This window comes from Pseudomonas brassicacearum subsp. neoaurantiaca (genome assembly GCF_013608025.1).
In the GTDB taxonomy this organism is placed as follows: Bacteria; Pseudomonadota; Gammaproteobacteria; order Pseudomonadales; family Pseudomonadaceae; genus Aquipseudomonas.
On the sequence record NZ_VDLV01000026.1, the window covers coordinates 1 to 82,142 of the forward strand.

Here is an 82,142-nt window from a genome sequence, read left to right on the forward strand (position 1 = left end):
GCTGGTCGCGTCCGTGGACCATCGTCGCCTGGGCATTCCTCGGCATCGGCATCACCCTCGGTTCGTGGTGGGCCTACTACGAACTCGGCTGGGGCGGCTGGTGGTTCTGGGACCCGGTGGAAAACGCTTCCTTCATGCCATGGCTCGTCGGTACGGCGCTGATTCACTCTTTGGCCGTCACGGAAAAGCGCGGCGTGTTTAAGAGCTGGACGGTGTTGCTGGCCATCGCGGCATTCTCCCTCAGCCTGCTGGGGACGTTCCTGGTGCGCTCCGGCGTGCTGACCTCGGTACACGCTTTTGCCTCGGACCCTGAGCGTGGCGTGTTCATCCTGATGTTCCTGTTGTTCGTGGTCGGCGGTTCGCTGACGCTGTTCGCCCTGCGTGCGCCCGTGGTCAAGAGCCAGGTCGGCTTCAACCTCTGGTCCCGGGAAACCCTGCTGCTGGGCAACAACCTGGTGTTGGTGGTGGCCGCGTCGATGATTCTGCTCGGCACCCTGTACCCACTGGTACTCGACGCGCTGTCCGGCGCCAAGTTGTCGGTCGGCCCGCCGTACTTCAACGCGCTGTTCATTCCGCTGATGGCGATCCTGATGGCGGTGATGGCGGTCGGTGTACTGGTGCGCTGGAAGGACACGCCGGTCAAATGGCTGGTGGGCATGCTCACACCAGTGCTGTTGGGCACGGCTGCCCTGGCCGTGGTGGCTGGCATCGCCTATGGCGATTTCAACTGGGCAGTATTGGCGACCTTCGTGCTGGCGGCCTGGGTGTTGCTGGCCGGTGTTCGAGACATCTTCGACAAGACCCGCCATAAAGGCCTGATCAAGGGCCTGCCAACCCTGACGCGCAGTTATTGGGGCATGCAGCTCGCTCACCTGGGCATCGCCGTTTGCGCCCTCGGCGTGGTGCTGTCCAGCCAGAACAGTGCCGAGCGTGACCTGCGCCTGGCGCCGGGCGAATCCATGGACCTGGGCGGCTACCAGTTCGTCTTCGAGGGCGCCAAGCATTTCGAGGGGCCGAACTTCACCTCCGACAAAGGCACCGTGCGGGTCATCCGCAACGGCGAGGAGATTACCGTGCTGCACCCGGAGAAGCGTCTCTATACCGTGCAGAACTCCGTAATGACCGAAGCCGGGATCGACGCCGGCTTCACCCGCGATCTGTATGTGGCGCTGGGCGAATCCCTGGGCGATGGCGCCTGGGCGGTGCGCGTCCACGTCAAGCCGTTCGTGCGCTGGATCTGGTTCGGCGGCTTGCTCACCGGCCTGGGCGGAGTACTGGCGGCGCTGGATCGGCGTTATCGCGTCAAAGTGAAGGCTCGGGTGCGTGAAGCCCTGGGTGCAACAGGAGCCACTGCATGAAACGTTGGTTGATGGTATTGCCGCTGGCGCTGTTCCTGCTCGTTGCGGTGTTCCTTTATCGGGGGTTGTTCCTGAACCCGTCGGAGCTGCCTTCGGCGATGATCGGCAAGCCATTCCCGGAGTTTTCCCTGCCGTCGGTGCAAGGCGACAAGACCCTGGCCCGCGCCGACTTGCTGGGCAAGCCAGCGCTGGTCAATGTGTGGGGCACCTGGTGCATTTCCTGCCGGGTCGAGCACCCGGTGTTGAACAAGCTCGCGCAGAACGGCGTGGTGATCTATGGCGTCAACTACAAGGACGTCAATGCCGACGCCTTGAAGTGGCTGGCCGAGTTCCACAACCCGTATCAGCTGGACATCCGCGACGAAGAAGGCACCTTGGGCCTGAACCTGGGTGTATACGGGGCGCCGGAAACGTTCTTCATCGACGCCAAGGGCATCATTCGCGACAAGTTCGTCGGTGTGATCGACGAGCAGGTCTGGCGCGAGAAACTGGCCGCCAAATACCAGGCCCTGGTGGACGAGGCCAAGCCATGAAGCGCTGGTTAGCCGCTGCCGTTCTCGGCTTGAGCCTGGCGGGCGTGGCCCACGCCGCCATCGATACCTACGAATTCGCCAACGATGCCGAGCGCGAGCGGTTTCGCGACCTGACCAAGGAACTGCGCTGCCCCAAGTGCCAGAACCAGGACATCGCCGATTCCAACGCGCCGATCGCGGCTGATTTGCGCAAGGAAATCTTCCGCATGCTCGGCGAGGGCAAGGACAACCAGCAGATCATCGACTTCATGGTGGATCGCTACGGTGAGTTCGTGCGCTACAACCCGGCCCTGACGTCCAAGACCGCGCTGCTCTGGTTCGGCCCCGCCGGGCTGCTGCTGGGTGGTTTCGTGGTCATCGCGGTGATCGTGCGCCGCCGTCGGGTGCAGCGCAGCGCCACCCCGGACACGCTTTCTGTCGAAGAGCGCCAGCGCCTCGACCAACTGTTGGATAAAACCAAGCATGATTGATTTCTGGCTCGCCGCAGGACTGCTTCTCCTGATTGCCCTGAGTTTCCTGTTGATCCCCGTGTTGCGTGGCCGCCGCGCCCAATTGGAAGAAGACCGCACGGCGCTGAACGTGGCGCTGTATCAGGAGCGCGTCGCCGAATTGCAGGCCGAGCGGGAGGAGGGCGTGCTCAACGCCGCGCAACTGGACACCGGTCGCGCTGAGGCCGCCCGGGAACTGCTGGCCGACACCGAGGGTGCCGATGCGCCGCGTGAATCGCGCCTGGGCAAGCCGTTGCCGCTGCTCGCCGCCGTGCTGGTGCCGGTGCTGGGTCTGGCGCTGTACCTGCATTTCGGGGCCAGCGACAAAGTCGAGCTGACTCGCGAGTTCGCCCAGGCGCCGCAGTCGATGGAAGAAATGACCTTGCGCCTGGAGCGTGCGGTGGCGGCGCAGCCGGACTCCGCCGAGGGCTTGTATTTCCTCGGCCGGACCTACATGGCCCAGGATCGGCCGGCGGACGCGGCGAAGATTTTCGAACGCACCGTGGCGGTCGCAGGTCGCCAGCCGGAGCTGTTGGGCCAATGGGCCCAGGCGCAATATTTCGCTGATGGCAAGAAATGGTCGGACAAGGTCCAGGCGTTGACCGACGAGGCACTGAAACTCGATCCGAAGGAAGTCACAAGCCTGGGCCTGTTGGGCATCGCCGCGTTCGAAGGCGAGCGCTACCAGGACGCCATCGATTACTGGGGCCGCCTGCTGGCGCAATTGCCTGAAGGCGATAAATCCCGTGAAGCGTTGCAGGGTGGCATCGCCCGCGCCACTGAAAAGCTGCAGGCCAGTGGCGGCAAAGTCGCCCAAGCGCCGGCAGCCAAGACTGCGGCACTGCTCAAGGTTCGTGTCGACCTGGCCCCTTCGCTCAAGGCCAAGGTGCAGCCGGGGGACAGTGTGTTCATTTTTGCCCGCGCGGTTTCCGGCCCGCCGGCACCGCTGGCGGCCAAGCGCCTGACCGTCGCCGACCTGCCGGCCAGCGTCGAGCTGGGCGACGCGGACGCAATGATGCCGCAACTGAAACTGTCGAACTTCCCGGAAGTCCAACTGGTGGCACGCATCTCCCGGGCCGGTCAGCCAACCGCCGGTGAGTGGATCGGTCGCAGCCAACCCTTGGCGAGCAGCACCACCGCGCCGCAACAACTAACCATCGACACTCCGGACCAATGACAGGAACACGCCCCATGACCGCCATCGCTCGTATCACCCTGCTCACGCTCGTCCTGGGGCTGAGCGCTTGTGCGGTCCAGCGCCCGTCCGAGCCTTCAGCGCCGCTGCCCCCCATCCCGCCCTCGACACCGACCACCAAGCCCGTTCCGTCGACGGCGCCCGGTAAACCGGTAACCCCGAACAAACCGTCCAAGCCTGTGCCGCGCACCTCCGCCAGTTTCGCCCCGCCGCCGGGTGGCAACAGCCATTGGGATGCCAAGCTCGGGGTCTACGTACTGGATAACCAGACCAATACGTTCTATCGCCAACGCACCTATTACCGCTGGAACAACGGCTGGAGTCGCTCCGTCAGCCCGAACGGGCCGTGGGAAGACACCACCATCGAAGGCGTGCCGGCAGGGCTGGGGCAGAAGTTTCACTGAAGCCTTACTGCGGATCCCCGTGGCGAGGGAACTTGCTCCCGCTGGGCCTGTAGGAGCTGGCGAAGCCTCGGGCCGCGTTCGGACGATCTTTTGCTTGGGATTCGAGTGTCATTGAAAAGATCGCAGCCTCGCTTCGCTCGGCAGCTCCTACGGGGGCCAGCGGGAGCAAGCTCCCTCGCCACAAAGGCTGCAATGTGCCGTCCAGACAGTTGAGGTTCGACCTGTCATCCCTAGCGTCGTAGAATGCGCGCCTTTGCGAGCCTCATTGGCCAACCGCGTATTGATTGGAGCATTTGACCATGACGACCACCCCGACCGGCGATTACCTGGAAACCCTCTACGAAGGCTACGGCCAGCGTTTTCGCATGGATAAACTGCTGCACGAAGTACGCACCGAACATCAGCATCTGGTGATCTTCGAAAACCCGCGCATGGGCCGGGTCATGGCCTTGGACGGCGTGATCCAGACCACCGAAGCCGACGAATACATCTATCACGAGATGCTGACTCACGTTCCCATCCTGGCCCATGGCGCGGCCAAGCGTGTATTGATCATCGGTGGCGGCGACGGCGGCATGCTGCGGGAAGTGACCAAGCATGCCGGCATCGAGCACATCACCATGGTCGAAATCGACGGCACCGTGGTGGACATGTGCAAGGAATTCCTGCCCAACCACTCCAAGGGCGCCTACGACGACCCGCGCCTGAACCTGGTGATCGACGACGGCATGCGCTTCGTCGCCACCACTGAGGAAAAATTCGACGTCATCATTTCCGACTCCACCGACCCGATCGGTCCGGGCGAGGTGCTGTTTTCGGAAAACTTCTACCAGGCCTGCCGCCGTTGCCTGAACGAGGGCGGGATCCTGGTGACCCAGAACGGCACGCCGTTCATGCAACTGGGCGAAGTCCAGACCACCGCCGGACGCCTGCGTGGGCTGTTCGCCGACTGGCATTTCTACCAGGCCGCCGTGCCGACCTACATCGGCGGCGCCATGACCTTCGCCTGGGGTTCGACCGACACGGCCTACCGCAAGCTGTCCCGTGAAACCCTGCGCGAGCGGTTCATCGGCAGCGGCATCGTGACGCGCTACTACAACCCCGAGATTCACATCGGCGCGTTCGCCATGCCGCAGTATGTGTTGCAGGCGATCAACAAGCCGAGCAACGACTGACGCCGGCGACAGTTGCTTCTGTGGCGAGGGAGCTTGCTCCCGCTGGGTCGCGAAGCGGCCCCCGACAAATGTCCAGGCAACTTGGTGTGTAAGACAGACCCTGGGGGCTGCTTCGCAGCCCAGCGGGAGCAAGCTCCCTCGCCACAAGTGCGCTGTGGCACTTTTGTGTTGCCAAAATATTCATTGAACGAAATTTTCACAAAACCTTGCGGACAATCCTTCGCGCTTTTATTGCCCGGTTATTTAATGGCAATGCCATGACCGTTCGTGCAAGATCTTCGCTTTCGCGCAAGCCCCGGCCTTGAATGGCTCGACAGAGGGCGCGCTGTAACTCCTACTTTTGACCCCACTTCAATAGGTCCTCAAACGACATGGCAATCCCGGACGCCCTGAGTCAGCAGCGCACCACGCATCGCCTGCTGCAACCGACCGTCAAATCGCACCTGGCCTACACGTTGCTCTGTGCCCTGGTGATGATGATCATGTTCAGCCTGCTGCGCGTGGCGCTGCTGGTCTACAACCGCCAGATGATCCTCGACACGCCGGCCTCGACCTTCGTGGAAGCGTTTGTCAACGGCCTGCGTTTCGACCTGCGGCTGGTTGTCTATCTTTGCGTTCCGTTGCTGCTGGCCTTGTTCAGTGCGCGGGCCATGGCGGCACGTGGGTTCTTTCGTTTCTGGTTGACCGTCACCTCCAGCATCGCGCTGTTCCTGGGCTTGATGGAGATGGATTTCTATCGTGAGTTCCACCAGCGCCTCAACGGCCTGGTCTTCCAATACGTCAAGGAAGACCCGAAAACCGTGATGAGCATGCTCTGGTACGGCTTCCCGGTGGTGCGCTATCTGCTGGCCTGGGCCGGCGGCACGATCATCCTCAGCCTGGCGTTCAAGGGCGCCGACCGTGCCACTCGCCCACGCGGGCCGTTCAGCGGTGGCAGCATCGGTACGCGCCAGATCGCTCCGTGGTACGCGCGTATTGCAGTGTTCATGGTTTGCCTGCTGGTGGCCGTGGTCGCGGCTCGTGGCACCTTGCGCCAAGGTCCGCCCTTGCGCTGGGGCGATGTCTACACCACCGATTCGAACTTCGCCAATCAGTTGGGCCTCAATGGCACGCTGTCCCTGGTGGCTGCGGCCAAAAGCCGGATGTCCGAAGACCGTGACAACATCTGGAAAGCCACCCTTGAGCAGCCGCTGGCGCAGCAGACCGTGCGCAACATGCTGGTGCTGCCTGACGATAAACTCGTCGACACCGAGACCGCCGCGGTGCGCCGCGACTACACGCCGCCGACCGACAAGACGCTGCCGATCAAGAACGTGGTCGTGATCCTGATGGAAAGCATGGCCGGTCACTCGGTGGGCGCCTTGGGCGCGCCGGGCAACATCACGCCTTACCTGGACAAGTTGTCCAAGGAAGGCCTGCTGTTCGACCGCTTTTTCTCCAACGGCACCCACACCCACCAGGGCATGTTCGCCACCATGGCGTGCTTCCCGAACCTGCCGGGTTTCGAATACTTGATGCAGACGCCGGAAGGCAGCCACAAGCTGTCGGGCCTGCCGCAACTGCTCAGCGCTCGTGATTACGACGACGTGTATGTCTATAACGGCGATTTTGCCTGGGACAACCAGTCGGGTTTCTTCAGCAGCCAGGGCATGACCACGTTCATCGGCCGTAACGACTTCGTGAACCCGGTGTTCTCCGATCCGACCTGGGGCGTGTCCGACCAGGACATGTTCGACCGTGGCCTGATCGAGCTCAAGGCCCGGGAAAACGGCAAGCCGTTCTATGCCTTGTTGCAAACCCTGTCCAACCACACGCCCTACGCGCTGCCTACGCCGTTGCCGGTGGAGCGGGTCACTGACCGTGGCAGCCTGAACGAACACCTGACCGCCATGCGTTATTCCGACTGGGCGCTGGGCCAGTTCTTCGAGAAGGCGCGCAAGGAACCTTACTTCAAGGAAACCCTGTTCGTGGTGGTCGGCGACCATGGCTTTGGCAACGAGCGCCAGATCACCGAAATGGACCTGGGCCGTTTCAACGTGCCGATGCTGCTGATCGGGCCTGGCGTCCAGGAAAAGTTCGGCCAGCGCAATCACACCGTGGGCACCCAGGTGGATATCGTCCCGACCATCATGGGCCGGATCGGCGGGCAAGTACGCAACCAGTGCTGGGGCCGTGATTTGCTGAACCTGCCGCAAGGCGATACAGGTTTCGGTGTGATCAAGCCGTCTGGCAGCGAACAGACCACCGCGATCATCCGCGACGACAAGATCCTGGTACTGCCCAAAGAAAAGGAAATGGCACCCAAGATGTATCGCTATGAATTGGGCGCCAATCCGCGGGCCGAGATCATCCCGGACGCAGCGGAAACTGGCGAGATGAAAACCCAACTCGAATCGTTCCTGCAAACCGCCACGAAGAGCCTGTTGGATAACACCGCTGGCGTTGTTGACGGCAAGCCGGACTGATATTCCGGTGAATAAAAAAAGAGGCCTTGAAGGCCTCTTTTTTTTTGCGCTTGGGATTTATATCTTGCCAAGTAACAGCAAGATCAACAGCACCACCAAGACTACGCCGATGATACCGGACGGCCCGTAACCCCAACTTCTGGAGTGTGGGAAGACCGGCAGGCCACCGATCAGCAGGAGGATCAGGATGATGATTAGAATAGTGCCCATTGTTGATTTCCTTATTGGTCAGTTCATCAGTGATTAAAACTTTCAACTGCCAGCGCGCATGCGTTAAATCCGGGCGGCTTATAAAGTCCGACCGTAACGTCCTGTAAAAAATTCAAAGTTTTTTTGTCGTTCGATATAGCGACAGCGCATTGCCATGCAGTCGCCACTGAGTCCAAGGCATGACTTCAAGACCTCCCATGGTTTGCCCCCGCCATTCAGCAATCTGATGGAGCGTGGGTCGGGCCGGGGCCTTCGCTATACTCGGCCTATCTCTCCCGGAACAACAAGGCTGTTTCCCTATGCAAAATCGCATGATGATCACCGGTGCCGGCTCAGGCCTGGGCCGCGAAATCGCGCTGCGCTGGGCTCGCGAAGGCTGGCACCTGGCCTTGTCGGATGTCAGTGAGCCAGGCCTCCAGGAAACCCTCAGGCTGGTACGCGAAGCGGGCGGCGACGGGTTCGTCCAACGCTGCGATGTCCGTGACTACAGCCAACTCACGGCGTTCGCCCAAGCCTGTGAGGAAAAGCTCGGCGGCATCGACATTATCGTCAACAACGCCGGCGTGGCGTCGGGTGGGTTCTTCAGCGAGCTGTCCCTGGAGGATTGGGACTGGCAGATCGCAATCAACCTGATGGGCGTGGTCAAGGGCTGCAAGGCGTTCTTGCCGCTGCTGGAAAAAAGTCGCGGCAAAATCATCAACATCGCCTCCATGGCGGCCCTGATGCAAGGCCCCGCCATGAGCAACTACAACGTCGCCAAGGCCGGCGTCGTGGCCTTGTCGGAAAGCCTGTTGATTGAACTGGCGCAGCAGGAAATCGGCGTGCACGTGGTCTGCCCGTCATTCTTCCAGACCAATTTGCTGGACTCTTTCCGCGGCCCGACCCCGGCCATGAAAGCCCAGGTCGGGAAGTTGCTGGAAAGCTCGCCGATCACGGCTTCTGACATTGCCGACTATATCTACCAGCATGTCGCCGAAGGGCAGTTCATGATCCTGCCCCACGAACAGGGGCGCGCGGCCTGGGCGATGAAGCAGAAAGACCCACAGTCGCTCTACGATGAAATGGCCGCCATGGCTGACAAAATGCGCGCCAAGGCCCGCCAGAACCTGAGTTGACCTGCGTTCCCGGCATCCATCAGGATTGCGCCCTCGTGCCTTCCTGATGGACCACTCCCCATGTTCAATTACCTTTGGTTCTTTCTCGCCGCACTCTTCGAGATCGCCGGTTGCTACGCCTTCTGGATGTGGTTGCGCCAGGGCAAGAGCGCCTGGTGGATCGCGCCGGCACTGCTCAGTCTCACACTGTTCGCCGTGTTATTGACCCGTATCGAAGCCACTTACGCCGGTCGTGCCTATGCCGCCTACGGCGGGATCTACATCGTCGCGTCGATCGGCTGGTTGGCGGTGGTGGAGCGTGTGCGACCGTTGGGTTCCGACTGGATTGGCGTCGCCCTCTGTGTGTTGGGGGCAGGAGTCATTCTGTTCGGCCCGCGATTCGCGGGACCATAAATCAGGTCAAAATCGGGTTTTTGCAGGACATTTCCTTCAGGCATTGGGGTCCCTGTTTGTAGGGGATTACTGATTTATCGCCGGTATCTTGTGCATGGAAAATTCACCGGGCATGGTCGAAGTCCAGACCTTCTTAAGGAAAAAAACCATGCTCGTATTAAGCCGCACCATTGGTGAGCTGATTTCCATCGGTGATGACATTTCTGTCCGCGTGTTATCGGTCAATGGGAGTACCGTGCGCTTCGGCGTGGAAGCGCCACGGCACGTCGATGTCCACCGATCCGAAATCTACGAGAAGATCCAGAAGCAAAAGGCCCGGGCCGCACGCAAGGGGTGTTCAGTCGAATAGATGCTTGGGCACATCGTGCTTGAGCATCAACTGGCACTGTTCGCTCTCGGGGTCGAAGACAATCATGGCCTGGCCTTTGGCCAGGGCTTGCCTGACTCGCAGGACGCGGGTTTCCAACGGGGTGTCATCACCGTTGTCAGTTCCGTCGCGGGTAACGAAATCCTCGATCAGGCGGGTGAGGGTATCGACTTCGAGTTGCTCGTGTGGGATCAGCATGACAGGGCTCCGCTAGACAATTGGGCGCATGCTACGGCGGATGGACTGTAGCGGCTAGCCCGGGTTTTGCGGTGTCTATCCTGGCCTCATCGCGAGCAAGCTCGCTCCCACAGGGCCTCGAGTCGCACTGAAAGCCTCCTGTGGGAGCGAGCCTGCTCGCGAAAGCGGTTGGTCAGCTTGCCTCGATGTTGGATGTGCCGCCGTCTTCGCGAGCTGGCTCGTTCCCACAGTAACCCGGGTTGATCGAAGGATAAGTGTCGACCTCTGATTCCTGTGGGAGCGAGCTTGCTCGCGATGGCGTAGGCCGGGCGGTGACATGTTGGTCAACTATCCGAGCGCTGCCCAATCAAGCTGTCCACCGACGGCACCCGGGTATCGCTCTCCATCTGCGCATCGTGTTCGATCTGGTGGCTGAATCGGTCCAGGGACCCTTGGGCCGGTTGTGCGTCGCTGGCAAACACCGGTGGGCTGAGGATATAGGCGCCGAGCAGGCGACTGAGCGCGGCAAGGCTGTCGATGTGGGTGCGTTCGTAGCCGTGGGTGGCGTCGCAACCGAAGGCGAGCAGGGCTGTACGGATATCGTGGCCCGCGGTAATCGCCGAATGGGCGTCGCTGAAGTAATAGCGAAACAGGTCGCGGCGCACCGGCAGTTCGTTTTCCTTGGCGAGCTTCAGCAAGTGCCGTGACAGGTGATAGTCATACGGGCCGCCGGAATCCTGCATCGCCACGCTCACTGAGTGTTCATTGGAATGTTGGCCGGGGGCGACCGGGGCGATGTCGATTCCGACAAATTCGCTGACGTCCCAGGGCAGGGCAGCCGCCGCGCCGCTGCCGGTTTCCTCGGTGATGGTGAACAGGGGATGGCAGTCGATCAGCAGTTCTTCGCCGCTGTCGACGATGGCCTTTAGCGCCGCCAGCAGCGCGGCGACCCCAGCCTTGTCGTCCAGGTGCCGGGCACTGATATGGCCGCTTTCGGTGAACTCCGGCAAGGGATCGAAGGCCACGTAGTCGCCAATGCCCACGCCCAATGTTTCGCAATCGGCGCGGGTAGCGCAGTAGGCGTCCAGGCGCAGTTCGATGTGGTCCCAACTGATGGGCATTTCGTCCACGGCGGTGTTGAAGGCGTGACCGGATGCCATCAGCGGCAGCACGCTGCCACGAATCACGCCGGTGTCGGTAAACAGGCTGACCCGGCTGCCCTCGGCAAACCGGCTCGACCAGCAACCCACCGGGGCCAATGTCAGGCGGCCGTTGTCCTTGATCGCCCGGACGGACGCGCCGATGGTGTCCAGGTGCGCCGACACCGCGCGGTCGGGGCTGCTTTTACGGCCCTTGAGGGTCGCGCGGATCGTGCCGCGCCGGGTCATTTCGAAAGGGATGCCCAGCTCTTCGAGCCGCTCGGCGACATAGCGCACGATGGTGTCGGTGAAACCGGTCGGGCTGGGAATGGCGAGCATTTCCAACAGGACTTTTTGCAGGTATTCGAGGTCCGGTTCGGGAATTTTACTGATCATGGAAACTCCTCGCGGAATATTGGAAAGAGCGACCCCGTGGCGAGGGAGCTTGCTCCCGCTCGACTGCGAAGCAGTCGCATGCTTTCGGGCTAGTCAGGAGGGCTGCTTAGCGGCCCAGCGGGAGCAAGCTCCCTCGCCACAAAGACCTCAGGTCACCGCCTGGCTATGGGGAAACAACAAATCCACAAAACGCTCGGCGGTGGGTTGCGGTTCGTGGTTGGCCAGGCCGGCGCGCTCGTTGGCTTCGATAAATACGTATTCCGGTTGATCAGCCGCGGGGACCAGCAGGTCCAGGCCGACCATGGGGATGTCCAGCGCTCGTGCAGCACGCACTGCCGCATCGGCCAGGGTCGGATGAAGGATGGCGGTCACATCTTCCAGTACGCCGCCGGTATGGAGGTTCGCCGTGCGCCGCACGAAGAGATGTTCGCCCGCTGGCAGCACGCTGTCGTAGTCATGGCCGGCGGCCCGCAAGGTCCGCTCGGTCTCGGCGTCCATGGGGATTTTGCTCTCGCCGCCCGTCGCCGCTTGCCGTCGCCGACTCTGGGCTTCGATCAGCGCGCCGATGCTGTGCTGACCATCGCCAATCACTTCTGCAGGACGACGGATTGCTGCCGCGACTACTTCAAAACCGATCACCAGAATGCGCAGGTCCAGCCCTTCGTGGAAGCTCTCCAGCAGCACGCGGCTGTCAAAGCGCTTGGCGGCTTCGATGGCGGCCTGCACTTCCTCGATCGTGCGCAGATCCACCGCAACGCCTTGACCCTGTTCGCCGTCCAGCGGCTTGACTACCACGCGCTCGTGCTCGTCGAGAAAGGCCAGGTTGTCATCGGCATTGCCCGCCAGTTGTTGTGCCGGAAGATTGAGGCCGGCGTTCTTCAACACCTTGTGCGTCAGGCTCTTGTTCTGGCACAACGTCATGCTGATCGCACTGGTCAAGTCGCTCAGGGATTCCCGGCAGCGAATCCGGCGGCTGCCATGCACCAGGGTGAACAGCCCAGCCTCGGCGTCATCCACCTGCACTTCAATGCCGCGGCGGTGCGCCTCTTCGACGATGATGCGGGCATAGGGATTGAATTCCGCTTCGGGGCCGGGACCGAGGAACAGCGGTTGGTTGATGCCATTCTTGCGCTTGATCGCAAAGGTCGAAAGATTGCGGAAACCGAGCTTGGCGTAGAGGTTTTTCGCCAGGCGATTGTCGTGCAGCACCGACAGGTCGAGGTAGCTCAAGCCCCGGCTCATGAAGTGTTCGATGAGGTGGCGCACCAGCACTTCACCCACGCCGGGACGTGGGCAGTGCGGGTCCACCGCCAGGCACCAGAGGCTGCTGCCGTTTTCCGGATCGTTGAAGGCTTTCTGGTGATTGAGGCCCATCACGCTGCCGATCACCGCACCGGTATCGTCGTCCTCGGCCAGCCAGTACACCGGGCCGCCCTGGTGCCGTGGTGTCAATCGTTGCGGGTCGATGGGCAGCATGCCGCGAGCCTGATAGAGCTGATTGATGGCTTGCCAGTCATCGCCACTCTGGGCACGACGAATCCGAAAGCCGCGAAACACCCGCGTGGCTTGCCGGTAGTCGCTGAACCACAGGCGCAGGGTGTCGGAGGGGTCGAGGAACAGTTGCGTCGGCTCCAGGCCCAGGACCTGCTGGGGCGCGGCCACGTACAGGGCGATGTCACGCTCGCCGGGTTGTTCGTTGAGCAGTTCTCGGGCCAGGCTCGCCGGGTCGGGAAACGTATGGCCGATCAACAGCCGGCCCCAGCCGCAATGCACCGCGATGGGGTCGGCGCCCAATTCGCTGCCGTCTTCGGCCAGCCGCGCCTGCAAGCGCTCGTAGGACGGCGGCTGGCCGCGCAAGAGTCGTTGGTTGTGAAGGGTTGTATGGGGTTTCATCGATCAGATTCCTTGCTCGCTGAGCCACAGGTTCAGCGCCGCCAATTGCCATAGCCGCGAACCGCGCAACGGCGTCAGTTGGCCGTTGGGGTCGGTCAGCAAACGGTCCAGCATGGTCGGGTTGAACAGGCCACGATCCTGGCTCGGATCCAGCAGCAGTTCACGGACCCAGGCCAGGGTGTCGCCTTCCAGATGCTTGAGACCCGGCACGGGGAAATAGCCTTTCTTGCGGTCGATGACCTCGCTCGGGATCACCCGGCGGGCGGCTTCCTTGAGCACGTGCTTGCCGCCGTCGGGCAGCTTGAATTTCGCCGGTACCCGGGCGGAAAGCTCCACCAGCCGGTAGTCGAGGAACGGTGTGCGCGCCTCCAGGCCCCAGGCCATGGTCATGTTGTCGACACGCTTGACCGGGTCGTCCACCAGCATCACCGTGCTGTCCAGGCGCAAGGCCTTGTCGACTGCGGCATCGGCACCCGGTTGGGCGAAGTGTTCCTTGACGAAGTCTCCGGCCGCGTCGTTGGCGGTGAGCCACTTGGGCTGCACGGTGGCGGCATATTCTTCATAGGTGCGGTCGAAGAAGGCCGCGCGATAGGCCGCGTACGGATCGCTCGCCCCGTCGACCTGCGGGTACCAGTGATAACCGGCGAACAGTTCGTCGGCACCCTGGCCGCTTTGCACCACTTTGCAATGCTTGGCCACTTCCCGCGACAGCAGGTAGAAGGCGATGCAGTCGTGACTCACCATCGGTTCGCTCATGGCGCGGAACGCCGCGGGCAACTGTTCGATGATTTCTTTCTCGTCGATGCGCAATTGGTGATGACGCGTGCCGTAGTGCTTGGCGATCAGGTCCGAATACTGGAACTCGTCGCCGCGCTCGCCGCCTGCGTCCTGGAAACCGATGGAGAACGTCGACAGGTCGTCAACACCGACCTCACGCAACAGCCCCACGAGCATGCTTGAATCCACACCGCCCGACAGCAGCACGCCGACATCGACGGCGGCGCGTTGGCGAATGGCGACGGCTTCGCGAGTGCTGTCCAGCACGCGTTCGATCCAGTCTTCCAGGTTGAGGTTCTGCTCGTCGGGCCGGGGACCGTAGGGCAACGTCCACCAGGTTTTCTGCTCGGTGCTGCCGTCCGCCTCGATACGCATCCAGGTGGCCGGCGGCAATTTCTCGACGCCGGCCAGCAAGGTGCGAGGCGCCGGGACGACCGCATGGAAATTGAGGTAGTGATTCAGGGCGATCGGGTCGAGCACCGGGTTGATGTCGCCGCCCTTGAGCAAGGCTGGCAACGCCGAGGCAAAGCGCAGGCGCTGGCCGTTGCGTGACAGGTACAGCGGCTTCACGCCGAGTCGGTCGCGGGCGATGAAAAGACGCTTGGCGTCGCGCTCCCAGATGGCGAAGGCAAACATGCCGTTGAGCTTGGGCAGTAGCGCTTCGCCCCAAGCGTGATAACCCTTGAGTAAGACTTCGGTATCGCCGCCGGAATAAAAGGCGTAGCCCAGGCCTTCGAGTTCGGCCCGCAGTTCCGGGTAGTTGTAGATCGCGCCGTTGAACGCCAGGGACAGGCCCAAGTGATTGTCGATCATCGGCTGGGCCGAGCCGTCGGACAGGTCCATGATCTTCAGGCGTCGATGGCCGAGGGCAATTGGCCCCTGGCTATGGAAACCCCACGCGTCGGGGCCGCGAGGAGCCAGGTGATGGGTGATGCGCTCTACGGCCGCAAGGTCCGCAGGTTGTTGATCGAAACGTAACTCTCCAGCTAATCCGCACATAAGTCCTTACCGGTTTTTCCGTTGGGGAGGGGTCAAGCCATACCCGTCGAAAGGGCGGGTACTCTGAAACTGACCGGTGGGATTGCTGTGAGTTTTATATCGATGCGTTATAAGCCGACGGGCGGGGGCCGTGTGGCTTGTGGCATTTATCCAGGGAAAGCCTGACCTTGTGGGAGCGAGCCTGCTCGCGAAAGCTGTCGCATGCCCGTGGCGCCGTTCCTTTTAGGTCGCCTGAACACCTGTGGCGAGGGAGCTTGCTTCCGCTCGGCTGCGAAGCAGCCGTAAAACCGGCAAATGCGGTGTATCTGCAGCTCCGCATTCGGCAGTTTGGGGCCGCTTCGCGACCCAGCGGGAGCAAGCTCCCTCGCCACGAGGCCATCGTTTTTCTTAACTGAACAGCGTTAGTAGCATGCCCGGCCTCTGTGCCGTCTGAACCACCGCTTTCGCGAGCAGGCTCGCTCCCACAGGAGAATGTGTCAGGCCTTGCCCCGAATCACTGCCCGCAGCGCAAACCGATTCGGATGGCAGGCCTCGGCGACGCTTCGCGGCAGTGGCAGCGGTTCGTTCTCCAGCCAGGCGGCGATCAGTTCGCCGGACAGTGGCGCGGTGATCAGCCCTCGAGAGCCATGGCCGCTGTTGACGTACAGGCCGTCAAGCCAGGGGCACGGCGTGTCAGGCACTTGGCGCGCGTCCTTGGCCAGGGCCGAATACGCTTCGATGAAAGCAGAATGGTCGGCCAGCGGTCCGACAATCGGCAGGTAGTCCGGGCTGGTGCAGCGAAACGCCGCGCGGCCTTCCAGTTGTGCTGGATCCAGGGCTCGGGCGTTGAGCCGATCCACCAAGTCCACGGAAATATCTTCGAGCATCTGCAGGTTGCCGGCATGCTCGGCGGCGGTGGGCGTCAGGTCATCGCTGTGGAAATCGAAACTGGCGCCCAACGTGTGCTCGCCCATACGGGGCGGGGCCACATAGCCTTCGGCGCAGACCACCGTCGCCAGGCTTTGGCTGCGGGCAGTTTGCGGCAGGCGGGTGATCTGTCCGCGAATGCGCTTGAGAGGCAGCTCGGCGGCGGGCTCGAAGCGTTTGATCTCGGCCGCGCTGGCGAGGATGACCACCGGTGCGCTGGCCAGGCAACGTTCGCCGTCCCAAGCCTGCCATTGACCGTCAACGCGGCGCAGTTCCAGCACTTCATGGTGTGGCTGCAGCGCGATCGCCGGGTTCGAGGCTTGCCAGCGACACAGCGCTGGCGGGTGCACCCAGCCGCCTTCGGGGTAAAACAAGCCGCCGCTGGGCAAGCCGATGCTCGATTTCGCCTCGGCCTCATCGCGATCAAGGATCTTCAAGAGACTTGCCGGAAACGCCTCGGCCAAGCGTGCCTGGCGCTCGGCTTCCTTGGCGTCGAAGGCCAGTTGCAGGACACCGCAGCCGTCCCAGTCGAGGCCTCGTTGCAGGTGTTCGAGCAAGCGCCGCGTGTAGCCGAAACCGCTGAGGATCATCTGCGACAGCGCAGTGCCATGGGCCGACAGCTTGAGGTACAGCACGCCTTGCGGATTGCCGGACGCTTCTTCGGCCAGACCGGCATGACGCTCCAGCAAGGTCACCTGCCAGCCACGGGCGGCGAGGCTGGCCGCGCTGGCGCAACCGGCCAGCCCGCCACCGATCACCAGGGCCCGACGCTCGCCGGCAGGCGGGGCGGGGCGGGCGTACCAGGGTTTTGCCGGAGCAGGCTCAGGCGCCTGATCCGGCCAGCCGAGGAACACACCGCGAAGAATCTCCCATTTATGGCCGATACCCGGCGTGCGTTTCATCTTGAAACCCGCCGCGTTGAGCAGGCGCCGAACCCAGCCAGTGCTGGTAAAGGTGCTGAGGGTGGCACCGGGTGCCGCCAGCCGCGCCAGTTCGGCGAACAGCTCGGCGGTCCACATCTCGGGATTTTTCGCCGGGGCGAAACCGTCGAGGAACCAGGCGTCGATGTGCCCGTCCAGCTGCGGCAACTGTTCGAGGGCATCGCCAATCAGCAGCGTCAGGGTGACTCGACCGTTCGCCAGCGTCATGCGTTGGAAACCCTGGTGAATCGCGACGTACTGCCCAAGCAACTGATCAGCCTGGACCTTGAGTTCGGGCCACAAGGCCAGTGCCCGGCGCAGGTCCTCGGGGCTCAGGGGAAACTTCTCGACGCTGACAAAATGCAGCCGCGCCCCCGCCGGTGCACGTTGCTCGAACAGCTGCCAGGCGCAGAGAAAGTTCAGTCCGGTGCCAAACCCGGTTTCGCCGACCACCAGCCGCCCGTTGTCTGCCAGCGCGGCAAAACGCTCGGCGAGGTTGTTCTGCTCAAGGAATACGTAGCGGGTTTCTTCCAGGCCCGACTGGTCGGAAAAATACACATCGTTGAACACCCGGGAACGAGGGCGACCCTGGTCATCCCAGTCGAGTTGGGCGTGGTGTTGAATGGGCGTCATGACGGGCTCGGTGAAAACGAAGGCGCCATTCTAGCTGATCGGCGAGGCGTTGCTTGATCCAGGGCAAACGAGCCTGCATCCGGAAGGAATCTGCTGCGCAGGCGCGCATCCAATCCGCTAGTCTTGCCCCATTCCTGGAAGGAGCTGTCCATGTTCGAGTCCGCCGAAATCGGTCACGTCGTTGATAAAGAAACTTATGAGGCCGAAGTCCCGGCACTGCGGGAAGCGTTGCTCGAAGCGCAATTCGAGCTGCATCAACAAGGTCGTTTTCCGGTCATCGTGCTGATCAACGGCATCGAAGGCGCGGGCAAGGGCGAGACGGTGAAATTGCTCAACGAGTGGATGGATCCGCGGCTGATCGAAGTGCGTACCTTCGACCAGCAGACCGATGAAGAGCTGGCGCGGCCACCGGCCTGGCGCTATTGGCGGATGTTGCCGGCCAAGGGGCGCATGGGGATTTTCTTTGGTAACTGGTACAGCCAGATGCTGCAGGGGCGGGTGCACGGTGAGTTCAAGGACCCCCGGCTCGACCAGGCGATCAACGGTGCCGAGCGCCTGGAAAAAATGCTCTGCGATGAAGGCGCGCTGATCTTCAAGTTCTGGTTCCACCTGTCCAAGAAACAGATGAAGGCGCGCCTGAAAAGTCTCAAAGACGACCCGCTGCACAGTTGGCGCATCAGTCCGCTGGATTGGCAGCAGTCGCAGACCTACGACAAATTCGTCAAGTACGGCGAGCGGGTTCTGCGCCGTACCAGTCGCGACTACGCGCCGTGGCACGTGATCGAAGGCGTCGATGCCTGTTACCGCAGCCTCGCGGTCGGGCGGATTCTGCTCGAAGGCCTGCGCCAGGCCTTGGATCGGCCGAAGACCAAGGCAGAAAAAGTCAACGTGGCACCGCTGCCGGCGCTGGATGACCAGATTACGCTGATCGACAGCCTGGACATGAGGCTGCGCCTGGACAAGGCCGACTACGAAGAGCAACTGATCACCGAGCAGGCCCGGTTCGCTGGCCTGCTGCGGGACAAGCGGATGCGCCGACACGCGCTGGTGGCGGTGTTCGAAGGTAACGACGCGGCGGGCAAGGGCGGGGCGATCCGGCGGGTCGCGGCGGCGCTCGATCCACGCCAGTACAGCATCGTGCCGATTGCCGCGCCCACCGAGGAAGAACGTGCCCACCCCTACATGTGGCGGTTCTGGCGGCATATTCCGGCGCGGGGCAAGTTCACCATGTTCGACCGCTCCTGGTACGGCCGCGTATTGGTGGAGCGGGTCGAAGGCTTTTGCAGCCGCGCCGATTGGCTGCGGGCCTACGGTGAAATCAACGACTTCGAGGAGCAACTGGCCGACGCCGGCGTGGTGGTCGTGAAGTTCTGGTTGGCGATCGACAAGCAAACCCAATTGGAGCGCTTCCAGGAGCGCGAGGAGATCCCCTTCAAGCGCTTCAAGATCACCGAAGATGACTGGCGCAACCGTGACAAGTGGGACGCCTATCGCTCGGCGGTCTGCGACATGGTCGATCGCACCAGCACCGAAATTTCGCCTTGGACCTTGGTGGAAGCCAACGATAAGCGTTGGGCTCGGGTCAAAGTGCTGCGCACGCTCAACGAGGCGCTGGAGGCTGCATTCGAGCGCTCGGCCAGACAGGGGCGCAAAAAGAACTAGCACGATGGGTACGCATACGCGGGGTGAATGATTGTCGCGTTCGGTTATGCGGTGGATTTATCCTCGAATCCACTCTTAACCGATAACAACAATGAGGTACCGCCATGCGTGAAGTGGTGATCGTCGACAGCGTACGGACCGGATTGGCCAAGTCCTTTCGCGGCAAGTTCAACATGACCCGTCCGGACGACATGGCGGCGCATTGCGTCAACGCGTTGCTGGCGCGCAGCGACATCGACCCGGCCAGCGTCGAGGATTGCATCGTCGGCGCCGGTTCCAACGAAGGCGCCCAAGGCTTCAACATCGGGCGTAACGTGGCGGTACTCTCCCAACTTGGCATCGGCACGGCGGGAATGACCCTCAACCGTTTCTGTTCTTCGGGCCTGCAAGCCATCGCGATTGCCGCCAATCAGATCGCCTCGGGTTGCAGCGAGATCATCGTCGCTGGCGGCGTCGAGTCCATCAGCCTGACCATGAAGAGCGTCAATACCGACAATCTGATCAACCCGCTGCTCAAGGAGCAGGTGCCAGGGATCTATTTCCCCATGGGCCAGACCGCCGAAGTCGTCGCGCGCCGCTACCAGGTCAGCCGTGAGGAACAGGACCGCTACGCCTTGCAGAGCCAGCAGCGCACGGCCCGGGCCCAGGCCGAGGGGCTGTTCAACGATGAAATCGTGCCGATGACGGTGAAGTATCGTGTCGAGGACAAGAACACCGGCGCCGTGCAGATTCTGGACGGCGTGGTCGACCGTGATGACTGCAACCGTCCCGATACCACCTACGAAAGCCTGGCCGGGTTGAAGCCGGTGTTTGCCGAGGACGGTTCGGTGACGGCGGGCAACTCTTCTCAACTGTCCGACGGCGCCTCGATGACGCTGGTGATGAGCCTGGAAAAAGCGCTGGCCCTGGGGCTCAAGCCCAAGGCGTTTTTCCGCGGATTTACCGTGGCCGGTTGCGAGCCGGACGAGATGGGCATCGGCCCGGTGTTCTCGGTGCCCAGGTTGCTCAAGGCCAAGGGCCTGCAAATTGGTGATATCGACCTGTGGGAACTCAACGAGGCGTTTGCCTCCCAGTGCCTCTACAGCCGCAATCGCCTGGAAATCGATAATGAAAGATACAACGTCAATGGCGGCTCGATTTCCATCGGCCACCCGTTCGGCATGACCGGATCGCGGCAAGTGGGGCATCTGGTGCGGGAACTGCAGCGGCGCAACCTGCGCTATGGCGTGGTGACCATGTGCGTCGGCGGTGGGATGGGGGCTACGGGATTGTTCGAGGCGGTGCGATAAGTGCCGCCTCTGGACTTTCGTGGCGAGGGAGCTAGCTCCCGCTCGGCTGCGAAGCAGTCGTCGCTGTTACTGGGGATGGACCGTAAGGGGGCCGCCGTGCGGCCCAGCGGGAGCAAGCTCCCTCGCCACGGGGGCTTCGAACCTTTCTGTCGGTGGCTTGGCCAGCAGCATCATTCGCTGGATGTACGCCACAATCTCCTGCTCCGCAGCCTCGCGAGTCTCGAACGGGCCTTCCTGGGTGCCTTCGCGCGTATTGAAGTAAAACTCGCCATTGACCCTGCAGATCCGGTCACTGCGGAATATCGTCTTGGGAGCGTCTGTATCGTGTGCGCGCGTTCCAGGCATTTCGGGTCTCCATGAAGTGCTGCGTGGTCGTTTCAATTGAGCATATGTGGTGTCATCGATTTGCGCCTGTCCAGCCGATCGACGGCTACGACCCATACAATTCCATCAGCGGCGAATGCCCAACTGTGCCTGTGTGCGCCGATCGATCCGGGCCTAGAATGGGCGTTCATGTCTTGGCTTCGAGGGTTGCATGCACATTTCGTCCGGTCGCTGGGTCTACGGGTTATTCCTTGCCTTGTTGACCGCCCTGTTGTGGGGAATCCTGCCGATCAAGCTCAAGCAAGTGCTGCAAGTGATGGATCCGGTGACGGTGACCTGGTTTCGGCTGATGGTGTCCGGCGGGCTGCTCTTCGTCTACCTGGCGGCAACCAGGCGCTTGCCCAGTCGCAAGGTGCTCGGGCCCCGTGGCGGTTGGCTGGTGGCGATGGCGGTGTTGGGGCTGGTAGGCAACTACGTGCTGTACCTGATGGGCTTGAACCGTTTGAGTCCCGGCACCGCGCAACTGGTGGTGCAAATGGGCCCGATCATGTTGCTGGTCGCCAGCCTGTTCGTGTTCAAGGAGCGTTTCAGCGTGGGGCAGGGCATCGGCTTGCTGGTGCTGCTGATCGGTTTCGCGCTGTTCTTCAATCAACGCCTTACCGAGTTGCTGACATCCCTGAGCGACTACACCGCTGGCGTCTTGCTGGTGCTGCTGGCCTCGACCGTCTGGACGTTCTATGCCCTCGGCCAGAAGCAACTGCTGACGGTCTGGAATTCGTTGCAGGTGATGATGGTGATCTATCTCTTCTGCGCGTTGTTGCTGACGCCTTGGGTCCATCCGCTGGAGGCGTTGCAACTGAGTCCTCTGCAGGGCTGGCTGTTGCTTGCCTGTTGCCTCAACACCTTGATTGCCTATGGCGCGTTTGCCGAGGCACTGGCCCATTGGGAAGCTTCGCGTGTCAGCGCGACCCTGGCGATCACGCCGCTGGTGACCTTCGCCGCGGTGGCGATGGCGGCCTGGTGGTGGCCCGATTACGTGCATGCCGAACAGATCAACCTGCTGGGGTATGGCGGGGCGGTGCTGGTGGTGCTGGGATCGGCGCTGGTTGCGTTGGGGCCATCGCTGATCGCCGGGCTCAGGGCCCGGCGGGAGCGTTTGGCTGTCAGCCGCTAGACCGCGGAGGAAGCGAGGTGGCTGTCAGGTGCGGTGATGTCGAGCCTGCCGGCGCCATCGCGAGCAAGCTCGCTCCCACATGGACTCATCTGTGAACGCAACATTGAGGTCCACACTGACCCTGTGGGAGCGAGCTTGCTCGCGATGGCGGCCTTTGAGACAACAACAAACTCAGCCCTGCCCGCCAGCCTCCAGCATGTTTTCCGGCCGGACCCAGGCCTCGAATTCCTCATCGGTGAGGTACCCCAGCTGCAACGCAGCCTCCCGCAAAGTCAGCCCTTCGCCATAGGCTTTCTTGGCGATTTCCGCCGATTTGTCGTAGCCGATGTGCGGATTCAGCGCCGTCACCAGCATCAACCCACGTTCCAGATGCGCCGCCATCTGCTCGGCATCCGGTTCGAGGCCGGCGATGCAGTGCTGCTGGAAGTTGCTGCAGCCATCGGCCAACAGGCGGATCGATTGCAGCAGGTTGTGAATGATCACCGGCTTGAACACGTTCAACTGCAAGTGACCCTGGCTGGCGGCGAAACCGATGGTCACGTCGTTGCCCAGTACCTGGCAGGCCAACATGGACAAGGCTTCGCACTGGGTCGGGTTGACCTTGCCCGGCATGATGGAACTGCCCGGTTCGTTGGCCGGCAGTTTCACTTCGGCAAAACCGGCGCGAGGCCCGGAGCCCAGCAGGCGCAGGTCGTTGGCGATTTTCATCAGGGTCACGGCCAGGGTTTTCAACGCGCCGGACAACGTGGTCAGCGGCTCATGGCCCGCCAGGGCGGCGAATTTGTTGGGCGCGGTGACGAATGGCAAGCCGGACAGCGCCGCCAGTTCAGCGGCAATCGCTTCGCCAAAACCATGGGGCGAGTTGAGCCCGGTGCCCACCGCCGTGCCCCCTTGGGCCAGCTCGCAGACGGCTGGCAACGCGGCGCGAATCGCCCGTTCGGCGTAGTCGAGTTGGGCTATGAATGCGGACAGTTCCTGGCCGAATGTGATCGGCGTGGCATCCATCATGTGGGTGCGGCCGGTCTTGACCAGTTTCATGTGGCGCGCCGCCAGTTCCGCGAGGCCGCCGGACAGCTCACTGATGGCCGGCAGCAATTGCTGGTAGACGGCCTGGGCGGCGGCGATGTGCATGGCGGTGGGGAAACAGTCGTTGGAGCTCTGGGACCGGTTGACGTGATCGTTGGGGTGCACCGGGCTCTTGCCGCCGCGAGGATTGCCCGCCAGTTCATTGGCTCGTCCGGCGATCACCTCGTTGACGTTCATGTTGCTCTGGGTCCCGCTGCCGGTCTGCCAGACCACCAGGGGAAACTGGTCGTCATGCTGGCCGGACAGCACTTCATCGGCGGCCTGTTCGATCAGGCGGGCGATGTCGGCGGGCAGGTCACCGTTACGGTCATTGACCCGCGCGGCGGCCTTCTTGACCAGTGCCAGGGCGTGCAGTACCGACAGCGGCATGCGTTCGTTGCCGATGGCAAAGTTGATCATGGAGCGCTGTGTCTGGGCGCCCCAATAGGCCTCATCCGGGACTTCAACCTGGCCAAGGCTGTCGGTTTCGATACGGCTCATCGGGTCAAACTCCTGTAAGGCTGAATGCGCAGTTTAGGCCCTGGTGGGCGTTGGCGGTTCCCTCAATCCCCTCCAATCTAGGAGCGTGCGGTTCGGTCCGTCAATCGGACCCGCCAAGGGTCGGGGTTGAGCCCCGGCGTTTTTTAGGCGCAGAATGGTCGCCCTTGGGGTTTTACCTCGCCTGTTAGATAAGGAAACTCGATGACCCGTCTTCGTGCCATCTGTACCGCAGTTGCTCTGGTGTGTGCCAGCGGCCCTGTCCTCGCCGATACCGCCAGCCACAACGCCAGTGCCGAAGCGTTCCTGACCCTGGCGCACGCCGACAAGCTGGGTACCCCGGTGTACATGCAAGTGCAGCAGATGTTTGCCCAGCGCTTCGAGCAGACCAAGGCTCCGGAATCGAAAAAAGCCACCCTGGAGACTTACCAGGCCAAGGCCAACGCCGCGCTGGACCAGGCCATCGGCTGGAACAAGCTCAAGCCGGACATGGTCAAGCTCTACACCAGCAACTTCAGCGAATCGGAGCTCAAGGACCTGGTGTCCTTCTATCAGTCTCCCCTGGGCAAGAAAGTCCTGGAAAAAATGCCACAGCTGACCCAGCAGTCGGCTCAATTGACCCAGGCCAAGCTTGAAAGCGCGGTACCGGTGGTCAACAAGCTGCTGTCGGACATGACTGCCGAACTCGAACCAAAAGCCGCCGCCCCGGCCCCGGCCAAGAAAAAGCCATAAGCGGAGCCCGGCATGAGCATGCAACAACGCATTGAATCGACCCTCGGGCTGTTGCAGCCCGAGCACCTGCAAGTGCTGGACGAGAGCCACATGCACAGCCGTGGGTTGCAAACCCATTTCAAGGCGGTGGTGGTCAGCCGGCAGTTCGAAGGGCTCAATCGGGTCAAGCGTCACCAGAAGGTCTACGGCACGCTGGGCGAACTGATGGGCGAATTCCACGCGCTGGCGCTGCACACCTACACGCCTGAAGAGTGGGCACAGATCGACGCGGCCCCGGCTTCGCCGACCTGTGCCGGCGGTAGCAAGCACTAAGGCTCTGCTCCTAAAGCCACATTGTTTTTGCTAGAATCCGCAACGCGCCGCTCACCCGGCGCGTTTTTTTTCGTATCCGGTTCACCCTTTGCGAGGGTAGCCACCTGGAGAAATACCCATGACACCACCCATTGTCGTGGCGGCACTGTATAAGTTCGTCACCCTGGAAGATTACGTCGAGCTGCGCGAGCCCCTGCTCAAGGCCATGCTCGACAACGGCATCAAAGGCACGCTGCTGATCGCCGAAGAAGGCATCAACGGCACCGTTTCCGGCACCCGCGAGGGGATCGACGGCTTGATGGCCTGGCTCAAGAACGATCCGCGCATGGACGACATCGACCACAAAGAGTCGTACTGCGATGAGCAGCCGTTCTACCGGACCAAGGTCAAGCTCAAGAAGGAAATCGTCACCCTCGGCGTGGAAGGGGTAGACCCGAACAAGCGGGTTGGCACCTACGTCGAACCCCAGGATTGGAACGCCCTGATCAGCGATCCGGAAGTGCTGTTGATCGATACCCGCAATGACTACGAAGTGTCCATCGGCACTTTCGAAGGCGCCGTCGATCCCAAGACCGCCAGCTTTCGTGAATTCCCCGAGTACATCAAGGCCAACTTCGACCCGACCCGGCACAAGAAGGTCGCGATGTTTTGCACCGGTGGCATTCGCTGTGAAAAAGCCTCGAGCTACATGCTCGGCGAAGGTTTCGAAGAGGTCTATCACCTCAAGGGCGGCATCCTGAAATACCTCGAAGAGGTACCCCAGGAAGAAACCAAATGGCGCGGCGACTGCTTTGTATTCGACAACCGCGTGACCGTGCGTCACGACCTCAGCGAAGGCGACTACGATCAATGTCATGCGTGCCGTACGCCGGTTAGCGTTGAAGATCGCGCGTCGGAGCACTACGTGCCGGGCATCAGTTGCCCGCATTGCTGGGACAAGCTGAGCGAGAAGACCCGTCGCAGCGCCATCGACCGGCAAAAGCAGATCGAGCTGGCCAAGGCCCGCAACATGCCTCACCCGATCGGCTACAACTACAAGCAATCACCCTCCGAGGCTTAAGCCATGGCATCGCGCCTGCTATATGTGATGGACCCGATGTGTTCCTGGTGCTGGGGCTTCGCTCCGGTGGCGCAGGCATTGGTCGAGCAGGCGCAGGCCGCAGGCGTGGAGTTGCACCTGGTGGTGGGCGGCTTGCGCACCGGCAGCGGCTCGGCCCTGGAGCCGACGACACGGCGCTACATTCTTGAACACTGGCAGGCCGTCACCCAGGCCACCGGCCAGCCGTTCAACTTTGAAGGGGCATTGCCCGACGGTTTTGTCTATGACACCGAGCCTGCTTGCCGGGCATTGGTGACCGCCCGCAGCCTGGCGCCGGACCTGGCCTGGAATCTGGTGAAGTTGATCCAACGCGCTTTTTACGTCGAAGGTCGCGACGTGACGCGCGCCAGCATCCTGGTCGAGCTGGCCGAGCAGGCCGGACTGCCGCGGATCGAGTTCGCCGCGGCATTCGACCGTGCCGACCAACATGCCGCTACTGCTGCGGATTTCACTTGGGTGCAAGACCTTGGCATCGCCGGGTTCCCCACGCTGCTGGCCGAACGTGACGGGCAATTGGCCCTGCTGACCAATGGCTATCAGCCGTTGGAGCAGTTGTCGCCGTTGCTGGGACGCTGGTTGGAGCGGGCGACCTGTGCCTGATGACCTGCCCAACGCCAACGCGTCGGCCCCATCGCCTATCGATCGGTTGAGCTGGGCAGAAATCCGTCGCCTGGCCCTAAAACATAAAAAAGCCCTCTGGATCGCCAATGGCGTGGCCGTGCTGGCCACCTTGTGCAGCGTACCCATCCCGTTGCTGTTGCCACTGTTGGTGGATGAGGTGCTGCTGGGCCACGGCGATGCGGCGTTGAAGGTCATGAATCTCGCCCTGCCGGCTGCTTGGCAAAGTGCTGCCGGCTACATCGGTCTGATGCTGTTGGTCACCCTGGCGCTGCGCTGCTGCGCCTTGGTGTTCAACGTGCTGCAGGCGCGCCTGTTCGCCAGCCTGGCCAAGGACATCGTCTATCGCGTCCGCATCCGGCTGATCGAACGCCTCAAGCGAATTTCATTGAAGGAATACGAAAGCCTGGGCAGCGGTACCGTGACCACGCACCTGGTGACCGATCTGGACACCCTCGACAAGTTTGTGGGCGAAACCCTTAGTCGCTTCCTGGTCGCCATGCTGACGCTAGTGGGCACTGCCAGCATCCTGATGTGGATGCACTGGAAGCTGGCGCTGCTGATCCTGTTGTTCAACCCATTGGTGATCTACGCCACGGTGCAGTTGGGCAAACGGGTCAAGCACCTGAAGAAACTCGAGAACGACAGCACCTCGCGCTTCACCCAGGCCCTGACCGAAACCCTGGACGCGATACAGGAAGTGCGCGCCGGGAATCGCCAGGGTTTTTTCCTCGGGCGGCTGGGGATGCGCGCCAGGGAAGTGCGTGATTACGCGGTAAATTCGCAGTGGAAAACCGACGCCTCGAACCGTGCCAGCGGCCTGTTGTTCCAGTTCGGCATCGATATCTTTCGCGCCGCGGCCATGCTAACCGTGCTGTTTTCCGACCTGTCCATCGGCCAGATGTTGGCGGTGTTCAGCTACTTATGGTTCATGATTGGTCCGGTCGAGCAACTGCTGAACCTGCAATACGCCTTTTACGCAGCGGGCGGAGCCCTGAACCGTATCAACGAACTGCTGGCCCGGGCCGATGAGCCTCGCTACAGCGGCGGCGTCGACCCGTTCAAGGGGCGTGACACCGTCGGTATCGATATTCAAGGACTCAGGTTCGGCTATGGCGAGGAGATGGTTCTCAATCAATTGAACCTGTCCATTGCGCCGGGTGAGAAGGTCGCTATCGTTGGCGCCAGCGGTGGCGGTAAAAGCACGTTGGTGCAACTGCTGTTGGGGCTCTATACCCCCCAGGCTGGCCGTATCCGCTTTGGTGGTGCGACGCAGCAGGAAATCGGCCTCGAAACCATCCGCGAAAACGTCGCGGTGGTGCTCCAGCATCCGGCGCTCTTCAACGACACGGTGCGGGCCAACCTTTCCATGGGTCGCGACTGCAGTGACGAGGCCTGCTGGCGGGCATTGGAAATTGCCCAGCTCGACGCCACGGTACGAGCGCTTCCCGCGGGTTTGGAGAGTGTTGTCGGACGTTCCGGAGTCAGGCTTTCGGGCGGGCAGCGCCAGCGACTGGCTATCGCCCGCATGATACTGGCCGATCCACGGGTGGTGATTCTCGACGAAGCGACATCGGCGCTGGACGCCGCCACCGAGTACAACCTTCATCAAGCAATGGCGCGGTTCCTGAATGGGCGTACCACTTTGATCATCGCCCATCGGTTGTCGGCGGTGAAACAGGCGGACCGAGTATTGGTATTCGACGGCGGGCAAATCGCTGAAGACGGCGACCATTTGCAACTGATTGCCGAGGGCGGTTTGTACGCAAGGCTCTACGGTCATTTGCAACAAATACAGCGACCTTGAGTTTCCTGCGATTTTCTGTGCTTAGTATCGGAAAAAAATCAGCCAAATCCCCCGATTTTGCCAAATCTCCACCTAAAGCCAGGCGATCCGATCATCCCTTCATTCGAAGGATTGAAAACTAGCCTAGGCTGTGGAATCAGGAGCGGAATTCTCGCGGGTGCTCAATGGCAATGCCTGTACAAGGGACCTCATGAAGCAAAAGCGGACTCTCGGAACGCCACGGTTGTTGGGCATCGTCTGGCCTTTTATTGCCGTTGTGCTATTTCAAGCCTTGCTTGGAGGCGTCAGTCTTTACGTATTGTCGGCAGTTCGCGGTTATGTGGCAGGGGAAAGCCTTTGGTCCAAGGGCCAGAAAGACGCCATTTATTACCTCAATCTCTACGCCGACAGCCGCGACGAGGCGATCTTTCGCAAATACCAGCAAGCCATCGCCGTGCCCGAGGGCGGCCACGAGCTGCGGGTAGCACTGGATCGTCAGCCGCCTGATCTCGAGGCCGCGCGGGCCGGGATTCTCAAGGGTGGCAACCATCCCGACGACGTAGCCAGCGTCATCTGGCTATATCTCAATTTCCGTCATTTCAGCTATCTGGAAGAAGCCATTGACCTCTGGACGGTGGGGGATGGCTACCTGATAGAACTGAACAACGTCGCCCGGCAGATGCACGCCGACATCAGCACCGGCCAGGCTTCGGAAACGGACATCCGTGGCTGGAAGGCGCAGATTTTTGCCATCAACGATTCCGTAACCCCAGCCGCGAAGGCTTTCAGCGATGCCTTGGGCGAGGGGTCGCGTTTTATCCTGCGCTTGTTGCTGGTGACCAACTTCGCCACGGCACTTGGGTTGATTGTCCTCGCGTTGTTGCGCACCCATAAGCTGCTGGCCCAGCGGCAGGTCTTCGCCAATGCGCTTCAATTGGAGAAGGAACGGGCCCAGATCACCTTGCAATCGATTGGCGACGGCGTGATCACCACCGACGTCGAGGGCGCCATTGCCTACATGAACCCCGCCGCGGAAGCGATGACCCACTGGAAAGCCGAGCACGCCACGGGGCTTCCCCTGGCGGCGTTGTTCAATCTGCTCGACGACAATGCCCAGACTGAAGGGCTGACCTTGATCGAGCATATCCTGAGCGGACGGTTGGGTGGCGGCAGCGAGCACTCCAAGTTGATCCAGCGTCTGGACGGCAGCACGGTGTCGGTCACCCTGGTGGGGGCGCCGATCCGCCACGCTGGCAAGGTCAGTGGCGCGGTGCTGGTGCTGCACGACATGACCCAGGAACGCCAGTACATTGCCAATCTGTCCTGGCAGGCCACTCACGATGCCTTGACCGGCCTGGCGAACCGCCGCGAATTCGAATACCGCCTCGAGCAAGCCCTGCATAACCTGACCCGCCAGGTCGGGCGCCACGCCCTTATGTTTCTCGACCTGGATCAATTCAAGCTGGTCAACGACACCTGTGGCCATGCTGCCGGTGACGAGTTGTTGCGACATATCTGCGCCTTGCTGCAATCGGGTTTGCGGGAAAACGACACGCTGGCGCGATTGGGCGGCGATGAGTTCGGCATTCTGTTGGAAAACTGCTCGCCGGAGGCCGCGGAGAAAATTGCCGAAGGCCTGCGTCAGACCGTGCAGAACCTGCATTTCGTGTGGAAAGGCCGGCCATTCGTGACCACCGTGAGCATCGGCCTGGTGCATATCGCCCAGAGCCCGACGACGCTGGAAGCCTCCCTGCGTGCCGCCGACATGGCCTGCTACATGGCCAAGGAAAAGGGACGCAACCGAGTCCAGGTCTATCATGCCGACGACTCGGAGTTATCCCTGCGCTTCGGCGAGATGGCCTGGGTGCAGCGCTTGCACATGGCCCTGGAGGAAAACCGTTTCTGCCTTTACGCCCAGGAGATCGCGGCATTGGGTCCGGGGGATCATGGCGGTGGGCATATCGAAATACTGCTGCGCCTGCATGACGAGGCCGGGCGGATGATTCTGCCTGACAGCTTCATTCCGGCGGCGGAACGCTATGGTTTGATGACTTCCCTGGACCGATGGGTGGTGGAGAACGTCTTTAAGATCATTCGCCAATGCCTGAACGAATCCCGGCAAGGCCCGTTGGCGATGTGTGCGATTAATCTGTCAGGCACTACTATAGGAGATCAGGCGTTCCTGGACTTCTTGCGTAAACAGTTCGCGGCGTACTCGATCCCGCCGGAAATGATTTGTTTTGAAATTACCGAGACCAGCGCCATTTCGAATCTGGGTAGCGCGATCCGCTTTATCAATGAACTCAAAGGTTTGGGCTGTTATTTTTCGCTGGACGACTTTTGTGCCGGAATGTCTTCATTCGCTTACTTGAAACATTTACCTGTAGACTTCTTGAAGATCGACGGGAGTTTCGTAAAGGATATGCTGGACGACCCGATCAACCGGGCAATGGTCGAAGTGATTAATCATATCGGCCACGTCATGGGTAAGCGTACGATTGCCGAGTTTGTTGAAACGGCCCAGATCGAGCAGGCATTGTTGGAAATCGGCGTGGATTACGCTCAGGGGTATGTCATCGAGCGACCACAAATGTTTACCTGTGACACGTTGCAATGTAGGCCGGCCAGGCCTCAGCCGTTGTTGTTCAAGGCCCCCGGCACGTTCCGCTGAAACTCTTGTTGATCCGCAGAAAATCACAATCAAAAGGAGCCCGACAGTGATCGACACATTCAACCGAACAGGCCCGCTCATGGACGCCAAGAGCTATCCGCAATGGGCACAGCAGCTCATTGCAGATTGCGGCGAGAGCAAACGCCGGGTTGTAGAACACGAGCTGTATCAACGCATGCGCGACAACAAGCTCAGCGCCAAGACCATGCGCCACTACCTGATCGGTGGTTGGCCCGTCGTCGAACAGTTCGCCTTGTACATGGCACAAAACCTCACCAAGACCCGCTTTGCCCGCCATCCCGGCGAGGACATGGCGCGTCGCTGGCTGATGCGCAACATTCGTGTCGAACTCAATCATGCCGATTATTGGGTGAACTGGAGCGCCGCTCATGGCGTGACACTCGAAGATCTGCAGGCGCAGCAGGTGCCACCTGAGCTGCATGCGCTGAGTCATTGGTGCTGGCACACCAGCTCGGCGGACTCGTTGATCGTGGCGATTGCCGCGACCAACTACGCCATCGAGGGCGCGACCGGGGAGTGGTCGGCGGTGGTCTGTTCCAGTGGCGTCTATGCCGCGGCATTCGCCGAGGAAGACCGCAAGCGGGCCATGAAGTGGCTGAAGATGCATGCCCAGTACGACGATGCCCACCCTTGGGAAGCGCTGGAAATCATCTGCACCCTGGCCGGCATGAATCCGAGCAAGTCGCTGCAGATGGAACTGCGCCAGGCCGTCTGCAAAAGCTATGACTATATGTATCTGTTCCTGGAGCGATGCATGCAGCTGGAGCATTCGGGCGTCGTAGAGAAAACCGCGCCCAGCCGTGAACGCCTGGCGTTGGCGAGTAGCTGATCCCCAATAGCTTGACCCTGTGGGAGCGAGCTTGCTCGCGAAAGCGGTCTGACCATCAACCTTGCGTTGACTGATCTGGCCTCTTCGCGAGCAAGCTCGCTCCCACATTGGTTTTGTGGTGACCGTGAGTTTCAAGTGCACCGCCATTCCTTGTGGGAGCGAGCTTGCTCGCGAAAGCGGTCTAACCATCAACCTTGCGTTGACTGATCTGGCCTCTTCGCGAGCAAGCTCGCTCCCACATTGGTTTTGTGGTGACCGTGAGTTTCAAGTGCACCGCCATTCCCTTGTGGGAGCGAGCTTGCTCGCGAAAGCGGTCTGACCATCAACCTTGCGTTGACTGATCTGGCCCTTTCGCGAGCAAGCTCGCTCCCACATTGGTTTTGTGGTGGCCGGAAGTTTCAAGCGCAGCGCCAATCCCTTGTGGGAGCGAGCTTGCTCGCGAAAGCGGTCTGACTGTCGACCTTGTGTTGACTGATCTGGCCCTTTCGCGAGCAAGCTCGCTCCCACATTGGTTTTTGTGGAGTCCAGAAATTCCAAGTCTGCCGCAGATCCCTTGTGGGAGCGAGCCTGCTCGCGAAGGCGAGGGTTCGGCGTGCCTCAGCCCGCCATGGTCAGCCGATTCCGGCCCTCGCGCTTGGCCACGTACAGCGCACTGTCGGCTCGACGCACCAGGCTTTCGGCCGACTCGCCCGGAAGCAATGTCGCGCATCCGAGGCTGACGGTCAGTTCGATCCTCGTTCCACCGGCGAAATAGTCCTGGGTCTGGGCGGCATAACGCAGCCGTTCACCAACCATGGCCGCGGCATCCCGGCTGGTGTTGGCCAGCAGGATCAGGAACTCTTCGCCGCCAAACCGGAACACCATGTCGACATTGCGCAGTTGGTTCTTGATCGAGTCGGCAACGGCCTTGAGCACTTCGTCGCCGACACCGTGTCCGTGAGTGTCATTGATCCGCTTGAAATGGTCGATGTCCAGCATCAACAGCGAGAGTGGCTGCATGTGACGCCTGGCCATGTCGATCTCACGTTCCAGCGTCTGGTCCATGGCGATACGGTTGCCCGTGCCAGTCAGCGGATCGCGCAGGGCGCTTTGCGTGGCGGCGCGATAGAGCAAGGCGTTGCGCAGCGGGAAAAACAGTGTGGAGAGTATCGACTCCAGATCGCTCTGCTCCGAATTGGCGAAGCGCTGGTTGCGGCGGAACACCAGTTCACCCAAATGTTCGCCTTCATGGCTAAGGTTGTAACTGAGGCTGTGATGCCCGCGCTGGCCGAATTCGAGGCGCAGGTCGCTGGGTTTGTGCTGGTAGGCCAACGCATCCAGGGGTACCAGCCGTTGCACTTCGCGGAAGAACAGGCCGAGGATCCGCTGCGGCTCCAGGGTGGTCTGCAACTGCTGGCTCAATTGCTGGCGCAGTTGGGAAAGGCTGACCGGCCGCGCGACGAGCGGCGACGGCTGGGCAAGGCCCAGGCGCTGCAGCTTGGCGCTGTCAAAGTCGATCGCATTGGTCTGCGTGGGCGTTTTCATATGGCGTGAGCCCCTAACTGAGTCGATCCTGGCCGGCGGGTGAAGCGGCACTGGGCTACGCGTCGTACTGATCCATCAGTCCCGAGGGACATTGATTTGAGTTTAGTCCGCTTTCTCTGGCTGGCGGCTACCCGTTTCAATGTCACTGCTCGCCGGTCATGGCGTGCTGGAAATGTTTAGAGCGAAAGTCGTGCCATTCGGTTCACCTGGATAAAACCTGGCGTTAAATCAATAGGTTGTGGTCAGGAGTCGGTTGGCGGACGTGCAACTGGCGACGAGGTCTTGGCGCTTCGTTTGGGCGGGGTATCGAAAACATTGCGCCGCGACGGTAAACCGCCGCGACGAGAGGAGGGCAGTTATTGCGCGTTGAACGCCTGGCCGTTGACGCCTTGGCTGTCCGGTCCCATGAGGTAGAGGTAGACGGGCATGATCTCCTCGGGCGTCGGGTTGTTGAGCGGGTTCTCCCCAGGATAGGCCTGGGCCCGCATGCTGGTGCGGGTGGCGCCGGGGTTGATGCTGTTGGAGCGCACTGGCGCAACGGTGTCGACTTCGTCGGCGAGGGTCTGCATCAGCCCTTCGGTGGCGAACTTGGAGACGCCATAGGCGCCCCAATACGCCCGGCCCTTGCGCCCGACGCTGCTGGAGGTGAACACCACGGACGCGTCCTTGGACAGCTTCAGCAGTGGCAGCAGGGTACTGGTGAGCATGAACATGGCGTTGACGTTTACGTGCATCACGCGCATGAAATTCTCACCGGACAACTGCTCTAGCGGCGTGCGTGGGCCGATGATCGAGGCGTTGTGCAGCAGGCCGTCGAGGTGGCCGAACTCGGTCTCGATCATGGCGGCCAGTTCATCGTACTGATGGGGCAGCGCGGTTTCGAGGTTGAAGGGGATCACCGCCGGCTGCGGATGACCGGCCGCTTCGATTTCATCGTAGACCTGGGTCAGATTGGCCTCGGTCTTGCCCAATAACAGCACGGTGGCGCCATGGGCCGCGTAAGCCTTGGCGGCAGCGGCGCCGATACCGCGGCCGGCACCGGTGACCAGGATGATCCGGCCTTCGAGCAGGTCGGGGCGGGCGGAGTAGTCGAACATAAAGAAACCTCAACAAATAAGCGGCACGGTTCTGTGCGGGCAGAGCAGTCATGGTCAGGAGCTTTTGTGGCGAGGGAGCTTGCTCCCGCTGGAGCGCGAAGCGGTCCCCCTGGGCTAATCGGCGTCGACTTCGTCGCCGAGCGGGAGCAAGCTCCCTCGCCACAAAAGCGGTCTCGCCGAATTCAGCAACTGCACAGCGCGTTATCCAGCACTTCACGCAGGGCCAGGGGATGGTCGATCACCACATCCGCGCCCCAGTGCTTTGGGTTGTCGTCCGGATGGATATAGCCGTAGGTCACCGCGCAGGTTTTGGTGCCGGCGCTGCGGCCGGACTCGATGTCCCGCAGGTCATCGCCGACGAACAGCACGCTGGCCGGGTCCAGGTCGAGCATCTTGCACGCGAGGATCAACGGTTCGGGGTCTGGCTTGCTGTTTTTCACATGGTCAGGGCAGATCAGCACTTTTGAACGCTCGGCCAGACCCAGTTGCTGCATGATCGGCTCGGCAAAACGTACCGGCTTGTTGGTGACCACGCCCCAGATGAGGTTTGCCGCCTCGATGTCGGCCAACACTTCGGCCATGCCATCGAACAAATGGCTGTGGACCGCGCAACCCTTGAGGTAGCGATCGAGAAATTCCTGGCGCAGTTCCTCGAACCCCGGTGATTCCGGGTCCATCGAGAACGTCACCGCGACCATCGCCCGGGCACCGCCGGAGATTTCGTCGCGGATGTGCTGGGTGTTCATCGGCGGCAGGCCACGGTCGGCGCGCATGGCCTGGCAGATGGCGATGAAGTCTGGCGCGGTGTCGAGCAGCGTGCCGTCCATGTCGAAGAGAACCGCTTTGAGACGCATCGACTTATTCCTCGCGCAGGGTCTGGATCATGTAGTTGACGTCAACGTCGGCGGCCAGCTTGTAGTGCTTGGTCAGCGGGTTGTAAGTCAGGCCAATGATGTCCTTGACGGTCAACCCGGCCATGCGGCTCCAGGCGCCGAGTTCGGAAGGCCGGATGAATTTCTTGAAGTCGTGGGTGCCGCGTGGCAGCAGCTTCATGATGTATTCGGCGCCGATGATCGCGAACAGGTACGCCTTCGGGTTGCGGTTGATGGTGGAGAAAAACACCTGGCCACCTGGCTTGACCATCTGGAAGCAGGCGCGGATGACCGACGAAGGGTCTGGCACGTGCTCCAGCATCTCCAGGCAGGTGACGACGTCGAACTGCCCGGGCATTTCCTCGGCCAGGGCTTCGGCAGTGATCTGCCGATATTCCACGCTGACGCCGGACTCCAGTTGATGCAATTGCGCAACCGCCAGCGGCGCCTCGCCCATGTCGATGCCCATGACCGTGGCGCCGCGCAGGGCCATGGCTTCACTGAGGATGCCGCCACCACAACCGACATCGAGGACCTTCTTGCCGGCCAGGCTGACCCGCTCGTCAATCCAGTTGACCCGCAGCGGGTTGATGTCGTGCAGCGGTTTGAATTCGCTCTCGCGGTCCCACCAGCGATGGGCCAGGGCTTCGAACTTGGCAATTTCAGCGTGGTCGACGTTGCTCATGTGCAGATCCTCGAAAAACTTGAAAAATCAGTGACCCCGAGCCGTGGCTCAAGGGGCGTGCTATTCGTTCTGGCCGCTCACCCGACGGCCCCAGGCCTGGGCCGTGGCGGTCAGTTGCGCCTCGTCCATGCGAGTCAGGCGACCGTCCTCCAGCAACGGCTTGCCGGCCACCCACAGGTGTTTCACGCAATGGCGGCCGGTGGCGTAGATCAGCTGTGAAACCGGGTCATAGACCGGTTGTTGCGCCAGGCCGGACAGGTCGAAGGCCACCAGGTCGGCAGCCTTGCCGACTTCCAGCGAACCGACGATCGACTCGATACCCAGCGCCCGCGCGCCATTGAGCGTGGCCATGCGCAAGGCCCGATGGGCATCCAGCGCGGTGGCCGAGCCGGCGACGGCTTTTGCCAGCAGGGCGGCGGTGCGGGTTTCACCCAGCAGGTCCAAGTCATTGTTGCTGGCCGCGCCGTCCGTGCCGACCGCGACGTTGACGCCGGCCTGCCACAGGCGTTCCACCGGGCAGAAACCGCTGGCCAGCTTCAAGTTCGATTCCGGGCAATGGATCACGCTGCAGTTGTGTTCTACCAGCAGGGCCTGGTCCTCGTCGCTGACCTGAGTCATGTGCACCGCCTGGAAGCGCGGTCCCAACAAGCCAAGTCGCGCCAATCGGGCCATCGGCCGCTCGCCTGTGTTATCCACAGCCTGCTGCACTTCGAAGGCGGTTTCGTGAACGTGCATGTGAACGGCCGCGTCCAGTTCCTCGGCGATCACCCGGATTTTTTCCAGGTTCTCGTCGCCCACGGTGTACGGCGCGTGCGGGCCGAATGCGACTTTGATCCGCGGATGATGCTTGAGATCGCCAAACAGCTCGATGCCCTGACGAATGGCTTCATCGGCGCTGGCGGCGCCGGGTATCGGAAAGTCGAGGATCGGGATGGCAATTTGCGCGCGGATGCCGCTGTTATGGACGCGGTCGCTGGCAACCTTGGGGTAGAAGTACATGTCGGAGAAACAGGTGATGCCGCCCTGGATCTGCTCGGCGATCGCCAGGTCGGTGCCGTCGCGGACGAAATCTTCATCGACCCATTTGCCCTCGGCGGGCCAGATGTGCTGTTCGAGCCAGGTCATCAGCGGCAAATCATCCGCCAGGCCACGGAACAGCGTCATCGCCGCGTGGCCATGGGCATTGATCAGGCCCGGGCTGAGCAACATGCCAGGCAGTTCGCGGACCTCCGTGGCGTCGCACTTCAAGGCCTCGGCCCGTGGACCGATGAACACGATGCAGCCATCACGGATGCCCAGACCATGGTCCTTGAGCACGACGCCGGCGGGTTCGACAGGCACCAACCAGGTCGGCAGCAATAATAGGTCGAGCGCAACGGCAGGCTTGGGCATCGTAGAACGGTTCCATGGGTTATAAAGGATGGCGAAGTATACCCGAGCGTCTTCGCGGAGGGATCGCTATAATCGGCGGCTTTTGTTCATGAGTGCGGGGTGAAGGATGCGCGATCGACTGTTGGCTGCGGAGAAGGTGAAGGCCATCGATTGGCGCGATGGCGCTCTTTATCTGCTGGATCAGCGTGTTTTGCCGTTCGAGGAAAACTGGATCGCCTATACCAGTGCGGCCGGCGTGGCCGAGGCCATCCGTTCCATGGTGGTGCGCGGCGCGCCGGCGATCGGCATCAGTGCGGCGTATGGCGTCGTGTTGGCGGCGCGGGCGCGGTTGGCCGATGGCGGTGACTGGCAGGCGGCGCTGGAGGCGGATTTCGCCTTGCTGGCCGATTCCCGGCCGACGGCGGTCAATCTGTTCTGGGCGCTGGATCGCATGCGCGACCGATTGGCGCGCCTCAAGGAGCAGGCCGACCCTTTGGCGGTCCTTGAGGCGGAGGCCATCGCGATTCATGAAAGCGATCGCGAAGCCAACCTGACCATGGCTCAGCTCGGCGTCGACCTGATCCGCAAGCACCAGGGCAACGCCCAGGCCATCCTGACCCATTGCAACACCGGCGCCCTGGCCACCGGTGGCTTTGGTACGGCCCTTGGGGTGATTCGCGGGGCGTTCATCGAGGGAATGGTCGAGCGCGTCTATGCTGACGAGACCCGTCCATGGCTGCAAGGTTCTCGCCTGACTGCGTGGGAGCTGGCGAACGAAGGCATTCCGGTGACACTCAACGCTGACTCCGCTGCCGCCCACATCATGAAGACCAAGGGCGTGACCTGGGTAATCGTCGGCGCCGACCGCATCACCGCCAATGGCGACGTGGCGAACAAGATCGGCACCTATCAACTGGCCGTCTGTGCCATGCACCACGGCGTGCGCTTCATGGTAGTGGCGCCGAGCTCGACCATCGACATGAACCTGGCCAGTGGCGACGACATTCCGATCGAAGAGCGTGATGGCCGCGAATTGCTGGAAGTCGGCGGCAAACGGGTCGGGGCGGATGCCGATGCGTTCAATCCAGTATTCGACGTGACCCCGGCGGACCTGATCGATGCGATCGTGACGGAGAAGGGCATCGTCGAACGGCCGGATGCAGCGAAGATGGCGCAGTTGATGTGTCGCAAGCGGTTGCATTGAAGGCTTTCGGCGCCTGAGCTGGCCCCATCGCGAGCAAGCTCGCTCCCACATGGGATGCGCGGCGTGCCTGAAATCCAGGCACACAACGATCCCTGTGGGAGCGAGCTTGCTCGCGATGGGGCCGGCAAAGCCTGAAAATAAGTCAAAACAGCCACGAATTGCCATTCCCGGCGCCTCTGAGCCTCTCTCGTCCCATTCCAGCCTGTCATCGGTCAACTAACTACACACCATGCGCATCTGGGGGATAGGTGCGTGGCGGCTCTTGTGATAACATCCGGCGGTTTCCAAGGCTGCCTCGCGAGGTGGCCTTTACTGCGCAGATCCATGGCATAACTCGTTGATTTGTCGTAAGTCGCTGCATGGCATTTGTTCTGCAGCGGCGAGCTTCGTTCGTCCCATCTGGACGTGACGAGGTTTCACCAGAAAAAGGAATCAGGCTTCTCATGGGCGAACTGGCCAAAGAAATCCTCCCGGTCAATATCGAAGACGAGCTGAAACAGTCCTACCTCGACTACGCAATGAGCGTAATCGTCGGGCGGGCGCTGCCGGATGCGCGCGATGGCTTGAAGCCCGTGCACCGCCGCGTGCTGTTCGCGATGAGCGAGCTGGGCAACGACTTCAACAAGCCTTACAAGAAGTCCGCCCGTGTCGTCGGCGACGTGATCGGTAAGTATCACCCCCACGGCGACACTGCCGTGTACGACACCATCGTTCGTATGGCGCAGCCGTTTTCCCTGCGCTACCTGCTGGTGGACGGCCAGGGCAACTTCGGTTCGGTAGACGGCGACAACGCCGCGGCCATGCGATACACCGAAGTGCGCATGACCAAGCTGGCCCACGAACTGCTGGCCGACCTGCACAAGGAAACCGTGGATTGGGTGCCGAACTACGACGGCACCGAAATGATCCCGGCGGTCATGCCGACCCGTATCCCGAACCTGCTAGTCAACGGCTCCAGCGGTATCGCCGTGGGCATGGCGACCAACATCCCGCCACACAACCTCGGTGAAGTCATCGACGGTTGCCTGGCCCTCATCGACAATCCCGAGCTGACCGTCGATGAGCTGATGCAGTACATCCCCGGTCCGGACTTCCCGACCGCTGCCATCATCAACGGTCGCGCCGGCATCATCGAGGCCTATCGCACCGGTCGCGGTCGCATCTACATGCGCGCCCGCTCGACCGTCGAGGACATCGACAAGGTTGGCGGCCGCCAGCAGATCGTCATCACCGAGCTGCCGTACCAACTGAACAAGGCCCGCCTGATCGAGAAGATCGCCGAGCTGGTGAAAGAAAAGAAGCTCGAAGGCATCACTGAGCTGCGTGACGAGTCCGACAAGGACGGCATGCGCGTCGTGATCGAGCTGCGCCGTGGCGAAGTGCCTGAGGTGATCCTCAACAACCTCTACGCCCAGACCCAGTTGCAAAGCGTGTTCGGCATCAACATCGTTGCGTTGATCGACGGCCGTCCACGGATCCTGAATCTCAAGGACCTGCTGGAAGCCTTCGTCCGTCACCGCCGCGAAGTCGTGACCCGTCGTACCGTATTCGAACTGCGCAAGGCGCGCGAGCGTGGCCATATCCTCGAAGGCCAGGCCGTTGCCCTGTCGAACATCGACCCGGTCATCGCCCTGATCAAGGCCTCGCCAACCCCGTCGGAAGCCAAGGAAGCGCTGATCAGCACGCCTTGGGAGTCCTCTGCGGTGGTGGCGATGGTCGAGCGTGCCGGCGCCGATTCGTGCCGTCCGGAAAACCTCGATCCGCAATACGGCCTGCGCGAAGGCAAGTACTTCCTGTCCCCGGAGCAGGCGCAAGCCATCCTGGAACTGCGCCTGCACCGCCTGACCGGTCTGGAGCACGAGAAGCTGCTGGCCGAGTACCAGGAGATCCTCAACCAGATCGGCGAGCTGATCCGCATCCTCAACAGCGCCACGCGCCTGATGGAAGTGATCCGCGAAGAGCTGGAAGTGATCCGCGCCGAATACGGCGACGTGCGCCGCACCGAGATTCTCGATGCGCGCCTGGACCTGACCCTGGGTGACATGATCCCGGAAGAAGAGCGCGTGGTGACCATTTCCCACGGCGGCTACGCCAAGACCCAGCCGCTGGCGGCCTACCAGGCCCAGCGTCGCGGCGGCAAAGGCAAATCGGCTACTGGCGTCAAGGACGAGGACTATATCGCTCACCTGCTGGTCGCCAACAGTCACACCACGCTGCTGCTGTTCTCCAGCAAGGGCAAGGTGTACTGGCTCAAGACTTACGAAATCCCTGAAGCATCCCGCGCCGCCCGTGGTCGTCCGCTGGTCAACCTGTTGCCGCTGGACGATGGTGAATACATCACCACGATGCTGCCGGTGGAGGAGTACACCGAAGGTCACTACATCTTCATGGCGACCGCCAACGGCACCGTGAAGAAGACCCCGCTGGAATCCTTCAGCCGCCAGCGCAGCGTCGGCCTGATCGCCCTGGAGTTGGACGAAGGCGACGTGCTGATTTCCGCTGCCATTACTGACGGCGAACGTGAAGTCATGCTGTTCTCCGACGGCGGCAAGGTCACGCGCTTCAAGGAATCCGACGTTCGCGCCATGGGCCGTACCGCACGCGGTGTGCGCGGCATGCGCCTGCCGGAAGGGCAGAAACTGATTTCCATGCTGATCCCGGAAGAAGGCAGCCAAATCCTCACCGCTTCCGAGCGTGGCTACGGCAAGCGTACCGCCATCACCGAGTTCCCCGAGTACAAGCGTGGCGGCCAGGGCGTGATCGCCATGGTCAGCAACGAGCGTAACGGTCGCCTGGTCGGTGCCGTCCAGGTGCTCGATGGCGAGGAGATCATGCTGATCTCCGACCAGGGCACGCTGGTACGTACGCGGGTCGACGAAGTGTCCAGCCTGGGTCGTAACACCCAGGGCGTGACGCTGATCAAGCTCGCCAAAGACGAAAAACTGGTCGGGCTCGAGCGCGTCCAGGAACCGTCGGAAGTCGAAGGCGAAGAGCTGGAAGGTGAAGAAGGCGAGGAAGGTGTAGCGTTCGACGGCACCTTGGGTACCGATGTCGAAGACGCTGTCGGCGATCAACCGCTCGACGCCGCCGCAGACGAAGAAGAACCGCAGGACTAAGCGGACACACAGGGGGCGGATGAAGATTCGCCCCCTTGTTGTTTGTTCCGTTTGAAAATTTGCGACACTGCACATTCCCTATGGGGACTGCCCCTCTCTTGAGGCTTGTTTGATTTATTGTGGCAAGGGAGCTTGCTCCCGCTTGAGTGCGAAGCGCTCACAAAAAACAGGGGCCGCTGCGCAGCCCAGCGGGAGCAAGCTCCCTCGCCACGGATTCATCCATGTCTTGAGTAAGCGGTACCCCTTGTAGGAGCGAGCTTGCTCGCGATGACGGACTGGCATTCAACATCAATGTTGACTGTTGTGCCGCTATCGCGAGCAAGCTCGCTCCCACAGTGGAGTTGTGTGTAGACCAAAAGATTTAGTGACCACCAGATCAGAGCGAGATTGGATGTGAGCAAGAGAGCCTATAACTTCTGTGCCGGCCCGGCGGCGCTTCCTGAAGCGGTCCTGAAGCGTGCCCAGGGTGAACTTCTCGACTGGCACGGCAAGGGCCTGTCCGTCATGGAAATGAGCCATCGCAGCGATGAGTTCGTGTCCATCGCCACCAAGGCCGAGCAGGACCTGCGTGATCTGCTGAACATCCCGTCCAACTATAAAGTGCTGTTCCTGCAGGGCGGCGCGAGCCAGCAATTCGCCCAGATCCCGCTGAACCTGCTGCCGGAAAACGGCAAGGCCGACTACATCGACACCGGCATCTGGTCGCAGAAAGCCATCGAAGAAGCGTCGCGCTACGGTCACGTCAATGTAGCGGCTACCGCCAAGCCCTACGACTACTTCGCGATTCCCGGCCAGAACGAATGGAACCTGTCCAACGACGCCGCCTACGTTCACTACGCACCGAACGAAACTATCGGTGGCCTGGAATTCAACTGGATCCCGGAAACCGGTGACGTGCCGCTGGTGGCCGATATGTCCTCGGACATTCTTTCGCGCCCGGTGGACATCTCCCGTTTCGGCATGATCTACGCCGGCGCCCAGAAGAACATCGGCCCGAGCGGCATCCTGGTCGCGATCATTCGCGAAGACCTGCTCGGCCGCGCCCGTTCCCTGTGCCCGACCATGCTCAACTACAAGGTCGCGGCCGACAACGGCTCGATGTATAACACCCCGCCAACCCTGGCCTGGTACCTGTCGGGACTGGTGTTCGAGTGGCTGAAAGAGCAGGGCGGTGTCGAAGCCATCGGCAAGCTCAACGAAGTGAAGCAGCGCACGCTGTATGACTTCATCGACGCCAGCGGCCTCTACAGCAACCCGATCAACAAGTCCGACCGCTCGTGGATGAACGTCCCGTTCCGCCTGGCCGACGACCGTCTCGACAAGCCGTTCCTGGCTGGCGCCGACGAGCGTGGTCTGCTGAACCTCAAGGGCCACCGTTCGGTCGGTGGCATGCGCGCCTCCATCTACAACGCCGTGGACATCAACGCCGTTAACGCGCTGGTTGCCTACATGGCAGAGTTCGAGAAGGAACACGGCTGATGTCTGAGCAAGAACTCAAGGCGCTGCGCCTGCGCATCGATGCCCTGGACGAAAAAGTCCTGGAGCTGATCAGCGAGCGCGCCCGCTGTGCCCAGGAAGTCGCCCGGGTGAAAATGGCCTCCCTGGCCGAAGGCGAAGTGCCGGTGTTCTATCGCCCAGAGCGTGAAGCGCAGGTGCTCAAGCGTGTCATGGAGCGCAACAAGGGGCCGCTGGGCAACGAAGAGATGGCGCGCTTGTTCCGCGAAATCATGTCCTCGTGCCTGGCCCTCGAACAGCCGCTGAAAGTCGCTTACCTGGGCCCGGAAGGCACTTTTACCCAGGCAGCGGCCATGAAGCACTTCGGTCATGCCGTAATCAGCAAACCGATGGCGGCCATCGACGAAGTGTTCCGTGAAGTGGCGGCCGGCGCGGTGAATTTTGGCGTGGTGCCGGTGGAAAACTCCACCGAAGGCGCGGTCAACCACACGCTGGACAGCTTCCTCGAGCACGACATGGTGATCTGCGGCGAAGTCGAGCTGCGCATTCACCATCACCTGCTGGTGGGCGAGAACACCAAGACCGACAGCATCAGCCGGATCTACTCCCACGCCCAGTCCCTGGCCCAGTGCCGCAAGTGGCTGGACGCCCATTACCCGAACGTCGAGCGCGTCGCGGTATCGAGCAACGCCGAGGCGGCCAAGCGGGTCAAGGGTGAGTGGAACTCGGCAGCCATCGCCGGCGACATGGCGGCAGGCCTCTACGGGCTGACGCGCCTGGCCGAGAAGATCGAGGACCGTCCGGACAACTCCACGCGGTTCCTGATGATCGGCAGCCAGGAAGTACCGCCAACCGGCGACGACAAGACCTCGATCATCGTCTCCATGAGCAACAAGCCCGGCGCGCTCCATGAGCTGTTGGTGCCGTTCCACGACAACGGTATCGATCTGACACGCATCGAGACCCGTCCGTCGCGCAGCGGTAAATGGACCTACGTGTTCTTCATCGATTTCGTCGGCCACCACCGCGATCCGCTGGTAAAAGGTGTGCTGGAGAAAATCAGTCAGGAAGCAGTGGCACTCAAGGTGCTGGGTTCCTACCCCAAGGCAGTTCTTTAAGGGCGGATAGCTAATGAGTGGCAACTTCCTCGCACTGGCTCAGCCAGGCGTGCAACAACTCTCGCCTTACGTTCCGGGCAAGCCTGTGGACGAATTGGCTCGTGAGCTGGACCTTGATCCGGCCAGCATCGTCAAATTGGCGAGTAACGAAAACCCGCTGGGCGCGAGCCCCAAGGCGCTTGCGGCGATCCGTGACGAGCTGGCCGAGCTGACGCGCTACCCGGATGGCAATGGCTTCGCCTTGAAAAGCCTGCTGGCCGAACGCTGCGGCGTCGAGCTGAGCCAAGTGACGCTGGGTAACGGTTCCAACGATATTCTCGAGCTGGTTGCCCGTGCGTATTTGGCGCCAGGCCTCAACGCGGTGTTCAGCGAGCACGCGTTCGCGGTCTACCCGATCGCCACCCAGGCAGTCGGTGCTGATGCCCATGTGGTTCCGGCCAAGGACTGGGGGCACGACCTCCCGGCCATGCTGGCGGCAATCGATGCCAACACCCGCGTGGTCTTCATTGCCAATCCGAACAACCCGACCGGCACTTGGTTCGATGCCCAGGCCTTGGACGACTTCCTGCAAGACGTGCCCGAGCACGTGCTGGTGGTATTGGACGAGGCCTACATCGAATACGCCGAAGGCAGCGATTTGCCTGACGGCCTGGATTTCCTTGCTGCCTACCCGAACCTGCTGGTGTCGCGCACTTTCTCCAAGGCCTATGGCTTGGCGTCGCTGCGGGTCGGCTATGGCTTGTCTACCGCCGTGGTGGCCGATGTGCTGAACCGCGTGCGCCAACCGTTCAACGTCAACAGCTTCGCCCTGGCTGCCGCTTGCGCCGCGTTGCAGGACGAAGCCTATCTGGCTGAAAGCCGTCGCTTGAACGAAGCCGGCATGCAGCAGTTGGAAGCGGTTTTGCGTGAGTTGGGCCTGGGCTGGATTCCATCCAAGGGCAATTTCATTTGCGTAGACGTGGGTCGCGTCGCGGCGCCGGTCTATCAGGGATTATTGCGCGAAGGCGTGATCGTCCGCCCGGTAGCGAATTACGGCATGCCGAATCACCTGCGCGTCACCGTCGGCCTGCCGGCGGAAAACAGCCGTTTCCTCGACGCGTTGAGCAAGGTCCTGGCTCGTGGTTGATGTCACCTCGCTGCAACCTGCGGCACCTATGATCGGTCGCCTGGTGGTGGTCGGCCTGGGGTTGATTGGCGGTTCGTTCGCCAAGGGCCTGCGTGAAAGCGGGCTGTGCCGTGAAGTCGTCGGTGTGGATCTCGATCCGCAATCGCGCAAGCTGGCGGTAGAGCTGGGCGTGGTGGACCGCTGTGAAGACGACTTGCTGCTCGCTTGCCAAGGCGCGGACGTAATCCAACTGGCGGTGCCGATCCTGGCGATGGAAAAACTGCTGGCCCGGTTGGCCGGCATGGACCTCGGCCAAGCGATTCTCACTGACGTCGGCAGCGCCAAGGGTAATGTGGTGCGGGCGGCAACCGAAGCGTTTGGCGGCATGCCAGCGCGTTTCGTTCCCGGACATCCGATTGCCGGCTCCGAGCAGAGCGGGGTGGAAGCTTCCAACGCCGAGCTGTTCCGTCGCCACAAGGTCATCTTGACGCCGTTGGACCAGACGGATCCGGCGGCGCTGGCGGTGGTGGATCGCCTATGGCGCGAGCTGGGTGCCGATGTCGAGCACATGCAAGTCGAGCGACACGACGAAGTATTGGCCGCCACCAGCCATTTGCCGCACCTGTTGGCGTTCGGCCTGGTGGATTCATTGGCCAAACGCAATGAAAATCTTGAGATCTTCCGTTACGCTGCCGGCGGTTTCCGCGATTTCACGAGAATCGCGGGTAGCGACCCGGTCATGTGGCACGACATCTTCCTCGCCAACCGCGAAGCTGTCCTGCGCACACTCGATACATTTCGCAGCGATCTCGACGCCTTGCGCGACGCGGTCGATGCAGGGGACGGGCACCAATTGCTGGGCGTTTTCACACGCGCCAGGGTGGCCCGCGAGCATTTCAGTAAAATCCTGGCCCGTCGGGCCTATGTGGACGCTATGAACTCCAACGATCTGATTTTCCTGGCACAACCTGGTGGCTCCCTCAGTGGGCGGATTCGTGTACCGGGCGATAAATCGATTTCCCACCGCTCGATCATGCTCGGCTCCCTGGCCGAAGGCGTGACCGAGGTGGAAGGTTTCCTCGAGGGCGAAGATGCCCTGGCAACGCTGCAAGCGTTCCGCGACATGGGCGTGGTCATCGAAGGCCCGCACCACGGCCGCGTGACGATTCATGGTGTCGGCCTGCACGGCCTCAAGCCTGCGCCGGGCCCGATCTACCTGGGCAACTCCGGCACGTCGATGCGCCTGCTATCCGGCCTGTTGGCCGCACAGGACTTCGACAGCACCCTGACCGGTGATGCCTCGCTGTCCAAGCGTCCGATGAACCGTGTCGCCAACCCGTTGCGGGAAATGGGTGCGGTGATCGAGACCGCGGCTGAAGGTCGCCCGCCGATGACCATTCGTGGTGGCAACAAGCTCAAGGGCCTGACCTACACCATGCCGATGGCCAGCGCCCAGGTGAAATCCTGCCTGCTGCTGGCGGGGCTCTACGCCGAAGGCAAGACCACCGTCACCGAGCCGGCCCCGACCCGCGACCACACCGAACGCATGCTGCGTGGCTTCGGCTATCCGGTCACGGTCGATGGCGCCACGGCGTCCGTCGAATCCGGCAACAAACTGACGGCGACCCACATCGAAGTGCCGGGCGATATCTCCTCGTCGGCGTTCTTCCTGGTGGCCGCCTCGATCGCCGAGGGTTCCGACCTGGTGCTCGAGCACGTCGGCATCAACCCGACCCGTACCGGCGTCATCGATATCCTGCGCCTGATGGGCGCCGACATCACCCTGGAAAACCAGCGTGAAGTGGGCGGCGAGCCGGTGGCAGACTTGCGCGTACGAGCGGCTAAACTCAAGGGTATCGAGATTCCGGAAGCGCTGGTTCCCCTGGCGATCGACGAATTCCCGGTGCTGTTCGTCGCGGCCGCGTGCGCAGAAGGCCGCACCGTGCTGACCGGCGCTGAAGAACTGCGGGTCAAGGAATCCGATCGTATCCAGGTGATGGCGGACGGCCTGCTGGCGCTTGGCGTCAAATGTGAACCGACGCCGGACGGTATCATCATCGACGGTGGCCAGATTGGCGGCGGCGAAGTCCATGGGCACGGCGATCACCGTATCGCCATGGCGTTCAGTGTTGCGTCCCTGCGCGCCAGCGCGCCGATCCGCATCCATGACTGCGCCAACGTCGCCACGTCGTTCCCGAATTTCCTGGCGCTGTGCGCGCAGGTTGGTATTCGAGTAGCACAAGAGGCACAGTCGTGAACATCAAGGCACCGGTCATCACCATCGATGGCCCAAGCGGATCGGGCAAGGGCACCATCGCCGGCATGCTCGCCAAGCAACTGGGCTGGAATCTGCTCGATTCCGGTGCCCTGTATCGCTTGCTGGCCTTCGCCGCGGCCAACCATGGCGTCGACCTGACCAACGAAGAACTGCTCAAGGCACTGGCCGCGCATCTGGACGTGCAGTTCATCGCCGCCACCGATGGCCAACTGCAACGGATCATCCTGGAAGGTGACGAAGTCAGCGACGTCATCCGCACCGAAAGCGTTGGCGCCGGGGCTTCCCAGGTCGCCGCGCTGCCGGCAGTGCGCGAGGCATTGCTCCAGCGTCAACGGGCATTCCAGGAACCGCCGGGGCTGGTGGCGGATGGCCGGGACATGGGCACGGTGGTGTTCACCGATGCGCCATTGAAGATTTTCCTCACCGCCAGCGCGGAGGAGCGGGCTCGTCGCCGATATTTGCAGTTGAAGGGCAAAGGCGAGGATGTTAGTCTGTCGAGTCTGCTAGATGAGATCCGTGCACGCGACGAGCGTGATACCCAGCGCGCAGTGGCCCCGCTAAAGCCGGCGGCCGATGCGATACAGCTGGATTCCACGGAGTTGTCCATCGACCAGGTGTTGCAACGCATCATGAGCGAGATCGCGCTTCGCGATATCGCCGGGTGACCAGGAAGCTCCGCAGGGGACCAGTCATAGTCCTGCGGTGCTTCTTATATATGAAACTAACCCACATCGTCTGGGGTGTGGAGATGGGCGTTTACTTCGCCCTAATCAACAGGAATTAAAATGAGCGAAAGCTTTGCGGAACTCTTTGAAGAAAGCTTGAAAACCCTGAACCTTCAGGCAGGCTCCATCATCACCGGCGTTATCGTTGATATCGATTACCAGGCTCGCTGGGTAACCGTTCACGCTGGTCTGAAGTCTGAAGCGCTGATCCCGCTTGAGCAGTTCTACAACGACGCTGGCGAACTGAACATCAACGTTGGTGACGAAGTTCACGTGGCGTTGGATTCGGTTGAAGATGGCTTCGGTGAAACCAAGCTGTCCCGTGAGAAAGCCAAGCGTGCTGAATGCTGGATCGTTCTGGAAGCGGCCTTCGCAGCTGAGGAAGTGGTCAAGGGCGTTATCAACGGTAAGGTTAAAGGCGGCTTCACTGTCGACGTTAACGGCATCCGTGCGTTCCTGCCAGGTTCCCTGGTTGACGTCCGTCCAGTGCGCGACACCACGCACCTGGAAGGCAAAGAGCTGGAATTCAAGGTCATCAAGCTGGACCAGAAGCGCAACAACGTTGTCGTTTCCCGTCGCAGTGTCCTGGAAGCCGAGAACTCCGCCGAGCGTGAAGCTCTGCTGGAATCGCTGCAGGAAGGCCAGCAGGTCAAGGGTATCGTCAAGAACCTCACCGATTACGGCGCATTCGTCGATCTGGGTGGCGTCGATGGCCTGCTGCACATCACCGACATGGCCTGGAAGCGTATCAAGCATCCTTCGGAAATCGTCAACGTTGGCGACGAGATCGATGTCAAGGTTCTGAAGTACGATCGCGAGCGCAATCGTGTTTCCCTGGGCCTCAAGCAACTGGGTGAAGATCCATGGGTCGCTATCAAAGCCCGTTACCCAGAAGGCACTCGCGTCACCGCTCGTGTTACCAACCTGACCGACTACGGCTGCTTCGCTGAGCTGGAAGAAGGCGTTGAAGGCCTGGTACACGTTTCCGAAATGGACTGGACCAACAAGAACATCCACCCTTCGAAAGTCGTACAAGTCGGCGACGAAGTGGAAGTCATGGTTCTGGACATCGACGAAGAGCGTCGTCGTATCTCCCTCGGCATCAAGCAGTGCAAGTCCAACCCATGGGAAGACTTCTCTGGCCAGTTCAACAAGGGCGATAAAATCTCCGGCACCATCAAGTCGATCACCGATTTCGGTATCTTCATTGGTCTGGACGGCGGCATCGACGGCCTGGTTCACCTGTCCGACATCTCCTGGAACGAAGTGGGCGAAGAAGCCGTACGCCGTTTCAAGAAGGGCGACGAGCTGGACACCGTTATCCTGTCGGTTGACCCAGAGCGCGAGCGCATCTCCCTGGGTATCAAGCAACTGGAAAGCGATCCGTTCTCCGAGTACGTTCAAGAGAACGACAAAGGCGCAATCGTTAAGGGCATCGTGAAAGAAGTTGACGCCAAAGGCGCCATCATCACCCTGGCCGACGATATCGAAGCGACTCTGAAAGCCTCCGAAATCAGCCGTGACCGCGTTGAAGACGCGCGTAACGTCCTGAAAGAAGGCGAAGAAGTAGAAGCCAAGATCATCAGCGTTGACCGCAAGAGCCGCGTAATCCAGCTCTCCATCAAGTCGAAAGACGATGCTGAAGAGAAAGAAGCAATCCAGAGCCTGCGCGACAAGCCAGCTACTGACATTGCTGCTGGTCCTACCACTCTGGGCGACCTGCTGCGTGCACAGATGGAAAAACAGAACTGAGTTCTGTCAGACCATAGAAAAAGGGCGACTTCGGTCGCCCTTTTTTGTGCCTGCGATTTCTCGGGTTTATCCGTATCGAACAAGGAGTCGTTATGATCAGTCGGGGCGCGGCGAAACCAACCGCTTCATCAGGCTGTCTCTTTTATGAAACATGAACAAAAAATATCCTAGGGCAGTGTTCTGTCTCTTGTCGAAAGGATCTGAATGAACAAGCTCTTTTTGGTAGCCATTGTGCTGGTGTTAACGGGATGTGCGACGAGCGCCAAGACCCACGCGGTACCTGGTGTAAGCGGCATCGAAATCGACTGCTCGGGATTGGGTTCCGGCTGGGAGAAGTGCTACAAGCGCGCCGCCAAGGAGTGCAAGGGTCAAGGCTACAAGGTAATAACCCGATCAGATGATGCCAAGGACCAAGACCAATATCCTTTCGGCTTCAATCCGGCGGGTTACCTGACGAGAACGATGCTGGTCATGTGTCGCTAGTTGAGGGTTTCCGTCCGTTTGCACTGAAAAGGGGCGATCAGCATGCGTGGCACATATGTCAATAGTTGGGCTGTTCAAATTCCTCCGGGCATGCTAAAACCTTCGAAGCGATTTTCCTAGCTGCTTGAAAAAGAAGGGAAAAACATGACGAAGTCGGAGTTGATCGAACGGATTGTCACCCATCAAGGGCTGCTCTCGTCCAAGGATGTGGAGCTGGCCATCAAGACCATGCTCGAACAAATGTCCCAATGCCTGGCTACCGGAGATCGTATCGAAATCCGTGGGTTCGGCAGCTTCTCCCTGCATTACCGCGCCCCGCGGGTAGGTCGCAACCCAAAAACCGGCCAATCCGTCAGCCTCGATGGAAAATTCGTACCTCACTTCAAACCGGGCAAGGAGCTTCGAGACCGGGTGAACGAGGACGAGGATGACGAGGTCTGAAACGGCCCAAAAAAAAGAGGTCTCCATGCGGAACTTTAGGCGCGTTGCGCTTGTCGTACTTGCGGTGCTCGTGGCTTCGGCTATCGTACTGTTCGTGCTTGAAAACAGTCAGCCTGTCGTATTGTTATTCCTCGGATGGTCGGCACCGCAACTTCCCGTTTCGGTTTTTGTCTTGCTGGCGCTCCTCTCTGGAATGATGGTTGGTCCCCTGATGGCGTGGTTCGCCGGAAGAGGTCGGCGGCTGAAATAATGGATATGTGAGCCCAGTAGTCTCGGAGTACGGAGTAAGGATCACTGCCGCAATTTTCTGACTTTGGGTATGTAGCATTTGTTTAATTTTAATAAAAACACCGCCGTGTCCGCCGGGGACGTGCCCGTCTTACCTTTTAATGCGTCTAGTGTGTCTGCAAGCGCAAAGCTAAAAAAAGGAAGCGAGGCTATCCATGCAAGATAATCGTATTGCAATGCGCGACGAAGATGAAATCGACCTGATTGCCTTGGCACATGGGCTTTGGGCTCAAAAATGGTTGATCATCGCCATAACTCTTTTGGTCACTGCTGGCGCCGCTGCTTACGCGTTTCTCAGCAAACCTATCTATGAAGCCAAGCTTTTTATCATGCCGCCGACTCAGAACCAGATCGCTGAGTTGAACTATGGGCGTGGGAAAAGTACGGAACTCGACACTTATTCCATTAAGCATGTTTACGATGTTTTCGCTCGTAACTTGCAAGGCGAGTCGCTACGTCAGACATTCTTCAATCAAATTTATATTCCTTCGCTTGATGAGTCGCAGCGAAAAGGGGCTTTTGATCGCTTGTACGATCGATTTTCGCGGGAGCTGATAGTCAAGGGGCCAGGTAAGGACACGCCGGATCGTTTCTCGGTGACCGTCCAAAACGGTGACCCAGTCAAGGCGACTGAGTGGGCCAAGGCCTACGTGGCGCGTGCCAGTGAGGCTGCGGAGTCGGAGTTGATCAAGAACGTGACGACTGAAGCTTCGGTGAGGGCGCGTAATCTTGAGCAGCGTATTGTCAGCTTGCGGGAGACTGCGCAACGTGTGCGTGAGGACCGGATTCAGCAATTACGGGAAGCGTTGAAAATTGCTGAGGCGATTGGACTGACTACGCCAGTTATCAATTCTTCAGCTGCTGTGGATATTACCGTTGATACGGGAAATAAAATGGATTACCAGCGTGGTAGTAAGGCGTTGGCGGCTGAAATTCAGACGTTAGAGTCCAGGGCTTCGGATGATGCGTTTATATCTGATTTGCGGACGTTGCAAATGCGATATAACTTTTATCGTAAGTTGAATATTGATTCTGAGCTTATTTCGGTTTATCGGCAGGATGGTAGTGTCGAGGTTCCTGAGAGCCCGGTTAAACCGAGGAAGGGATTGATTATACTACTCGGTATGATTGCTGGAGCTTTGTTAGGAATGCTGGCAGCATTAGTGAAAATTGTCTCTAATCGCAAAGAGTACGAATATTAGCTTCTGGTTGCGGGTGGATTAAGAGGTAATGGCCACGCATAAAAGGTTTATGTGTGGCCATTTTGCTTTTGAAAGCTTCGTAAAAATTTGAGATTTATTTATATGACGTTTGAGCGTTTTTGTTTGTCTTTTTTTTGTTGTCAGTTTAAGAATAATGAATCCCGCACCCCTTGATTATGGCTTGTTGAACAGCAGCGTTGCGCTCCTCTGGTTAAGGTCGTGGGAAACGGCCTTGCTGCGGGTGGCGGCTATGAAGGCATGCGCAGCTTGGCAGAACTAAGTGCATGGGCGCCCTTACCCTCGGCTCCTGGTCAGACTATAATACACGATGTTCGTGTAGAGCTTTATCGAGGATGGACGTATCTGGCGGTACCCATGGGGCCGCAGCTTCAAGGTGAATAACTTAATGGATACCGATTTGAATAGCATAAATAATGAAGGCTTGAAGCTCGGAATAATAGGTCTAGGCTACGTAGGGCTACCCCTCGCTGTTGAGTTTGGAAAATATTATCCAGTTTTAGGGTTTGATATTAATCAGTCCAGAATAAATGAACTTAAAAAAGGCAATGATATTACGCTAGAAGTTGAGCGGCAGGAGCTAGCACTTGCTAAGCACCTGGAGTTTAGCTTTGAGGCGGTTGATCTTAAACAGTGCAATGTGTTTATAGTAACTGTGCCGACACCCATCGATGAATATAAAAATCCGGATCTTACTCCGCTTTTGAAAGCGTCTAGTACTATAGCGGGAGTCCTAAAAAAAGGTGACGTAATCATATATGAATCGACGGTATATCCCGGGGCAACGGAAGAAGAGTGCGTACCTGTTCTGGAGCGTCTCTCGGGGTTAAAGTTTAACGGAGATTTTTTTGTAGGTTATAGCCCAGAGCGGATCAATCCTGGTGACAAAGAGCACCGTGTAACGACAATAAAAAAAGTTACATCGGGATCTACTCCAGCAACGGCTACGTTCGTAGATGATTTGTATAAGAAAATAATTACAGCCGGAACGCACAAGGCAAGCAGCATAAAAGTAGCCGAAGCAGCCAAAGTTATCGAAAATACACAGCGGGATCTTAATATCGCGCTAATTAACGAGCTGGCAATTATATTTAATAAGTTGGGCATCGATACTGAGTCTGTACTAGAGGCGGCAGGAACAAAATGGAATTTCTTACCGTTTCGTCCTGGGTTAGTTGGCGGCCATTGTATAGGTGTGGATCCATACTATCTTACTCATAAGGCTCAATCGATAGGCTATCATCCTGAAATAATATTGGCTGGGCGCCGCCTGAACGATGGAATGGGCGTGTACGTGGTATCTCAACTTGTAAAGGCAATGCTGAAGAAGAAAATACACGTTGATGGCGCTAGAGTGTTGATAATGGGACTTACTTTTAAAGAAAATTGTCCTGATCTAAGAAATACTCGAATAGTAGATATTGTGCATGAGTTGGCAGAATATAATATTGCGGTCGATATATTTGACCCGTGGGTCGATCCTGAAGAAGCACAAAAAGAATATGGTTTAACGTTGATAAATAAACCCCTTCCCAGTTCGTACGACTCGATTGTGTTAGCAGTTGCTCACGCACAGTTCAAGGAAATGGGCGGTGAATTAATTCGTTCGCTTGGCAAGATTAATCATGTGCTATATGATTTAAAATATTTGCTGCGCAGCGATGAATCTGATATTCGTCTCTGATAGTTAAATTAAAATATGTGATTCATGCGAGGCCGTATGAGACGATATGAAGAATTAATTGAAGACTTGCCTAAAACGCCAAAGAGTTGGTTGGTGACTGGGGTCGCGGGTTTTATAGGATCAAATCTTCTTGAGAAATTATTGAAACTGGATCAGACGGTTCTAGGGTTAGATAATTTTTCCACCGGCTTTCGACACAACCTTGAGGAGGTCAAGGGAAATGTGTCGGCCGCACAATGGGCACGTTTTATTTTTAAAGAAGGTGATATTAGAAATCCTCAAGATTGTCGTGATGCGTGCGCGGGTGTCGACTACGTTCTGCATCAAGCAGCCCTTGGATCTGTACCGAGATCTTTAGGCGATCCTATTACCACTAATGCTACTAATATAGATGGTTTTTTAAATATGTTAGTCGCCGCTCGTGACTCGAAAGTCAAGAGCTTCACATACGCAGCTAGCAGTTCCACCTATGGAGATCATCCGGCTTTGCCGAAAATTGAGCACACTATAGGAAGTCCTCTGTCACCATATGCTGTGACTAAATACGTCAATGAGTTGTATGCAGACGTATTCGGCAAGTGTTATGGATTCAAGGCAACCGGTCTACGCTATTTTAATGTTTTTGGAAAAAGACAAGATCCGAATGGCGCTTATGCTGCTGTGATTCCCAAATGGACAGCTGCCATGATTCTAGATGAGACTATTACAGTCAATGGTGACGGTTCGACAAGTAGGGATTTTTGTTTCATCGAAAACGTAATCCAAGCTAACTTATTGGCAGCAACTGAAGAAAGCAATGGAGCTTCAAATCAGGTCTATAATGTGGCGGTAGGCGCTAGAACAAGCCTGAATGACTTACATGTGATGTTAAGGGCAGAGCTTGCACAGTTGGGGATAAGATACCATAAGCTGCCAAAATATAGTGAGTTCCGGGCGGGTGACGTCTTGCATTCACAAGCATCTGTTGAAAAGATCAAGGAAAACCTAGGTTACACGCCGAGCTACTCAATTGCGGATGGTTTGAAAATAGCCATGCCGTGGTATCTACACATGCTTCGGAGAGGTTGATAATGAGCCTAGTAAAATTTATACAGTTTCCTGTGCTAGGCGATGAGCGCGGACAACTATACGTAATGGAAGGCGCGCGCAATATCCATTTTGATATTAAAAGAGCTTACTATTTAGTAGGAACCTTGAAGGGCGTATCTCGGGGTTTTCATGCGCACAAGGAGCTACAACAGATTGCTGTATGTGTGTCTGGAAGTTGTAAGATGCTTCTAGATGACGGAATACAACGAAGCCAAGTTATTTTAGATGAGCCGAACAAAGCAATATGCATAGATAAAATGGTTTGGCACGAAATGCACGATTTTACAAAGGATTGTGTGCTGTTGGTGCTGGCGAGTGATTATTATGATGAGTCAGATTATATCAGGAGTTATGAGGATTTTTTAAAGAGTGTCAATCATGACTGAAATTCATCCTCTTTCAGATGTAAAAAGTGTCCATATAGGCAAAAATACTCGCGTCTGGCAATACAGTGTGATTTTTGAAAACGCGATAATTGGGGAAGATTGCAATATATGTGCTCATACTCTTATTGAGTCGGACGTGATTATTGGAAGCAGAGTTACCGTCAAGTCCGGCGTTTTTATCTGGAACGGTGCCAGGATCGAGGACGATGTTTTTATAGGTCCTAACGTAACATTTACAAATGACTCCATGCCTAGGTCTAGAGTGTACCCTGACGCTTTTGAGGCTATCCACATTTGTAAGGGGGCGAGTATCGGGGCTAACGCTACATTGCTTCCTGGCATCAAAGTGGGTTCTTATTCAATGATCGGCGCTGGTGCGGTAGTCACACGTGATGTACCAGATTACGCTGTAGTAGTTGGTAATCCGGCGAAAATCACAAGGTATCTCAAATGAAGGTTAATTTTCTAGATTTGAAACGTATAAATGCTTCGATGTCCAATGAAGTTATCGAAGCTTGCGCCAGGGTTGTCGACTCTGGATGGTACATCAATGGATCCGAATTGACGAATTTTGAGCAAGAGTTTGCGGATTATTGCGGCGTAAAATATTGCATAGGGGTCGCTAACGGTCTAGATGCATTGACTTTGACTTTGCGTGCTTGGAAAAAGCTTGGGAAGTTAAAGAATGGCGATGAGGTTATCGTGCCCGCCAACACATATATCGCAACTATCTTGGCCGTAACTGAAAACGATTTGGTTCCTATTCTAGTGGAGCCCGATAATGAGACGTTTAATATATCGCCCGACCGAATTTTAGCTGCTATCACGAAAAAGACTCGCGCTATCATACCAGTTCATCTTTATGGCCAGCTTGCCGACATGCCAGAGATAGCTAGACTTGCTGCGGAGCATGGACTTCTCATATTAGAAGATTCTGCACAAGCGCATGGCGCGTGCTTTCAAGGGAAGAAAGCTGGGGCATGGGGCGACGCTTCTGGCTTTAGCTTTTATCCAGGGAAAAATCTTGGTGCCTTGGGAGATGGTGGGGCGGTTACGACCAACGATGAAACACTCGCAAGTACGCTAATTAGTCTTAGGAATTATGGCTCGGAGATAAAATATCACAATGAGATGAAAGGGGTTAACAGCCGATTAGATGAAATCCAAGCAGCTATTCTTCGGATAAAGCTAAAATATCTTGATGGACACAATCAATTTCGGAGGGAGGTCGCGAATAGATATATCGCAGAAATTAAAAACGATCTGCTGCGCTTGCCTGTTGAACAGTTTTCAACTTTGTCGAGAGATGCCCATGTCTGGCATGTGTTTGTTGTAAGATGCGCTAATCGAAAAATGTTTCAGGAACATCTTTCCTCTTACGGTGTGCAGACAATTATTCATTACCCGATTCCACCACATAAACAGCGAGCATTACCAGAGATGAGTCATTTGGTATTGCCCATAACTGAACGAATTCATGACGAGGTAGTAAGCCTTCCTATAGGTCCGTGCATGACACGTGAGGAAATAGACTTGGTCATACATGCGTGTAACGCATATTCCGCAGCTATTTAACATGAATTTGTTCAAAACAAGTGCATTAAGTGCGGTGTCGGTACTTGTACGTATATTGGTGATGCTTGGCCTAAACAAGGTTTTGGCAATCTACGTCGGACCAGGCGGTTACGCTTTAATTGGACAATTTCAAAACTTTATACAAATGGTGCTGTCGGTATCTGGCGGAGCGGTTAATACAGGGATAACAAAGTACACCTCTCAATATTATGATAACAAGCCGAAGAGAGTTTCATTTTGGCGGGCAGGGATGACCATTACACTGTTAGCCTCCGGGATTACAGCTGTGGCGGTCGCTTTGATGAGTGACTATTTAGCGATTTATTTGCTTCATGATGTGAGTTTTTCTGGGGTCTTTATTTGGCTATCCATAACGTTGGTACTATTCGCTCTAAATAATTTTCTTTTAGCGGTCTTGAATGGTAGGAAAGAGGTTGTTCGATACGTTTTATGCTCTGTAGCTGGGAACATATTTTCTTTAATCATAACCTTTGTTTTAGTCGTTAAGTTCGGTATTTACGGTGCCTTTGTCGCATTGGCTACTTATCAGTCAGTCACCTTATTCATCACTATATTTTTTTGCTGTAAATCGCAATGGCTCAGTTACGATAATTTTATCGGCAGTGCAGATATTGGTTCGTTTAAGGCTCTGGGTTTGTATGCTGTAATGGCCCTAACTTCCGCTATATGCGTTCCACTTAGCCACATTTTTATCAGGAGTTTCTTAGGAGCCAATTTTGGTTTGGTCTCAGCAGGAATGTGGGAGGCGCTGTGGAGACTAAGTGCAACTTATCTCATGGTGATTACGGCGACATTAGCAGTATATTATCTTCCAAGACTCTCAGAGCTGAAGTCAAATGAAGAGATAAAGAATGAAATAATTAAAATATTGAAAATTGTACTTCCATTAGTTATGGCAATGGGGGTTCTGCTTTATCTACTAAGGGGTTTGGTAATAACGATATTATTTTCCAAAAGTTTTTTGCCCATGGAGGAGTTAATGGGCTGGCAACTTTTTGGAGATACATTCAAGGTTGCTAGCTGGATTCTAGGTTTTGTTCTCACCGCTAAAGCACTGTGGAAGCAGTATGTAGTAACTGAAATACTATTTAGTCTTTCTTTTTGTCTTTTAGTTGTTTTCTTTCAGCCTTTAGGATTAAAGGGGGCTGTGGTAGCTCACGCTGTCAACTATTCCCTGCATTTGCTTGCTATGTTTTTGATATTGCGTAAGGAGAGGATTTTGTGATGCGTCCGACAATTAAATTTAAAAGACAATCCAGATCGTTGTTTGTCCGCATTGTTATAAAAATTGTTCAAATTGTACGCGTGGCAATTTATAGGTATTTATATTCCACCAACAAAGCTACGTTGGTTGGTACTCAGTTTAGGCAGCCAGTGCAGTTAGTCGGTTCCGGGCAGATTTATATGAATAAGGTCGTCATTGGAGTTTGGCCATCACCTGGGTTCATTAACAACGTCGCGTATGTCGAAGCTAGGTCGTCTGGTGCCCGTGTGATAATCGGTGCAGGTACCACTATCAATAATGGATTGGTTATTATTGCTGATAAAGAAACGATCGAGATAGGAGAAAATTGTTTAATAGGTACGAATGTTTATATCAGTGACTCCGACTTTCATGGGTTGGAGGTCAGCGAACGCCATAAAGGTGACCATCTTTGCGAATCAGTAGCAATATCAGATAATGTTTTCATAGGTAATGATGTCAAGATTCTCAAAGGAGTGTCGATTGGTGAGGGTGCTATTATAGCAAATAGCGCGGTGGTTACTAGGGATGTTGAACCTGGCTCTGTGTATGCGGGGATTCCTGCAAAACTTATAAGAAGGCTAGAGGGAAAATTATGATTGTCGAGACACCGTTGGTATCGGTTATTGTGCCTTCTTACAATCATAGTGCGTACATTCGTGAATGCGTTGAGAGTATTATCCAGCAAACGTATAGGAACATTGAGTTAATTATAATAGACGACGGGTCAACGGACCACTCTGAGCAAGTAATTGCTGAGCTTGCTGATCTATGTTCGGGTAGGTTTGTTCGATTTGAAGCAAGGCATCGTCCGAACCGCGGATTATGCGCAACTTTGAATGAGGCAGTTGAGTGGTGCCAAGGAAAATATTGCTCAATAATAGCGTCCGATGACTTAATGTTACCGCAAAAGACCTCGGTACAGGTTGAGTATTTAGAGATGAACCCAAATTGCGCAGCTGTATTTGGTCAAGTCATAACTATTAACTCTATCTCGAAAGTTGTGCGCTCTAAAAAGCAAATAAAAAAAATCTATCATTTCGAAGATATTTTCTTGCATAAACATTCGCTCCCAGCACCTACCCAGATGATCAGAAGCGAAAACTTAAAAAATTCGGGAGGTTATCCAGCTTGGTTGATTATAGAAGATTGGTATATGTGGTTGAAACTCGCCTCTGATGGATCTACATTGGACAATATGGCAGTTGAAACTACCTTGTACCGGCGCCACACCGGTAACCTTTCGCGTAGAATTGAGAAAATGGCGCAGGGACGTTACGAGATATTAAACGGATATCGGCAACATCCTCTTTATGACTCCGCGATGGCCAATGCAATTTTAATGTCGGCTATAGATCTCCAAATATATGATAAAAAACATGCTATTAAACTTGCCGCGAAAGCGATCGGTAAGATGCCCTTTATTATAGTTCAGCTGCGCTTTTTTAAGTTTGTCGTAAAATTAATGTTGCCCAAGAAAAGAATGCAGAGATATTTCGAGGGTACACAAGTTGAATAAGCTATTTCTGTTTTTTCTTTTTTTTCTAATTGTCTTTGATCTTCAGGTACCTTTTCTTCCTAACGGATGTGGAAGTTCTGTGATAGTGTTGATTTTGCTTTTGGTGATGGTTTTATTAAAAGGAAAATTAAAAGTTTCCGGTCAGGTGTTTGGTTCGCTGTTCCCTTTGTTGCTGCTGCATCTGGCTGTTGCGCTGTTTGTCGTTTTAAGAGTGCTTTATGATAAAGGTGAGGAATTTCAAGTACTGTTGTCCGTTGGTAAGAGTGTCGTTGTATTTTTGGCGGTATTTCTTTTCTTTTTAATGTTCGAGCGTGCAGCGTATGCTGTTCCTGATTTGATAAAATCAGTGTTTTTATTCAATGCGTTAGTTTGTTTCGTCGCTGGAACAATTCCCTCTGTTCTTGAGGTGGTTCGATATTTCCAGTTTGATTCGAGCGCCACAGCTGTTATCACTTACAGGAATGCGTTTCTGTCGGGTTCAGGTTTTTTTTCGATCGGATCGGCCTATGGTTTGGTGACCTTTTTTCTTATTTATATATATATGGTTGAGCGAAGAGTGACTGATTTTACGACAGTCGCATCAATATTATTTATTTTTTCGGCTGGTTTCGTTGCGGCCCGTGTCTCTATGATAGGAATCGCACTTGCTGCTCCATTGCTGTTGCGTAGAAATTTTAGAATGTTCGTCAGGTCTAGCGTTGTTTTGATCGGCGCGGTAGTTATGTTTCTGACTGTGCCAGGTCTCGATAAATACAACTCTTGGTTATTTGAGTTTTTTTCAAGTGGTCTGCAATCATCTACGCTTGCTGTACTGTTGCAAGATATGTATTTTATTCCCGATATTAATACATTGGTTTTTGGTGATGGCAAATATGGTCTAAGTGGGGAGGTGTATTACGGGGGGAGCGATGTGGGTTATATGAGGAACTTGTTTTTAGGGGGGGTTCCCTATGTTGCTCTGTTACTGGGCTTTCCTCTCTTCCTCCTGCTTGAAGCAAGGAAGCACAAAGCGATGCTGTGTTTTGGTAGTGTCATTATAATTTGTGCGTTTCATGCGAAAGGTGCATTCATATACAATAATGCGCAAGGTATGGCTGTATTTTACGCAATATATCTTCATGTTCGTTTGTCTAAAGAACGTATTGCAAGCGATGAGAATCTTACTGAGGTTAGATCGATATGAGAATCGCATTCGTTATCTCAGGGTTAGGTGTGGGAGGAGCCGAGGCCGTAGTTTGCACGTTAGCTGATTCGTTAGCATCCAAGGGGCATACAGTAAAAATATTCTATATGCGAGGAGAAGCGCTGGTCACGCCTTCCAACCCAAACGTGGAGCTAGTTGGTCTGGGCTTTAACTCTCTATTGTCAATGTTTCCGTCAGTCTTACGTTACGTATTTGAGATATACAAATTCAGGCCGGATTTGATTCATAGTCATATGTTTCATGCAAATATTTTGGCGCGGGTGTGCGGTGCGCCTCTCTTTTCAAGCGCTCCCATTATATGCACCGCGCATAGTAATAACGAAGGCGGCAAACTGAGGATGCTAAGTTACCGAATTACCCATTTTCGGTGCGCGGCTTTTACAAGTGTCAGTGCTCAAGCAGCAAAAGAATATGAATATAAGAAGGCCGCGCCACAAAATAGTATCCTGGTTGTATCTAACCCTATAGACGCTTCGAAATTTTTTCTTGATGAAAATTCGCGAAAGAAGATGCGTAAGGTATTAGATGCTGGAACCTCCAAGGTGTTGCTAGCGGTGGGTAGACTAGTGGAGGCGAAGGATTACCTTACGATGATTAAGGCTTTCAAGGGTGTCATAAGTGCACAGCCTGAGGCTCGACTTTATATTGCTGGCGATGGGCCGCTAATGGCGGAAACTAAAAACTATGTAACAGAACTAGACCTAAATAATTATGTTTTTTTTCTCGGTAAGCGTCGCGACATACCTGCCCTGATGAATGCAGCTGATGTTTTTGTTCTCTCATCTGCATGGGAAGGATTTGGTCTCGTAGTGGCTGAGGCGATGGCTACCGAGAAAGTTGTAGTTGCAACAGATTGTGGCGGCGTTAAGGAAGTAATGGGGTCTGTAGGATATTTGGTTCCCAAAAAAGATCCGTCTTCTTTATCCGATGCCCTGCTTACCGCTTTATCTTTGCCGCCTGAGTCTGCAAAAAAAATGGGTGAAAAAGCAAGAGAGTCGGTTGTCGATAAATATAGCGTAGAGCGAATAGTTTCTTGCTGGCTAAAAGTTTATTCTGATGTGTCTGCGAGACTATAAATTTTCTCAGCTTGTTAAGCAGCTATGGATTGGATGCGCGCCGGGAGGCGAAATGAAGCGAGTTTTATTGTTGATTGTAAATGACCCTAAATACTTTTTATCGCATAGGTTGCCTATAGCTATAGAGGCGAGAGAAAAGGGATATGAGGTGCATGTGGCCAGTATCCAAAGTCCTGACGCGCAACGTATAGTTGATCTTGGTTTTGACTACCATACGATTTTGTTGGAAAGGGGGGGTATTAATCCGCTTCGTGAATTAAGCGCATTTTGGGGATTTGTTAAGCTGCTGTGGAAGTTGCGTCCGAATATTTTGCATTTGGTTACAACCAAGCCCGTTCTGTATGGCGGTATTGCGGCACGGGTGTCGCCTGTTGGTGGGGTCGTGTCAGCTATAGCTGGACTTGGCTCAGTTTATGTTGGTAGAGACCTTCGCTCAAGGAGTCTTGCTTCCATAATAAACGTTATGTATCGCCTTGCGCTGAAGGGCAAGAAAACACGGGTGATATTTCAGAATCCTTGCGATCGTGATTTAGTAGTGCAGATAAGCGGGATAAAAAATACCGATACGGTGTTAATAAAAGGATCTGGGGTTCTAATGGCATCATACCCGGATACTCCTGAGCCTAGTGGTCCTCTTGTTGTTACTTTTGCCGGTCGTTTTATACGAGATAAGGGTGTATATGAATTTATTGCCGCAGCGCGATTATTGAGGGTTAACTATCCGAATGTCGTATTTCAATTAGTAGGGGAGCTTGACAGCGGAAATCCAACCAGCCTTACAGAAGCCGAACTTGATTCGATTGTAGCTGAAAAAGTTGTACGATTATTGGGATATCAAACCGATATGGCGAGGGTTTTCTCGAGCTCCCATGTCGTGGTATTACCATCCTATCGTGAAGGACTACCTAAGGTTCTCATTGAGGCGGCAGCCTGCGCGAGAGCTGTCGTCACAACGGATGTGCCTGGGTGCAGAGATGCTATCATTGCCGATAAGACAGGGCTGCTTGTACCCGTAAGGGACCATCATGCTTTGGCATCCTCAATTGAGAATCTGCTCTTAAACGACGCTCTTAGGCTTAGTATGGGAAGGGCAGGACGAGAGCTCGCAATGTCTGAATTTACTATCGAGAAGGTTGTCAGTATACATATGGGTGTTTATGAGGCGATAGCATCAATGAGTGAGCGCTGAGGTGAAAACTAAAATCGTTGTTACCGGATCTACCGGCTTTGTAGGTAGGGCATTAGCCGAATGCCTGATTTCTCATTCCGAATACGAGCTGTTATTGCCCGTTAGGAAAAATGTGAGTTTTTTTTCCGATAATATTCAAGTGTTACTGCCGGATCAAAATATGTATGCTCGGCCTATTCCTCTTGCTAACGTTCAAACTGTGGTGCATTTAGCTGGTAGGGCACATATTTTAGCTGATCATGCCCAGGACCCGCTAGATGAGTTTCGTAAAATAAATGTCAAGGCTACTGTTGATTTGGCTCGGCAGTCCATCCTCGCAGGCGTTAAAAGATTTATATTTGTTAGCTCCATAGGTGTTAACGGTACGCAAACGATTGATGGCGCTTTTAACGAATCTTCAATACCTAATCCCTTGGCAGATTATGCAATTTCAAAATTGGAGGCTGAAAAGGCGTTGTGGGAACTGGTGAAGGGGAGTTCTATGGAGCTAGTTGTCATTCGTCCGCCCTTGGTTTACGCGGGACATGCTCCGGGCAATTTTAACCGTCTGCTGAAGTTGGTTTCGTTGGGACTGCCCTTGCCTTTTGCTTCTCTAAAGAATAGCAGGAGCATGATCGCGCTAGAAAATCTTGTAAGTTTTATTTGCCTATGCATAAAACACCCTTTTGCGGCTAATCAACTTTTTTTAATCGCCGATGCTTATCCGGTCTCCACGGCTGAAATTGTGACATTTCTTGCTGAAGGAATGGGTAGAAAAAGTCGTCTATTTCCTTTGGCGGACCCACTATTTCGGTTTGGAGCCATTATGCTTCGAAAGATGGCCGTTTATCACCAGCTATGTGGTTCATTAATTGTCGATGATAGAAAAGCTCGGGATTTGCTCGGTTGGGTTCCTCCACTTGAAATTACTGACGCTCTGCGTTTAGCCGGGCGAAACTACACTGAAAATAAGGGGTGATTGTGTTTGGGTTAAGAGTGAGTCATCGATGATAAGTCTATTTTTTCTGTTGGTAATTTTTCTTCTGTCTGTTTTCCTAACTTGGGTTATACGGAGGTACGCTATTAGTCGAAATGTCATCGATATACCAACAGCGCGTAGCTCGCACTCTAACCCCACGCCACGTGGAGGCGGTGTTGCAATAGTATTGACTTTTTTGTGTGGTTTACCTGTTTTATCTATTATGGGTTATTTATCTTGGTATTCGACTTTGACGTTTATGGGAGCAGGAGCAGGCGTTGCGATTCTTGGCTTCTTGGATGATCATGGTCATATCCCAGCTCGTTGGCGCCTACTAGGTCATTTTGCCGCAGCTGTATGGGCGATGTATTGGCTAGGGAAGATGCCGAGCGTTGTTTTTTTCGGGGCTGAGTTTGAGTTAGGTTGGCTAGGGACGTTCATGGTGGTTCTTTATTTGGTCTGGATGCTCAATCTTTATAATTTTATGGACGGCATTGATGGCATTGCCAGCGTCGAGGCCATTTTTGCGTGTCTAGGTGCTTGTTTACTTTATTCGCAGAGCGGTTTCGAATCACTGATTGTCGCTCCGCTAGTACTTGCCATGGCGGTGTCTGGCTTTCTATGCTGGAATTTTCCCCCTGCGCGTATTTTCATGGGAGATGCGGGCAGTGGGTTTCTTGGGATCATTCTCGGAATTCTGTCTTTACAGGCGGCGTCCGCTTCGCCAAAGCTCCTGTGGAGCTGGTTAATTTTGCTAGGTGTATTTATCGTTGACGCGACTTTCACCCTATTACGGCGCTTGATGCGCGGTGATAAGGTGTATGAGGCCCATCGCAGCCATGCCTACCAGTTTGCTTCGCGGCGCTATGGCAGCCACTTACCGGTTACGTTGGCAGTCGCGGCGATAAACCTCTTCTGGTTGCTGCCCCTTGCGGCGTCCGTTGTGCTTTGGGAGGTGGATGGGACGCTGGCCCTGATAGTTGCTTATGCACCCTTATTGGCTCTCGCAGCCTGTTTTCAGGCCGGCAAGCTTGAGAGAGTGTGATGGCAAAATAATTTCACCGCTTTTGTTCAAATCCAACCGACCGGCGTAAGGTTGTGTATTTGGTAATTTTTGCTTGGTTTAAGCAGCAGTCCAAGGTGCAGAAAAAATTATGGATAAATTGAGGACGGTCCTACTGGGGCTGCCAAGGCGCGATAAGCGGGTTATTCAGGTCATTATGGATATCATTCTGGTCTGGATTGCTCTGTGGCTGGCGTTTGTCGTGCGGCTTGGTGTCGAGGCCTTGATCGCTCCCATCAACACACACCTCTGGCTGTTCGTTTCTGCTCCGTTAGTCGCTATTCCAATTTTCATTCGCTTTGGCATGTACCGTGCGGTAATGCGTTATTTTGGTAACGATGCGCTGATCGCCATATGCAAAGCGGTTAGTCTCTCTGCGCTGTTGCTGGCGCTCGTGGTGTACTGGTACAGCAATCATAGGACTGTTGTCCCGCGCTCCATCATCTTCAATTATTGGTGGTTGAGCCTGATCATGATCGGCGGGCTTCGTCTCGTGATGCGCCAATACTTTCTGGGCGACTGGTTCACGGCCGCCCAACATGTCCCCTTCACCAATCGAGACGACGGCCTGCCCAAGGTTGCTATCTATGGCGCCGGCGCAGCAGGCAACCAGCTTGTCGCCGCGCTGCGTATGGGGCGAGTGATGCGACCGGTTGCGTTCATAGATGATGACAGCAGCATCGCCGACCGGGTCATCGCAGGGCTCCAGGTCTATCAACCCAACCACATTCAAAAAATGATCGACGCGACTGGCGCCCAGGAAATACTGCTCGCCATTCCTTCTTCATCACGTGGTCGACGTCGAGAAATCCTGACCCTGCTTGAAGGTTTCCCACTGCACGTTCGCAGCGTCCCGGGCTTCATGGATCTGGCCAGCGGCCGGGTTAAGGTGGACGACATCCAGGAAGTGGATATTGCGGACCTTCTAGGACGTGATGCGGTGCCGGCGCAACCTGATCTATTAGAGCATTGCATCACCGGCCAATCCGTTCTGGTCACCGGCGCTGGCGGTTCGATCGGTTCTGAGCTTTGTCGGCAGATCCTGGCATTGAAACCCACTACGCTGCTGCTTTTCGAGCACAGCGAATTTAATCTCTACAGTATTTTGTCCGAACTTGAGCCGCGGATTGCTCGGGAATCTCTATCTGTTCGCCTATTGCCGATCTTGGGTTCGGTTCGCAACCAAGAGAAACTGCTCGATGTGATGAAGACTTGGAATGTCGACACGGTCTACCACGCAGCGGCCTATAAGCACGTGCCAATGGTCGAGCACAACATCGCCGAAGGTGTCTTGAACAATGTAATCGGTACCCTGAACACTGCGCAGGCTGCATTGCAGGCGGGTGTGTCGAACTTTGTCTTGATCTCCACCGACAAGGCTGTACGCCCGACCAATGTAATGGGTAGCACCAAGCGGCTCGCTGAGCTGACGTTGCAAGCATTGAGTCGTGAATTGGCCCCGGTGCTGTTCGGTGACCAGGCCAACGTTTCACGAGTTAACAAGACTCGCTTCACTATGGTCCGCTTCGGTAACGTACTGGGCTCCTCCGGATCGGTTATTCCGCTGTTCCATAAGCAGATCAAATCCGGTGGGCCGTTGACCGTTACCCATCCCAAGATCACGCGATACTTCATGACTATCCCCGAAGCAGCCCAACTGGTGATTCAAGCCGGTTCCATGGGCTTGGGGGGAGATGTGTTTGTGCTGGACATGGGCGAGCCGGTGAAAATCGTTGAGCTGGCGGAGAAGATGATCCACTTGTCTGGCTTGAGCGTTCGGTCCGAGAAGAATCCGCACGGTGATATCTCAATCAAATTCACCGGCTTGCGCCCCGGCGAGAAGCTTTATGAGGAGTTGCTGATAGGCGACAACGTCGTTGCTACCCAGCATCCAATGATCATGAGCGCCAATGAAGACTTCCTGCCTTGGGACGTCCTCAAGCTAAGGCTGGCAGATTTACTCATCGCCATCGAAGAAGACGATTACGCACGAGTCCGTCAGTTGCTTCGCGACACCGTCAGTGGTTACGCCCCGGACGGAGAAATTGTTGACTGGATCTACCAGCAGCGTCATCTTGAGCCCTGATTGTTACATACTTCGTAACGTACACACTTTTGACAGCTCCACACCATCGCCTAAGTTTGGGAAGCAGCTTCGGAAAAGCTGCTTCTCTCTCAACGATGTCATGGAGCGTTACTTATGCGTACAGGCTATTTCTACTCGCTGATTTTTGCCTTCCTCACCAGCGCCTCGATTGCTGTTATTGCTGCCCCAGCGGTCAAGCCGGAGTCGGTTGCTTCGCCGTTGGCGGTGGAGCAGCCAGTGAAAACGCAAGGCGCCAAGGTGAATTTGAACGGGGCAGATGCCGCAACGTTGCAGCGCGAGCTGTCAGGGATAGGAAAGGGCAAGGCCGAGGCGATTGTTGCCTATCGGGAGAGTAATGGGCCTTTTTCGTCGGTAGACGAACTGCTTGAGGTTAAAGGCATTGGCAAGGCGATTCTCGATAGGAATCGTGACAAGCTGGAAGTGAATTGAGGGTTATTTAAGGGAGGCCAGTCGGATGACTGGCCTTTTTGCTATATCCAGTGAATGGAATTTGAGTTGGTCAGCGCCTTGTGGCATAGAAACTGATTACCTAATGCCAACTGATTGTTCAACAATCCAAGGCCCTCCATGACTAGCCCTCTCTCCCTAGCCGACCAAATCACCCTCGAACTCCGCGCCGACATCATCGGCGGCCGCCTAATCCCCGGCATGGCGCTGATCGAAAACAACCTGGTCTCAGCCTACAACGCTTCTCGCAACACCATTCGCGAAGCGTTACACCGTCTCGGTCAGGAGGGCTTGACCCGTTACGTGCGTAACAAAGGGGTCATGGTCCGCAGGTTGGGTGTCGACGACGTGCGGGACGTGTTCAAGGTCCGTCGCACCTTGGAGCTTCAGGCCATTCTCACCAGCAAGCCATTGAGCGAATACCAGTCCGACCGCATGCTCGAAGCGTTGGAAGCCGCCGAGCTGGCTCGCGAGCGCGAAGATTGGCGGGCGGTGGGCACCCACGGTCTGGCCTTCCATCAACACATCGTGGGGCTGATGCGCAGTCCCTTGCTCGATGAGTTCTTCACTAATGTGGTGGCGCAGCTGCGTTTGGTGTTTTGTTCCGCCCCCGATGAGGCACGTTTCCAGGCGCCGTGGCTTGCCCGTGACCGGAAAATCCACGATTTGCTGGCCGAAGGTAACAAGCGCGCTGCCCACGACGAGTTGAGCCTTTACCTCGACGATTCCGAGCAGTTGCTTCTGCATCTACTGACTCCCGCCAACCCTCACTGATCAAAGGACTCGCGCCATGTACAAAGACTACCCAGCCGCCTACCAGGTCAGCAAAGGCTCCGCCCTGCAAGTGGACAAACCCTTCTACGACCGCATCCGCACCGAGCAGGACAAGCGCACGCTGATCGAGCAGTTCGAAGTCCCAATCCGCACCGGCCGTGCCTGGCATGTGCCGGCCGGTCATGTCTTCCGTGTGACAACCCCGGTCGGTCCGCAAGTGGGGGACTTCAACGTCTGGAATGCCAACGATCCGCGGGAGCGCTTATGGGCGGCTCGTACTCGTCAGCTTCAAGGCGCTCATGTCAGCACCTATGATCGGTTGTGGTCGAACCTGCCATTCCTGCGGCCATTGGTAACGATCACCGATGACAGCTTGGCGGCTTACGGCATCGACGAACATGGCGGGCGCTTGCACGATTTGTTGGGGACGCGCTGTGACCCGTATGTGAACAAAATGCTGACCGGTGAGGATTTCCATCATCACTGCCACTCGAACCTGACCCGTGCGGTGTTGCCCCACGGCCTGACGGAGTTCGATGTGCATGACGTGTTGAATATCTTCCAGTGCACCGGGCTGAATCATGACGACATGTATTTCATGAAGGCTTGTCCGGCGCAGAAGGGCGATTACCTGGAGTTTTTTGCCGAGATTGATTTGTTGTGTGCGCTGTCGACTTGTCCTGGAGGGGATCTGTCGCTGGCGATGTGGGGCCCCGACGCACAGGATCCGTTAAGCGTTTGTCGTCCGCTGGGGGTGGAGATCTATCGGTTGGAGGATTCGTTGCTGGAAGGCTGGAGTCAGCCTGAGCGGGCGGCGTACAAGGGGCTGCATGGGTTGCATATTGCCAAGGCGGATTGGGAGAAGTAATACCGCAACGGCGCCAGCGGCCCTTGTGGCGAGGGGGCTTGCTCCCGCTGGGCTGCGGAGCGGCCCCAGATGCCTTGAACGCAATAGAGCTGACACGCCGCGGCAGCAGGGTTGGGGGCGCTTCGCGCCCCAGCGGGAGCAAGCTCCCTCGCCACGAAAAGCGGGTCAGCGATCCTTGGCCTCTTTCGCATCCATTTCCGCATTGCGCTCGGCAACACGCTTGCGCTGTTCGTCCGTCAGCTCAACCTTGTTGGCGGTGTCGCGCAGCATCATCAAACCACCCACGATCGAGCCGATGGCGACGATCAGGATTAACCAGGCATACCAGGGCATAGGGCTCTCCTTGAGGGGGCCGTGGCCAAGCGAGTCTTTCGCTGACCATGGCCCCTATCACTTATGAGCGAAGGCTGTTCGCAGTGGTTCCATACTACGCCCGTTATGCCGATATCACCTTATAGCCCGGTCAACATCGCATCGGCCGGAGCGTCTGCACGCAACTGCGCGGTCAGGACGAAATAGACGAAACCGACTGCCATGAAACCGAGGAATATCAGGCCGATCAGGGCATTGAACCAGGCCATCGCCACCAGGCACACCACCGCCAGGACCAAGGCGATGCCCGGCACGATCGGATAGCCCGGCGCGCGGAAGGTGCGTTCCAGGCTGGGCTCGGTTTTGCGCAACTTGAACAGGCTGAGCATGCTCATGATGTACATGACAATTGCGCCGAACACGGCCATGGTGATCATCGCGGCGGTGAGGGTCATGCCGCCGAGGTTGATCAGGCCGTCGCTGTAGATGGCGGCGATGCCGATCAGGCCGCCGGCGATGATGGCTCGGTGCGGAGTCTGGAAACGCGAGAGTTTGGCGAGGGAGGCGGGGAGGTAGCCGGCCCGGGCCAGGGCGAAGAACTGGCGCGAGTAGCCTAGGATGATGCCGTGGAAGCTCGCCACCAGGCCGAACAGGCCGATCCAGACGAGCATGTGCAGCCAGCCGGAGCTTTCACCGACCACGGCTTTCATGGCTTGGGGCAGCGGGTCGTTGATATTGGACAAGGTGCTCCAGTCACCCACGCCGCCAGCAAAGAACATCACGCCCATCGCCAGCACCACCAAAGTCAGGATGCCGCTGATGTAGGCCTTGGGGATCGTGCGTTTCGGGTCCTTGGCTTCTTCGGCGGCCATGGCCGCGCCTTCGATGGCGAGGAAGAACCAGATCGCGAAGGGGATCGCCGCGAACATCCCGGTAATGGCGGGTGCGCCGAACACGTCGGAGCCGGCCCAGCCGTTCAGGGCGAAGTTGCTGAAGCTGAAGGCGGGCGCGACCACGCCCATGAATACCAGCAACTCGGCGACGGCCAGTACGCAGACGATCAGCTCGAAGGTTGCGGCCAGTTTCACACCGAGGATGTTCAGGCCCATGAACACGATGTACGCGCCGACGGCGGCGTGTTTCGGGTCGAGCGCCGGAAATTGCACGTTCAGGTAGGCGCCGATGGCGAGCGCGATGGCGGGCGGTGCGAAGACGAATTCGATGAGGGTTGCCAGCCCGGCAATCAGGCCACCTTTCTCGCCAAAGGCCCGACGGCTGTAGGCGAACGGTCCGCCGGCGTGGGGAATGGCTGTGGTCAGTTCGGTGAAGCTGAAGATGAAGCAGGTGTACATGGCCGCGACCATGAATGACGTCACCAGAAAGCCCAGCGTGCCGGCGACGCCCCAGCCGTAGCTCCAGCCGAAGTACTCGCCGGATATCACCAGGCCGACAGCAATGCCCCATAAGTGCAGGGTGCCCAAGGTTGGTTTGAGTTGTGTATTCATGGTGGCTCCCCTCGATCCATAGCAAAAGCGCTCGGTAGGGGCAGTGCAGTGGGCGTGCCAGTGTGGTTTTGGCGGTCGTAATGGGTGAAATTGTGTCGTATAGGGATATTTTATCTTTGGTTGGGCATGCGAACGCCCCAATTCAGCGCTTCAATTCATTGTTTTTGATTCTCTTGCGCCCGCATATAGCGCTGGTTATAGCCACAGAGAAGGCCTTCAAAGGAAGGCCTGATTTTATCATTAAGTGTTCAAGCCCTACCTTCTTCCATCGACATTGGCTGGTATCCCATTATTCTCCACCTGCCACCTTAGCTAGGTATTGACCGTATTCAATCTTCCCAAAAAAGCGTGCACGCTCAAGCAAGCGTTCCCGACTAATCCAACCGTTGTCATAGGCAATCTCTTCAAGACAGGCAACTTTAAGACCTTGACGGTGCTCGATGGTTTGTACGTACTGTGAGGCATCAAGCAGGCTGTCATGAGTGCCGGTGTCGAGCCAGGCAAAGCCGCGACCGAAGCGCTCCACATGCAAATCACCGCGCCGAAGATAGGCATTGTTGATATCTGTGATCTCTAGCTCGCCACGCGCCGAGGGCTTGATGGTCTTGGCGATTTCAATCACGTCGTTATCGTAGAAGTACAAACCGGTAACCGCGTAGTTGGATTTCGGCTTTTGTGGTTTTTCTTCGATTGATAAGGCGCAACCCTTGCTATCGAAATCGATCACTCCGAAGCGCTCGGGATCTTTCACCCAATATCCAAATACAGTCGCGCCTGATGGGCGTTGGGCTGCCCGTTGTAGCAGCCCACCGAAATATGCGCCATGGAAGATGTTGTCTCCAAGAATCAGGCACACCGGATCAGTGCCGATAAACTCTTCACCAATCAGAAAGGCCTGGGCCAGACCATCCGGTGACGGTTGGATCGCATAACTGAGTTTCACCCCGAACTGGCTACCGTCCTGCAGCAGGTTGCGGTATTGCGGTAGATCCTGCGGTGTGGAGATAATCAATATTTCGTTAATGCCAGCCAACATCAATACGGATATTGGGTAGTAAATCATCGGTTTGTCATAAACCGGCAATAGCTGTTTCGACACACCTAGTGTAATGGGATGCAGGCGCGTGCCTGAGCCACCCGCCAATACGATGCCTTTCATTGTGCGAGCAGCTCCTTTTCATTTATGAATCCAAGGCGTTCGCCTTGATAACTGCCGTCTTGAACGCGACGGCACCATTCTAAGTTGTCCAGATACCATCCGACCGTTTTACGCAGCCCCGACTCAAAGGTTTCTTGCGGTACCCAGCCCAGTTCACGCTCGATTTTCCCGGCGTCGATAGCGTATCGCAGATCGTGGCCCGGACGGTCCTGCACGAAGGTTATCAGGTCTGCATAGTGCGCGATGCCTTCAGGCTTTTGCGGCGCGAGTTCTTCCAGCAATTGGCAGATTCCGCGAACAACATCGATGTTCTTTTGCTCGTTGTGCCCGCCAACGTTGTAGGTCTCGCCTACCTTCCCCTTTGTGACTACCTTGATCAGCGCCCGGGCATGGTCTTCAACGAACAGCCAATCACGAACCTGCATACCGTTGCCGTACACCGGTAGGGACTTGCCAGCCAAGGCGTTGAGGATGACAAGCGGAATGAGCTTCTCCGGGAAATGGAATGGCCCATAATTATTTGAACAATTGGTTAGTAGGACGGGCAGGCCGTATGTGCGATGCCAGGCGCGAACCAGATGATCGGAGGCTGCTTTGCTGGCCGAATAGGGCGAGCTAGGAGCATAGGAGGTGGTTTCCGTGAACAAGTCATCAACGCCGTGCAGGTCGCCATAGACCTCGTCGGTGGAGATGTGGTGAAAGCGAAAGGCAGTTTTTTCCGACTCGGACAGCGATTGCCAATATGCACGGGTTGCTTCTAGCAAGCTGTACGTGCCGACGATGTTGGTCTGGATGAAATCCGATGGCCCGTCAATAGAGCGATCAACATGGGATTCTGCAGCTAGATGCATGACCGCTTGCGGTTGAAAACGGGCTAGCACAGCGCTGACGGTTGACTGATCAACGATATCGGCCTGAACGAATTCATAGCGGCTGTTGCTGGCAACACTGACGAGCGATTCGAGATTGCCAGCGTACGTCAGTTTGTCCAGATTGAGGACCGTATGGTCAGAATGGCCAATCAGCTCGCGGATCAAGGCAGAGCCAATGAAACCGGCACCGCCGGTGATAAGAATACGCATGTGTGCTCAACCTTCTTCAGAAATATTGCATAGCTTGTCGACAGGAGCCGAGTACTGCAATAGAAGTGTCGATCCGACCAGGGGAGCAAGCCAAGCGCACGCGAAAGGGGCTTACGCTGTAGGAGCGTCTCGGGCCTCTTCGCGAGCAGGCTCGCTCCCACAAAGGACCTTCAACAATCTCCGCCTGTTTTTTACAGATTCTTTATTCCCTATCCCCACCCTCAATCTCGCACCTTTACACCCTCCCTACCGACAATTGCTCCACACACGGCACGACGCCGTACCACGGAGAAATCCCATGAGTGTTCTGGACGGGGTGTCGCTGCTGCTGGCAGTGGCGCTGTTCATTTATCTGTTGGTTGCGCTGTTGCGCGCGGACCGGGGTTAGGAGCGGCTATGCACGGTTATGACTACGGGCTGATCCTCGGCTTTTTCGCGCTGGTGTTGATTCCAGCGCCGTTCCTGGGGCGGTTTTACTATCGGGTGATGGAGGGCCAGCGTACCTGGCTGTCGCCGATCCTCGGTCCTCTAGAGCGCGGCTGTTACAAGGTAGCTGGCGTCGATCCGAGCACAGAGCAGAGTTGGCAGAAATACACCCTGGCCTTGCTCGCCTTCAACCTGGCGGGTTTCGCCTTGTTGTTCGCCGTGCTCCTGTTACAGGGGCATTTGCCGCTCAACACTGAAAACCTGCCCGGCATGGAATGGACCCAGGCGTTCAACACGGCGGTCAGTTTCATGACCAACACAAACTGGCAGTCCTACAGCGGCGAAGCGTCCCTCAGTTACTTGAGCCAGATGATCGGCCTGACCGTGCAGAATTTCGTCAGCGCCGCCACGGGCCTGGCCGTGCTGGTTGCGCTGTGCCGTGGGATCGGGCGCAAATCCGCCACGACCTTGGGCAATTTCTGGGTCGACATGACCCGTGCCACGCTCTATGGGTTGTTGCCGCTGTGCCTGTTGCTGGCGTTGTTCCTGGTCTGGCAGGGCGTGCCGCAGACCTTCGCGCATTATGTGCATGGGGTGACGATGCAGGGCGTGGATCAGGTGATTCCGCTCGGCCCGGCGGCCAGCCAGATTGCGATCAAGCAACTGGGCACCAACGGCGGCGGTTTCTTCGGCGTCAATTCGGCGCACCCGTTCGAGAACCCGACCGCTTGGACCAATCTCTTCGAAGTCGCGTCGATCATCCTGATCCCGGCGGCGCTGGTGTTCACCTTCAGTCATTACGTCAAGGATCTGCGCCAGAGCCGGGCGATTATCGCCTGCATGCTGGCCTTGTTCCTGATCGGCGGGGCGACGTCGTTGTGGGCTGAATATCAACCCAATCCAGCCCTCGACGACGCAGCCGTCGAACAAACTGCGCCACTGGAAGGCAAGGAGGCACGCTTCGGCACCACCGCCACGGTGCTCTGGTCAGTGACGACCACGGCGGCGTCCAACGGCTCGGTCAACGCCATGCACGACAGCCTCAATCCGCTGAGCGGGATGGTGGCGCTGATGAACATGATGGTCGGCGAAGTGATCTTCGGCGGCGTCGGCGCCGGACTCTACGGGATGCTGCTGAACGTGTTGATCGCGGTGTTTCTCGCGGGGTTGATGATCGGTCGCACGCCGGAATACCTCGGTAAGAAGCTCGGCGCCCGGGAAGTGCAGTTGCTGGTGGTGACGCTGCTGGTGATGCCGGTGAGCGTGCTGGTGCTCGGTGCTGTTGCCGCGAGCCTGCCCGGCCCTGCGGCGGCGGTGAGCAACCCTGGCGCCCACGGTTTCAGCCAATTGCTTTACGCCTACACCTCGGCGGGGGCAAACAACGGTTCGGCGTTCGCCGGCTTCGGCGCCAACACGCCGTTTCACAACCTGATGCTCGGCCTGGGCATGTTGATCGGTCGTTTCGGCTACATCCTGCCGGTGCTGGCGTTGGCTGGCAGCCTGGCCCTGAAGAAAACCGCGCCCATCGGCCAGAACAGCTTTCCCACCCATGGCCCGCTGTTCGTGACGCTGTTGACCGTGACCATCCTGTTGGTGGGCGGCTTGACCTTCCTGCCGACCCTGGCCCTCGGCCCGATCGCCGAACACCTGAGCCTGGGTTTCTGAGGATTTGATGATGAACATGCCAATGAGCAAGACCGTCGTCGCCAAGGCGCCGGAGCAAGCCAAAACCAATCTGTCAGCCCTGTGGCGGCCAGCGCTGGTGCAAGCTTTCGTCAAGCTTGACCCGCGCCAGTTGCACCGTGCGCCGGTGATGCTGGTGGTGGAGCTCACCGCGATCCTCACCACCGTGCTGTGCCTGGTTCCCGATAGCGCGGTGCCGACTTTCGTGGCCGCGCAAATCGCCCTGTGGCTGTGGTTCACCGTGTTGTTCGCCAATTTCGCCGAAGCCTTGGCCGAGGGGCGCGGCAAGGCCCGTGCCGACAGTCTCAAGGCCGGCAGCGAAGGCTTGAGCGCCCGTCGCCAGACCGCGGACGGCTTTGAGGTGGTGCCCGCCACCCGCCTGCGCAAGGGCGATGTCGTACGGATCGAGGCAGGGGAGATGATCCCCGGTGACGGCGAAGTGATCGAAGGCATTGCGGCGGTCAATGAAGCCGCGATTACCGGGGAATCGGCGCCGGTGATCCGTGAGTCCGGCGGCGATCGCTCGGCGGTCACCGGCAACACGCGGCTGGTCTCCGACTGGCTGCTGGTGCGCATCACCAGCAATCCCGGCGAGTCCACCCTGGACCGCATGATCGCCCTGGTTGAAGGCGCCAAACGCCAGAAGACCCCGAACGAAGTGGCGCTGGATATCCTGCTGATCGGCCTGACGCTGATCTTCCTGCTGGTGGTGGTGACGCTGCAGCCGTTCGCCCACTTTGCCAATGGCAGCCTGCCGCTGGTGTTCCTGGTGGCGCTGTTGGTGACGTTGATCCCCACCACCATCGGCGGATTGCTGTCGGCCATCGGCATCGCCGGGATGGACCGCCTGGTGCGCTTGAACGTGATCGCCAAGTCCGGCCGGGCGGTGGAGGCGGCAGGGGATGTGCACGTGCTGATGCTGGACAAGACCGGCACGATCACCTTTGGCAATCGCCGCTGTGCCGCGGTCTATGCGGCCCCAGGCGTAAGCGCCAAGGCGTTGGCCGAAGGCGCCTTGTTCGCCTCCCTGGCTGATGACACGGCCGAGGGCAAGTCCATCGTAGAATACCTGCGCGGGTTGCATCCGCAGGCCGAACCCGCTCTGGACGCGCTGACCGCCGTGCCCTTCAGCGCCGAAACCCGTTTGTCCGGCGTGGATTATCAAGGACGCGTCTATCGCAAGGGCGCGGTGGATTCCCTGTTGAGTTTCATCGGCCTGCCCCGTGACGGGCTGCCCACCGCACTGGCGCGGGAAGTCGACAAGATCGCCCAGAGCGGCGGCACGCCGTTGCTGGTCTGCGTGGACGGCAAACTGCTCGGTGCCATCCACCTCAAGGACGTGGTCAAGCCCGGTATCCGCGAGCGCTTTGCCGAGCTGCGCAAGCTGGGCATCCGCACGGTGATGGTCACCGGCGACAACCCGCTCACTGCCGCCGCGATTGCCGCCGAAGCGGGCGTGGATGATGTGCTGGCCGAGGCCACGCCGGAGAAAAAACTGGCGCGCATCCGCCATGAGCAGAACGATGGCCGACTGGTCGCCATGTGCGGCGACGGCGCCAACGACGCTCCGGCCCTGGCCCAGGCCGATGTGGGCATGGCGATGAACGACGGCACCCAGGCCGCGCGCGAGGCGGCCAACATGGTCGACCTCGACAGCGACCCGACCAAGTTGCTGGATGTGGTGCAGATCGGCAAGGAACTGTTGGTGACCCGTGGCGCGCTGACCACCTTCTCCATCGCCAATGACATCGCCAAATACTTCGCGATCCTGCCGGCGCTGTTCGCCTCGATCTATCCGCAGCTCGGTGTGCTGAACGTCATGCACCTGCAGAGCCCGCAAAGCGCGATCCTCTCGGCGATTGTGTTCAACGCGCTGATCATCGTCGTGCTGATCCCCCTGGCCCTGCGCGGCGTGCGGGTGCAGGCTGCGAGCGCGGCGGCCTTGCTGCGGCGCAACCTGCTGATCTACGGCCTGGGCGGGATCGCGGTGCCGTTCGTGGGGATCAAGGCGATCGATCTGTTATTGACGGGTCTGCACTTGGTTTAAAAAACGGGAAATTTGGACAGGAGCGCTTTTGTGGCGAGGGAGCTTGCTCCCGCTGGGCTGCGCAGCAGCCCCCAAAAAAGCTGAATGCAATGCACCTGACACACCGAGGTCGCAGGTTTGGGTCTGCTTCGCAGCCCAGCGGGAGCAAGCTCCCTCGCCACGGTGTGTACATCTGAGGATCTAGAAAAATGTTCACCCTGATTCGCCCGGCCTTGAGCCTGTTGTTACTAATGACGCTGCTCACCGGCGTCGCCTACCCATTGCTTGTCACCGGCGTGGCGCAAGTTGCCTTCCCGGACCAGGCCAACGGCAGCCTGATCCACGATGCCGACGGCAAGGTCCGCGGCTCCCGGCTGATCGCCCAGGATTTCACCGGCGATGGCTGGTTCCATCCGCGCCCCTCGGCGGGCGCCTTCGCCACGGTGGCCAGCGGCGCGAGCAATCTTTCGCCCAGCAACCCGGCACTGGCCGCCCGTGTGATCGAGGACGCCCACAAGCTGCAAGTCGCCAATCAGGGCCCGGTGCCGCTGGCGCTGTTGACCAGCTCCGGCAGCGGGCTGGATCCGCACTTGCCTCCGGCGGCGATTGCCTATCAACTGGCGCGTGTCGCCGCCGCCAGGAATGTGCCGGTGTCGACGTTGCAGCAGTTGATTGACGACAACACCGAGCGGCCCTTGGTGGGCCCGCCGGTGGTGAATGTGCTGGCGCTGAACATGGCCCTGGAAAAAATGTAGAAACCTGTGGGAGCGAGCTTGCTCGCGATAGCGGTGGGTCAGTCAATGACAGTGGCGGCTGAACGACCGCCATCGCGAGCAAGCTCGCTCCCACAAAGGTTCAATTCCATTCCTGAAACAAGAGACATAGCATGAGCGACGCCGGCCGCGCCGATGCACTGTTAGCCAACCTGCCGCGCCACGACCGTGGCCGTCTCAAGGTCTTCCTGGGCGCCGCTCCGGGCGTCGGCAAGACCTACGCCATGCTGCAAGCGGCCCACACCCGGTTGCGCCAAGGCACGGACGTCATCGCCGGGGTCGTCGAAACCCACGGGCGCGCCGAGACCGAAGCGCTGTTGAATGGCCTGGCGCAGCAGCCATTGGTACGTTCGGAATATCGCGGCGTGATGATCGAGGAAATGGACCTCGACGGGCTCCTGTCGGCGCGCCCGAGCCTGGCGCTGGTGGATGAACTGGCCCACAGCAACGCGCCCGGCAGTCGCCACGCCAAGCGTTGGCAAGACATCCAGGAACTGCTCGCCGCTGGCATCGACGTCTACACCACGGTCAACGTCCAGCACTTGGAAAGTCTCAATGATCAGGTGCGCGGCATCACCGGCGTGCAGGTGCGCGAGACGTTGCCGGATTGGGTGCTGCAGGAAGCCGATGAGCTGTTGTTGATCGACCTGCCACCGCGCGAGCTGCTGGAGCGCTTGCGCGACGGCAAGGTCTACGTGCCGGAACAGGCGCGGGCCGCGATCGATGCGTTTTTCTCCCAGACCAACCTGACCGCCCTGCGCGAACTGGCCATGCAGACCGCCGCTGCGCAGGTAGATAACGATCTGGCCCAGGGCTATCGACAACTGGGCCAGTCGGCGCCGGCGGTACAGGGGCGGCTGTTGGTGGGCGTGGACGGCGACGTGCAGGCTGAACGGCTGGTGCGCCACGCCAGTCGTGTCGCCCAGCGCCGGCATCTGCCCTGGAGCGTGGTGCATGTGGATAACGGCGCGGCACGGGACGAGGCATCGCGCCAACGCCTGCAAAACGCCCAGCAATTGGCTGAAAGGCTCGGCGGGGAAGTGGTGCTGCTGCGAGCTGGCGAAGTCGCCAAGACCTTGATCCAACACGCCAGGCAACGTCGCGCGACATTGCTGCTGGTGGGCCAGTCCCGGCCACGCCTGCGCCGAAACCTGTTTGGCGGTGGCCTCGCGTCGCGCTTGCTGCGCAACGCCCGAGGCCTGGAAATCAACGTGCTGGACAGCGATGAGTCGCCGCCACCCACCCGCCAGCGTGCAGGTTCCGTCCAGACCGGTTTCGACTATGCGCTGGCGCTGGTGGCGACGGTGGTGGCCAGCGCCTTGGCCTGGGGGATATCCGGGCTGCTGGCGTTGCCCAACATTTCCCTGGTGTTTCTGATGGCGGTGTTGCTGGTGGCGGTGCGCAGCAGCCTCGGCCCGGCGCTGGCCTGTGCGGCGCTGTCGTTCCTGGCCTATGACTTCCTGTTCATTCCGCCGAATTTTTCCCTGACGATTCAACGCGAAGAGGACGTGCTGACATTGGTGTTCTTCCTGCTGATGGCGGCTTTGACCGGCAATCTCGCGGCCCGTCAGCGGCGCCAGTTGCAGGCGCTGCGCGACACCCAGCAGGAAACCGGCGAGCTGCTCGACTTGTCACGCAAACTGACCGCCGCGACCGATCGCCAGGCGGTGATCAGCGCCGCCGTGCTCCATCTCAACAGCGAGTACGACTTGCAACTGTGCCTGCTCAATCGGGACGGCCCGGCTGGCTGGAAAGTCGAGACCCCCGAACCGCTGACGTTCAACGAGGCCGAGCGCGCCGCCGCCGACTGGTCGTGGCAACACGATCAGCCGGCCGGCGCCGGTACCGCGACGCTGCCGTCCGGGCGTTGGTGGTGGTGGCCTTTGTCGGCGGAGGGCGGGCCGCTGGGGTTGCTCGGCGTCTGCACGAAAGACGGCAAGCCGCTCAGCGATCAACGCCGGCGATTACTCGCGGCCCTCAGTCAGCCATTGGCCCAGGCCCTGGCCCGGGCCCAACTGGCGCAGGATCTGGAAGCGGCGCGCCTGCATGGCGAAACCGAACAATTGCGCAGCGCCTTGCTTGCCTCCGTCTCCCATGATCTGCGCACGCCGCTGACCTCCATGCGCGGCAGCATCGACAGTTTGTTGGCGTTGGGCGAAGCGATTCCGATCGCGGACCGTCGCGAACTGCTCGAAGGCACTCGCGACGAGGCCGAGCGGCTGGATCGCTATATCCAGAATCTGCTCGACATGACGCGCCTTGGCCACGGCGCCCTGAAGCTGGCGCGAGACTGGGTGTCGCCGGCCGACATTGTCGGCAGTGCCCTGAACCGCTTGCGCGCGGTGCTGGCGCCACTGGCGGTCAGCGTCGAAGTGCCGGCCGGCTTGCCGTTGCTGTATGTCCATGCCGCACTGATCGAACAGGCCTTGGTCAACGTGCTGGAAAACGCCGCACGGTTTTCCCCAGCCCACGGCAGATTACTGCTCAGTGCCGAAGCGACGACAGACGAAATCCTCTTCGCCGTGGCGGATGAGGGGCCAGGTATTCCCGAACAGGAGCGCGAGAAGATTTTCGACATGTTCTACACCGCTGCCCGGGGCGATCGAGGCGGGCAGGGCACCGGGCTGGGATTGGCGATCTGCCAGGGCATGGTCGGTGCCCATGGCGGGCGGATCAGCGTCGCTGATGGCCTCGATGGCCGCGGCACTTGCATCACCTTGCACCTGCCCTTGCAGGCACAACCGGGCATGGACGATGAAGCCTGACCGGCGCTGCGTTATGCTCTCGCGACTTGATTGTGATGAACGGAACCCATGAGCCAGAGCGCGACCCTTTTGGTCATCGATGACGAACCGCAGATTCGCAAGTTCTTGCGCATCAGCCTGGCCTCCCAAGGCTACAAGGTGCTCGAAGCCGAGACGGGCGCCGAGGGCCTGGCCCAGGCGGCGTTGAACAAGCCCGATCTGCTGGTGCTCGACCTGGGCTTGCCGGACATGGACGGCCAGCAAGTGCTGCGCGAATTTCGCCAATGGTCGGCGGTGCCCGTGCTGGTCCTGTCGGTACGCGCCAGCGAAGCGCAGAAAGTCGAGGCGCTGGACAATGGCGCCAATGACTACGTGACCAAGCCATTCGGCATTCAGGAGTTCCTCGCCCGCGTGCGTGCGCTACTGCGCCAGGCGCCGGCAGGCGAGGCACCGCCAGCGGCACTGACGTTGGGGCCGCTGACGGTGGACCTGGCTTATCGCCGAGTCCTGCTGGACGGCGCCGAAGTGGCCCTGACCCGCAAGGAATACGCGGTGCTGGCACAGTTGGCGCGGCATCCCGGACGCGTCATCACCCAGCAGCAATTGCTCAAGGACATCTGGGGCCCGACCCACGTTGAAGACAGCCACTACCTGCGCATCGTGGTCGGTCACCTGCGCCAGAAACTGGCCGACGACCCGACCCGGCCTCGGTTTATCGTGACTGAAGCGGGGGTGGGGTATCGGTTGTTGGAGGAGGGTGCTTGATTTAACGCTTTTGTGGCGAGGGAGCTTGCTCCCGCTGGGCTGCGAAGCAGCCCCAAAAAGCTTCAGAGATGATTTTTGCCTGACACATCTGATATTCAGGTTTTAGT

The 82,142-nt window shown here is 58.0% G+C and carries 71 protein-coding genes and 1 pseudogene; 55 read left to right on the top strand and 17 right to left on the bottom strand.

The annotated features are described in order from the left end of the window. The 7 genes from FHK92_RS15325 to FHK92_RS15355 form a co-directional block, all read left to right on the top strand. Positions 1 to 1,358 (top strand): heme lyase CcmF/NrfE family subunit (locus FHK92_RS15325; RefSeq protein ID WP_181288808.1); only part of this gene is annotated, 1,358 nt, incomplete at its 5' end. After that, positions 1,355 to 1,891: a DsbE family thiol:disulfide interchange protein gene (locus tag FHK92_RS15330; protein WP_181288809.1), complete on the top strand. Its 537-nt coding sequence runs from the start codon at positions 1,355 to 1,357 to the stop codon at positions 1,889 to 1,891. The genes FHK92_RS15325 and FHK92_RS15330, both read left to right, overlap by 4 nt. Continuing rightward, positions 1,888 to 2,361, top strand: a complete 474-nt coding sequence (locus FHK92_RS15335; protein ID WP_181288810.1) for a cytochrome c-type biogenesis protein — start codon at positions 1,888 to 1,890, stop codon at positions 2,359 to 2,361. Before FHK92_RS15330 ends, FHK92_RS15335 begins: the two co-directional genes overlap by 4 nt. Then, positions 2,354 to 3,556, top strand: coding sequence for a c-type cytochrome biogenesis protein CcmI (ccmI, locus tag FHK92_RS15340; protein WP_181288811.1), 1,203 nt, complete (start codon positions 2,354 to 2,356; stop codon positions 3,554 to 3,556). The genes FHK92_RS15335 and ccmI overlap by 8 nt, the downstream gene beginning before the upstream one ends. 14 nt (positions 3,557 to 3,570) lie before the next feature. Further along, on the top strand, positions 3,571 to 3,978 hold the full coding sequence (locus tag FHK92_RS15345; protein ID WP_181288812.1) for a hypothetical protein: 408 nt from the start codon (positions 3,571 to 3,573) through the stop codon (positions 3,976 to 3,978). Positions 3,979 to 4,277: 299 nt separating this feature from the next. Continuing rightward, positions 4,278 to 5,153 (top strand): polyamine aminopropyltransferase, encoded by an 876-nt coding sequence (speE, locus tag FHK92_RS15350; RefSeq protein ID WP_030141047.1) that lies wholly within the window; start codon positions 4,278 to 4,280, stop codon positions 5,151 to 5,153. 371 nt (positions 5,154 to 5,524) lie between these two features. Further along, positions 5,525 to 7,618, top strand: a complete 2,094-nt coding sequence (locus tag FHK92_RS15355; protein WP_181288813.1) for an LTA synthase family protein — start codon at positions 5,525 to 5,527, stop codon at positions 7,616 to 7,618. Between the two features lie 57 nt (positions 7,619 to 7,675). On the opposite strand, the gene FHK92_RS15360 is transcribed toward FHK92_RS15355, so the two are convergent. Next, a complete protein-coding gene (locus FHK92_RS15360; protein ID WP_018606531.1) occupies positions 7,676 to 7,828 on the bottom strand; it encodes a DUF3309 family protein in 153 nt (50 codons plus the stop codon). Between the two features lie 299 nt (positions 7,829 to 8,127). Between FHK92_RS15360 and FHK92_RS15365 the strand changes: the two genes are divergently transcribed. From FHK92_RS15365 to csrA, 3 genes are all read left to right on the top strand, one after another. Next, the gene (locus FHK92_RS15365) at positions 8,128 to 8,943 is read left to right on the top strand and encodes an SDR family oxidoreductase (RefSeq protein WP_181288814.1); all 816 of its coding nucleotides are present in this window, start codon (positions 8,128 to 8,130) and stop codon (positions 8,941 to 8,943) included. 60 nt (positions 8,944 to 9,003) lie between these two features. Then, positions 9,004 to 9,336, top strand: coding sequence for a YnfA family protein (locus FHK92_RS15370; protein ID WP_181288815.1), 333 nt, complete (start codon positions 9,004 to 9,006; stop codon positions 9,334 to 9,336). Between the two features lie 148 nt (positions 9,337 to 9,484). Further along, positions 9,485 to 9,685 (top strand): carbon storage regulator CsrA, encoded by a 201-nt coding sequence (gene csrA / locus FHK92_RS15375; protein ID WP_181288816.1) that lies wholly within the window; start codon positions 9,485 to 9,487, stop codon positions 9,683 to 9,685. Here csrA and FHK92_RS15380 read toward each other — a convergent pair. From FHK92_RS15380 to mnmC, 5 genes are all read right to left on the bottom strand, one after another. Beyond that, positions 9,674 to 9,901, bottom strand: a complete 228-nt coding sequence (locus FHK92_RS15380) for a YheU family protein (protein ID WP_181288817.1) — start codon at positions 9,899 to 9,901, stop codon at positions 9,674 to 9,676. The genes csrA and FHK92_RS15380 overlap by 12 nt on opposite strands. Positions 9,902 to 10,224: 323 nt before the next feature. Continuing rightward, a complete protein-coding gene (locus tag FHK92_RS15385) occupies positions 10,225 to 11,415 on the bottom strand; it encodes an osmoprotectant NAGGN system M42 family peptidase (RefSeq protein WP_219916071.1) in 1,191 nt (396 codons plus the stop codon). A 147-nt stretch (positions 11,416 to 11,562) separates the two neighbouring features. After that, entirely contained in the window at positions 11,563 to 13,308 is a 1,746-nt protein-coding gene (gene ngg, locus FHK92_RS15390; RefSeq protein ID WP_181288818.1) for an N-acetylglutaminylglutamine synthetase, read from the bottom strand. 3 nt (positions 13,309 to 13,311) lie between these two features. Further along, complete coding sequence (locus FHK92_RS15395) at positions 13,312 to 15,084, bottom strand: N-acetylglutaminylglutamine amidotransferase (protein ID WP_181288819.1); 1,773 nt, start codon at positions 15,082 to 15,084, stop codon at positions 13,312 to 13,314. 476 nt (positions 15,085 to 15,560) lie between these two features. Beyond that, on the bottom strand, positions 15,561 to 17,543 hold the full coding sequence (mnmC, locus tag FHK92_RS15400; protein WP_181288820.1) for a bifunctional tRNA (5-methylaminomethyl-2-thiouridine)(34)-methyltransferase MnmD/FAD-dependent 5-carboxymethylaminomethyl-2-thiouridine(34) oxidoreductase MnmC: 1,983 nt from the start codon (positions 17,541 to 17,543) through the stop codon (positions 15,561 to 15,563). A 150-nt stretch (positions 17,544 to 17,693) separates the two neighbouring features. Here mnmC and pap point away from each other — a divergent pair, with 150 nt between their 5' ends. Both pap and FHK92_RS15410 read left to right on the top strand, forming a co-directional pair. Continuing rightward, positions 17,694 to 19,205, top strand: coding sequence for a polyphosphate:AMP phosphotransferase (gene pap / locus FHK92_RS15405; RefSeq protein WP_181288821.1), 1,512 nt, complete (start codon positions 17,694 to 17,696; stop codon positions 19,203 to 19,205). A gap of 104 nt (positions 19,206 to 19,309) precedes the next feature. Next, on the top strand, positions 19,310 to 20,494 hold the full coding sequence (locus FHK92_RS15410; protein WP_181288822.1) for a thiolase family protein: 1,185 nt from the start codon (positions 19,310 to 19,312) through the stop codon (positions 20,492 to 20,494). Positions 20,495 to 20,650: 156 nt separating this feature from the next. Here the strand turns inward: FHK92_RS15410 and FHK92_RS27790 are convergent. Further along, a pseudogene (locus tag FHK92_RS27790) lies at positions 20,651 to 20,839 on the bottom strand (DUF6316 family protein); the annotation flags it as partial. A gap of 190 nt (positions 20,840 to 21,029) precedes the next feature. Between FHK92_RS27790 and FHK92_RS15415 the strand changes: the two are divergent. Beyond that, positions 21,030 to 21,992, top strand: a complete 963-nt coding sequence (locus tag FHK92_RS15415) for a DMT family transporter (protein WP_181288823.1) — start codon at positions 21,030 to 21,032, stop codon at positions 21,990 to 21,992. Positions 21,993 to 22,163: 171 nt separating this feature from the next. Here the strand turns inward: FHK92_RS15415 and FHK92_RS15420 are convergent, their stop codons facing one another. Beyond that, entirely contained in the window at positions 22,164 to 23,558 is a 1,395-nt protein-coding gene (locus FHK92_RS15420) for a class II fumarate hydratase (protein ID WP_181288824.1), read from the bottom strand. Positions 23,559 to 23,759: 201 nt separating this feature from the next. Here FHK92_RS15420 and FHK92_RS15425 point away from each other — a divergent pair, with 201 nt between their 5' ends. From FHK92_RS15425 to FHK92_RS15455, 7 genes are all read left to right on the top strand, one after another. Further along, positions 23,760 to 24,287 carry a DUF2059 domain-containing protein gene (locus FHK92_RS15425; protein WP_181288825.1) on the top strand — a complete coding sequence of 176 codons (528 nt, stop codon included), beginning with the start codon at positions 23,760 to 23,762 and terminating at the stop codon, positions 24,285 to 24,287. A 12-nt stretch (positions 24,288 to 24,299) separates the two neighbouring features. After that, positions 24,300 to 24,599, top strand: a complete 300-nt coding sequence (locus FHK92_RS15430; protein WP_041024552.1) for a BolA family protein — start codon at positions 24,300 to 24,302, stop codon at positions 24,597 to 24,599. A 118-nt stretch (positions 24,600 to 24,717) separates the two neighbouring features. Next, positions 24,718 to 25,659, top strand: a complete 942-nt coding sequence (gene trhO, locus FHK92_RS15435; RefSeq protein WP_181288826.1) for an oxygen-dependent tRNA uridine(34) hydroxylase TrhO — start codon at positions 24,718 to 24,720, stop codon at positions 25,657 to 25,659. A gap of 36 nt (positions 25,660 to 25,695) precedes the next feature. Further along, positions 25,696 to 26,298: a DsbA family protein gene (locus FHK92_RS15440; RefSeq protein ID WP_181288865.1), complete on the top strand. Its 603-nt coding sequence runs from the start codon at positions 25,696 to 25,698 to the stop codon at positions 26,296 to 26,298. Then, positions 26,228 to 28,123 carry an ABC transporter ATP-binding protein gene (locus FHK92_RS15445; protein ID WP_258232671.1) on the top strand — a complete coding sequence of 632 codons (1,896 nt, stop codon included), beginning with the start codon at positions 26,228 to 26,230 and terminating at the stop codon, positions 28,121 to 28,123. The genes FHK92_RS15440 and FHK92_RS15445 overlap by 71 nt, the downstream gene beginning before the upstream one ends. Before the next feature lie 190 nt (positions 28,124 to 28,313). Then, on the top strand, positions 28,314 to 30,773 hold the full coding sequence (locus tag FHK92_RS15450; protein ID WP_181288827.1) for an EAL domain-containing protein: 2,460 nt from the start codon (positions 28,314 to 28,316) through the stop codon (positions 30,771 to 30,773). A gap of 79 nt (positions 30,774 to 30,852) precedes the next feature. Then, complete coding sequence (locus FHK92_RS15455) at positions 30,853 to 31,623, top strand: TenA family transcriptional regulator (RefSeq protein WP_219916076.1); 771 nt, start codon at positions 30,853 to 30,855, stop codon at positions 31,621 to 31,623. A 597-nt stretch (positions 31,624 to 32,220) separates the two neighbouring features. On the opposite strand, the gene FHK92_RS15460 is transcribed toward FHK92_RS15455, so the two are convergent. The 5 genes from FHK92_RS15460 to FHK92_RS15480 form a co-directional block, all read right to left on the bottom strand. Then, entirely contained in the window at positions 32,221 to 33,147 is a 927-nt protein-coding gene (locus tag FHK92_RS15460) for a GGDEF domain-containing protein (RefSeq protein WP_181288829.1), read from the bottom strand. 356 nt (positions 33,148 to 33,503) lie between these two features. After that, positions 33,504 to 34,244, bottom strand: a complete 741-nt coding sequence (locus tag FHK92_RS15465) for a YciK family oxidoreductase (RefSeq protein WP_181288830.1) — start codon at positions 34,242 to 34,244, stop codon at positions 33,504 to 33,506. A 182-nt stretch (positions 34,245 to 34,426) separates the two neighbouring features. After that, positions 34,427 to 35,098, bottom strand: a complete 672-nt coding sequence (gene mupP, locus FHK92_RS15470; RefSeq protein WP_181288831.1) for an N-acetylmuramic acid 6-phosphate phosphatase MupP — start codon at positions 35,096 to 35,098, stop codon at positions 34,427 to 34,429. A gap of 4 nt (positions 35,099 to 35,102) precedes the next feature. Next, entirely contained in the window at positions 35,103 to 35,801 is a 699-nt protein-coding gene (gene ubiG, locus FHK92_RS15475) for a bifunctional 2-polyprenyl-6-hydroxyphenol methylase/3-demethylubiquinol 3-O-methyltransferase UbiG (RefSeq protein WP_039588851.1), read from the bottom strand. A 60-nt stretch (positions 35,802 to 35,861) separates the two neighbouring features. Beyond that, positions 35,862 to 37,193: a TRZ/ATZ family hydrolase gene (locus FHK92_RS15480; RefSeq protein WP_181288832.1), complete on the bottom strand. Its 1,332-nt coding sequence runs from the start codon at positions 37,191 to 37,193 to the stop codon at positions 35,862 to 35,864. 106 nt (positions 37,194 to 37,299) lie between these two features. On the opposite strand from FHK92_RS15480, the gene mtnA reads away from it, so the two are divergent. The 29 genes from mtnA to FHK92_RS15625 all read left to right on the top strand — a co-directional run bounded on the left by mtnA (position 37,300) and on the right by FHK92_RS15625 (position 69,560). Then, positions 37,300 to 38,376: an S-methyl-5-thioribose-1-phosphate isomerase gene (mtnA, locus tag FHK92_RS15485; protein ID WP_181288833.1), complete on the top strand. Its 1,077-nt coding sequence runs from the start codon at positions 37,300 to 37,302 to the stop codon at positions 38,374 to 38,376. Between the two features lie 443 nt (positions 38,377 to 38,819). Next, positions 38,820 to 41,492, top strand: a complete 2,673-nt coding sequence (gyrA, locus tag FHK92_RS15490) for a DNA gyrase subunit A (protein ID WP_181288834.1) — start codon at positions 38,820 to 38,822, stop codon at positions 41,490 to 41,492. Between the two features lie 393 nt (positions 41,493 to 41,885). Further along, entirely contained in the window at positions 41,886 to 42,971 is a 1,086-nt protein-coding gene (gene serC / locus FHK92_RS15495) for a 3-phosphoserine/phosphohydroxythreonine transaminase (protein WP_030141017.1), read from the top strand. Then, positions 42,971 to 44,065 carry a prephenate dehydratase gene (gene pheA / locus FHK92_RS15500; protein ID WP_003199233.1) on the top strand — a complete coding sequence of 365 codons (1,095 nt, stop codon included), beginning with the start codon at positions 42,971 to 42,973 and terminating at the stop codon, positions 44,063 to 44,065. The genes serC and pheA overlap by 1 nt, the downstream gene beginning before the upstream one ends. 13 nt (positions 44,066 to 44,078) lie before the next feature. Then, positions 44,079 to 45,191, top strand: coding sequence for a histidinol-phosphate transaminase (gene hisC, locus FHK92_RS15505; protein ID WP_181288835.1), 1,113 nt, complete (start codon positions 44,079 to 44,081; stop codon positions 45,189 to 45,191). 28 nt (positions 45,192 to 45,219) lie between these two features. Beyond that, entirely contained in the window at positions 45,220 to 47,427 is a 2,208-nt protein-coding gene (locus FHK92_RS15510; RefSeq protein ID WP_236010372.1) for a bifunctional prephenate dehydrogenase/3-phosphoshikimate 1-carboxyvinyltransferase, read from the top strand. Next, positions 47,424 to 48,113 (top strand): (d)CMP kinase, encoded by a 690-nt coding sequence (cmk, locus tag FHK92_RS15515; protein ID WP_030141014.1) that lies wholly within the window; start codon positions 47,424 to 47,426, stop codon positions 48,111 to 48,113. The genes FHK92_RS15510 and cmk overlap by 4 nt, the downstream gene beginning before the upstream one ends. A gap of 120 nt (positions 48,114 to 48,233) precedes the next feature. Beyond that, positions 48,234 to 49,925: a 30S ribosomal protein S1 gene (gene rpsA / locus FHK92_RS15520; RefSeq protein WP_030141013.1), complete on the top strand. Its 1,692-nt coding sequence runs from the start codon at positions 48,234 to 48,236 to the stop codon at positions 49,923 to 49,925. Between the two features lie 204 nt (positions 49,926 to 50,129). Next, positions 50,130 to 50,408 carry a hypothetical protein gene (locus tag FHK92_RS15525; protein ID WP_181288837.1) on the top strand — a complete coding sequence of 93 codons (279 nt, stop codon included), beginning with the start codon at positions 50,130 to 50,132 and terminating at the stop codon, positions 50,406 to 50,408. A 144-nt stretch (positions 50,409 to 50,552) separates the two neighbouring features. Continuing rightward, complete coding sequence (ihfB, locus tag FHK92_RS15530; protein WP_181288838.1) at positions 50,553 to 50,849, top strand: integration host factor subunit beta; 297 nt, start codon at positions 50,553 to 50,555, stop codon at positions 50,847 to 50,849. Between the two features lie 25 nt (positions 50,850 to 50,874). Further along, positions 50,875 to 51,099 carry a lipopolysaccharide assembly protein LapA domain-containing protein gene (locus FHK92_RS15535; RefSeq protein ID WP_181288866.1) on the top strand — a complete coding sequence of 75 codons (225 nt, stop codon included), beginning with the start codon at positions 50,875 to 50,877 and terminating at the stop codon, positions 51,097 to 51,099. A gap of 193 nt (positions 51,100 to 51,292) precedes the next feature. Continuing rightward, on the top strand, positions 51,293 to 52,339 hold the full coding sequence (locus FHK92_RS15540; protein ID WP_181288839.1) for an LPS O-antigen chain length determinant protein WzzB: 1,047 nt from the start codon (positions 51,293 to 51,295) through the stop codon (positions 52,337 to 52,339). A gap of 406 nt (positions 52,340 to 52,745) precedes the next feature. Beyond that, the gene (gene tviB / locus FHK92_RS15545; protein ID WP_181288840.1) at positions 52,746 to 54,041 is read left to right on the top strand and encodes a Vi polysaccharide biosynthesis UDP-N-acetylglucosamine C-6 dehydrogenase TviB; all 1,296 of its coding nucleotides are present in this window, start codon (positions 52,746 to 52,748) and stop codon (positions 54,039 to 54,041) included. A 36-nt stretch (positions 54,042 to 54,077) separates the two neighbouring features. Continuing rightward, the gene (locus tag FHK92_RS15550) at positions 54,078 to 55,109 is read left to right on the top strand and encodes an NAD-dependent epimerase/dehydratase family protein (RefSeq protein ID WP_181288841.1); all 1,032 of its coding nucleotides are present in this window, start codon (positions 54,078 to 54,080) and stop codon (positions 55,107 to 55,109) included. Between the two features lie 2 nt (positions 55,110 to 55,111). Then, the gene (locus tag FHK92_RS15555; RefSeq protein WP_181288842.1) at positions 55,112 to 55,516 is read left to right on the top strand and encodes a sugar 3,4-ketoisomerase; all 405 of its coding nucleotides are present in this window, start codon (positions 55,112 to 55,114) and stop codon (positions 55,514 to 55,516) included. Continuing rightward, on the top strand, positions 55,509 to 55,970 hold the full coding sequence (locus tag FHK92_RS15560; protein ID WP_181288843.1) for an acyltransferase: 462 nt from the start codon (positions 55,509 to 55,511) through the stop codon (positions 55,968 to 55,970). The genes FHK92_RS15555 and FHK92_RS15560 overlap by 8 nt, the downstream gene beginning before the upstream one ends. Beyond that, the gene (locus tag FHK92_RS15565) at positions 55,967 to 57,091 is read left to right on the top strand and encodes a DegT/DnrJ/EryC1/StrS family aminotransferase (protein ID WP_181288844.1); all 1,125 of its coding nucleotides are present in this window, start codon (positions 55,967 to 55,969) and stop codon (positions 57,089 to 57,091) included. The genes FHK92_RS15560 and FHK92_RS15565 overlap by 4 nt, the downstream gene beginning before the upstream one ends. A gap of 1 nt (position 57,092) precedes the next feature. Beyond that, positions 57,093 to 58,337 (top strand): O-antigen translocase, encoded by a 1,245-nt coding sequence (locus tag FHK92_RS15570; protein ID WP_181288845.1) that lies wholly within the window; start codon positions 57,093 to 57,095, stop codon positions 58,335 to 58,337. Then, entirely contained in the window at positions 58,337 to 58,954 is a 618-nt protein-coding gene (locus FHK92_RS15575; RefSeq protein WP_258232672.1) for an acyltransferase, read from the top strand. The genes FHK92_RS15570 and FHK92_RS15575 overlap by 1 nt, the downstream gene beginning before the upstream one ends. Further along, a complete protein-coding gene (locus FHK92_RS15580) occupies positions 58,951 to 59,874 on the top strand; it encodes a glycosyltransferase family 2 protein (RefSeq protein WP_181288846.1) in 924 nt (307 codons plus the stop codon). The genes FHK92_RS15575 and FHK92_RS15580 overlap by 4 nt, the downstream gene beginning before the upstream one ends. Then, positions 59,867 to 61,057: a hypothetical protein gene (locus FHK92_RS15585; protein WP_181288847.1), complete on the top strand. Its 1,191-nt coding sequence runs from the start codon at positions 59,867 to 59,869 to the stop codon at positions 61,055 to 61,057. The genes FHK92_RS15580 and FHK92_RS15585 overlap by 8 nt, the downstream gene beginning before the upstream one ends. Next, on the top strand, positions 61,054 to 62,154 hold the full coding sequence (locus FHK92_RS15590) for a glycosyltransferase (protein ID WP_181288848.1): 1,101 nt from the start codon (positions 61,054 to 61,056) through the stop codon (positions 62,152 to 62,154). The genes FHK92_RS15585 and FHK92_RS15590 overlap by 4 nt, the downstream gene beginning before the upstream one ends. A 52-nt stretch (positions 62,155 to 62,206) precedes the next feature. Further along, complete coding sequence (locus FHK92_RS15595) at positions 62,207 to 63,343, top strand: glycosyltransferase family 4 protein (protein ID WP_181288849.1); 1,137 nt, start codon at positions 62,207 to 62,209, stop codon at positions 63,341 to 63,343. A gap of 1 nt (position 63,344) precedes the next feature. After that, a complete protein-coding gene (locus tag FHK92_RS15600; protein ID WP_181288850.1) occupies positions 63,345 to 64,301 on the top strand; it encodes an NAD-dependent epimerase/dehydratase family protein in 957 nt (318 codons plus the stop codon). A 28-nt stretch (positions 64,302 to 64,329) separates the two neighbouring features. Further along, on the top strand, positions 64,330 to 65,346 hold the full coding sequence (locus FHK92_RS15605; protein WP_181288851.1) for an MraY family glycosyltransferase: 1,017 nt from the start codon (positions 64,330 to 64,332) through the stop codon (positions 65,344 to 65,346). A gap of 106 nt (positions 65,347 to 65,452) precedes the next feature. Next, positions 65,453 to 67,450, top strand: a complete 1,998-nt coding sequence (locus FHK92_RS15610) for a polysaccharide biosynthesis protein (RefSeq protein ID WP_181288868.1) — start codon at positions 65,453 to 65,455, stop codon at positions 67,448 to 67,450. 114 nt (positions 67,451 to 67,564) lie between these two features. Beyond that, positions 67,565 to 67,900 (top strand): ComEA family DNA-binding protein, encoded by a 336-nt coding sequence (locus tag FHK92_RS15615; protein ID WP_181288852.1) that lies wholly within the window; start codon positions 67,565 to 67,567, stop codon positions 67,898 to 67,900. Positions 67,901 to 68,038: 138 nt separating this feature from the next. Continuing rightward, positions 68,039 to 68,692, top strand: coding sequence for a GntR family transcriptional regulator (locus tag FHK92_RS15620; protein ID WP_181288853.1), 654 nt, complete (start codon positions 68,039 to 68,041; stop codon positions 68,690 to 68,692). A 16-nt stretch (positions 68,693 to 68,708) separates the two neighbouring features. After that, the gene (locus FHK92_RS15625; RefSeq protein WP_181288854.1) at positions 68,709 to 69,560 is read left to right on the top strand and encodes an urea carboxylase-associated family protein; all 852 of its coding nucleotides are present in this window, start codon (positions 68,709 to 68,711) and stop codon (positions 69,558 to 69,560) included. Positions 69,561 to 69,725: 165 nt separating this feature from the next. On the opposite strand, the gene FHK92_RS15630 is transcribed toward FHK92_RS15625, so the two are convergent. From FHK92_RS15630 to rfbB, 4 genes are all read right to left on the bottom strand, one after another. Continuing rightward, complete coding sequence (locus FHK92_RS15630; RefSeq protein ID WP_003183831.1) at positions 69,726 to 69,893, bottom strand: DUF2897 family protein; 168 nt, start codon at positions 69,891 to 69,893, stop codon at positions 69,726 to 69,728. 119 nt (positions 69,894 to 70,012) lie between these two features. Continuing rightward, the gene (gene eat / locus FHK92_RS15635; protein WP_181288855.1) at positions 70,013 to 71,377 is read right to left on the bottom strand and encodes an ethanolamine permease; all 1,365 of its coding nucleotides are present in this window, start codon (positions 71,375 to 71,377) and stop codon (positions 70,013 to 70,015) included. Between the two features lie 289 nt (positions 71,378 to 71,666). Beyond that, positions 71,667 to 72,536 (bottom strand): glucose-1-phosphate thymidylyltransferase RfbA, encoded by an 870-nt coding sequence (gene rfbA / locus FHK92_RS15640; protein ID WP_181288856.1) that lies wholly within the window; start codon positions 72,534 to 72,536, stop codon positions 71,667 to 71,669. Next, positions 72,533 to 73,618: a dTDP-glucose 4,6-dehydratase gene (gene rfbB / locus FHK92_RS15645; RefSeq protein WP_181288857.1), complete on the bottom strand. Its 1,086-nt coding sequence runs from the start codon at positions 73,616 to 73,618 to the stop codon at positions 72,533 to 72,535. Before rfbB ends, rfbA begins: the two co-directional genes overlap by 4 nt. 298 nt (positions 73,619 to 73,916) lie before the next feature. Here rfbB and kdpF point away from each other — a divergent pair, with 298 nt between their 5' ends. From kdpF to FHK92_RS15675, 6 genes are all read left to right on the top strand, one after another. Next, positions 73,917 to 74,006, top strand: a complete 90-nt coding sequence (kdpF, locus tag FHK92_RS15650) for a K(+)-transporting ATPase subunit F (RefSeq protein WP_032863112.1) — start codon at positions 73,917 to 73,919, stop codon at positions 74,004 to 74,006. Positions 74,007 to 74,014: 8 nt separating this feature from the next. After that, positions 74,015 to 75,709 carry a potassium-transporting ATPase subunit KdpA gene (kdpA, locus tag FHK92_RS15655; RefSeq protein WP_181288858.1) on the top strand — a complete coding sequence of 565 codons (1,695 nt, stop codon included), beginning with the start codon at positions 74,015 to 74,017 and terminating at the stop codon, positions 75,707 to 75,709. Positions 75,710 to 75,719: 10 nt separating this feature from the next. Further along, on the top strand, positions 75,720 to 77,774 hold the full coding sequence (gene kdpB / locus FHK92_RS15660; RefSeq protein WP_181288859.1) for a potassium-transporting ATPase subunit KdpB: 2,055 nt from the start codon (positions 75,720 to 75,722) through the stop codon (positions 77,772 to 77,774). Positions 77,775 to 77,962: 188 nt separating this feature from the next. Continuing rightward, entirely contained in the window at positions 77,963 to 78,508 is a 546-nt protein-coding gene (gene kdpC, locus FHK92_RS15665; protein ID WP_181288860.1) for a potassium-transporting ATPase subunit KdpC, read from the top strand. Positions 78,509 to 78,639: 131 nt separating this feature from the next. Continuing rightward, a complete protein-coding gene (locus FHK92_RS15670; protein WP_181288861.1) occupies positions 78,640 to 81,291 on the top strand; it encodes a sensor histidine kinase in 2,652 nt (883 codons plus the stop codon). A 48-nt stretch (positions 81,292 to 81,339) separates the two neighbouring features. Continuing rightward, on the top strand, positions 81,340 to 82,035 hold the full coding sequence (locus tag FHK92_RS15675; RefSeq protein ID WP_181288862.1) for a response regulator: 696 nt from the start codon (positions 81,340 to 81,342) through the stop codon (positions 82,033 to 82,035). The last annotated feature ends 107 nt before the right edge of the window (positions 82,036 to 82,142 follow it).

Excerpts from the sequence above, each read along its gene's own strand:
- FHK92_RS15330 (WP_181288809.1), top strand. The coding sequence starts at position 1,355 with ATGAAACGTTGGTTGATGGTATTGCCGCTGGCGCTGTTCCTGCTCGTT.
- FHK92_RS15335 (WP_181288810.1), top strand. The coding sequence starts at position 1,888 with ATGAAGCGCTGGTTAGCCGCTGCCGTTCTCGGCTTGAGCCTGGCGGGC.
- ccmI (WP_181288811.1), top strand. The coding sequence starts at position 2,354 with ATGATTGATTTCTGGCTCGCCGCAGGACTGCTTCTCCTGATTGCCCTG.
- FHK92_RS15345 (WP_181288812.1), top strand. The coding sequence starts at position 3,571 with ATGACCGCCATCGCTCGTATCACCCTGCTCACGCTCGTCCTGGGGCTG.
- speE (WP_030141047.1), top strand. The coding sequence starts at position 4,278 with ATGACGACCACCCCGACCGGCGATTACCTGGAAACCCTCTACGAAGGC.
- FHK92_RS15355 (WP_181288813.1), top strand. The coding sequence starts at position 5,525 with ATGGCAATCCCGGACGCCCTGAGTCAGCAGCGCACCACGCATCGCCTG.
- FHK92_RS15360 (WP_018606531.1), bottom strand. The coding sequence starts at position 7,828 with ATGGGCACTATTCTAATCATCATCCTGATCCTCCTGCTGATCGGTGGC.
- FHK92_RS15365 (WP_181288814.1), top strand. The coding sequence starts at position 8,128 with ATGCAAAATCGCATGATGATCACCGGTGCCGGCTCAGGCCTGGGCCGC.
- FHK92_RS15370 (WP_181288815.1), top strand. The coding sequence starts at position 9,004 with ATGTTCAATTACCTTTGGTTCTTTCTCGCCGCACTCTTCGAGATCGCC.
- csrA (WP_181288816.1), top strand. The coding sequence starts at position 9,485 with ATGCTCGTATTAAGCCGCACCATTGGTGAGCTGATTTCCATCGGTGAT.
- FHK92_RS15380 (WP_181288817.1), bottom strand. The coding sequence starts at position 9,901 with ATGCTGATCCCACACGAGCAACTCGAAGTCGATACCCTCACCCGCCTG.
- FHK92_RS15385 (WP_219916071.1), bottom strand. The coding sequence starts at position 11,415 with ATGATCAGTAAAATTCCCGAACCGGACCTCGAATACCTGCAAAAAGTC.
- ngg (WP_181288818.1), bottom strand. The coding sequence starts at position 13,308 with ATGAAACCCCATACAACCCTTCACAACCAACGACTCTTGCGCGGCCAG.
- FHK92_RS15395 (WP_181288819.1), bottom strand. The coding sequence starts at position 15,084 with ATGTGCGGATTAGCTGGAGAGTTACGTTTCGATCAACAACCTGCGGAC.
- mnmC (WP_181288820.1), bottom strand. The coding sequence starts at position 17,543 with ATGACGCCCATTCAACACCACGCCCAACTCGACTGGGATGACCAGGGT.
- pap (WP_181288821.1), top strand. The coding sequence starts at position 17,694 with ATGTTCGAGTCCGCCGAAATCGGTCACGTCGTTGATAAAGAAACTTAT.
- FHK92_RS15410 (WP_181288822.1), top strand. The coding sequence starts at position 19,310 with ATGCGTGAAGTGGTGATCGTCGACAGCGTACGGACCGGATTGGCCAAG.
- FHK92_RS15415 (WP_181288823.1), top strand. The coding sequence starts at position 21,030 with ATGCACATTTCGTCCGGTCGCTGGGTCTACGGGTTATTCCTTGCCTTG.
- FHK92_RS15420 (WP_181288824.1), bottom strand. The coding sequence starts at position 23,558 with ATGAGCCGTATCGAAACCGACAGCCTTGGCCAGGTTGAAGTCCCGGAT.
- FHK92_RS15425 (WP_181288825.1), top strand. The coding sequence starts at position 23,760 with ATGACCCGTCTTCGTGCCATCTGTACCGCAGTTGCTCTGGTGTGTGCC.
- FHK92_RS15430 (WP_041024552.1), top strand. The coding sequence starts at position 24,300 with ATGAGCATGCAACAACGCATTGAATCGACCCTCGGGCTGTTGCAGCCC.
- trhO (WP_181288826.1), top strand. The coding sequence starts at position 24,718 with ATGACACCACCCATTGTCGTGGCGGCACTGTATAAGTTCGTCACCCTG.
- FHK92_RS15440 (WP_181288865.1), top strand. The coding sequence starts at position 25,696 with ATGTGTTCCTGGTGCTGGGGCTTCGCTCCGGTGGCGCAGGCATTGGTC.
- FHK92_RS15445 (WP_258232671.1), top strand. The coding sequence starts at position 26,228 with ATGGCTATCAGCCGTTGGAGCAGTTGTCGCCGTTGCTGGGACGCTGGT.
- FHK92_RS15450 (WP_181288827.1), top strand. The coding sequence starts at position 28,314 with ATGAAGCAAAAGCGGACTCTCGGAACGCCACGGTTGTTGGGCATCGTC.
- FHK92_RS15455 (WP_219916076.1), top strand. The coding sequence starts at position 30,853 with ATGGACGCCAAGAGCTATCCGCAATGGGCACAGCAGCTCATTGCAGAT.
- FHK92_RS15460 (WP_181288829.1), bottom strand. The coding sequence starts at position 33,147 with ATGAAAACGCCCACGCAGACCAATGCGATCGACTTTGACAGCGCCAAG.
- FHK92_RS15465 (WP_181288830.1), bottom strand. The coding sequence starts at position 34,244 with ATGTTCGACTACTCCGCCCGCCCCGACCTGCTCGAAGGCCGGATCATC.
- mupP (WP_181288831.1), bottom strand. The coding sequence starts at position 35,098 with ATGCGTCTCAAAGCGGTTCTCTTCGACATGGACGGCACGCTGCTCGAC.
- ubiG (WP_039588851.1), bottom strand. The coding sequence starts at position 35,801 with ATGAGCAACGTCGACCACGCTGAAATTGCCAAGTTCGAAGCCCTGGCC.
- FHK92_RS15480 (WP_181288832.1), bottom strand. The coding sequence starts at position 37,193 with ATGCCCAAGCCTGCCGTTGCGCTCGACCTATTATTGCTGCCGACCTGG.
- mtnA (WP_181288833.1), top strand. The coding sequence starts at position 37,300 with ATGCGCGATCGACTGTTGGCTGCGGAGAAGGTGAAGGCCATCGATTGG.
- gyrA (WP_181288834.1), top strand. The coding sequence starts at position 38,820 with ATGGGCGAACTGGCCAAAGAAATCCTCCCGGTCAATATCGAAGACGAG.
- pheA (WP_003199233.1), top strand. The coding sequence starts at position 42,971 with ATGTCTGAGCAAGAACTCAAGGCGCTGCGCCTGCGCATCGATGCCCTG.
- hisC (WP_181288835.1), top strand. The coding sequence starts at position 44,079 with ATGAGTGGCAACTTCCTCGCACTGGCTCAGCCAGGCGTGCAACAACTC.
- FHK92_RS15510 (WP_236010372.1), top strand. The coding sequence starts at position 45,220 with ATGATCGGTCGCCTGGTGGTGGTCGGCCTGGGGTTGATTGGCGGTTCG.
- rpsA (WP_030141013.1), top strand. The coding sequence starts at position 48,234 with ATGAGCGAAAGCTTTGCGGAACTCTTTGAAGAAAGCTTGAAAACCCTG.
- FHK92_RS15525 (WP_181288837.1), top strand. The coding sequence starts at position 50,130 with ATGAACAAGCTCTTTTTGGTAGCCATTGTGCTGGTGTTAACGGGATGT.
- ihfB (WP_181288838.1), top strand. The coding sequence starts at position 50,553 with ATGACGAAGTCGGAGTTGATCGAACGGATTGTCACCCATCAAGGGCTG.
- FHK92_RS15535 (WP_181288866.1), top strand. The coding sequence starts at position 50,875 with ATGCGGAACTTTAGGCGCGTTGCGCTTGTCGTACTTGCGGTGCTCGTG.
- FHK92_RS15540 (WP_181288839.1), top strand. The coding sequence starts at position 51,293 with ATGCAAGATAATCGTATTGCAATGCGCGACGAAGATGAAATCGACCTG.
- tviB (WP_181288840.1), top strand. The coding sequence starts at position 52,746 with ATGGATACCGATTTGAATAGCATAAATAATGAAGGCTTGAAGCTCGGA.
- FHK92_RS15550 (WP_181288841.1), top strand. The coding sequence starts at position 54,078 with ATGAGACGATATGAAGAATTAATTGAAGACTTGCCTAAAACGCCAAAG.
- FHK92_RS15555 (WP_181288842.1), top strand. The coding sequence starts at position 55,112 with ATGAGCCTAGTAAAATTTATACAGTTTCCTGTGCTAGGCGATGAGCGC.
- FHK92_RS15560 (WP_181288843.1), top strand. The coding sequence starts at position 55,509 with ATGACTGAAATTCATCCTCTTTCAGATGTAAAAAGTGTCCATATAGGC.
- FHK92_RS15565 (WP_181288844.1), top strand. The coding sequence starts at position 55,967 with ATGAAGGTTAATTTTCTAGATTTGAAACGTATAAATGCTTCGATGTCC.
- FHK92_RS15570 (WP_181288845.1), top strand. The coding sequence starts at position 57,093 with ATGAATTTGTTCAAAACAAGTGCATTAAGTGCGGTGTCGGTACTTGTA.
- FHK92_RS15575 (WP_258232672.1), top strand. The coding sequence starts at position 58,337 with ATGCGTCCGACAATTAAATTTAAAAGACAATCCAGATCGTTGTTTGTC.
- FHK92_RS15580 (WP_181288846.1), top strand. The coding sequence starts at position 58,951 with ATGATTGTCGAGACACCGTTGGTATCGGTTATTGTGCCTTCTTACAAT.
- FHK92_RS15590 (WP_181288848.1), top strand. The coding sequence starts at position 61,054 with ATGAGAATCGCATTCGTTATCTCAGGGTTAGGTGTGGGAGGAGCCGAG.
- FHK92_RS15595 (WP_181288849.1), top strand. The coding sequence starts at position 62,207 with ATGAAGCGAGTTTTATTGTTGATTGTAAATGACCCTAAATACTTTTTA.
- FHK92_RS15605 (WP_181288851.1), top strand. The coding sequence starts at position 64,330 with ATGATAAGTCTATTTTTTCTGTTGGTAATTTTTCTTCTGTCTGTTTTC.
- FHK92_RS15615 (WP_181288852.1), top strand. The coding sequence starts at position 67,565 with ATGCGTACAGGCTATTTCTACTCGCTGATTTTTGCCTTCCTCACCAGC.
- FHK92_RS15620 (WP_181288853.1), top strand. The coding sequence starts at position 68,039 with ATGACTAGCCCTCTCTCCCTAGCCGACCAAATCACCCTCGAACTCCGC.
- FHK92_RS15625 (WP_181288854.1), top strand. The coding sequence starts at position 68,709 with ATGTACAAAGACTACCCAGCCGCCTACCAGGTCAGCAAAGGCTCCGCC.
- FHK92_RS15630 (WP_003183831.1), bottom strand. The coding sequence starts at position 69,893 with ATGCCCTGGTATGCCTGGTTAATCCTGATCGTCGCCATCGGCTCGATC.
- eat (WP_181288855.1), bottom strand. The coding sequence starts at position 71,377 with ATGAATACACAACTCAAACCAACCTTGGGCACCCTGCACTTATGGGGC.
- rfbA (WP_181288856.1), bottom strand. The coding sequence starts at position 72,536 with ATGAAAGGCATCGTATTGGCGGGTGGCTCAGGCACGCGCCTGCATCCC.
- rfbB (WP_181288857.1), bottom strand. The coding sequence starts at position 73,618 with ATGCGTATTCTTATCACCGGCGGTGCCGGTTTCATTGGCTCTGCCTTG.
- kdpF (WP_032863112.1), top strand. The coding sequence starts at position 73,917 with ATGAGTGTTCTGGACGGGGTGTCGCTGCTGCTGGCAGTGGCGCTGTTC.
- kdpA (WP_181288858.1), top strand. The coding sequence starts at position 74,015 with ATGCACGGTTATGACTACGGGCTGATCCTCGGCTTTTTCGCGCTGGTG.
- kdpB (WP_181288859.1), top strand. The coding sequence starts at position 75,720 with ATGAACATGCCAATGAGCAAGACCGTCGTCGCCAAGGCGCCGGAGCAA.
- kdpC (WP_181288860.1), top strand. The coding sequence starts at position 77,963 with ATGTTCACCCTGATTCGCCCGGCCTTGAGCCTGTTGTTACTAATGACG.
- FHK92_RS15670 (WP_181288861.1), top strand. The coding sequence starts at position 78,640 with ATGAGCGACGCCGGCCGCGCCGATGCACTGTTAGCCAACCTGCCGCGC.
- FHK92_RS15675 (WP_181288862.1), top strand. The coding sequence starts at position 81,340 with ATGAGCCAGAGCGCGACCCTTTTGGTCATCGATGACGAACCGCAGATT.